Origin of the sequence: Nonomuraea pusilla, from assembly GCF_900109355.1 — a bacterium.
GTDB classification, from domain to species: domain Bacteria; phylum Actinomycetota; class Actinomycetes; order Streptosporangiales; family Streptosporangiaceae; genus Nonomuraea; species Nonomuraea pusilla.
Genome location: NZ_FOBF01000025.1, coordinates 1 through 115,343, shown reverse-complemented (window position 1 = coordinate 115,343; position 115,343 = coordinate 1). Strand labels below are relative to the sequence as shown.

Annotated in this window: 93 protein-coding genes and 2 pseudogenes; 50 read left to right on the top strand and 45 right to left on the bottom strand. The window is 74.4% G+C overall.

The window, feature by feature from the left end; genetic code table 11:
* Positions 1-132: 132 nt before the first annotated feature.
* Both BMX74_RS36660 and BMX74_RS36655 read left to right on the top strand, forming a co-directional pair.
* Positions 133-3,435, top strand: a complete 3,303-nt coding sequence (locus tag BMX74_RS36660) for a LamG-like jellyroll fold domain-containing protein (protein ID WP_055502336.1) — start codon at positions 133-135, stop codon at positions 3,433-3,435.
* Positions 3,436-3,456: 21 nt separating this feature from the next.
* Positions 3,457-9,828: an RHS repeat-associated core domain-containing protein gene (locus tag BMX74_RS36655; RefSeq protein ID WP_091105086.1), complete on the top strand. Its 6,372-nt coding sequence runs from the start codon at positions 3,457-3,459 to the stop codon at positions 9,826-9,828.
* 260 nt (positions 9,829-10,088) lie between these two features.
* Here the strand turns inward: BMX74_RS36655 and BMX74_RS36650 are convergent, their stop codons facing one another.
* Entirely contained in the window at positions 10,089-10,436 is a 348-nt protein-coding gene (locus tag BMX74_RS36650) for a VOC family protein (RefSeq protein ID WP_055502338.1), read from the bottom strand.
* A gap of 397 nt (positions 10,437-10,833) precedes the next feature.
* Between BMX74_RS36650 and BMX74_RS36645 the strand changes: the two genes are divergently transcribed.
* From BMX74_RS36645 to BMX74_RS45195, 3 genes are read left to right on the top strand one after another with little or no spacing between them, the layout of a single operon-like run.
* Positions 10,834-11,265 carry a hypothetical protein gene (locus tag BMX74_RS36645; RefSeq protein ID WP_143078898.1) on the top strand — a complete coding sequence of 144 codons (432 nt, stop codon included), beginning with the start codon at positions 10,834-10,836 and terminating at the stop codon, positions 11,263-11,265.
* Positions 11,266-11,317: 52 nt separating this feature from the next.
* On the top strand, positions 11,318-13,084 hold the full coding sequence (locus BMX74_RS36640) for an RNA ligase family protein (RefSeq protein ID WP_091105085.1): 1,767 nt from the start codon (positions 11,318-11,320) through the stop codon (positions 13,082-13,084).
* A complete protein-coding gene (locus BMX74_RS45195) occupies positions 13,084-16,548 on the top strand; it encodes a poly(A) polymerase (protein ID WP_218154165.1) in 3,465 nt (1,154 codons plus the stop codon). Before BMX74_RS36640 ends, BMX74_RS45195 begins: the two co-directional genes overlap by 1 nt.
* A gap of 54 nt (positions 16,549-16,602) precedes the next feature.
* Here the strand turns inward: BMX74_RS45195 and BMX74_RS36625 are convergent, their stop codons facing one another.
* Positions 16,603-16,986: a DUF6578 domain-containing protein gene (locus BMX74_RS36625; RefSeq protein ID WP_091105083.1), complete on the bottom strand. Its 384-nt coding sequence runs from the start codon at positions 16,984-16,986 to the stop codon at positions 16,603-16,605.
* A 119-nt stretch (positions 16,987-17,105) separates the two neighbouring features.
* On the opposite strand from BMX74_RS36625, the gene BMX74_RS36620 reads away from it, so the two are divergent.
* The gene (locus BMX74_RS36620) at positions 17,106-17,822 is read left to right on the top strand and encodes a hypothetical protein (RefSeq protein WP_055502343.1); all 717 of its coding nucleotides are present in this window, start codon (positions 17,106-17,108) and stop codon (positions 17,820-17,822) included.
* A gap of 4 nt (positions 17,823-17,826) precedes the next feature.
* Here BMX74_RS36620 and BMX74_RS36615 read toward each other — a convergent pair whose 3' ends face one another.
* Both BMX74_RS36615 and BMX74_RS36610 read right to left on the bottom strand, forming a co-directional pair.
* Positions 17,827-18,123, bottom strand: coding sequence for a hypothetical protein (locus tag BMX74_RS36615; protein ID WP_055502344.1), 297 nt, complete (start codon positions 18,121-18,123; stop codon positions 17,827-17,829).
* Between the two features lie 106 nt (positions 18,124-18,229).
* On the bottom strand, positions 18,230-21,478 hold the full coding sequence (locus tag BMX74_RS36610) for an efflux RND transporter permease subunit (RefSeq protein WP_055502345.1): 3,249 nt from the start codon (positions 21,476-21,478) through the stop codon (positions 18,230-18,232).
* A gap of 107 nt (positions 21,479-21,585) precedes the next feature.
* Here BMX74_RS36610 and BMX74_RS36605 point away from each other — a divergent pair, with 107 nt between their 5' ends.
* Both BMX74_RS36605 and BMX74_RS36600 read left to right on the top strand, forming a co-directional pair.
* Positions 21,586-22,032, top strand: a complete 447-nt coding sequence (locus BMX74_RS36605; RefSeq protein ID WP_055503903.1) for a MarR family winged helix-turn-helix transcriptional regulator — start codon at positions 21,586-21,588, stop codon at positions 22,030-22,032.
* A 147-nt stretch (positions 22,033-22,179) separates the two neighbouring features.
* Complete coding sequence (locus BMX74_RS36600) at positions 22,180-22,761, top strand: hypothetical protein (protein WP_091105081.1); 582 nt, start codon at positions 22,180-22,182, stop codon at positions 22,759-22,761.
* 12 nt (positions 22,762-22,773) lie between these two features.
* Here the strand turns inward: BMX74_RS36600 and BMX74_RS36595 are convergent, their stop codons facing one another.
* Positions 22,774-25,014: a HelD family protein gene (locus BMX74_RS36595; protein ID WP_256257499.1), complete on the bottom strand. Its 2,241-nt coding sequence runs from the start codon at positions 25,012-25,014 to the stop codon at positions 22,774-22,776.
* 169 nt (positions 25,015-25,183) lie between these two features.
* On the bottom strand, positions 25,184-26,317 hold the full coding sequence (locus BMX74_RS36590; RefSeq protein ID WP_091105078.1) for a DUF418 domain-containing protein: 1,134 nt from the start codon (positions 26,315-26,317) through the stop codon (positions 25,184-25,186).
* A 310-nt stretch (positions 26,318-26,627) separates the two neighbouring features.
* Here BMX74_RS36590 and BMX74_RS36585 point away from each other — a divergent pair, with 310 nt between their 5' ends.
* From BMX74_RS36585 to BMX74_RS36575, 3 genes are all read left to right on the top strand, one after another.
* The gene (locus BMX74_RS36585) at positions 26,628-28,217 is read left to right on the top strand and encodes a sensor histidine kinase (RefSeq protein ID WP_091105077.1); all 1,590 of its coding nucleotides are present in this window, start codon (positions 26,628-26,630) and stop codon (positions 28,215-28,217) included.
* Between the two features lie 7 nt (positions 28,218-28,224).
* Positions 28,225-28,893: a response regulator transcription factor gene (locus BMX74_RS36580; protein WP_337959879.1), complete on the top strand. Its 669-nt coding sequence runs from the start codon at positions 28,225-28,227 to the stop codon at positions 28,891-28,893.
* A 340-nt stretch (positions 28,894-29,233) separates the two neighbouring features.
* The gene (locus BMX74_RS36575; protein WP_143078897.1) at positions 29,234-29,791 is read left to right on the top strand and encodes a hypothetical protein; all 558 of its coding nucleotides are present in this window, start codon (positions 29,234-29,236) and stop codon (positions 29,789-29,791) included.
* A gap of 77 nt (positions 29,792-29,868) precedes the next feature.
* Here the strand turns inward: BMX74_RS36575 and BMX74_RS36570 are convergent, their stop codons facing one another.
* On the bottom strand, positions 29,869-30,987 hold the full coding sequence (locus BMX74_RS36570; protein ID WP_236714629.1) for an esterase-like activity of phytase family protein: 1,119 nt from the start codon (positions 30,985-30,987) through the stop codon (positions 29,869-29,871).
* 230 nt (positions 30,988-31,217) lie between these two features.
* Between BMX74_RS36570 and BMX74_RS36565 the strand changes: the two genes are divergently transcribed.
* Positions 31,218-31,979 (top strand): SDR family NAD(P)-dependent oxidoreductase, encoded by a 762-nt coding sequence (locus BMX74_RS36565; RefSeq protein ID WP_091105075.1) that lies wholly within the window; start codon positions 31,218-31,220, stop codon positions 31,977-31,979.
* 23 nt (positions 31,980-32,002) lie between these two features.
* On the opposite strand, the gene BMX74_RS36560 is transcribed toward BMX74_RS36565, so the two are convergent.
* Positions 32,003-32,881, bottom strand: a complete 879-nt coding sequence (locus tag BMX74_RS36560; RefSeq protein WP_091105135.1) for a LysR family transcriptional regulator — start codon at positions 32,879-32,881, stop codon at positions 32,003-32,005.
* A gap of 81 nt (positions 32,882-32,962) precedes the next feature.
* Between BMX74_RS36560 and BMX74_RS36555 the strand changes: the two genes are divergently transcribed.
* Entirely contained in the window at positions 32,963-33,751 is a 789-nt protein-coding gene (locus BMX74_RS36555) for an alpha/beta fold hydrolase (RefSeq protein ID WP_055502351.1), read from the top strand.
* A 20-nt stretch (positions 33,752-33,771) separates the two neighbouring features.
* Here BMX74_RS36555 and BMX74_RS36550 read toward each other — a convergent pair whose 3' ends face one another.
* The 9 genes from BMX74_RS36550 to BMX74_RS36510 form a co-directional block, all read right to left on the bottom strand.
* On the bottom strand, positions 33,772-35,100 hold the full coding sequence (locus BMX74_RS36550) for an aminopeptidase P family protein (protein WP_091105073.1): 1,329 nt from the start codon (positions 35,098-35,100) through the stop codon (positions 33,772-33,774).
* Positions 35,093-36,415: an alpha/beta fold hydrolase gene (locus BMX74_RS36545; protein ID WP_256257492.1), complete on the bottom strand. Its 1,323-nt coding sequence runs from the start codon at positions 36,413-36,415 to the stop codon at positions 35,093-35,095. The genes BMX74_RS36550 and BMX74_RS36545 overlap by 8 nt, the downstream gene beginning before the upstream one ends.
* On the bottom strand, positions 36,385-37,203 hold the full coding sequence (locus tag BMX74_RS46070; RefSeq protein ID WP_091105070.1) for an ABC transporter ATP-binding protein: 819 nt from the start codon (positions 37,201-37,203) through the stop codon (positions 36,385-36,387). The genes BMX74_RS36545 and BMX74_RS46070 overlap by 31 nt, the downstream gene beginning before the upstream one ends.
* Positions 37,200-38,015, bottom strand: a complete 816-nt coding sequence (locus BMX74_RS46065; RefSeq protein ID WP_091105068.1) for an ABC transporter ATP-binding protein — start codon at positions 38,013-38,015, stop codon at positions 37,200-37,202. Before BMX74_RS46065 ends, BMX74_RS46070 begins: the two co-directional genes overlap by 4 nt.
* Positions 38,012-39,001: an ABC transporter permease gene (locus tag BMX74_RS36530; protein ID WP_091105067.1), complete on the bottom strand. Its 990-nt coding sequence runs from the start codon at positions 38,999-39,001 to the stop codon at positions 38,012-38,014. The genes BMX74_RS46065 and BMX74_RS36530 overlap by 4 nt, the downstream gene beginning before the upstream one ends.
* Positions 39,001-39,957, bottom strand: a complete 957-nt coding sequence (locus tag BMX74_RS36525; RefSeq protein WP_055502357.1) for an ABC transporter permease — start codon at positions 39,955-39,957, stop codon at positions 39,001-39,003. Before BMX74_RS36525 ends, BMX74_RS36530 begins: the two co-directional genes overlap by 1 nt.
* Before the next feature lie 6 nt (positions 39,958-39,963).
* The gene (locus BMX74_RS36520; protein ID WP_091105065.1) at positions 39,964-41,646 is read right to left on the bottom strand and encodes an ABC transporter substrate-binding protein; all 1,683 of its coding nucleotides are present in this window, start codon (positions 41,644-41,646) and stop codon (positions 39,964-39,966) included.
* Positions 41,647-41,689: 43 nt separating this feature from the next.
* On the bottom strand, positions 41,690-43,603 hold the full coding sequence (locus BMX74_RS36515) for a glycoside hydrolase family 127 protein (RefSeq protein WP_091105063.1): 1,914 nt from the start codon (positions 43,601-43,603) through the stop codon (positions 41,690-41,692).
* Between the two features lie 437 nt (positions 43,604-44,040).
* Positions 44,041-44,940: an alpha/beta fold hydrolase gene (locus BMX74_RS36510; protein WP_091105062.1), complete on the bottom strand. Its 900-nt coding sequence runs from the start codon at positions 44,938-44,940 to the stop codon at positions 44,041-44,043.
* 374 nt (positions 44,941-45,314) lie between these two features.
* Here BMX74_RS36510 and BMX74_RS36505 point away from each other — a divergent pair, with 374 nt between their 5' ends.
* Genes BMX74_RS36505 through BMX74_RS36495 form a run of 3 tightly spaced genes read left to right on the top strand, consistent with a single transcriptional unit; the run spans position 45,315 to position 47,946 of the window.
* Positions 45,315-46,136 carry a CPBP family intramembrane glutamic endopeptidase gene (locus BMX74_RS36505; protein WP_091105060.1) on the top strand — a complete coding sequence of 274 codons (822 nt, stop codon included), beginning with the start codon at positions 45,315-45,317 and terminating at the stop codon, positions 46,134-46,136.
* Positions 46,133-47,290: a sensor histidine kinase gene (locus BMX74_RS36500; RefSeq protein ID WP_091105059.1), complete on the top strand. Its 1,158-nt coding sequence runs from the start codon at positions 46,133-46,135 to the stop codon at positions 47,288-47,290. Before BMX74_RS36505 ends, BMX74_RS36500 begins: the two co-directional genes overlap by 4 nt.
* Positions 47,287-47,946 carry a response regulator gene (locus tag BMX74_RS36495; protein ID WP_055502362.1) on the top strand — a complete coding sequence of 220 codons (660 nt, stop codon included), beginning with the start codon at positions 47,287-47,289 and terminating at the stop codon, positions 47,944-47,946. Before BMX74_RS36500 ends, BMX74_RS36495 begins: the two co-directional genes overlap by 4 nt.
* A 289-nt stretch (positions 47,947-48,235) precedes the next feature.
* Here BMX74_RS36495 and BMX74_RS36490 read toward each other — a convergent pair whose 3' ends face one another.
* The 3 genes from BMX74_RS36490 to BMX74_RS36480 all read right to left on the bottom strand — a co-directional run bounded on the left by BMX74_RS36490 (position 48,236) and on the right by BMX74_RS36480 (position 50,361).
* Entirely contained in the window at positions 48,236-48,988 is a 753-nt protein-coding gene (locus BMX74_RS36490) for a GNAT family N-acetyltransferase (RefSeq protein WP_091105057.1), read from the bottom strand.
* A 327-nt stretch (positions 48,989-49,315) separates the two neighbouring features.
* Positions 49,316-49,531 carry a 4-oxalocrotonate tautomerase family protein gene (locus BMX74_RS36485; RefSeq protein WP_055502364.1) on the bottom strand — a complete coding sequence of 72 codons (216 nt, stop codon included), beginning with the start codon at positions 49,529-49,531 and terminating at the stop codon, positions 49,316-49,318.
* Positions 49,532-49,605: 74 nt separating this feature from the next.
* Entirely contained in the window at positions 49,606-50,361 is a 756-nt protein-coding gene (locus tag BMX74_RS36480; protein WP_091105056.1) for an SDR family oxidoreductase, read from the bottom strand.
* Positions 50,362-50,553: 192 nt separating this feature from the next.
* On the opposite strand from BMX74_RS36480, the gene BMX74_RS36475 reads away from it, so the two are divergent.
* Positions 50,554-51,444 (top strand): helix-turn-helix domain-containing protein, encoded by an 891-nt coding sequence (locus tag BMX74_RS36475; RefSeq protein ID WP_055502366.1) that lies wholly within the window; start codon positions 50,554-50,556, stop codon positions 51,442-51,444.
* A 16-nt stretch (positions 51,445-51,460) separates the two neighbouring features.
* Here BMX74_RS36475 and BMX74_RS43480 read toward each other — a convergent pair whose 3' ends face one another.
* Positions 51,461-51,736 (bottom strand): hypothetical protein, encoded by a 276-nt coding sequence (locus BMX74_RS43480; RefSeq protein ID WP_055502367.1) that lies wholly within the window; start codon positions 51,734-51,736, stop codon positions 51,461-51,463.
* 60 nt (positions 51,737-51,796) lie between these two features.
* Between BMX74_RS43480 and BMX74_RS36470 the strand changes: the two genes are divergently transcribed.
* Genes BMX74_RS36470 through BMX74_RS36450 form a run of 5 tightly spaced genes read left to right on the top strand, consistent with a single transcriptional unit; the run spans position 51,797 to position 56,139 of the window.
* Positions 51,797-52,369: an RNA polymerase sigma factor gene (locus BMX74_RS36470; protein ID WP_055502368.1), complete on the top strand. Its 573-nt coding sequence runs from the start codon at positions 51,797-51,799 to the stop codon at positions 52,367-52,369.
* On the top strand, positions 52,366-53,169 hold the full coding sequence (locus BMX74_RS36465; RefSeq protein WP_055502369.1) for a zf-HC2 domain-containing protein: 804 nt from the start codon (positions 52,366-52,368) through the stop codon (positions 53,167-53,169). The genes BMX74_RS36470 and BMX74_RS36465 overlap by 4 nt, the downstream gene beginning before the upstream one ends.
* Entirely contained in the window at positions 53,166-54,002 is an 837-nt protein-coding gene (locus BMX74_RS36460; protein WP_091105054.1) for an ABC transporter ATP-binding protein, read from the top strand. Before BMX74_RS36465 ends, BMX74_RS36460 begins: the two co-directional genes overlap by 4 nt.
* A complete protein-coding gene (locus BMX74_RS36455) occupies positions 53,999-55,447 on the top strand; it encodes a hypothetical protein (protein ID WP_091105053.1) in 1,449 nt (482 codons plus the stop codon). Before BMX74_RS36460 ends, BMX74_RS36455 begins: the two co-directional genes overlap by 4 nt.
* Positions 55,438-56,139 (top strand): hypothetical protein, encoded by a 702-nt coding sequence (locus tag BMX74_RS36450; protein WP_091105051.1) that lies wholly within the window; start codon positions 55,438-55,440, stop codon positions 56,137-56,139. The genes BMX74_RS36455 and BMX74_RS36450 overlap by 10 nt, the downstream gene beginning before the upstream one ends.
* Positions 56,140-56,150: 11 nt before the next feature.
* Here the strand turns inward: BMX74_RS36450 and BMX74_RS36445 are convergent, their stop codons facing one another.
* Positions 56,151-56,822, bottom strand: coding sequence for a hypothetical protein (locus BMX74_RS36445; RefSeq protein WP_091105049.1), 672 nt, complete (start codon positions 56,820-56,822; stop codon positions 56,151-56,153).
* Positions 56,823-57,028: 206 nt separating this feature from the next.
* Between BMX74_RS36445 and BMX74_RS36440 the strand changes: the two genes are divergently transcribed.
* Positions 57,029-58,585, top strand: a complete 1,557-nt coding sequence (locus BMX74_RS36440) for a sensor histidine kinase (RefSeq protein ID WP_256257490.1) — start codon at positions 57,029-57,031, stop codon at positions 58,583-58,585.
* Positions 58,582-59,184: a response regulator transcription factor gene (locus tag BMX74_RS36435; RefSeq protein WP_091105047.1), complete on the top strand. Its 603-nt coding sequence runs from the start codon at positions 58,582-58,584 to the stop codon at positions 59,182-59,184. Before BMX74_RS36440 ends, BMX74_RS36435 begins: the two co-directional genes overlap by 4 nt.
* A gap of 106 nt (positions 59,185-59,290) precedes the next feature.
* On the opposite strand, the gene BMX74_RS36430 is transcribed toward BMX74_RS36435, so the two are convergent.
* Genes BMX74_RS36430 through BMX74_RS36420 form a run of 3 tightly spaced genes read right to left on the bottom strand, consistent with a single transcriptional unit; the run spans position 59,291 to position 64,339 of the window.
* Positions 59,291-60,502, bottom strand: coding sequence for a metal-dependent hydrolase family protein (locus tag BMX74_RS36430; RefSeq protein WP_091105045.1), 1,212 nt, complete (start codon positions 60,500-60,502; stop codon positions 59,291-59,293).
* Positions 60,503-60,557: 55 nt separating this feature from the next.
* Complete coding sequence (locus tag BMX74_RS36425; RefSeq protein ID WP_055502377.1) at positions 60,558-62,279, bottom strand: hydantoinase B/oxoprolinase family protein; 1,722 nt, start codon at positions 62,277-62,279, stop codon at positions 60,558-60,560.
* Positions 62,276-64,339 carry a hydantoinase/oxoprolinase family protein gene (locus tag BMX74_RS36420; protein WP_055502378.1) on the bottom strand — a complete coding sequence of 688 codons (2,064 nt, stop codon included), beginning with the start codon at positions 64,337-64,339 and terminating at the stop codon, positions 62,276-62,278. Before BMX74_RS36420 ends, BMX74_RS36425 begins: the two co-directional genes overlap by 4 nt.
* 280 nt (positions 64,340-64,619) lie before the next feature.
* On the opposite strand from BMX74_RS36420, the gene BMX74_RS36415 reads away from it, so the two are divergent.
* From BMX74_RS36415 to BMX74_RS36370, 10 genes are all read left to right on the top strand, one after another.
* Positions 64,620-65,648, top strand: coding sequence for a sugar ABC transporter substrate-binding protein (locus tag BMX74_RS36415; RefSeq protein WP_082534759.1), 1,029 nt, complete (start codon positions 64,620-64,622; stop codon positions 65,646-65,648).
* A gap of 40 nt (positions 65,649-65,688) precedes the next feature.
* The gene (locus BMX74_RS36410) at positions 65,689-67,329 is read left to right on the top strand and encodes a sugar ABC transporter ATP-binding protein (RefSeq protein ID WP_091105044.1); all 1,641 of its coding nucleotides are present in this window, start codon (positions 65,689-65,691) and stop codon (positions 67,327-67,329) included.
* On the top strand, positions 67,326-68,360 hold the full coding sequence (locus BMX74_RS36405; RefSeq protein ID WP_091105043.1) for an ABC transporter permease: 1,035 nt from the start codon (positions 67,326-67,328) through the stop codon (positions 68,358-68,360). The genes BMX74_RS36410 and BMX74_RS36405 overlap by 4 nt, the downstream gene beginning before the upstream one ends.
* Positions 68,361-69,734, top strand: a complete 1,374-nt coding sequence (locus BMX74_RS36400) for a hydantoinase/oxoprolinase family protein (protein WP_055502379.1) — start codon at positions 68,361-68,363, stop codon at positions 69,732-69,734.
* Positions 69,731-70,894, top strand: a complete 1,164-nt coding sequence (locus BMX74_RS36395; RefSeq protein WP_055502380.1) for a DUF917 domain-containing protein — start codon at positions 69,731-69,733, stop codon at positions 70,892-70,894. Before BMX74_RS36400 ends, BMX74_RS36395 begins: the two co-directional genes overlap by 4 nt.
* A complete protein-coding gene (locus BMX74_RS36390) occupies positions 70,891-72,444 on the top strand; it encodes a PucR family transcriptional regulator (protein WP_218154164.1) in 1,554 nt (517 codons plus the stop codon). Before BMX74_RS36395 ends, BMX74_RS36390 begins: the two co-directional genes overlap by 4 nt.
* A gap of 313 nt (positions 72,445-72,757) precedes the next feature.
* A complete protein-coding gene (locus BMX74_RS36385) occupies positions 72,758-73,954 on the top strand; it encodes an RNA-guided endonuclease InsQ/TnpB family protein (RefSeq protein ID WP_143078896.1) in 1,197 nt (398 codons plus the stop codon).
* A 1-nt stretch (position 73,955) separates the two neighbouring features.
* A complete protein-coding gene (locus BMX74_RS46060) occupies positions 73,956-74,678 on the top strand; it encodes an MFS transporter (RefSeq protein WP_256257488.1) in 723 nt (240 codons plus the stop codon).
* Positions 74,675-74,905 (top strand): amidohydrolase family protein, encoded by a 231-nt coding sequence (locus BMX74_RS46055; protein ID WP_256257497.1) that lies wholly within the window; start codon positions 74,675-74,677, stop codon positions 74,903-74,905. Before BMX74_RS46060 ends, BMX74_RS46055 begins: the two co-directional genes overlap by 4 nt.
* Before the next feature lie 70 nt (positions 74,906-74,975).
* Positions 74,976-75,332 carry an arsenate reductase family protein gene (locus BMX74_RS36370; RefSeq protein WP_055502384.1) on the top strand — a complete coding sequence of 119 codons (357 nt, stop codon included), beginning with the start codon at positions 74,976-74,978 and terminating at the stop codon, positions 75,330-75,332.
* A 7-nt stretch (positions 75,333-75,339) separates the two neighbouring features.
* Here BMX74_RS36370 and BMX74_RS36365 read toward each other — a convergent pair whose 3' ends face one another.
* Complete coding sequence (locus BMX74_RS36365; RefSeq protein WP_091105126.1) at positions 75,340-77,382, bottom strand: APC family permease; 2,043 nt, start codon at positions 77,380-77,382, stop codon at positions 75,340-75,342.
* Between the two features lie 198 nt (positions 77,383-77,580).
* Between BMX74_RS36365 and BMX74_RS36360 the strand changes: the two genes are divergently transcribed.
* A complete protein-coding gene (locus BMX74_RS36360; protein WP_218154163.1) occupies positions 77,581-78,708 on the top strand; it encodes a PP2C family protein-serine/threonine phosphatase in 1,128 nt (375 codons plus the stop codon).
* Here BMX74_RS36360 and BMX74_RS46050 read toward each other — a convergent pair.
* The 4 genes from BMX74_RS46050 to BMX74_RS36345 form a co-directional block, all read right to left on the bottom strand.
* The gene (locus BMX74_RS46050) at positions 78,668-78,793 is read right to left on the bottom strand and encodes a hypothetical protein (RefSeq protein WP_256257484.1); all 126 of its coding nucleotides are present in this window, start codon (positions 78,791-78,793) and stop codon (positions 78,668-78,670) included. The genes BMX74_RS36360 and BMX74_RS46050 overlap by 41 nt on opposite strands.
* 94 nt (positions 78,794-78,887) lie before the next feature.
* On the bottom strand, positions 78,888-83,246 hold the full coding sequence (locus BMX74_RS36355; RefSeq protein ID WP_091105040.1) for a cation-translocating P-type ATPase: 4,359 nt from the start codon (positions 83,244-83,246) through the stop codon (positions 78,888-78,890).
* Between the two features lie 44 nt (positions 83,247-83,290).
* Positions 83,291-83,929: a hypothetical protein gene (locus tag BMX74_RS36350; RefSeq protein WP_143078894.1), complete on the bottom strand. Its 639-nt coding sequence runs from the start codon at positions 83,927-83,929 to the stop codon at positions 83,291-83,293.
* Positions 83,930-84,051: 122 nt separating this feature from the next.
* Positions 84,052-85,467, bottom strand: a complete 1,416-nt coding sequence (locus BMX74_RS36345) for a lanthionine synthetase LanC family protein (RefSeq protein WP_055502389.1) — start codon at positions 85,465-85,467, stop codon at positions 84,052-84,054.
* Between the two features lie 239 nt (positions 85,468-85,706).
* Here BMX74_RS36345 and BMX74_RS46860 point away from each other — a divergent pair.
* Positions 85,707-87,448, top strand: a pseudogene (locus BMX74_RS46860) (glycoside hydrolase family 18 protein); the annotation flags it as partial.
* An 85-nt stretch (positions 87,449-87,533) separates the two neighbouring features.
* On the opposite strand, the gene BMX74_RS36330 reads toward BMX74_RS46860, so the two are convergent.
* Together BMX74_RS36330 and BMX74_RS36325 are read right to left on the bottom strand one after the other, a co-directional pair.
* Positions 87,534-88,400, bottom strand: coding sequence for an SDR family oxidoreductase (locus BMX74_RS36330; protein WP_091105035.1), 867 nt, complete (start codon positions 88,398-88,400; stop codon positions 87,534-87,536).
* A 93-nt stretch (positions 88,401-88,493) separates the two neighbouring features.
* On the bottom strand, positions 88,494-88,787 hold the full coding sequence (locus tag BMX74_RS36325; protein ID WP_055502392.1) for a putative quinol monooxygenase: 294 nt from the start codon (positions 88,785-88,787) through the stop codon (positions 88,494-88,496).
* Positions 88,788-88,981: 194 nt separating this feature from the next.
* Between BMX74_RS36325 and BMX74_RS36320 the strand changes: the two genes are divergently transcribed.
* The 8 genes from BMX74_RS36320 to BMX74_RS36285 all read left to right on the top strand — a co-directional run bounded on the left by BMX74_RS36320 (position 88,982) and on the right by BMX74_RS36285 (position 98,800).
* Complete coding sequence (locus BMX74_RS36320; RefSeq protein ID WP_055502393.1) at positions 88,982-90,439, top strand: MFS transporter; 1,458 nt, start codon at positions 88,982-88,984, stop codon at positions 90,437-90,439.
* A gap of 105 nt (positions 90,440-90,544) precedes the next feature.
* A complete protein-coding gene (locus BMX74_RS36315) occupies positions 90,545-92,104 on the top strand; it encodes an FGGY family carbohydrate kinase (RefSeq protein WP_091105033.1) in 1,560 nt (519 codons plus the stop codon).
* The gene (locus tag BMX74_RS36310) at positions 92,101-93,774 is read left to right on the top strand and encodes a glycerol-3-phosphate dehydrogenase/oxidase (RefSeq protein WP_055502395.1); all 1,674 of its coding nucleotides are present in this window, start codon (positions 92,101-92,103) and stop codon (positions 93,772-93,774) included. Before BMX74_RS36315 ends, BMX74_RS36310 begins: the two co-directional genes overlap by 4 nt.
* The gene (locus BMX74_RS36305; protein WP_055502396.1) at positions 93,771-95,333 is read left to right on the top strand and encodes an FAD-binding oxidoreductase; all 1,563 of its coding nucleotides are present in this window, start codon (positions 93,771-93,773) and stop codon (positions 95,331-95,333) included. The genes BMX74_RS36310 and BMX74_RS36305 overlap by 4 nt, the downstream gene beginning before the upstream one ends.
* 17 nt (positions 95,334-95,350) lie before the next feature.
* Entirely contained in the window at positions 95,351-95,962 is a 612-nt protein-coding gene (locus BMX74_RS36300) for a glycerol-3-phosphate responsive antiterminator (RefSeq protein ID WP_055503910.1), read from the top strand.
* 189 nt (positions 95,963-96,151) lie between these two features.
* The gene (locus tag BMX74_RS36295) at positions 96,152-97,102 is read left to right on the top strand and encodes a DMT family transporter (RefSeq protein WP_082534764.1); all 951 of its coding nucleotides are present in this window, start codon (positions 96,152-96,154) and stop codon (positions 97,100-97,102) included.
* Positions 97,099-97,800: a polysaccharide deacetylase family protein gene (locus BMX74_RS36290; RefSeq protein WP_218154162.1), complete on the top strand. Its 702-nt coding sequence runs from the start codon at positions 97,099-97,101 to the stop codon at positions 97,798-97,800. The genes BMX74_RS36295 and BMX74_RS36290 overlap by 4 nt, the downstream gene beginning before the upstream one ends.
* Before the next feature lie 73 nt (positions 97,801-97,873).
* Complete coding sequence (locus BMX74_RS36285) at positions 97,874-98,800, top strand: DUF5996 family protein (protein ID WP_055502397.1); 927 nt, start codon at positions 97,874-97,876, stop codon at positions 98,798-98,800.
* 35 nt (positions 98,801-98,835) lie between these two features.
* Here the strand turns inward: BMX74_RS36285 and BMX74_RS45185 are convergent, their stop codons facing one another.
* The gene (locus BMX74_RS45185) at positions 98,836-99,045 is read right to left on the bottom strand and encodes a hypothetical protein (RefSeq protein WP_218154161.1); all 210 of its coding nucleotides are present in this window, start codon (positions 99,043-99,045) and stop codon (positions 98,836-98,838) included.
* Positions 99,046-99,087: 42 nt separating this feature from the next.
* The gene (locus BMX74_RS45180; RefSeq protein ID WP_218154160.1) at positions 99,088-99,327 is read right to left on the bottom strand and encodes a methyltransferase domain-containing protein; all 240 of its coding nucleotides are present in this window, start codon (positions 99,325-99,327) and stop codon (positions 99,088-99,090) included.
* A gap of 59 nt (positions 99,328-99,386) precedes the next feature.
* On the opposite strand from BMX74_RS45180, the gene BMX74_RS46040 reads away from it, so the two are divergent.
* Together BMX74_RS46040 and tatA are read left to right on the top strand one after the other, a co-directional pair.
* Positions 99,387-99,545, top strand: coding sequence for a hypothetical protein (locus BMX74_RS46040; RefSeq protein ID WP_256257500.1), 159 nt, complete (start codon positions 99,387-99,389; stop codon positions 99,543-99,545).
* A gap of 194 nt (positions 99,546-99,739) precedes the next feature.
* Positions 99,740-100,081 carry a Sec-independent protein translocase subunit TatA gene (gene tatA / locus BMX74_RS36270; protein ID WP_055502400.1) on the top strand — a complete coding sequence of 114 codons (342 nt, stop codon included), beginning with the start codon at positions 99,740-99,742 and terminating at the stop codon, positions 100,079-100,081.
* 69 nt (positions 100,082-100,150) lie between these two features.
* Here the strand turns inward: tatA and BMX74_RS46785 are convergent, their stop codons facing one another.
* Together BMX74_RS46785 and BMX74_RS46780 are read right to left on the bottom strand one after the other, a co-directional pair.
* Positions 100,151-100,939, bottom strand: a complete 789-nt coding sequence (locus BMX74_RS46785; RefSeq protein ID WP_236714758.1) for an IclR family transcriptional regulator domain-containing protein — start codon at positions 100,937-100,939, stop codon at positions 100,151-100,153.
* 645 nt (positions 100,940-101,584) lie between these two features.
* Positions 101,585-101,740, bottom strand: a pseudogene (locus tag BMX74_RS46780) (helix-turn-helix domain-containing protein); the annotation flags it as partial.
* Positions 101,741-101,884: 144 nt separating this feature from the next.
* Between BMX74_RS46780 and BMX74_RS36260 the strand changes: the two are divergent.
* Genes BMX74_RS36260 through BMX74_RS36245 form a run of 4 tightly spaced genes read left to right on the top strand, consistent with a single transcriptional unit; the run spans position 101,885 to position 104,994 of the window.
* Positions 101,885-102,640, top strand: coding sequence for a CoA transferase subunit A (locus BMX74_RS36260; RefSeq protein WP_055502402.1), 756 nt, complete (start codon positions 101,885-101,887; stop codon positions 102,638-102,640).
* On the top strand, positions 102,637-103,266 hold the full coding sequence (locus BMX74_RS36255; RefSeq protein ID WP_091105030.1) for a CoA transferase subunit B: 630 nt from the start codon (positions 102,637-102,639) through the stop codon (positions 103,264-103,266). Before BMX74_RS36260 ends, BMX74_RS36255 begins: the two co-directional genes overlap by 4 nt.
* A complete protein-coding gene (locus tag BMX74_RS36250; RefSeq protein ID WP_091105028.1) occupies positions 103,263-104,408 on the top strand; it encodes a thiolase family protein in 1,146 nt (381 codons plus the stop codon). Before BMX74_RS36255 ends, BMX74_RS36250 begins: the two co-directional genes overlap by 4 nt.
* Before the next feature lie 4 nt (positions 104,409-104,412).
* Positions 104,413-104,994 (top strand): GNAT family N-acetyltransferase, encoded by a 582-nt coding sequence (locus BMX74_RS36245; RefSeq protein WP_055502405.1) that lies wholly within the window; start codon positions 104,413-104,415, stop codon positions 104,992-104,994.
* Positions 104,995-104,998: 4 nt separating this feature from the next.
* Here BMX74_RS36245 and BMX74_RS36240 read toward each other — a convergent pair whose 3' ends face one another.
* The 9 genes from BMX74_RS36240 to BMX74_RS46385 all read right to left on the bottom strand — a co-directional run.
* Positions 104,999-105,916 (bottom strand): GNAT family N-acetyltransferase, encoded by a 918-nt coding sequence (locus tag BMX74_RS36240; protein ID WP_091105026.1) that lies wholly within the window; start codon positions 105,914-105,916, stop codon positions 104,999-105,001.
* Positions 105,913-106,881: a hydroxyacid dehydrogenase gene (locus BMX74_RS36235; protein WP_055502407.1), complete on the bottom strand. Its 969-nt coding sequence runs from the start codon at positions 106,879-106,881 to the stop codon at positions 105,913-105,915. The genes BMX74_RS36240 and BMX74_RS36235 overlap by 4 nt, the downstream gene beginning before the upstream one ends.
* Positions 106,865-107,851 (bottom strand): dihydrodipicolinate synthase family protein, encoded by a 987-nt coding sequence (locus BMX74_RS36230; RefSeq protein WP_091105025.1) that lies wholly within the window; start codon positions 107,849-107,851, stop codon positions 106,865-106,867. Before BMX74_RS36230 ends, BMX74_RS36235 begins: the two co-directional genes overlap by 17 nt.
* On the bottom strand, positions 107,851-108,870 hold the full coding sequence (locus BMX74_RS36225; protein WP_091105024.1) for an NAD-dependent epimerase/dehydratase family protein: 1,020 nt from the start codon (positions 108,868-108,870) through the stop codon (positions 107,851-107,853). The genes BMX74_RS36230 and BMX74_RS36225 overlap by 1 nt, the downstream gene beginning before the upstream one ends.
* A gap of 3 nt (positions 108,871-108,873) precedes the next feature.
* Positions 108,874-109,743 (bottom strand): carbohydrate ABC transporter permease, encoded by an 870-nt coding sequence (locus BMX74_RS36220; protein WP_218154158.1) that lies wholly within the window; start codon positions 109,741-109,743, stop codon positions 108,874-108,876.
* Complete coding sequence (locus tag BMX74_RS36215; protein ID WP_082534765.1) at positions 109,740-110,636, bottom strand: carbohydrate ABC transporter permease; 897 nt, start codon at positions 110,634-110,636, stop codon at positions 109,740-109,742. The genes BMX74_RS36220 and BMX74_RS36215 overlap by 4 nt, the downstream gene beginning before the upstream one ends.
* Before the next feature lie 130 nt (positions 110,637-110,766).
* Positions 110,767-111,999, bottom strand: a complete 1,233-nt coding sequence (locus BMX74_RS36210) for an ABC transporter substrate-binding protein (RefSeq protein WP_055502411.1) — start codon at positions 111,997-111,999, stop codon at positions 110,767-110,769.
* A 47-nt stretch (positions 112,000-112,046) separates the two neighbouring features.
* Positions 112,047-113,297 (bottom strand): Gfo/Idh/MocA family protein, encoded by a 1,251-nt coding sequence (locus BMX74_RS36205; RefSeq protein WP_055502412.1) that lies wholly within the window; start codon positions 113,295-113,297, stop codon positions 112,047-112,049.
* A gap of 33 nt (positions 113,298-113,330) precedes the next feature.
* On the bottom strand, positions 113,331-115,343 hold a 2,013-nt coding region (locus BMX74_RS46385), incomplete at its 5' end, for a hypothetical protein (protein ID WP_218154157.1).

Below are 115,343 nucleotides of genomic sequence, written 5' to 3'. Positions count from 1 at the left end.
GAAAAAAAGTTACTTACACGCCCTTTACGGCACCCGTGACACGGGTGACAATCCCCTCGACAACCGAAGATCGTGGAGACGCCGGGCAGTCACGGCCCGCGCGTAACCCCTGCTCACCATGGGCGAGGACCGATGCGGGTAGTGCGTGCATCAGTGGCTGCGGCGCTGGCGTTGACCTTGACGCCGTCGCCCCCGGCGGCGGCCGTCCCCACGGCCGAGGCGTCCGCCGCCCTCGCCGCGAAACCCGCGGAGCCGCGGCGGGCGAGCGCCGCGGCCGCCTCGCCCGAGGAGGCCGCGGCGGCGCTCGCCCGCCGCACCGGCCGCTCCGTCGAGGTCGAGGCGCTGCGCGGCGAGACGCGGCAGGTGTTCGCCAAGCCCGACGGCACCTTCACGCTGGAGCAGAACGTCCGTCCCGTCCGGGTGCGGCAGGGCGGCCGCTGGGTGCCGGTCGACACCACGCTGCGGGTGCGCCCCGACGGCGCGGTCGAGCCCGTCGCCGCCGCGGTCGGCCTGGCCTTCTCCGGCGGCGGCGCCGCACCGCTCGCCCGCATGGCGCGCGGCGGCAAGGAACTGCGGCTGGGCTGGCCGGGCACCCTGCCCAAGCCCGTGCTGGACGGCGACACCGCCACCTACCCGGAGGTCATGCCGGGCGTCGACCTGCAGGTCACCGCGGACGTCGACGGCTTCTCGCACGTCCTGGTCGTCAAGTCACGGGCGGCGGCCCGCGCCGCCGCCCTGACGGAGCTGGCCTTCCCGCTCTCGGCCAAGGGGCTGAGGCTCACCTCGGACGCCGCGGGCAACCTGGAGGCCGTCGACGCCGAGGGCGGCACGATCTTCACCGCGCCCACGCCCACCATGTGGGACTCCACCGGCGGCGCGGGAGCGGCGGCGCTGCGGGAGGGGCGGGCGCCCGACTCCCGCCAGGCCGCGATGGACGTCGAACTGGCGGGCTCGCGGCTGCTGCTGCGCCCGGACCGGGCGATGCTGGAGGACCCGCGGACGCGCTACCCGGTCTACCTCGACCCCTACTTCTCTGCGGCGCGGGGCGCGTGGACGGCCGTCTGGAGCACCTATCCGAACAGCAGCTACCTGAACTCGAGCGACGTGGCCCGCTCCGGCCACGTCAACTCGCAGACCAACCGGTCGTTCTTCCAGATGAACACCGGCTCGACCATCCACGGCAAGCAGATCATCAAGGCGACGCTGCGCACCTACGAGACGTGGTCGTACTCCTGCAGCGCCCGCCAGGTCGAGGTGTGGGGCACCGGCGCGATCAGCAAGAGCACCACCTGGAACAACCAGCCGTCCTGGACGAGGAAGCTCGCCACGGTGAACGTCGCCAAGGGCTGGGGCTCGTCGTGCCCTGCGGGCGGCGTGGAGTTCGACGTCACCTCGTGGGCCGCCGACGCCGCGGCCAAGAAGTGGTCGACGATGACGGTCGGCGTCCGGGCCACGAGCGAGACCGACCAGTACGCCTGGAAGAAGTTCAAGAACAACCCGACCGTGGTCATCGAGTACAACTCGCTGCCGGCGGCGCCCACGGCGGCCGACGCCTGGTCCGACCCGGGCGGCGCCTGCGCCTCCGGTGACGCCCGCCCGATCGTCAGCACGGTCACGCCGAAGCTGTGGGCGAAGCTGACGGACGCCGACAACGCGGTCAAGGGCCGTTTCGAGTGGTGGAGCGCCGCCGGGGTGAAGCTCGGCGAGCAGGTCACCGCCGTGCAGTCGTCCGGCACCGCCTTCTACGCGACGGTCCCGCAGGGCGCGTACGCCGACGGCGACGTGGTGCGCTGGCGGGTGCGTGCCGAGGACGGCCTGGCCACCAGCGCCTGGAGCCCGTGGTGCGAGGCCGCCGTGGACGCCACCGCGCCGGGCAGGGAGCCGGGCGTCAGCTCGCCGCGGTACGCGGAGAACACCTGGAACGACGGCGTCGGCCTGGCGGGCGCGTTCACCTTCACCCCGAACGGCGTCACCGACGTGGCGGCCTACGTCTACGGCCTCGACACCACCCCGGGGTCGCAGGTCGCGGCGGGCCAGGACGGCTCGGCCACGATCCAGCTCACCCCCGTGCACGACGGCCCCAACGTGCTGGCGGTCCGCAGCAAGGACCGCGCCGGGCAGCTCGGGCCGATCCGGACGTACCTGTTCAACGTCAACGCGGGCGCGGGACCGGCCGGGCGCTGGCCGTTCGACGAGGGGCAGGGGACGGTGGCGGCCGACGCCGCCGACGCGCACCCGGCCACCCTGTGCGGCGGCGCCGCCTGGACGGCCGGCAGGAGCGGCATGGCGCTGCGGCCGGGCGACGGCTGCGCGCAGACGTCGGGGCCGGTGGTGTCCACGTCGCGCAACTTCGCCGTGGCGGCCTGGGTCCGCCTGACGGGCAACGGGGCCACGGCCACGGCCGTCACGCAGGAGGGCTCCCGGGTCGCCGGGTTCGCCCTGCAGTACTCGAAGCCCGACGACCGCTGGGCGTTCACCAGGACCGACGCCGACGCCGACGGCGCGGCCACGGTCAGGGCGCTGTCGGCCGCCGCGCCCAGGCTCGGCGAGTGGACGCACCTGACCGGCGTGTACGACACGGCGGCCGCCCGGCTGACGCTGTACGTCAACGGCAGGCTGGAGTCGTCCGTCGCCTTCACCCGGCCGTGGGAGGCGGCGGGAGCGCTGACGGTGGGCCGCGGCAGGCTCGCGGGGGCGCCGGCGGAGCCGTGGCCGGGCGACGTCGACGACGTGCGCGTCTACGGCCGCGCCCTGGTCGCCGCCGACGTGGCGGACATCGTCAACAGCGCGGCCACGCTGGTCGGCCACTGGACGCTGGACGAGGACGCCGGGACGACCGCCGCCGACTCCTCGGGCAGGGCCACGGCGGCGACGCTCGGCGGCGGCGCGGCGTGGACGGCGGGCTGGCTGGACGGGGCGCTCGCCCTCGACGGCGCCACCGGGTACGCGCAGACCGGCGGGCCCGCCGTGGACACCAGGTCCGGGTTCACCGTCACCGCCTGGACCCAGCTCGACTACCTGCCTTCCGGCGACGCCGCCGCGGTCGCGCAGACCGGTTCGCGGGCCGCCGGGTTCCAGCTCGGGTACGACCAGGCGCAGCAGCGCTGGATGCTCGGCATGGCGTCGGCCGACACCGACGCGGCCACGCTCGCGCGCACCCGTTCCGACGCCGTCCCGTTCCCCCTGGAGTGGACCCATGTCGCGGGCGTCTACGACGCCCTGGCCGGCCGCCTCAGCGTCTACGTCAACGGCCGGCTGTCCGCCACCACCGTCACCGACCACGTCAGCACATGGAACGCGACCGGCCCGGTGCAGCTGGGCCGGACGAAGGCCGCGGGCGTCCTCACCGGCCACTGGCCGGGGACGCTGGACGACGTCCGCGTGTACGACGGCGTGCTGAGCGCCGAGCAGATAGCCCAGCTAGCCGCCCAGTAATCCCCCGCCTGGGAGAGGTTCATGGACCTGCCGAGTGAGTTAGACCTGCCGGAATCCCGCTGGAATCGTTTTCAGCGCCGTGGCGAGCGCCCCGACGGCCGCCCCGGCGAGCATCCCGACGAGTGTCCCGACGACGACCGCGGCGGCCCCCCGGACGGGCCCGGCGACGAGTCCGCGTCCCACTGGAACCGCTTCCTGCGGCCCAAGAAGGAGTCGCCCTGGCCGCGCCGCATCGCCGCGGTGCTGTCCGTCCTCGTGGTGGTGCCGCTGGCGCAGGCCGTGCCCGCGAGCGCCGCGCCGAGGTCCGCGCCCGGGGTGCGCAAGGAGACGCCGGTCCGGGGCGGGAAGGTGCCCGTGCTGCCGCCCCAGGCCGACCCGGCCCGCAAGCAGGCGTGGACGGCGCCGCCCGCCGTCACCTGGCCCAAGCCGGGGACGGCCGAGCTGAGCGCGGCGGCCGGGGCGGCGGCCGACAAGGCCTTCCCCGTGCGCCTCGCGCCCCGGAAGCAGGAGCAGAAGAGCGCCGCGGCGGCCGGCCCGGTCCGCGTCGAACTGCTCGACGCCGCGAAGAGCGGCCTGCTCGGCCTCGCCATGCGCGTCACCCCCGCCCAGCAGGACACCCAGGCGTCCGGAACCGCTCCGGGTGCCGCCCAGACGGCCGCCACGAGGACCCGCCTGCAGATCGACTACTCCGGCTTCCGGTACGCCTTCGGCGGCGACTACGGCGCCCGGCTGCGCCTGGTCAAGCTCGCCGACTGCGCCCTCGACGCCGCCCCCGCGTCCTGCCCGCGCCCCCAGCCCGTGCCCGGGACGAACGACCCCAAGGCCGGCACCCTGACCGCCGACGTGGAGGCGCCCGCCCTGTACGCGGTGACCGCCGCCCCCTCCGGCCAGTCCGGCGACCACGCGGCCACCTCGCTCGCGCCGGTCGCGAGCTGGAGCGTCGGCGCCCAGTCGGGCGACTTCACCTGGGACTACGAGCTGCGCGCCCCGCCCGCGCTCGGCGGCGACGAGCCCGCGCTGTCCCTGTCGTACTCCTCGCAGAGCGTGGACGGCCGCACCGCCTCCACCAACAACCAGCCGTCCTGGGCCGGCGAGGGCTTCGAGCTGAACCCCGGCGGCTACGTCGAACGCCGCTACAAGTCCTGCATGATCGACGGCAAGAAGACCGGCGACCTGTGCTGGGACCAGGACAACGCCACCCTGTCCCTCGGCGACTCCGCGGTCGAGCTGGTCAAGGACGCCACCTCCAAGCAGTGGCGGCCCAAGCGCGACGACGGCACCAGGGTCGAGCACCTGACCGGCGCCGCGAACGGCGACAACGACGGCGAGCACTGGCGGATCACCACCGACGACGGCACCCAGTACACCTTCGGGCTGAACCGCCTGCCCGGCTGGGCGAGCGGCAAGCCGGAGACGAAGTCGGTGCAGACCGTCCCGGTGTTCGGCAACAACAGCGGCGAGCCCTGCTACTCCAGCACCGCCGCGAACGCCTGGTGCCAGCAGGCGTACCGGTGGAACCTCGACCACGTCGTCGACACCCACGGCAACGCCATCACCTACTGGTACGCGCAGGAGAAGAACTACTACGGCCGCTCCATGAAGCCCGAGCTGGGCACCGAGTACGTGCGGGCCGCGTACCCGGTCCGCATCGACTACGGCTACCTGCAGGGCGAGCTGTGGACCAGGTCGCCCGCCGCGCGCGTCGTCTTCGACGTCGCCGAGCGCTGCGTCCCGAACGGCGCGATCACCTGCGACCCCGCGCAGCTCACCAAGGAGAACGCGGCCTCCTGGCCGGACGTGCCGTTCGACCAGATCTGCGACGCCGGCGTCAAGTGCACCGAGCGGCTGACCCCCACCTTCTTCACCCGCAAGCGCCTGGCAAAGGTCACCACCCAGATCCTCGACCCCGGCAAGACCAGGTGCGGCCAGACGTACTGCGCGGTCGACTCCTGGACGCTCACCCACTCCTTCCCCGCCACCGGCGACGGGCTCAGCCCGTCGCTCTGGCTGGAGTCGGTGCAGCAGACCGGCCACGTGGGCGGCACCATCAGCCTGCCCAAGGTGACGTTCGCCGGCGTGCAGCTGCCCAACAGGGTCGACGCCGACGAGGGCCGCGCGCCGCTCGTGAAGTGGCGCGTCCAGGGCGTCGGCAACGGCACCGGCGGCGAGCTGCGCGTCACCTACGCGCCCGCCGACTGCAAGCCGGGCGAGCTGCCCGCCGCCGACCGCAACACCCGCCGCTGCTTCCCGCAGCGCTGGTCGCCGCCGGACGAGCCGGAGGTGACCGACTGGTTCCACAAGTACGTGGTCGCGCAGGTCGCCGAGGTGGACCGGGTCGCCGGATCCCCGTGGGTGGTCACCGACTACGAGTACCTCGACGGCGCCGCCTGGCACTACGCCGACAACATCCTGGTCAAGCCGGAGCACCGCACCTGGGCGGAGTGGCGCGGCTTCGGCCGGGTCCGCGTCCGCCAGGGCGACGGGCAGGACGCCGCGCGGACGCTGACGGAGTTCCGGTACTTCCGCGGCATGCACGGCGACCGGCTGGCCGACGGCACCAGGCGCAGCGTCCAGGTCGTGGACTCCGAAGGCGGCAAGCTCGACGACCACGACCAGTTCGCCGGCTTCGAACGCGAGGAGATCCTCTACGACGGCGACGGCGGCCCCGTCGCCACCGCCACCGTCGAGGAGCCGTGGTCGCTCAAGACCGCGGAGTCCACGCAGGGCGGCGTCACCAAGACCGCGCACGTCGTCCAGCCCAGGTCGATGGTGACGCGCACCGCGCTCGCGGGCGGCTCCTGGCGGCGCACCGGCGAGGAACGCGCCTACGACTCCTACGGCCTGCTCACCCAGGTCGAGGACAAGGGCGACCTGGCCAGGACCGACGACGAGCAGTGCACCCGCTACACCTACGCCCGCAACTCCACCGCCTGGATGCTGGACTACGCCAGCAGGGTGCAGAAGGTCGCCTCCGCCTGCACCGCGACGCTCGCCGCCGGCGACGTCATCTCCGACGAGCGGGTGCAGTACGACGGCGGCCCCTACGGCCAGGCCCCGACCAAGGGGAACGTGACCGCCGTCCAGGAGGTCGTCTCCTCCGACGGCGCCGCCATCACCGGCAGCACCCACACCTACGACGCCTACGGCCGCGAGACCAGCGAGACCGACTCCGTCGGCACCACGTCCACGACCGTCTACGCCCCGGCCTCGGGCGCGCCCGTCACCGAGATCACCCAGACCAACCAGCTCGGCCACGTCGAGCGCACCCTGCTCGACCCGGCCTGGGGCGAGCCCGTCGCCGAGATCGACGCCGCCAACCGCCGCGTCGACATGGAGCACGACGCGCTCGGCCGCCTCGTCAAGGTCTGGCAGGCCGACCGCAGCAAGGCCGCCGGGCAGACGCCCAGCACCGAGTACTCCTACCTCGTACGGAACGACGGCCCGAGCGTCGTGACCACCAGGACGCTGCGCGCCGACGGCGGCTACACCGCCAGCCACGAGCTGTACGACGGCCTGGCGCGCGAACGGCAGACCCAGGAGCCCGCGCCCAGGGACGACCAGACGCAGGACCCGGCGCTGCGCGACGGGCGCACCGTCACCGACACCTTCCACAACTCGCTCGGCGCGGTCGCCAAGTCCAACACCGGCTACTTCGCCACCGGCGCCCCCTCGACCGACCTGCTCGGCGTGTCCGACGCCGACGTGCCCACCCAGGTCGTGTCGGCCTTCGACGGCACCGGCGACGTCAACGCCCAGATCCTCAAGGTCAAGGGCGCGGAGAAGTGGCGCGTCACCGCCGAGGAGCAGGGCGACCGGGTGCACATCACGCCGCCGCCCGGCGGCACCGCCACCACCCGCATCGGCGACGCCGAGGACCGGCTGATCGAGCTGCGCCAGTACAAGGGCGCCACCCCGACCGGCGAGTACGAGTCCACCAGGTACACCTACGACCACGCCGGCCGCCTGTCCACCGTGACCGACCCCGCGGGCAACGTGTGGCGCCACCACTACGACCTGCGCGGCCGCGAGATCAAGACGGAGGACCCCGACAAGGGCGTCGTCACGACGACGTACAACGACGCCGACGAGGTGGTCAGCACCACCGACGCCCGCGGCAGGACGCTGTGGTACGTCTACGACGAGCTGGGACGCAAGAAGGAGCTGCGCGACGGCTCCGCCACCGGCCCGCTGCTGGCCGAGTGGAAGTACGACGCGCTGGCCAAGGGCCACATGAACGCCTCCATCCGCTACGTCGGCGGGCAGGCGTACAAGGCGGAGATCAACGCGATCGACGCGGCCTACCGGCCGCTGCGCCAGACCGTCACCATCCCGGAACGGGAGGGCAAGCTCGCCGGGTCGTACCTGCTCAACACCCGCTACACGCTCGACGACCAGGTCCAGTCGGTCAGCTTCCCCGCCGGGGGCGGGCTGGCCGAGGAGTCGGTCGTCTACTCGTACGACGAGCTCAGCCAGCCGGTCAAGGTCACCGGCCTGTCGTCGTACGTGACCGCCACCCGCTACTCCAAACTCGGCGAGACCCTCCAGCACGAGCTGAGCACCGGCGGCAGGAAGACCTGGCTCACCTACACCCACGACGAGGGGACCCGCCGCCTGACCCGCATGCGAGTCGACCGTGACGGCGTCGCCTCGCCCGACCTCGACCTGAACTACTCCTACGACCCCACCGGCAACATCACGAAGATCGCCGACCAGGCGGGCGGCCGGGACACGCAGTGCTTCACCTACGACCACCTGCGCCGCCTGACCTCCGCCTGGACCGCCACCGACGACTGCGCCGCCGGCTCGCCGCAGTCCGACGTCATCGGCGGCCCCGCCCCGTACGCCGTCAGCTACGCCTACGACGCCACCGGCAACCGGACGAAGGAGACCAAGCACGCCTGGGGCGGGGCGTCGGAGAGCGTCCGCACCTTCACCTACCCGGCGGCGGGCGGCAAGCAGCCGCACGCCCTGCAGAGCGTCGGCTCCGACCTGTTCGAGTACGACGAGGCGGGCAACACCACCAGGCGCAAGGTCGGCACGTCCGACCAGGCCCTGGTCTGGGACGCCGAAGGCAACCTCGAATCGGTGACCGAAGGCGGGAGGACCACCTCCTTCGTCTACGACGCCGACGGCGACCGGCTGCTGCGCAAGACCCCGGCCGACGCCACCCTCTACATCGACGACATGGAGCTGCGGCTCGACTACGCCAAGGACGCCGTCGAGCAGACCCGCTACTACACGATCAACGGGCAGCCCGTCGCTGTCAGGACCCCCGACAACTCCGTGTACTTCCTCGCCAACGACCATCAGGGCACCGCGCAGGCCGCCGTCAACGCCTCCACCGGCGACCTCGCGGTACGCAGGACCACCCCGTTCGGCGAGGAGCGCGGCTCGCCGCCGCCGTGGTGGCCGGGGCAGCGCGGGTTCGTCGGCGGCACCCACGACCCGACCACCGGGCTCGTCCACCTCGGGGCCCGCGAGTACGACCCGAAGAACGGCCGCTTCCTGTCGGTCGACCCCGTCATCGACGAGGAGGACCCGCAGCAGCTCAACGCCTACGCCTACGCCAACAACAGCCCCGTCTCCATGAGCGACCCCGACGGGCAGCTGTTCTGGATCGCCGTCGGCATCGCCGCCAGGATCGCCGCGCAGATCATCGCGCGCAGGCTCGCCGCCGCGGCGGCCAGGCGGGCGGCGCTCGCCGCCGCGCGGGCCGCCGCCAGGCGCGCCGCCATCGCCGCCGCGAGACGCCGAGCCGCCGCGCTGGCCAGGAAGAAGGCGGCCGAGGCCGCGAGGAAGCGGGCCGCGGCGGCCGCGCGGCGCCGGGCGCTCGCCGCCGCCAGGAAACGCGCCGCCGAGAAGGCCAGGAAGGCGGCGCAGGCCGCCGCGAGACGCCGAGCCGCGGCGGCGGCGAGAAGGGAGGCCAGGAGGAAGGCCGCGGAGGCGGCGGCCAGGCGGCGCGCGGCGGCCGCCGCCAGGGCGCGCAGCAGGCGGGCCGGGCGGCTGCCCAGCGGCACCCAGCGGGCCCGGCCGCGTCCCGCGGCGCGGCCCACCAGCCACCGCGCGACGCAGCGTCAGTCGCCGCCGAAGGTCAGCAGGCAGCCGGCGCAGCCGAGACCGAACCACGTCTACCGCAACGACGGCTCCGTCCAGCAGACCAGGTCCTTCACCGTCTACCGCGACGGCAAGATGTACCCGGACGGGCCGCCGCCGCCCAACCTGCCGCGTCCCGGCGGCTCCGGCCAGGCCGAGAAGCAGATCTTCAAACCTGAGAAGATCGAACCGGAGAACACCAGGACCGGCACGATCGCCGAGGCCGGCGCCCGGGTGACCCGCTGGTTCGACCAGAGCGGCCTGGACGACGCCCTGGGCATCATCGACATCATCTTCTGACCGGCACGCGGTGACCGGCACGCCCTGACCGGCTGCTCCTGACCGGCGGCTCCTGAGCGGCCGGTCAGGAGCCGCCGCTTCTGACCGGCTGCTCCTGAGCAGCCGCTTCTGAGCAGCCGCTTCTGAGCGGCGCGGCCCGCGGGCCCGGAGGGATCCGGACCCGCGGGCCGTCGCCGTCCGGGCCGAGCGGGTGACCGGCCGGCCCTCCGCGGGCGTGAGCACGACGACGTGCCCGGTACGCCACCCTTCGCAGGAGCCCGTCAGTACGAGCAGACCTCCAGCCGGTTGCCCTCGGGGTCGCGGAACCAGAACCAGGTCACCGGCTGGTCGGGGGCCTGGTTCAGCGGGCCGACCTCCACCTGCCGGTCGAGGAGCCACTGCCGGGCGGCGGCGGCGTCGGGAGCGTAGAAGTTGAACCCGGACCAGTCGCCGTCGCCCGGGTCGAGCAGGGTGACCGGCGGGCCCTCCGGGGGTGTGAGCACGACGATGTGCTCGGTGCGCCAGGCTTCGGGCCAGCCGAGCACCTCCTGGTACCACCCCGCCACGGCATGCGGGTCGTCGCACCTGACGAACACGGTGTCGATCTTGCGGAAGGGCGTCTCGCTCATGGTGGGACCGTCCTGCGAACCGGTGGGCTACGAAGGCGCCGGATGGAGCTCCGGCCGGGCCAGCGTAACGATCCGCACCGACAATGAGACGGATGAGCGGTGGCGGTGAAGGGGGCGTGACGCGGTGAGAAGAAGGCTCGTCGTGCTGGTGCCGGTCGTGACGGCATGCACCTTGGCGGCGGCGGCGGCGTGCGGCGCCGCCGACCGCACGCCACCGCCGGCCCCAGCCGGAGCCGCGACACCCGCACCCGCGCCACCGCCCACCGGGACGACCACGCAGGAGCCCGCGTCACAACCCCCCACACCGCCGGCCTCCCATTCCACACTGCCGCCCGCCTCCCCCTCCAGTTCACCTCCCGGGACGCCGCCCGCCTCTCCCCCCACCGCGTCCGGGGTGGTGCGGTGTGACACGGCGATCGGGGCCGAGGCGTCGCCGCCTCCCGGGTTCGCGGTGGTGGGCGGGGTCGTGGCGCTGCCGACCCGCCGGACCCTCCAGGTCTCCCGCACGGAACTCCCCGGCGGCGGCACGGGATGGTTCGCCAAGCAGGGTCTGCTCGTCCGGCGGGACCGGCTCGCCGAACTGACCGTGCCGGAGGACCTGCGGGACCGGTTCTGGCTCACCTGGGGCGGCATGGAGCACCCCGCCGCCCGGGTGACCGCCGGGCCGTGCGGCGGCGCGGCCAGGTGGGTGGCCTTCGCGGGCGGCTACGTCGTCCGCGCCCCCGCCTGCCTGCCGGTGCGCGTCCGAGGCCGTGGCGGCGAGCACCACGAGGTACGCGTCCCCGTCGGCGCGCCCTGCCCGGAGCGCCCGTCCCCGGTTATTCGATAGATCCGTCTCCGCCGCTTCTATAGGGTGACGCGGGGCTTCGGGAGGGGGGATCATGCGCGTGCACTATCCGCGTACGCCGCACCTGCCCTGGTCGCCCGGCGCGACCACGGACGACGTACGGGCGGGCGACCTGTCCGGCCTGCGGGGCCGCGAGGTGGTCGTCACCGAGAAGCTCGACGGCGAGAACACCACCCTGTACGGCGACGGCCTGCACGCGCGGTCCCCGGACTCGGCGCACCACCCGTCCCGCGCCTGGGTCAAGGGCCTGCAGGGACGCATCGGGGCGAGGATCCCGCCGGGCGGGCGGGTGTGCGGCGAGAACATGTACGCCCGCCACTCCATCGCCTACCACGACCTGGAGAGCTGGTTCTACGGGTTCTCGGTGTGGGACGGCGACCGGTGCCTCGACTGGGACCGCACCGTCGCCTTCCTGCGCGGGCTCGGCGTCCCCACGCCTCCGGTGCTGTGGCGCGGCGTCTTCGACGAGCGGACACTGCGCGGCCTGCGGCTGGACACCGACCGGCAGGAGGGCTACGTCGTGCGGACCGTGGAGGGGTTCGGGCTGCCGGAGTTCGCCGGGCGGGTGGCCAAGTGGGTGCGGCGCGAGCACGTCCGCACCGGCACGCACTGGATGCACGCCGCGGTCGTGCCCAACGGCCTCGGGCCGGCCGCCGCCCTGTGGTCGGTGCGTTCGGGGGCGGAGGCCGACGTGCCCGCCCTGCTGGCCGCGACCGGCCTCCCCGGCCTCCCCGGCATCCCTGGACAGCACGAGGGAGCGGACGTCAGGGCGGCGGTGGCGGAGGTGGCGGCCAGGCTGGACGCCCTCGGCCGCCACGGCGACGCCCGGCTGGCGGGCGTGCTCGCCACCGCGCTCCACGCGCTGCCCCGCGCCGGGCTGGCGGCCCGGCTGGCGGGGCCGCTCGGCATGCCCCTGGCCCGGCGGGTGGCCGACCTGGTCGGGCTGCACGCCGCGCTGCACCGCCCGTACCCGGACGAGCACCGGCGCGCGGGCCTGGCGCGGATGGCGTTCGCCGCCGACCTGGGGGTGCTGCACGCCGTCGCGTCCGCCGTGCCCCTGGCGGGGTGGCCGGACGAGGCGGCGCGCGCGGCGCGCGAGCAGGCCGAGTGGTCGGCGCTGCACGCCGAGGAGGCCGGGCTGCTGGCGCCGGGGCCGCTGGAGCCGCTGCGGGCGGGCCTGCGCGCGGCGCTGGCCGGGCTCGACCCGGAAGCGGCCGACCGCTGCTGGGCGGAGGCGCGCGAGGCCTGGGCCGCGGGGCGGATCGCCACCGCCGAGGAGGCGGTGGCGGCGTCGTGGCGGTGGCGGGCTGGACGGTTCCCCCGGCTGGTGCACCTGGTGGGGCCGTCCGGCAGCGGGAAGAGCACGTTCGCGGCGGGCCTGCCGGGAGTGGACGCGCTCCTGTCGCTGGACGACCTGCGCGCGGCCCGGGGGTCGCGGGCGGACCAGCGGGCCAACCACGAGGTGCTGGCGGACGGCCTGCGCCGGCTCGACGCCGCGCTCGCCGCCGGCGGCACCGTCGTGTGGGACGCCACGTCGCTCAACCAGCACCAGCGCTCCCTGGTGGGGACCGTGGCGCGCCGCCGCGACGCCCTGACCACGTACGCGGTGGCGCTGGCGGAGGAGGACGAGCTGCACCGGCGCAACGCCCGCCGCGCCCACCCGGTGCCGCCGCAGGTGCTGGACGCGCAGCTGCGCAGGTTCGTCCCGCCGTATCCGGGTCAGGCGCACCGCGTCTGGTACGTGGGGGCGTCGGGGACCGTCGAGGACGTGGACGGCACCCTGGACGGGGAGGAGGCGTGATGCGTACCAGCGAGGAGATCTACCACCGGGTCCGCTGGGACCCCCGGTTCGACCCGTCGCGGTTCGTCCTCGGCGTCGGTCAGCGGGGAGCCGGGCCCAAGCGCGTCCCGCTGCCCGCCTTCGTCCCGGGCGGTGACATCCCCTGGCACCGGATCCTGTTCGTGGAGGCGGACGGCGAGCTGGTGTGGGACCGCGCCACCGGCCTGGACCGGCTCGACAGCTGCGACGCCGGCCGGGTCCGCGACCCGCGCCGCCTGCGGGCGCCGTTCTTCACCGCGAGGACCCCGCACGCCTGGGACCCCGCCGCCGGCTGGCGCCCCGCCACCGGCCAGGGCGCCGGCACGGCCGGCGGCCGGGTGCGCGTCCTGACGTGGAACACGCTGTGGGACCGCTACGACGGCGACCGCATCGACACCGCGCGGCGGCGTCCCCTGCTGCTGGAGGCTCTGCAGCGGGCCGACGCCGACGTCGTCGCGCTGCAGGAGGTGGAGCCCGCCCTGCTGTCGATGCTGCTGGCGGCCCCATGGGTACGCGACCGGTACACGGTCGCCGCCGACCCCGGCGGCGAGGACGTCGACGACTGCGGGCTGCTGCTGCTCAGCCGGCTGCCCGTGACGGAGGCGGCCTGGCACCGGCTGGGCCCGCACAAGGCGGTGGCCGCCGTCGTCGTCCACACCGGTGCCGGCCCGCTGGTCGTCGCCACCACGCACCTGACCAGCGACCACGCCGAGGACGGCGCCGACAGGCGGCGGGCGGAACTGGCCCGGATCGGCGAGGGGCTGGCCGGGATCGACGGCGACGTGCTCCTCGCGGGCGACTTCAACGACGGCACCGGCACGCCCTCCGCGGCGCTCGGACTCCGCGACGCCTGGACGGAGGCGCGCGGCGCCGACGACACCCCCACCTTCGACCCCCGCGTGAACCCGCTGGCGGCGATCTCCTCGCTGTCCGGGCGGGCGGCGCGACTGGACCGGATACTCCTCCGTGGCCGCCCCCGCACGCTCTCGGCCACGCTGCACGGAGACACCCCGGCCGCCGGCGGCCTGTACGTCTCCGACCACTACGGCGTGGAAGCCGTCCTGGACATCCCGGGTGACGAACCTGCCGCCGTCCGACATGTCACGGCCGACGAACAGCCCGGCATCCCCAAGCCGCCGGACCCCGACCCAGCGGGCATCCTGAACACGCCGGGCCACGACCCGGCGGGCATCGTCGACGTCGCAGGCCGCGAACCGACGGACGCCTTGGACGTCACGGGCCGCGAACCCGGCGGCATCCCGGACATCACAGGCCGCGAACCTGACGGCCACCAAGACCTGGCGCGCCGCGAACCGGGCGGCTTTCCGGACATGACGGGCCACGAACCGGGCGGCTTTCCGGACATGCTGCGCCGCGAACCCGGCGATGTCCTGGAGGTGTCGCCGACCGCGCGTACGGCCGTGGCGTGGATACCGCCGGCCGACCTGTGGCCGCCCATCCAGGCCGTCCGCCGGCGGCACGATCCGCGGGTCGATCGCTGGCCGCCACACGTCAACCTGCTGTTCGGGTTCGTGCCGGAGTCGGCGTTCGAGTCGGCCGCGCCGCTGCTGGCCGCTGCCGCCGCCGAGGTCCAGCCCTTCACGGCCCGGCTGGAAGGGGTACGGTCCTTCCGGCACCGCGACGACACGACGTTCTGGCTCGACCCCGCAGCCGCCGACCCGGAGCCCTGGGCCCGCCTCCGCCGGGCGCTGGAGCGCCGCTTCCCCCGCTGCACGGGACGGGCGGAGGGGTTCACCCCGCACCTGACGCTGGGCCGCACCGGCGACCCGCACCGGCTCTCCGTCCAGGTCGGCCCCATGACGGCCCGGGTCGGGGAACTGGTGCTGCTGTCGCGGCGCGGGGACGAGCCGATGCGGCCGCGCGCCGTGATCACCCTGGGCACCGGCGACCTCCGCTGGATCCCAGACCCACCACTTCCGTCCACCTCACCCACCGAGAGCCCCGCCCTGGACAGCGCGGAGACCGACCCGGACGGGCAGAAGACCACCCGCCACGGATGGACGGCCGCCCCGGACGGGCGGGCACGAGGGGTGGTCGCGGACGCCCCGCAGGCCGAGCCGCGTGGGCAGGAGGCAGGCGGGTGGGAGGCGCGGCGGGTCGAGGAGATCGTGCGGCTGCTGGGCGAGGGGCTGCGTCCTGGGATCGTGCACGTCGTGGGCTCTCGCCGTACGGGGTGCGCCCTTCCGGGGGCGGATCTGGACCTGGTGGCCGTCCTGCCCGGCGAGGCGGACCTGGCCGAGGTGCGGGCCCGGGTGCGGGCGACGCTCCCGGACGCCGTACGGCTGCGGCCGGTGATCGGCGCCCGGGTGCCGGGCCTGCGCATGCACGTTGCCGGTCTGGACGTCGATCTGGCCGTGGTGTCCAGCGGTCCGCTGCCCCCGGGTCAGGCCGTTGACCGCCGCACCGAGCTGGGCCCGGCCGCCGCGGTCGCCCTGAGCGCGGTCAGCGACGCCGACGCGGTACGCGCCGCCGTCGGCCGCGACCACGCCCGCTTCGCCGCGCTCGCCAGGCGGGTGAAGGCGTGGGCGCGGGCTCGGGGCCTGGACGCCGCCCCGCTGGGCGGGCTGCCGGGGCTGGCGTGGGCGGTGCTGGCCGCCCGCACCGTACGGGACGGCCGCGACCTGCCCGACGCGGACCTGCTCGGCCTCTTCTTCAGCACCTGGGCCGCCTGGGACTGGCGAGACCCGATCACCCTCACCCCGTCTCCCCCACCCTCGACCGCCGCACCGTCGAACCCAGCGCCGCCCCACCTCCCACCTTCGATCCCCGCACAGTCGGAACCCGCGACGCCGGTGCTCCCGCCGTCGGACCTTCCACCGTCGGTGCTCCCGTTGGAGCCGGCGCCCATGACCGTGCTCACGCCCACTGGCCCGGTGCGTAACTGCGCCCGCCAGGTCTCCCCCGGTCGTCTCGACCTGCTCACGCAGGAGCTCTACCGGGCGTGGGAGCTGATCGACGGCGGCGACGTCTCCGCCCTGCTCGCGCCGCCGCCTCTGCACCGCCGCCACGCCGCCTGGGCGGTGGTGACGGTACGCGCCGACCTCCCGGAGCAACCCGGGCGACCAGGACGACCAGAGCGGCGAGGGCGGTCGGAATGGCTCGAGGAGTTCGACGCGACGCTCGGCCGGGTCAGGGGCCGCATGCTGGAGTTGCTGGCCGTCCTGGACGAGGCCGGGTCCCCCGACGCCCACGCCTGGCCCCGCCCCTTGACGACTGGCCCCGCCACCGCAGGCCGAGCCGCGGCGGCCCCCTCCGTCGCCGGCCCTTCCAACAGCGGCCCGCAGTCCGTGCGGTACGTCGTCGGCCTGGGCCGCACCCCGCCGGACCCCGCCCGCCTCGCCGTGATCGCCGCAGCCTGGACCAGGGGCCTGCCCGGGGTCACCGTCGAATGGGCGGAGGGCGGCGCCGTCCGTACGCTGACCTGAGCGGCACCGATCTCCCCGAGGCCGACCGTGCCGGCCCGCCCCTGCCGAGGGTTCTCACGGGGACGTGGCCAGGCGCACCAGGTAGCCGACGAACTCCAGCTCGCCCCGGTTCGGCGTCCAGCCGTCGGCGTGGTCCACCGGGGAGAAGGCGGCCGACCCCCTGACCGGGTGCAGGACGCGGGACTCCGCCGACGGCGCGTAGCGGCAGTGCACCGCGGTGATCCTGGTGACCGTCGCCTCGGTGGCGGGGGTGTGCTCCGGCAGCCCGCCGTGGTGGTCCTCGACCCGGTCGACGGCGGCGGCGGTGTCCTGGCCGAGCAGTTCCGCCAGACCGGCGCGGTCGGCGGGGCCGAGCGTCCACGAGATCCGCGATCCGACGCGGAACGGCGTACCGCAGCACTGCATCTGCCAGTCGGCCACCCACACGAGAAGCTCCATGACCGCAGTATCCCCGCGCTCGCCGGCCTCGTCCGCTTCGTCTTCCGCCACCGGGGGGAGCGGGGCGGGTCCAACCGAGCTCCAAGAGGCTCGCAGGAAGCCGCCGCGATCATGGCCGGATGAAGAGATTCCTGCCGGCCGCCCTTCTGCTCGGCGGCGTCCTGGCCGCCCCTCCCGCCTCGGCCGCCGCCGCCTCCGACGTCGCCCAGCTCACCATGCCGTACATCCTGGCGCCCGTCTACGAGGGCCAGTGCCGGCCGGTGGCCGGTCTCACGGCGAGCGCGCTGGTCACGACGGACCGCGACACCGAGGTCAGCTACCGTCTGGTCGTCGACGGCACGCCGGGAGTCACCAGGACGCAGCAGCTCAGGGCGGGCCTGCGGCAGACGATCGGCGATTTCTGGTACAGCGGCACCACGACCGGTGTCACCGGCACCGTACGCATCGAGGTGCTGAACCAGAACATGCCCTTCAGGGAGGCGCCCTACAGCATCACGTGCCGGCAGGCGGACGTCCCCGCCGGCGGCGTGGGGGTCTCGGCGTTCACGCCGATGGCCTACTACGGCGACTGCCTGGAGGCGCCGTACGTGACCGCCCACGGCACGTTCCGCGCTCCTGCGGGAACGCAGCTCACCTGGCGTTGGGTGGTCGACGGGGTGCCGGGTTCCTACAGCAGCACCACCGTCCCGCCCAGCGGATACCTCAGCGTGCAGTCCGCCTACTGGACGCGGCAGCCGAGGTACAGCGGAGCGGTCCGCCTGGAGGCGCTGGGCTACGGCAACCCGTTCGCCGAGGCCCTGTATCCCATCCGCTGCCAGGGCTCGCCGAAGAGGTGACGGGTCAGTGGCGGCTGCAGATGACCTTGTCCTTGCCTACGCGCTTCGACCAGGCGAGGCCGCACTTGGTGTAGGACCACTTGCCCTGGGCGCAGGTCCAGTACCCCTGGCCGCCCACCCGCATGGCGCCGTCGCGGCAGGCGTGCCCGCCGCGCTTCCCTCCGCCGTGGCCGAGCGCGTCGGCGTGGGCGGCGCCGGCCGGAGAGGTGACGGCCATCCAGCCGGTCAGCAGCGCGCCGATGGCGAGGACCGTCATGCGGGGGGCCGCCGAGCCGATGGAACGTTCGCTGGTTCTCTTCATGCACCCCATCATTGCCGTGAGTGATCGACCCGAAACAGTACGTGTCGATCGCGGTGCGAAGAGGCCCGGCGGGGTCCGGGGAACCCCGCCGGGCAGCTGGAACGCGTCAGGCCGGTTGGCCCGCCAGCTTCTCCTTCGCCGCCTCGCCCGCGCTCTCGGGCGCCGGCCCGCCGGACCGGGGGGCCTTCGGCCCGCGGTCGCGCTTCCTGGTCGTGGCCACCACGAGGGTCGGCACGAGCACCAGGGTCAGCAGCGTGGACGAGATCAGGCCGCCGATCACGACGATGGCCAGCGGCTGGGCGATGAAGCCGCCCGAGCCGGTCACGCCCAGCGCCATCGGCGTCAGCGCGCAGATGGTCGCCACGGCCGTCATGAGGATGGGGCGCAGCCGCCGCCTGCCGCCTTCGATGACCGCCTCGACGACGCCCATCCCCTGCTCGCGGTACTGGTTGATGAGGTCGATCAGCACGATGGCGTTGGTGACGACGATGCCGATCAGCATCAGCATGCCGATGAGCGCGGGCACGCCCAGGGCGGTGTCGGTCGCCACCAGCAGGCCGATCGCGCCGGTCGCCGCGAACGGGATGGACACCAGCAGGATGACGGGCTGGACGAAGCTGCGGAACGTCGCCACCATGATGAGGAACACGATCGCGATCGCCACGAGCATCGCCATGCCGAGGTCGGAGAACGCCTGCTCCTGGTCGGCGGACGCGCCGCCCACCTCGAAGCTCGCGCCGGAGGCGAGGGTGACGCCCTTCAGCTTGTCGCGCAGCGCCTGCGTGACGGTGCCGAGGTCGCCGCTCTCCGCCTTGCCGGAGACGGTGGCGGAGCGGTCGCCGTCGACGCGGGTCACCTGGCTCGGTCCCGCGACCTGCTTGACGTCGGCCACGGACGACAGCCGCACCAGCCCGGCGGCGGTGGGCAGCTGGAGCTTCTCGATGGCCTTGACGTCCTCGGGCGCGTCGGAGCCGCGCAGCACGAGGTCGCCGACGCGTCCGTCCAGGGTGAGCTGGCCGAGCGGCGCGCCGCGGAACGCCTGCGCCACGGCCTGCCCGATCTGCGTCTCCGTCAGGCCCTTCTCCGCGGCCTTCTCGCGGTCGACGACGACCTCGACGCGGGGGGCGCTGTCCTCCAGGTTGGACGACACGTCGCGCAGCCCGGACACCTGGCCCATCGCGGCCTTGATCTGGTCGGCGGCGGCGCGGAGCGCCTTGACGTCGGGGGCGCGCACGATCACGTCGATGGTGTCGGAGGAGAACCCGCCTCCCCCGGCGCCGCCCACCTTGACCTCGCCGACGCCGGACAGGGCCGCGACCTTGTCGCGCAGCGCCTGCTCGACCTTGGCCGAGTCGGCGTCGTCGGCGACGGTGATGGAGTAGGAGGCCCGGTCGGCCGTGCCGCCGACGCCGCCGCGCATGGCGTTGCCGCCGCCCACGTTCACCTGGTACGACTCGACGCCGTCGAGGTCGGCGAGCACCTGCTCGACCTTCTTGGCGGCGGCGTCGGTGGTGGCGAGGTCCGTGCCGACGGGCATCCGCTGGGTGACGGAGATGGTGTTCTGGCCGGAGGAGTCGAGGAAGTTGGTCCGCAGCCCGCCGGCCAGGCCCATGGTGGCGACGAACACGGCCACGCCGATGAGCACGGTCACCAGCTTGTACCTGGTGGCGAAGCGCAGCACCGGCAGGTAGGCGCGCTGCAGGGGGCTGCGCAGCTCCTTGGCCTCGGCCTCCTCGCGCTGCGCCCTGGCCTGCTCGGGCGTCAGGTCGGGCGCCTTGAGGAACCAGTACGCCAGCACCGGGATGACGGTCAGCGACACGACCAGGGAGGCGAGCAGCGCCACGGCCACGGTGACGGCGAAGGGGCGGAACAGCTCGCCGACCATGCCGCCGACGACGGCGATCGGCGCGAACACGGCGACGGTGGTCAGGGTGGAGGCGGTGACCGCGCCGGACACCTCGCGCACGGCCGACAGGATGGCGGTGAGCTTGGCCTCGCCGTAGCCGAGGTGGCGCTTGATGTTCTCCAGCACCACGATCGAGTCGTCGACGACGCGGCCGACGGCGATCGTGAGCGCGCCCAGGGTGAGCATGTTGAGTGAGTAGTCGCCCGCCCACAGCGCGATGAGCGCGATCACGACCGACAGCGGGATCGACACCGCGGTGACGATGGTCGAGCGCACCGACAGCAGGAAGACGAGGATGACCAGCACCGCGAACGCCAGGCCCAGCAGGCCCTCGGTGGTGAGGTTCTCGATGGACTGCTCCACGTACGGCGCCTGGTCGAAGACGACGGACACCCGCGTGTCGGTGGAGTCGCCGAGTTCCTTGGTCAGGTCGGGCAGCTTGTCGCGCACGGCGTGGGAGATGGCCACGGCGTTGCCGTCGGGCGTCATGGTGATGGACAGGCCCAGGCTGGCCTTGCCGTCGGTGCGGGTGATGACGGAGGCGTCGGCGAGGCCGCGGCTGATCGTGGCGACGTCGCCCAGTTTGACGGGCTTGCGCGGCTTGGCCGCGGCGGGCTGCTGCGCCTGGGCGCCGGGCTGCCCGGCCTGGGCGGGGCGGCCCGGCTGGCCGGTCTGGGGGCGGCCCTGCGCCTGCTGCGGGGCGGCCTGCGGCTGCGCCGGGGTGAGGTAGAGGTCCTTCAGCTTCTCGATCGTGTCGATCCTGCTGCCGACCTGGACGGTCAGCGCCTTGCCGTCGGAGGTGAGCGTGCCGGCGGGGATGGGGGTGCCGTTGGCCCTCAGCGCCTCGGGGATCTGCGCCGCCGACACGCCGGCGAGCGCCATCTTGGCGACGTCCGGCTTGATCGTGACGACCTCGTCGCGGGTGCCGGTGACGGTCACCTCGCGTACGCCCTCGACTCCCTGCAGGTCGGGTACGGCGATGCGGCGCAGCTTGTCGGCCATGGCCCGCTCGTCGCCGCCGTCGCCGACGGCCAGCACCATCACCGGGATGTCGTCGGTGTTGCCCGCGACGACCTGCGGGTCGACGCCGTCGGGCAGGTTCAGGCCGGTGAGGGCCTGGCTCATCTTGTTCACCGCGGACTCGATGTCGGTGCCGTACTCGAAGGCCACCTGGACCTGCGCGAGGCCCTCACGCGACGTGGAGGTCATCTGCTCCAGGCCGGCGATACCCTTCAGGGAGTCCTCGATCGGCTGGGTGACCTGGTCCTCCACGATCTCCGGCGAGGCGCCCATGTACGGCGCCACCACGAAGGCGCCGGGAAACGCCAGCGACGGGAACAACTGCTGTTTCAGCTGCGGGATCGTGAACGCGCCGAAGGCGCTGAGCACGACCGCGATCAAGATGACAAGAGTGCGGTTGACCAGGCTCAACCGCGCGAGAGCGGTCATAGGGCTTCCCCTCCAAGATTTCGCCCCAGACTAACACTTCGCTTTGTACGAATATTTAGCGTCACATGACGTTCCTGATAACCTTCTCAGGAAGCGAAGAGGTGGGCGTGAACGACGAACGCGAAGACCTGATCACCCGGATCACCGAGACCCAGCGCGACCTGGGCCGCCTGCTGGCACGGCAGCAGTCGGCCCTGTTCAGCTCCAACCTCACGATGCGCCAGCTCAAGGTGGTGGTGCTGCTGGCGTGCAGCGGCTCGGCCTCCGGCCAGGACCTCGCGCACGCCCTCGGCGTCAGCCTCGGCACCGTCACCGGCATCGTCGACCGCCTCGTGGCCCAGGGCCTGACCACCAGGCACGAGGACCCGCACGACCGGCGCGTGCGCCGCGTCGAGCTCACCCCGCGGGGCGCCGAGCTGGTCGAGCAGATCAACAGCACGGGCCTGGAGCAGTACCGCCGCATCATGGCGCACCTCGACACCGAGACGCTGCGCGCCCTCGACCACGTGACCCACCGCGTCCGCGCGATCGCCGAGCAGCTGTACGAGCACTGATCCCCCGGCAGGCCGGGCCGGACGCCCGGCAGGCAGACGTCACCTTTCCGCTACTGTCACTCTCCGTATAGTGATCACTACGTTCTGTTGCGGCCCCCAGCGATCTCCGCCCGGGGCCGCCGACCGCGAACGACAAGGAAGAACGTCATGCCGAAGACACCCCCTCGCCTCCTTCCCACGGCGCTGTCCACGGCCCTCGCGACGGCGTCGCTGCTCGCCGCCGCCACGCTGTGCCCCGCCCCCGCCGTCGCGGCCGGGGCCCGCGAGAGCGTGGTCACCGCGCTCGACTACAACGCCACCGGCTGGAGGTACCTGCAGGTGCCGCCCTCCGGCGACGCGCCCCGCTTCTACGAGCGGGGCTACGACGACAGCGGCTGGGCGGTCGGGCAGGCCGGGTTCGGCTCGCCCTCGGGCCAGTGCCCCTGGAACCGGCCCGCCACGGTCAAGACCGGGTGGGCGGTGAACACCGAGCTCCTCGCGCGCCACTGGATCCACCTGCCGCGCGACGCCCAGGAGGTACGCATCCAGGGCACCGTCGACAACGACGCCCAGGTCTACATGAACGGCACCCTGCTGCAGACGGTCGCGAGCGGCAACTGCAAGGCGGGCGCCATCGACGTCGTCGTCCCCGCGAGCGCCCTGGAGTGCTGCAACCTGCTCGCGATCCGCGCCCGCGACCGGGGCGGCTGGGCGTACCTGAACGTGAAGGTCACCTACGTGAAGCCGTAGCCCCCGGCGCCCTCACGTCGTCGATCCGGCGGCCAGGCCGGACAGGACCTCGGGCAGGTCCCCGTCGTGCACGACGGTCAGCCGCCTGGTCGCCCGGGTCAGCGCGACGTACAGGTCCTGGGCGCCCATCGGCGACTGCCCCAGGATGCCCGCCGGGTCGGCCACGACGACGGCGTCGAACTCCAGCCCCTTGGCCTGCGTGACGTCCAGCACCGCGATCGGCGAGTCGAGGTCGGCGTCCGGGAACAGCCGGCCCGCCTGCGGCCTGAGCCGGTCGGACGTCACGACGCCCACCCGGCCCTCCCCGATCTCCGCCAGCTCGGCGGCGGCCAGGGCGGGCAGGGCTCCGGGCAGCGCGCCGGGCGGCACCCGCACCGCCCGCGGCGGCGTGCCGCCCTCGCGCACCGACTCCGGCGGCTCCTGGCCGGGCGCGAAGGACCGCAGCACGTCCGCCGCCACCCGCATGATCTCCACCGGGGTGCGGTAGTTGACGAGCAGCCGCTCCACCCGCCAGCGCCCCTTCAGGTACGGGTCGAGCATCTCGCCCCAGTCACGCGCCCCCGCCGCCGACCCGGTCTGGGCGACGTCGCCCACGACGGTGAGCGACTTGGCCGGCACGCGGCGCATGACCATCCGCCAGGCCATCGGCGACAGCTCCTGGGCCTCGTCCACGATGACGTGCCCGTACGCCCAGGTCCGGTCCCGGACGGCGCGGTCGGCCGTGGTGAGGCCCTGCCCGTCGCCGGCGTTGCGCTCGGCCAGCACGTCGGCGCGCCCGAAGACGCCCTCCTCCAGCAGCCCGGTGGTCTCCAGCACCTCGCGGGCGAACAGCTCCTGCTCCGCCCACTCCGACTCGGCCCGCCTGGCGGCCACGCGCCGCGCCGAGTCGTCCTCGCCGAGCAGTTCGGCCGCCTCGTCCAGCAGCGGCACGTCGCCGACCGTCCAGGGCGAGCCCTCGGGACGTACGAGCACCTCCCAGTCCAGGCCGGACGGGCAGACCGACCACAGGGTGTCCGACGCGGACAGCAGGTCGCCGACCAGCCCGCACGGCGTCAGCTCTGGCCACAGCGCGTCGAGGGCGGCGCGCACCGGCGGCTCGCCCCACAGCCGGGCGGCGGCCAGCTCGACGTCCACCTCGTCGAGGTCGCCGGCGAGGTCCAGCGGCTCGGTCAGCTCGGGGTCGTCCACGTCGAGGTCCTCGATGCGCAGCGACCGCTCCAGCGCGCGGGCCTCGGCCAGCGCCAGCTCCTTCAACATCTCGGTGACGTACAGCTTGCGGGCCATGTTGTGCGGCAGGCGCACCGCGCGCGCCCGGTCACGCAGCCGGACGCAGACCGCGCGCGGCACGCTCAGCGTGAGACCGTCCAGCTCGATCTCCAGGTCGCCCCTCGGCACCCGCTGCCGCTCCGCCACGGCCGCGGCCACCACGTCGGCCATGCGCGGGTCGCCCTTGACGACGGCGACCGCGGGCGGGTCGGCCGCGGCGGCCCGCACGCCGGGGAACAGCTCCCCCAGCGTGGACATCACGACCTGGGTCTCCCCCAGCGCGGGCAGCACCTGGCTGATGTAGCGCAGGAACATGGGGTTCGGGCCGACCACCAGCACGCCGCGCCGCTCCAGGGTGTCGCGGTGGGTGTAGAGGAGGTACGCGGCACGGTGCAGCGCGGCGACCGTCTTGCCCGTGCCGGGGCCGCCCTGCACCACCAGCGCACCTTGGAGGGAGGAGCGGATGACGCGGTCCTGCTCGGTCTGGATGGTGGCGACGACGTCGCCCATCCGGCCGGTGCGTCCCCGGCGCAGCGCCGCCAGCAGCGCCGCCTCGCCGACGAGGGTGCGCCGGTCGCCGTCGGCCATCCCCTCCAGGTCGAAGACCTCGTCGTCGATGGCGGCCACGGTGCGCTCCTTCAGGTGCAGGTGCCTGCGGCGCACCAGCCCGCCGGGGTCGGTGGCGGTGGCCACGTAGAAGGGGCGCGCCGCCGGGGCCCGCCAGTCGATCAGGACGGACTCGTGCTCCTCGTCACGCAGCCCGATCCTGCCGACGTAGACGGTGCCGCCCCGCGTGTCGTCGACGCGGCCGAAGCACAGGCCGCGCTCGACCGCTTCGAGCTGGGCGAGCCTGCGGGCCTGTTCGGCGGCGGTCACCTCGCGCTCGACCATGGCCTGGCCGGGGCCGAGCCCTCCTCCCCTGCCGTGGGCCTCGCGCAGCGCCGCCCTGGCCTGCTCGCGCGCCGCGTCGAGCCTGGTGTAGAGCATGGACACGACCCGCTGCTCGGCGTCAAGGGCCGCGGAGCGAGCATCTTGACCATTCGCCATTCCGTGGTATACTCCTATCGGGAGTGCTGTGAAGCTAAGGCTCGCGGTTTGCAAGAAACCGAGCTTAGCCCTCTCCCGTCCGCGAAGCAACCACCCTTCTTCGTCCGGCTCAGCCGGTGGTCTCCGCGCGGCGCGACCGCGGGCGGCGGCCCCAGGTGGCCCAGCGCCACAACCACTCCAGCGGCCCGTACCTGAACCGGCGCAGCCACAGGGCCGACCACGCCCACTGCACGGCCAGGATCGAACCCGCGATCAGCAGCACCGTCGACAGCGGCCACGTGTGCGGCGCCCCCGACGGGAGACCCCTCAGCGCCAGGACGAGCACGGTCGCCGTGAGATAGTTCGTCAGCGCCATGCGGCCGAGCGGCGCGAACACCACCTCCAGCGCCGGGCCCACCGGGGTGGCCGTCAGGGCCAGCAACCCGCACACGTACGCGCCGGCCAGCAGCAGCCCCGCCAGCGGGAACGCCGCGACGGAGAACGGCCCCTCCGCGCCCGAGTCCTCCAGCCACGCCTGCCACACCACGGCCGGGACCGCCGCGACGGCGAACGCCACCGCCATCAGCGCCGGCGCCTTCGCCGAGGCGCCCATCCTGTCGGTGACGCCGTACCTGGTCAGCGCCGAACCCAGCAGGAACAGGCCGGGCACCAGCGAGTAGGTGCCGCCCAGGAACGCCACCGACCCCACGACGAGCACGGCGGCCAGCACCGCCACCGCCCCGCGCGGCAGCCACGTCGAGGGCAGCAGCACCGCCAGGCCGACGGCGGCGTACACGGTGAGGATGTCGCCCTGCCAGAGCAGCAGCAGGTGCGCCAGGCCCATCCCGAGCAGCACCAGCAGGCGGCGCAGCAGGATCAGCCGCGGACGCGGGACCCGCTCGGCCGCCGAACGCAGCAGCAGCGAGAAGCCGACGCCGAACAGCAGGGAGAAGACCGGGAAGAACCGCTGGTCGACGAACAGGTGCAGCCAGCCGTGGGCGTCCCGGGCCCCCTCCCCGACCGGGCCGGGCACGCCGCGCACGACGACCGCGCCCGCGTTGGCGATCGGCTGGACGTTGGCCAGCAGGATGCCGCACAACGCGAACCCGCGCAGCACGTCAAGGGCGGCGATCCTCGGCCTGCCGGAGGGGGTGGCGGCCCCGCCGCCGGGGACTGGCGGCGCCGGCGAGGGGATGTGACCTGGGGGACGGGGGGCAGCGGGGCGGGCCGACGCGGCGCCGTGCCGGGGATGTTCTGTAGGCATGGGACCCCATCCTCCGGACCGGGCCGGGCCTGGAACACAGGCCGAAAGCACGGTTCCCCCGCCCACACCCCTCCTTTCGGCCCCGTCCTGCCCATCCCTTCCCAACGGCTCCCTCCTTTCGGCCGCGCCCTGCCCGCCCCTTCCCAACGGCTCCCTCCCCGCCGAGCGCCCGGCCGCCCTCCTACGGCCGCTTCCTCCGGAGGCGCCATGGCCGTTCTCCCTCCTGCGCGGGCTGGACGGGGCTCGGGGGGCGAAGACCGTACTTTCGGCCGGTTCAGCGGACGCGGGCGGGGCTTCTAACCTGGACGGCGTGCATCTCCGGGGTTTCGCCGCGCGGGTTCGCGCCCTGGCCGGCGCCGCGGCCCCTGCCGTCCCCGGCCGTCACCTCACGACGGCGTTCGCGGCCCTCGCCACCGGGACCGTGACGTTCCAGGCGTACCGGGTGGGCCAGAGCTGGGGCGGAGCCTTCTGGGTGCCCGGGTCGCTGGCGGGCGCGGCGGTCTGCGGGCTGGCGCTCGCGCGCAGGCGTCACCCGGCCCTCGCGGCGACCGCCGCGATCGTCGTCGGCGCGGCGGCGGTCGCGCTGTCCCTCGTCGCCGGGCTGCCCGCCGAGCCTGGGCCCGGCGTCATGCTCGGACTGGCCCTGCTCACCGCCTCGGCCGTCAGGACGCTGCCCGCCCCGGCTGCCTGCGCCGTCGCCGCCGGGACACTGACGGTGGCGGCGGGCGTGCTGCTCACCCTCCACGCCGTGTCCTCACCGTCCGGCGTGGCGCTGCTGAACGGCGCGGCGTGGCTGGCGTCCGTCACCGCCGGGCTGTGGGCACGGCTGCTGGCCGCGCGCCGCCGTGCCGCCGCCGAGAGGGTACGCCGCGACGAACGGCTACGCCTGTCCAGGGAACTGCACGACGTCGTCGCCCACCACGTCACCGGCATCGTGCTCCAGGCGCAGGCCGCCCAGGTTCTGGCCCGCAAGGACCCGGACCGGCTCGGCCGCTCCCTGACCGGCATCGAGACCGCGGGCTCGGGGGCGCTGGCCGCGACCCGCCGCCTCGTCGAACTGCTGCGCGAGGCGGGCGGTGACACCACCGTACGGGCCGGGACCCGCATCACGGGGAGCCCTCGGCGGGAGGCCGGGAGCCGTACGGGCGGCGGCTCGGGCTGGGACGCGCTCGCCGCGACGGAGCCCCTCGCCTGCCTGACGCGGCGCTTCGCCGCCGGGCACGCGCTCGAGGTGCGCCTGGAGCTGGGCGAGGAGGACGAGCGGTCGTGGCCCCCGGAGGTGGCGGCCGTCGTTCATCGGATCGTCCAGGAGTCGCTGACCAACATCGCCCGCCACGCACGGGGCGCCCGCTCGGTGACGGTGACCGTCACCCGGTCCGCCGGCCACGAGCTCGGGCAGAAGGGCGGCGATCTCGACGATCGCCTGCTCGTCGAGATCGCCGACGACGCCCCGCCGCCACCGCACCGCCCCGCGCCACCCGCTGGGGATGACGACGTGCCAGGCCGTGCGGACCGCGAGGACGGCGGCGTGCCGAGCCGGGTCGGCGATCGAGACGGCGGCGTGCCGAGCGGCGGGCAAGACGGGGACGGCTGGGTGGCGAGCGGCGGGGACGACGGTGTGCTGGGCCGGGTCGGTGCTGGGGGTGGTGCGGTGCCGGGGCGGCTGGGCGGCGGGTTCGGGCTGGTGGGGATGCGGGAGCGGCTGGACGGGCTGGGCGGGACGCTGCGCGCCGGGCCCCGCGAAGACGGCGGGTGGGCGGTGGCGGCGGTCGTGCCGCTCCCGTCCCTGGGCCGGCAGCCGTCCCGCCTCCCGGCCACCGGCGGGTCGGACGCCCCTGCTTCCCTGTGCCCGGACAGGAACGGCCCCGCCTCCCGGTCGGCTGTGAGGAGGGGTGGGTGAGGGGGTGATTCGGGTGCTGCTCGCTGACGATCAGGCGATGGTGCGCGAGGGTTTGCGGGTGATCCTGGAGGACCAGCCGGGCATCACGGTGGTCGCAGAGGCAGCCGACGGGGAGGAGGCCGTCGCGCTCGCCCGCGCGACCCGCCCCGACGTGTGCCTGGTGGACGTCCAGATGCCCGGCATGGACGGCATCGCCGTCACCCGCGCCCTGGCGGGCCCCGGCGTGCGTGACCCGCTTCGGGTGGTCGTCGTCACGACGTTCGACGACGACGAGTACGTCCACGGCGCGCTGCGCGGGGGCGCGGCCGGCTTCGTGCTGAAGGACGCGGGCCCGCTGCTGCTGGCCGAGGCCGTGCGGGCGGCGCACGCCGGGCAGGCGTTGATCTCGCCGTCGCTGACGCCCCGGCTGCTGCGCCACCTGACGTCCACCGCACCTGACACGGCGGGCGGGGCGCCGGGCGGGGCGCCGGACGCCTCGCGGCTGTCCGCCCGGGAGACCGAGGTGGTCAGGGCCGTCGCCCGGGGGCTGACCAACCAGGAGGTCGCGGCCGAGCTGTTCATCTCGTTGAGCACGGTGAAGGGGCATGTGGCGGCGGTGCAGGCCAAGCTCGGGCTGCGCAACCGCGTCGAGGTCGCGGTCTGGGCCTGGGAGCACGGCGTGGCGGGCCCACCCTGATCCGCCCCCGCCCTGATCCGCCCCCACCCTGATCGGCCCCCGCCGACCACACCGCCCCGTCCCCCTGGCTCGCGGCCGTCCGCCCTGCATCACGTCCGTCCTGAGCGGAGCGCGCCCGGTGGATGTCTCGGTATGTACGGAGATGGTCTGCGGTGCCGCCCGGAAAGTCATGCCGTCGCGTGTTCTTCACGAATTCTTTTCCGGCACGGGGAATTCACGTGGCGTGTGATGATGTGAAGGAATTCGTCGCGCCTGCCAACATCGTGCTGGTCTTCTCCATCATCGTGCTCGCCGAGCAGTCCATCGGAAGGAACGGCACATGTTCGCGGACATTCACAGAATGACGAGAATAGTCATCAGTGGTTCCCTTTCGACGGTTCTGGTCGCCGCGCTGGCCCCTGCGGCGGGCGCCGCCGTGCGGCAGGACCGTTTCTGCCGGCCGCGCATCTTCTTCAAGCACGGCCACCTGTCGCCGCGCAACTTCTTCCTGCCCCGCACCCGTTTCACCGACGGCCCCGGCGGCTCGATGACGGCGACGGTGACCAGGGAGCACGAGGTGCTCGCGTACCTGGAGACGGAGAAGGAGCGGCAGATCAACGTCACCGTCCACGACGTCGTACGCCATCTGCGCAAGCTCGGGCTGCCGCACCTGGAGGAGCGTCACAAGGTCTTCGTCGGCCACGAGTACAAGCGCGACATCAGCAAGGGCAAGTACGGCAACATGTGGTACCGGGTGTTCGGCTACCGCGTCGGCTGGTCGGCGTGGTCGGTGCTCGGCACCTGCCGGCAGGTGCAGGTGGCGTCCGGCATCGCGAACATCCCCTCCAGGATCGAGGGCTGGCGGTACTGGGAGACCAAGCACCCGAAGTTCCGCGGGCTCAAGCTGTCCCAGAAATAGGCCGACCAGAAATAGGCCGAGGCGCCTCGACCGCCCGGACGCCGTGCGCGGCGTCCGGGCGGTCGTGCGCCCGCCGGTCAGCAGCCGCGGGCGGCGAAGACGAGGAACTGGGTCATCTCCCGCTCGTCGAAGTTGTCGTCGGAGCCCATGACGAGGGTGCACTCGCCGGACGCCAGCCGCGGCCCCCAGGCCAGGCTCTCCAGGTTCTGCGCGGGCGGGCGGAACGACCCCAGGTCGTGGACGAGCCGCTTGGTGACCGGCCGGTACGGAGCGCCGGTGGCCAGGCTGTCCCGGCCGAGGACGTTCGAGGCTCCGCGCAGGTCGAACGCGTACAGCTTGGACCGGTAGCCGACGCCCTCGATCCAGGAGCGCTCCAGCGCCAGGTACCGGTCGTCGTCGACGGCGAGGATCTCGGAGACGCCGCTGTCGGAGCGGCCGGTCGGCGGGACGGGCGCGGCGGGCAGCGGGTCGATCGGGTAGGCGTACTGGCCGCGTACCTTGCCGTCGCGGCCCCACACGGTGACGCGGGCGGGCGCGCCGCGCCCGGGGGTGGGCGGGGCGCCGTCCTCGTAGCGGGGACCCTCGGTGACGGCGGTGATGACGCGGGCGGTGACGGCGAGGCCCTCGAACCCGGCGTTGCGCCTCGGGCCGGTCTCGCCGGTGGTCAGCCGCAGGTTGCGGGGCAGCGGGAGCGCGCCGAGGTGGCGTCCGCGCAGGTCCACGCTTCGCACGGCGGCCGGCGTGAGCGGGATGCCGGCGTGGTCGGCGTCGGGCCGGTCGCCCTCGTCGCCCCACAGCAGGCCGCGGCCCCACCGGTCCACCCTGATCGACTCGGGGTCGGCCGCGCCGGGTTTGCCGAACCCGGGGTACGGGGTGCCGTCGGGCCTGCGCAGCGTGATGACGCCGGTGACGTCCACGCCGCTGAACGCGCCGGTGGCGGGGTCGATGCGGAGCCGTCCCGTGTAGACGCGGGCGGGGTTGTAGCGGTTGCGGTCGTCGGAGATGAAGTACCAGGTGCCGGTGCGCGGGTCGCGGTCGATGCCGGACAGCCCGCCGACGACGGTGCCGCCGGCCTCGGCCTTGTACGGGATGCGCTGCTCCCCGAGGAAGCGGGTGATGCGGACGGTTTCGGCCGGGGCGGCGGTCGCCGGCGGGGCGCCGCTCACCACCAGCGCGCACGCGACGCCGATTCCCACTGTTTTCCACGTACCGGCCATTTGAAATCCCCCATGTGCCTGCCGGCTGAAACTGACGGGGAACATGAGACCGCATGATCACCGTGAAAGTCCACGTAGCGAGGGGTGCGGATATTCGCCTTCCGGCGCCATCAAAAGGCGATGACATGAAATATCCAGACCAATTCGGGCGGGACTTTCCCCTCCCCGAAGTCGGCCACCCCGGCGCCCGGCTGCTACCTTGACCGACCATGTCCGACTATTTGCGAGACCTCTTCTCCCTGCGCGGCCGCCGAGCCCTGGTGACGGGCGGCAGCTCCGGCATCGGTTACGCCATGGCCGAGGCGATCGGCCGCGCCGGGGCCGAGGTGGTGCTCGTCGCGCGCAGGCAGGCCGAGCTGGACGCGGCGGTGCGGCGGCTGAACGGCCACGGCGTGACCGCGTCGAGCATCAGTGCCGACCTGGGCGACCGCGCGGCGGTCAGGCGCGTGTGCGAGCAGGCCGGCGAGATCGACATCCTGGTCAACGACGCCGCCAACAACATCCGCAAGCCCATGGCGGAGCTCACCGAGGACGACTACGACGTGACCGTCGCGGTCAACCTCACCGCGCCGTACCTGCTGGGGCAGCACTTCGGGCCGCGCATGGCGGCGCGCGGCTGGGGCCGCGTCATCAACGTCGGCTCGCAGCAGACCGTCAGCGCCTTCGGCGACAGCGGCGTGTACGGCGCCGCCAAGGCCGCGCTCGCCGGGCTCACCCGCTCACAGGCCGAGGCGTGGTCGGCCGCCGGCGTGTGCGTGAACACGATCGTCCCGGGGTTCGTGCTGACGCCGCTCACCGAGCCCGCGCAGGCCGTCCCCGGGCGCGTGGAGCAGCTCGCCGCCCGCCACATGGTGCGGCGCAACGGCCTGCCTGAGGACTTCGCGGGCGCGGCGGTGTTCCTGGCGAGTGACGCCTGCGCGTTCGTGACGGGCCACCTGCTGTTCGTGGACGGCGGCTTCGCCGTCCACTGAGCCGGGCTCCTTCACGACGTGGATCAAAGAGTCTGCGCCTCCCGGGTCAGGTAGGCGACGAAGCCGGCGGTGGCGGGGGTGGGCCGGGGTGCGGCGTTCCAGGCGAGCCCGATGGGCCGGTGCCGGGCGGGCGACAGCGGCCGGTAGGCGGGGTCGTCGTGCTCGGGGGTGAGCGGACGGGGCAGCACGCCTACCCCGAGTCCCGCCCCGATGAGCCCGCGCACGGTGGCGATCTCCTCGCTCTCGAACGCGATGGACGGCGCGAAGCCGGCCTCCTCGCACAGCCGATCGACGGCCCGGCGCAGGTCGGTGGTGGCGGCGAAGGCGATGAACGGCTCGTCGCGCAGGTCGCCCAGCACCAGCGCCGGGGCCTCGGCGAGCGGGTGGTCCGCGGGCAGGGCCATGCACAGCTGCTGCTCGCGCAGCGGGTGCCAGCCGGCGGCGCTGCCCGGCGGCGGCGGGGTGACGAGGGCCGCGTCGATGTCGCCCGCGTGCAGCCACGCGTACAGCTCGCGGGCGAAACCCTGGCGCAGGGCGAAGCGGATGCCGGGGGTGACGGCGCGGTGGTCGCGCAGCACCTCCGGCACCAGCCAGCGGCCGACGGAGTGCAGGAACCCGAGCCTGATGAGGCCGGTGTCGGGGCTGGCGAGCGCGTCGATCCTGCGGCGGCCGGCCTCCAGCTCGGCGAGCGCCCGCTCGGCGTGGCCGCGCAGCAGCTCGCCGAACCGGTTGACGGCCAGGCGGCGCCCGTGCCGGTGGAACAGCTCGACGCCCAGCTCGGCCTCCAGCCGGGCGAGCGCGCGTGACAGCGTGGACTGGTTGACGCGTTCGACGGCGGCGGTGTCGCGCATGTTCTCCGTGTCGCACAGCGACAGGAACCAGCGCAGGGTCTGCTCGTCCACCCTGGGATGATGCGCGATCGGCATCAGCTTCGTCAAAAGCAGCATTTCGCGCATCAGCGGAGGCGAGGCAGGATGGGGGCCATGCCGACAGCGACCACCCCCGACGGCGTCGCCCTGTCCTACCAGGTGCGGGGCCGCGGTCACCCGCTCGTGCTGCTCGCCGGGCAGGCCAACAGCCACCACTGGTGGGACGGCGTCCTGGCCGACTTCGAGCGCGACCACCTCACCGTCACGCTCGACTGGCGCGGCACCGGCGAGAGCGGCAAACCCGACGAGCCGTACAGCACGCGGGGCTTCGCCGCGGACGTCGTGGCCGTCCTCGACGACCTCGGCGTCGAGCGGGCCGACGTGTACGGCACGTCCATGGGCGGCCGGGTCGCGCAGTGGCTGGCGGCCGACCACCCGCACCGGGTCGGCTCCCTCGTGCTCGGCTGCACCTCGCCGGGCGGGCGGCACGGCGTCGAGCGCGGCCAGGAGGTGCGCAGGGCGCTCGGCCAGAGCGACCGGGCCGCCGCCGGGCGGGCGCTGCTGGAGCTCATGTACACCCCGGCCTGGCTGGCCGCCCACCCCGGCCCGCACCGCACGGTGGGCGACCCCGGCATGCCGGCGTACGCGCGCAGGCGCCACCTGCTGGCCAGCGCCGAGCACGACGCGTGGGACGCGCTGCCCCGCATCGCCGCGCCCACGCTGGTGCTGCACGGCACCGACGACCTCATGACGCCGCCCGCGAACGCTCCGCTGCTCGCCGGGCGCATCCCGGACGCCAAGATGATCCTCATCGCCGGCGCCCGGCACGCCTACTTCGAGGAGTTCCGCGACTACGCCGGCCCGGTGGTGCTGGACTTCCTGGCCGGCCGCATGCGCTCCTGACCCCGCGCGGGGCGGCGGGCTCAGCCCTCCTGGGCCTTGGCCATCCAGTCCTCCAGGCCGGCCGCGTCGAGCGGCAGCGCGTCCGACAGCACCTCGGCGCCGTCCCCGGTGACGAGCAGGTCGTCCTCGATGCGCACGCCGATGCCGCGCAGCTCCGGCGGCACGGTGAGGTCGTGGGCGTGGAAGTACAGGCCGGGCTCGACCGTGAGCACCATGCCGGCGCCCATGACCGCGCCCTGGTAGGCGTCGGGGCTCGCCGCGGCGCAGTCGTGGACGTCCAGGCCCAGGTGGTGGCCGATGCCGCACACCAGGTAGCGGCGGTGGTGCTGGCCGGAGTCCGACAGCGCCTCGTCCACGGAGACCGGCAGCAGCCCCCAGTCGGCCAGGCCGTGCGCGATCACCTCCATCGCGGCGTGGTGGAAGCCGGTGAACGGCCGGCCGGGCGCGACGGCCGCCAGCCCCGCCCGGTGCGCCTTCTCCACCAGGTCGTGCACCTGCCGCTGGGCCGGCGAGAACCGGCCGGAGGCCGGGAAGGTGCGGGTGACGTCGGCGGTGTAGTAGCTGTTCACCTCGACGCCCATGTCGAGCAGGAGCAGCTCGTCCGGCAGGACGGGCCCGTCGCAGCGCACCCAGTGCAGCGTGGGCGCGTGCTTGCCGCTCCCGACGATCGAGGCGTAGCCGGGGCCGTTGCCGTACGCGCGGGCGTAGCGGTCGAAGGTGCCCTGCAGCCACCGCTCCCCCGGCCCCTTGACGGCGGCCGGGATCTCGCGGACGACGGCGGCGAAGCCCTCGACCGTGCGGTCCACGGCCTCGCGCAGCTGCGCCACCTCCCACTCGTCCTTGTACATGCGCAGCTCGGCCAGGGTGCGGGCGACCTCGGCGTCCTCGGTCACCTTCTCGGTGGGCTCCGCCAGGGGGCGCACGTCCACGCCGAGGGCCGCGCGCCACTCCTCCAGGCCGGGGGCCGCGCCGACCCACAGCTCGCCGTACCTGGCGTCGGTCCAGAAGGCGGGCTCGCCCGGGTAGGCGGGAGGCGGCAGGTAGAGCGTGGCGTCGGCGCCGCGCAGCACCACGACGGCGTTCTCCACCGGGCAGCCGGTCAGCCAGTAGAAGTCGCTGGACGGGCGGAAGTCGTAGGCGGTGTCGTTGCTGCGGGTCGGCGCCTGCCCGGCGGCGAGCACGACGGTCCGCCCCGGCAGGGCGGCGGCCAGTCTGGCCCGGTGGGCGGCCGCCGCCTCGGCCGCGCCGGGGACGACCGGCGGCGTCCGGTCGGGGACGCCCCAGCCGGTGTCCATGTAGGCGACGAACGCGGGGATCTCTGAGAGCTTCGGGGGCCTGCCCTCACGCATCGATGACTCCTCCTCCTCGGGCGCGAACCAGCTCGGTCAGCCGGGTGAAGACCCGGTCGTCGCCGATGCCGTCGTGCTCGTACTCGTTGGTGACCCAGGTCTGGACGTTGCCGACGCGGGACGCGGTGTCCAGCTGCAGCCCCGCGTCCACGTACATGTCGTCGTGGTAGACGGCGGCCGCGACCGGGACCTCGTTGGCCGCCAGCCGGTCGAGGTCGTACAGGCCCGGCCACTCCTCGCGGGTGGCCAGCAGCTCGACGGCGCCGCGGAACGGGCGAAGCTCCGCGATCTCCTCGAACATCCAGGGATACATCATCTCGCCCGTGAACAGCAGGGGCCTCGCGCCCTCCGCGAACTGCGGGTGCCTGGCCCGTTCGGCCTGCGCCGCCCACGCGGAGGCGCCGCGGCCGTGACCGTAGATGCTCTCCTGCAGGACCGCGAACAGCGGGTTGTCGGCGTACGAGCTGCGCGCGAGCACCTGGTGCAGGAACGTCGCCGACAGCCCGCCGTCGCCGGCGAACGCCTCGTCGAGCAGCCAGTGCATGCGTTCGAAGCCGGGCTTCATGCCGAAGTCGATGCCTAGGGTCTGCAGCCGTCTGACCGTGAGCACGTCGCCGTCGGGCAGCAGCACGTCCCCCTCGGCCAGCCGGTCGGCGATGCGGGCGACGTGGTCGGCCTGGTGCGGGTAGCGCCGGTAGAACTCCCTGTTCTTCGCCTCGACCCTCGGGTACGTGCGCCGGTAGACCTCGGCCGCCGACGGGTCGAGGCCGGGCAGGCCACCGGCGACGTAGCAGGCGCTGAGGCCCTCGGGCGCGGTGGACAGGTACGTGAGCGTGAGGAAGCCGCCGTACGACTGGCCGAGCGTGGACCAGCGCCCGCCGCCGAAGACGGTCTTCCGCAGGTGCTCGTGGTCGGCGACGATCGAGTCGGCGCGGAAGCAGGCGAGGAAGCGGGCGGCCTCGCGGTCGGTGGCGAACGCGCGCATCCTGCGGCCGTCCACCCGGCTGCTGCGGCCGGTGCCGCGCTGGTCCACCAGGATCACCCGGTGGTCGCGCAGCGCCACGCCGAGCCAGCCGTCCCTGCCGAGGGGCCGCGGCCCCTTCCCGCCGGGGCCGCCCTGCAGGTAGACCAGGCGGGGCAGGTCCTCGCGGTCGCGCACCGGGTCGGCGATCTCCCTGGCGAACACCTGGATGGCGCCGCGGTCCGGGTCGGACCAGTCGAGCGGCACGTCCACGACGTGGTCGCGCACCCGCATGCCGGGGATGGTGTAGGTCGCGGTGACGGTCATCCCGCCGCTCTCCTCCTTCTGTCCCATTCGGGGTTGATGCGGGGGATCGCGGCGAGCAGGGTCCGCGTGTACGGGTCGCGCGGGTCGTCGAAGACCTCGGCGCACGGTCCCTGCTCGACGATCCGCCCCTTGCACATGACGGCGACGCGCTGCGCGATCTGGCGTACCACGGCCAGGTCGTGCGCGATGAAGACGTAGCTGAAACCGCTCTCCCGCTGCAGCCGCCGCAGCAGGTCGATGACCTGGGCCTGCACCGAGACGTCCAGGGCGGAGACCGCCTCGTCGCAGATGACCAGCCTGGGATCGACGGCGAGCGCGCGGGCGATGCCGATGCGCTGCGCCTGGCCCCCGGAGAACTGCTTGGGGTAGCGGTGCGCGTGGTCGGGGTTGAGCCCGACCCGTTCCATCAGCTCCCGCGTGTAGGCGCGGCGGCCGCCCTTGGGGGCGATGCCCTGGTAGTCGAGCGGCGCCATGAGGATGCGCTCGACGGTGTGCCGGGGGTTGAGCGAGGAGAACGGGTCCTGGAAGACGACCTGGACGTTGGAGCGGTAGGCGGCCAGGCGGGCGCCGGAGGCGTGGGTGATGTCCTCGCCCTCGAACTCCAGCAGCCCCGACGTGGGCTCCATGAGCCTGGCGACGATGCGGGCCGTGGTGGACTTGCCGCAGCCGGACTCCCCCACGACGGCGAGCGTCTCGCCGAGGCGCACGTCGAAGCTGACGCCGTCGACGGCGGTGAACTCGTTCCTGCGCCCGTAGGGGCCGCGCGAGGTGAACCGCTTGGTCAGGTCGCGGGCGCTGAGCAGCACGTCACTCACGATGTCACCTCGTCGGCGGGGAGCTCGTCGTCGATGCGCGGGATGCTCTCCAGCAGCATCCGCGTGTACGCGTGCCGGGGCTCGGCGAAGACCTGCTCCGCGGTGCCGTACTCGACCTGCTCGCCGCGGCGCATGACGAGCACGCGCGTGGCGATCGAGCTGATGACGGCCAGGTCGTGGGTGACGAACACCATGCCGGTGCCGGTCTCGCGCTGCAGGTCGGCGAGCAGGCGCAGGATCTGCGCCTGGACGGTGACGTCCAGCGCGGTGGTCGGCTCGTCGGCGATGAGCAGCTTGGGCGAGCAGACCAGCGCCATCGCGATCATGACGCGCTGCCGCTGGCCGCCGGAGAACTGGTGCGGGTAGTGGCCGGCGCGCCGCTCGGGCTCGGGGATGCCGACCTGGGCGAGCGCCTCGACGGCGACCTTCCTGGCCTCCTGCCGGCCGCAGCGCCGGTGCGCGCGGTACATCTCCTCGATCTGCAGGCCCACGGTGTAGTACGGGTTCAGCGACGACAGGGGGTCCTGGAAGATCATCGACGCCTGCTCGCCCCGGACGCGGCGCATCTCGCCCTCGCCGCGGCCGAGCAGTTCGACGCCGTCCAGCCGGATGCTGCCCCTGGTCACGGCGCCGCGCGGCAGCAGGCCCATGACGGCCAGGCTCGTCATCGACTTGCCCGACCCGGACTCGCCGACGATGCCGACGGTCTCGTTCCTGCCGACGGTGAACGACACGTCCTTGACCACGTCCACGGGGCCGCGGCCCGTGGGAAAGGTGATCGTGAGATCCTCGACGGCGAGCAGCTCACTCATCGCACCCTCACTCTCGGGTCGAGGCCGGTGTAGACGAGGTCCACCACGACGTTGCCGACCACCACGAAGAACGCGGCGAGCAGGGTGACCGCCATGATCACCGGCTGGTCGTTCTTGGCGATCGAGTCGGCGGCCATCTTGCCGACGCCGTTCAGGCCGAAGACGGTCTCGGTGATGAGCGCGCCGCCGAGCAGGGCGGCGAAGTCCATGCCGAAGATCGTGGTGATCGGCGTGAGCGCGGGCCGCAGCGCGTGCCTGCGCAGCAGCAGCGCCGGGCGCAGGCCCTTGGAGCGGGCGGTGCGCATGAAGTTCTCGGCCAGCGTGTCGATGACGTTCGCCCTGGTCAGCCTGGCGTAGAGGCAGGCGTAGCCGGTGGCGAGGACGATCCACGGCATCAGGTACGACTGGAACCAGGCGACCGGGTCGTCGGAGAACGGCACGGCCGCGGGGAACGGCAGCACCTGGAGCCTGACGACGAGGACGTACTGCAGCGCCAGCGCGAGCACGTAGTTGGGGATGCTGGAGCCGCCGAGGGCGAGGCCCATCGCGGTCCTGTCCCACCAGGTGCCCTCCTTGACCGCGCTGAGCAGCCCGGCGGCGATGCCGACGATCAGCCACAGCACGGCGGCGCCGACGGCGACGGTGACGCTGACGGGCAGCCGGTCGAGGATCATCTCCCACACCGACTGGCTGGTCTGGAAGGAGTAGCCGAAGCACGGCGCGGAGCAGTGCACGAGGTTGGCGCCCGAGCCGTAGTCGCGGCCGGCGAACAGGCCGCTCAGGAAGTTCCAGAACTGCTCGGTGAGGGGCTGGTCGAGCCCGAGCACCGAGCGGATCTGCGCCACCCGGTCAGGGGTGCAGGTCTTGCCGCAGATCATCAGCGCCGGGTCCGGCGACAGCTTGAAGAAGATGAGGTAGGTGAACAGGCAGATCAGGAACAGGATCACGACGAGGCCGGCGATCCGCCCGGCCAGGTAACGGGCCATCAGGACGCCTCCCCCGCGTCGGTGGCGGCCCGGATGCGGTCTCCGAGCACGGTGAGCGACAGCACGGTGAGGAACAGGAAGAGGCCGGGGACGGCGAAGTACATCGGGTCCACGGCGTACCAGCCGACCGAGCTGGAGATCATCTGCCCCCAGGAGGGCGTGGGCGGGGTGACGCCGACGCCGAGGAACGACAGGCCGGCCTCGGTGCCGATGTAGCCGGGCACCGCGAGCGTCGTCATGACGATGAGGGAGCTGCGCAGGTTCGGCAGGATCTCCTTGAACACGAGCGCGCGCGTGGATGCGCCCGAGGCGCGGGCGGCCTCCACGAACTCCCTGTTGACCAGCGTGAGCGTCTGGCCGCGCACCACGCGGGCGAGGTACGGCCAGCCGAACCCGCTGATCACCACGACCAGCAGCACCGACCGGTTCCCCGCGGGCAGCGACGACAGGATGGCGATCATGAAGATCAGCGCGGGGAAGGCCATGAGGAAGTCCATGACGCGGGAGATGACCTGGTCGATCCAGCCGCCGTAGAAGCCGGCGAGCATGCCGAACACCACGCCGAGCAGCGTGGTCAGCACGGTCGCCGACGCGGCGATGAGGAACGACACGCGGGCGCCGTAGGCGATGCGGGCCAGGACGTCGCGGCCGTTCTGCGGCTCGACGCCGAGCAGGTGCTCGGCGCTGATCCCGCCGAACGACCCGCGGGGCAGGCCGCCGAGGTTGGTGTCGATGGCCGTCGGGTCGAACTCGTTCGGCCCGTGGCCGGTCACGGCGCTGATCAGCGGGGCGCAGATCGCCATGAGGACGACCAGGGCGAGGAACGCCATGCCGGCGACGGCGCCCCGGTCGCGCAGCAGGGCGCGCGCGATCCGGCGCCCCTCGGTGGCGGGCGCGGTTCCCGCGCCCGCCTCGGGGCCTGCCGTCGCGTCACGCGAGGGTGCGGCGGTGGTCATGCGCGCCTACTTGCTCGCGTCCTTGAGCCCGACGGAGACCAGGTCGATGCCGCCGGAGTAGGAGTCGTTCAGGTACGCGCCCGCGATGTTCTCGCCGACGACCGTCACGTTCTTCTCGTACAGCAGGGGCACGATGGGCGCCTTCTCCATGATCTGCTTGTCCAGCTCGCCGTAGGCGGCGTTGGCGGCGGCGACGTCGGTCATCGCGGCGATCTCGTCGATGCGCTCGTTGATGGCCTTGTCGTTGATCTGCGCGAGGTTGGAGTTGCCCTTCTCGAAGATGTTGCGCCCGTCGAACAGCGGCGGCAGGAACGTCGCGCCGGACGACCAGTCGGGGCACCAGCCGGTGAGCGCGGCGTCGTGCTGGCGGGCCGGGGTGCCGATCACCTCGTAGAAGGTGGAGGTGTCGATGTTGTTGATCTTGACGTTGACGCCGAGCGGCTTCAGCGACTCCTGGATGGCGACGGCCATGCCCTGCTGGCGGGCCACCGGGCGCACGTCCAGGGTCAGGTCGAAGCCGCCGGACAGGCCGGCCTCGGCGAGCAGCTGCTTGGCCTTGGCCTGGTCGAACGGGTAGGCCTCGTAGTCGGCGCGGCCGACGATGGTCGGCGGCTGGATCGCGGTCGCCTTGGTCGCGAGGACGGCGCCGCCGTCGCCGGCCACGACGCTGTCCTTGTCGACGGCGTAGTTGACGGCCTGGCGCACGCGGACGTCGTCGAGCGGCTTCTTGGTGGTGTTCAGGCTCATGTACGTGGTGCAGCCCATGTAGGTGGACAGCGTCCTGTCCTTGTACTGGGGAGCCTGGATGCGGGCCACGGTCGCGGGCTGGATGGCGCCGGCGATGGCGTTCTTGTCCGCGCCCTGCCCGGCGAGCATGCGCTCGTCGATGGTGGCGCCGTCGAGGCCGAAGGTGAACTCGAACGAGTCCGGCTTGGCGGCGCGCACGGTGTCGGACGACGCCTTCCAGTGCGGGTTGCGCACCAGCTTGAGCTTCGTGCCGCGCTGGTAGCTCTCCACCTTGTACGGGCCGGAGGCGATCGGCTTGGTGTCGAACGCGGCGGCGGCGCCGGTGCCCTTGGGGAACGGCACGAAGTTGGGCTGGGCGAGCGCGCTCGCGAAGTCGGCGAACGGCTTCTTCAGGTGGAAGACGATCGTCTTGGCGTCGGGGGTCTCGATGGTGTCGAGGTCGCCGGAGACGTACGGGCCCTTGTAGTCCTTCGGCGCGTCGATGAGCAGCTTGGCGTACGGGGAGCCGATGCCGGCCTCCGGGTCCCAGGCCCGCTCGACGCCGAACTTCATCGCCTCGCTGGTGATGGGTGTGCCGTCCTCGAAGAGGATGTCGTCCTTGAGGGTGAACGTCCAGGTCTTGTTGTCGTCGGACGGGGTGCCGGTGCTGGTGGCCAGGTCCGGGACGATCTTCGTGCCCTCGGCGCCCTTGCCCGCCCCGAACGTCGTCAGGCCGCGGTAGATGAGCCGGTAGAAGTTGTTGACGCCGCCGTCCCAGCCCCGGACCGGGTCCAGGTGGGAGTAGTCCGCCGTGAGCAGGACGTGGACGGTCCCGCCGGCGGCCCCGGCCGCCGAGCCGGTCCCGGAGCCGGAGGCGGACGTGCCGCCCCCTCCGCCGCCGCAGGCGGCGAGCCCGAGCGTGGTGAGCATGGCGACGCTCGCGAAAGCGGCCGATCTCCTCATTTCGCCTTCTTTCCTGTGTTCGTTTGCTGATCCGGGATCCGGGTCACCGGGCCCTGACCCACACGCGCATGGCCTCCGGCCTGCGGTTGCCCCACAGGAAGTAGGGGACGAGGGTCACGGGGGCGGCTCCGGCCGGGGCGGCAGGGGGTTCGGCGGTGAGCTCGGGGTAGAGCTCCGCCGACGAGGGGGGCGCGACCTCCGCTTCGAGGCGGAGCACGACCGCGCCGGGCAGGTCGGGGGACGCCATGCTGTGAGCGTTAACAATCGCAGTCGAGGAGAGGACGAGGTCGTCCACCGGAGCCGCGGCGTCCTGCTGCTCGACGCAGTAGACGAGCGGGCCGCGGGCGACCGCCGCCGCGCCGCGCGTCGCGTCCAGGTACGGGTGCGAGCCGTGGGCGCGCACCGGCATCGGCAGGCGCAGCACCACGCTGTCGCCCGGCGACCACACCCGCTCGGCCGTCGCCCAGCCGTCCACGGCCGCGACCGGCTCGCCGTCCAGGGTGGCGCCGCGCGCCCACGCCGGCACGCGCAGCCTCAGCGCGTACGGGCGGTCAGGAGCGCGCTCCACCGTCACCCGCACCTCGCCGTCCCACGGGTAGGACGTCTCCACCGACACCGCGAACGCGTCCGTCTCCACGCGGCCCTCGGCGTACAGGGCGAGGTGGAGCGCGTCGCCCCGCTCGGCGGCCAGGTAGTCGCCGAGCTGCGCCATCCAGCGCACGATGTTCGGCGGGCAGCACGGGCAGCCGAACCAGGCGCGGCGCAGCGGCTCGCCGCCGGTCTCCGCGCCGCTGCGCTGCTCGTGGTCCGGACGGCGCTGCAGCGGGTTGTCGTAGAAGAACGCCCTGCCGTCGGCCGACAGGCCCACCGCGTACGCGTTGAACAGCACCCGCTCGAACACGTCGAGGTAGCGGGCCGCGCCCGTGGCCAGGAACATCCGCCAGCCCCACTGCATGACGGCGATCGCGGCGCAGGTCTCGCTGTAGGAGCGCTCGGAGGGCAGCTCGTACCTGTCGCCGACGGCCTCGTCGGAGTGGCGGCTGCCCAGGCCGCCGGTGAGGTAGAGCTTGGTGGCGGCCATGTCGTCCCACAGCCGCTCCAGCGCGGCGAGCAGCCCGGCGTCGCCGGTCTCCAGTGCGACGTCCGCCGCCCCCGCCGCCAGGTAGGCCATGCGCACGGCGTGACCCGTCACCGACGGCATCTCGCGGATCGGCGCGTGGTCCTGGAAGTAGTCGGGCGGGAAGATGCTGTGCTTGAGCGTGCCCCTGCCGCGCCGGTCCACGAACAGCCCGGCCTGGGTCAGGTAGGCCGCCTCACCGGTCTCCCTGTACAGCTCGACCAGGGCCATCTCGACCTCGGGGTGTCCGCAGACGGCCTCCTCGCGGCCCTCGCCGTACCGCTCGACCACCAGGTCGGCGAACCTGGCCGCCACCTTGAGCAGCCGGTCGTCGCCCATCCGCCGGTTGGCGGCCACGGCGGCCTGGACGAGGTGCCCGAGGTTGTACATCTCGTGGCCCCAGGCCAGGTCCTCCCACGGCTTCCTGGCCGCGGCCGGGTCCTGGAAGAAGGAGTTCAGGTAGCCGTCATCGGCCTGGACCCGCTCCAGCAGGCCCACCACCTCGTCGAAGAACTCCCGCACGTCCTCGCCCGCGCGGCCCGCGCCGATCTCGTACGCCAGGCCCTCCAGGGTCTTGTACAGGTCGGTGTCGAGGAACGGGTAGCGCCCGCGGTACGGCGCGGGGTCGTCCGACAGCAGCCGGCTCAGGTTCTCGACGTTGCCCGCGGCGCGCAGCTGCTCGATGGTGTGCGGGATGGTGGCCCGCAGGTTGCGCTCCTGCCACTCCTTGAGCAGGCCGCCGGTGATGCGGGCTCCAGGAACCGGCGTGACGGCCCCCGCCTCGGTCCGTACGGCGCCGGCACGCGCCTCCGCACCCGGCTTGAGCTGCCCAGACGTCATCAAACCTCCCAGTACTGTGTGGCATTGCACTGAACCTTAGGCCCGGGGAAGTGCGGCTGCCAAGTGGGGGAGGCTGGAAAATTCCGGTCGTCCACCCCACATCGGGGAGGTGACGAAGGGGTTGACAGGGTGTCGAGCGCCACACCGTCACCCCACCTGACCTGCGCTCTCACCGGGATGGACGCTCGGGACGCCCGCCGGAACAGGCCGGCCAGGACGCGGTGCGACATGACCGGTCCCGCCGGGGCCGGCACCGGCCGGATCGGCACGCCGCCGGCCGGGGCCGGCCGTCGAGGCCATGGGTGCGGGCCGGATGCCGTGCTCCACCGACCGCCCGCTCACCCACGGCTTCCGCCCCGGCGGCTCCCCCCCTGCCGGCGGGCGCCTGCTCCTTACGGAGGACGCGCCCGTCACCGGGCCGGTCGCCCGCCAGGCGGTTACCGGGCGGCCTGCGCGGCGACGCGTTCGATGGCCTGCACGGCGACCTCGGGCTGGTCGACGTAGATGTAGTGCTCGCTCTTGGCGGCCGTGCTCAGCTTGCTGCGGCTGGACAGCGCGAGCCACCTGCGCTGTCCCGCGGCCCACGCCTTCTCCAGGCGCGGCCCGTACTCGGGGAGGGCCTCAAGATACGGCTTCCCGTGCTGGATCACCTCCACCGGGATGTCCCCGGCTGAGCGGACCTCGCCGTCGGTGATGACGAGCTTCTCCGGGTTCTGGCCCTGGAAGACCGCGAGGTTCTGCGCGCGCAGCTCGGCCGCCGGGCCCTTGGCGGACTCCGGGATCGACTCGCTGATGTCGGCCAGCATCGTGGGCGGCGTGGCGTCCATCAGGACCAGCCCCTTGACGCGGTCCTGGTGGTCGGGGGCGTACCTGGCGGCGATCAGCCCGCCCAGCGAGTGGCCGGCCAGGACGACCGGGGCGTCACCGGCCACCCGGTCGAGCACCCCGGTCAGGATCTTCCCGGTGCTGGAGAAGTCCTGAGGCCCGTCCGGCTGGTCGCTCGCGCCCGCGCCGAGCCGGTCGTAGGAGCAGACCCGGTTCTGCTTGCTCAGCGTCTTCTGGACGGCGGCCAGCTTGTCCAGCCCGTCGCCTGCCCCGTGCATCAGGACGATGACCGGCCTGCCCTTCCCCGGGTCGCCCGAACAGGACACGTTCACCGACCGGCCCGCGACATCGATCTTCTCGGTGCCGGAGATCGGGGCGGCAGCGGCGGTCCGCGTGGCGGGGGCCAGGGGATCCCAGTTCTCCATCGCGTCGCCGTCGCAGCCGGCGACCCCCGCCCCGACCACGGTGCAGCACAGCGCGGCGACGACGGATGTCTTGATCCTGCGGAGCATGAGGTCCTCCAGTGAGGGGGTCGACGCCGGCGTGACGAGCGCGGCGGGAAGGCGGACGGAGCGTCCGTGGCTGCGTCGTAACGCTACGGATCCGGCCGCCGAAGATCGTCCCCGCGCGGTGGACATTCGCCGGTAGCTCGCGCGGGGGACACGTCCGGCCTCCCGGGGGATGGCCGCGCCCGCCGCGCGCCGTCGTGGGATCCGGACGCCGCCGCGGAGGCACGCCCCGGCTGCGGCGGCGAACCGCGTCTGTCCCCCGTACGAGCTACCGGCGAATGTCCACCGGGCGGGGACGATTCCAGACCGCCGGATCCCTAGCGTTTCCGGCGTAGCGGCGGCGCCCCGCCGCGAAGCCCCCCACCCAAGGAGTCGTCATGCGGTTGTTGAAACAGCTCGTGCCCGTCGCGCTGGTCGCCTTCGTCGGCGGCGCGATCGTGGGCGCGGTGCAGGGGAACGCGGTTCTCACCCTGGTGCTCGGCGTCGCGACGGCCGTGCTCGCGGTGTTCGTGTACGCCTGGGCGGTGCGGTGGTCCGAGGGCCGCGCGCCGGTGGAGGTGGCCGGGAAGGGGGCCTTCGCGGCCGCCTTCCGGGGGCTGCTGATCGGTGCCGGGATGTTCGCGGCCGTCATCGCGAACATCGCCTTCCTCGGGTACTACCGGGTCGACGGCCTCGGCTCGGTGACGGGCGCGGTCGGGCTGCTCGGCTTCATGGCCGCCGCCGCGGTGACGGAGGAGCTGCTGTTCCGCGGCATCCTGTTCCGGATCGTCGAGGGATGGATCGGCACCTGGCTGTCGCTGACGCTGACCGGCCTGGTGTTCGGCCTGATGCACCTGACGAACCCGCACGCCGACCTGTGGGGCGCGATCGCCATCGCGATCGAGGCGGGGGGCATGCTCGCCGCCGCCTACGCCGCCACCCGCACCCTGTGGGTGCCGATCGGCCTGCACTTCGGCTGGAACTTCGCGGCGGCCGGGATCTTCAGCACCGAGGTCTCGGGCAACGGCGCCACACAGGGGCTGCTGCAGGGCGTGACGTCGGGGCCCGCCCTGCTCACGGGCGGCGGGTTCGGGCCGGAGGCGAGCCCGTACGCGGTGGTGTTCGGCCTGGTGCTGACGGTCGTGTTCATGTGGCTGGCCCGCCGGCGTGGCAACGTGGTCCCGCTCCGCCGCCGCGCCGGCGCTACGCTCGCCCGATGATCGATCTGCGGCGGGCCACGGAGCGGTGGCGGCGGTGCGACGTCGTGGCCCGGGATCTCCCGTTCGGGCTGCTGCTGGCCGTCCTGTCGCTTCTGCCGGCGCTGCACGGCAAGGGGACGCAGGTCGGCGACCTGCCGGTCCGCCCCTTCGACGCGCCGGCGCTCGTGGTGATCGCCCTGGAGTGCCTTCCGCTCGCCGTGCGCCGCCGGTGGCCGGTCGTGTGCCTGGTTCTGGTGTCGCTCGGCTTCGCCCTCGACCAGCTCTACGGCTACCACGTGCTGGCGAGCAACGCGCTGCCCATCGCGCTCATCAGCGCCGGCGCCCACCTGGAGCGCCACCGGCGCGTCACCGTGCTGCTCCTCTCGCTGGCGTACGTGCCGCTGGCGGTCGCGCTCGGGCGGATCGGCGCGACCGAGAAGCCGGAAGGGTACGTGGTGTTCTACCTGGCCCTGGCCCTCGCGTGGGGCATCGGGGCCTGGCTGCGCTCCACCCGCGCCGCCGAGGCGGACCGCCGCCGCCACGTCGCCGAGGCCACCCGCGCCGCCGAACGCACCCGGATCGCCCGCGAGCTCCACGACGTCGTGACCCACCACGTGACGGCGATGGTCGTGCAGGCCGAGGCCGCGCGTTACCTGACCGCCGCCCCCGACCGCCTCGACGCGACGCTGAGCGCCGTCACCGACACCGGCCGGAGGGCCATCGCCGACCTGCGGCACATGCTCGACCTGCTCAAAGCCGATCACGACACCGACGCCGGCATGCCCTCCGCCGGCGAGCTCCACACCCTCGTGGAGCAGACCCGCCGGGCCGGGCAGCCGGTGGAGTTCACCGAGGAGGGCGTGCCCGCGGAATCGGCGGGCAGCGCCGAGTTCGTGACCTATAGGGTCGTCCAGGAGGCCCTGACGAACGCGCTCAAGCACGCCCACGGCAGCCCCACCGTGGTCCACGTGCGCTACGGCGAGAAGGAGATCAGCGTGGCGGTCAGCACCGACGGTTCCGGCTCCCGGGCCACCGCCTCTCCCGGCGGGAGCGGGCACGGCCTCGCCGGGCTCCGCGAGCGGGTCGAAGCCCTGGGCGGCGAGTTCATCGCCGACCGGCAGGCGGGCGGCGGCTTCGTCGTGCGGGCCCGCATCCCCGCCGGGAGCCCGTCGTGAGCGCGCCGATCCGGGTCCTGGTCTGCGACGACCAGGCGCTGATCCGCACCGGCTTCGCGACGATCATCGACGCGCAGCCCGACCTGGAGGTGGTGGGCGAGTGCGGCGACGGCCGCGCCGCGGTCGACCTCGCCCGCCGGCTGAACCCCGACATCGTGGTGATGGACGTGCGCATGCCGGTGCTCGACGGCATCGAGGCGACCCGCCGGCTGGCCGGCGCCGGGGTGCCGGACCCCGTCAAGGTGCTGGTGGTGACGACGTTCAACCTGGACGAGTACGTCTACGAGGCGCTGCGGGCGGGGGCGAGCGGGTTCCTGCTGAAGGACGCCCCGCCGGCGCAGCTCCTGCACGGCATCCGCACCGTCGCCACCGGCGCCGCGCTGCTGGCCCCCGAGGTGACGCGGCAGCTCGTCGGCCGGTACGCGGCCCGGATCCGCCCCGCCCAGGACACGCCGGACGACACCGCGCTGACGCCGCGCGAGCTGGAGGTGCTGCGCCTCATCGCCGACGGCCTGTCCAACAGCGAGATCGCCGCCACCCTGGTGATCAGCCAGGAGACCGTCAAGACGTACGTGTCGCGCATCCTCACCAAGCTCGACCTGCGTGACCGCGTGCAGGCGGTGGTCTACGCCTACCGCAGGGGCCTGGTGACCTGAGCGGCACCTCGTCCTCCACTCGCCCGGCCAGTTCGGTGACGCGGCGCGGCGGTCGCGGAGGATGCCGAGCACCCGTAGCTGGGCGAGCGACAGGTCGTGCTCGCCGCCGACGCGGGTCAGCACGCCTGTCACCCCGAAGGCGGCTCCCTGGGAAGCGCCGGCGGGTCCGTCCGGGAACGGGAACCGGACATCGCCCACGCCGGCTGACGGGAGCCCGGGTCCGGCCGGCGCGCACCCCGTCGGCGAGGCGCCGGGATCACGAGCGGGCGGGTGGGCCGCGTGGTGGTCGTCAGGTGCCGAGCGACATGTACAGGCGGGTGCCCTGCGGCCGGAAGCCGACGCGCTCGTAGACGCGCCGCGACCCCTCGCCGCCGTACTCCAGCCAGACCGTCGCCGCCCCCTGGGCGAGCATCGCCTCGGTCAGCGCGGCGGTGACCGCCGCGGCGATGCCGCGGCCGCGGAAGGCGGGACGGGTGCCGACGCCCGCCAGCTCGGCGGTGCCAGCGGCCGGCGCGGAGCAGGACGCCCCGCCGGCGCAGCCGCCGTCGGGCGCGCGGACGAACCGCACGGCCCCGCCGCCCTCCTGGACGCGCCGCAGCCGCGCCGCGCCCTCCGGCGACGAGGCGAACACCCCGCCGAACGCCTCCGCCAGGGCGGCGTCGATCGCGGTGTAGTCGTCGTCGGTGGACGGCGTCTCCACGAGCAGCCCCGGCGAGGCGGGCCGCGCGAGCGTGCCGGCGTCGCAGACGAGGTACTCGTGCACCTCCTCCACGGTGAACCCGGCCTCGCGCAGCGCGGGTTCCACGGCGGGCGCCGCGTCGGGCGCGAACTCCAGGCGCGGCTTCAGGCCGCGCTCACGGAACGCCGCGACCAGCGCGGCGACGTCCGACGCCCCCGGCGTGGCTCCGGGCAGCGGCGTGGCGTAGTTGACGTACGGGCTGGTGGTGCCGGGGTCGAACCCCGCGACGAAGCCCCCGGTCTCGACGACCACGGGACGGCGGCGCAGGTTGGACACGGCGAAAGTCTGGACATCGATGCCCATGATTGGTGATGACCTCACGTATGACGACGGATGGATGCGCTCAGGCGTGCGAGGCCTGGCGCGGAACCGGAGAACGTGGGGCCGCCGCGAGACGGGGCTCGGCAGGCTGGCGCCGGGACCGCGGAGCGCGGACCGGTCAGTGCCGGCGGCGGCCGCTGAGGGACGCCGAGATCATGGGCTTCAGTCCTTCGAAAGGTGATGTCACTGCGAGAGCGGTCATACCCTGCCACGCCGTACGTGATCGCGCAACCGCGGCGGGTGGACTTCCAGGAGACGCACGGAGCGCCGCGGACGGCGCTCCCCAGGGCGGCCCCGGCGTCCGACGGCTCAGCCCGTCACGTCGCCCTGGAGGGCGGCCAGGGTGAGGACGGCGCCCCCGACGCCCCAGCCGCCGTCGGTCACCTCCTCCACGAGCACCACCGTCGTGGCCCGCGCCCGCTCGCCGTAGACCTCGGCGTACAGGTCGGTGGTGCGGGCGACGATGAGCCGCTTCTGCTCGGCGGTGAGGGTGCCGGCGGGGACCTTGAAGTTGGCGAACGGCATGATGATCCTTCTCAGCGTGGTCGGGTCGTGGTGAGCGGGCGCTTTCCGCGCCCGAGCGGCGCGGGCCGGAGGCGTCAGACGATCGCGCCGTTCGCCCGGACGACCTGCCCGTTGACCCAGTGGCCCGCCGGGGAGGCGAGGAAGGCGACCACCTCGGCGATGTCGGCCGGGGTGCCGATGCGCTCCAGCGGCGACTGGGCGGCCAGCCGGGCGACCGCATCCTCGTCCTTGCCGTCGAGGAACAGGTCGGTCGCGGTGGGGCCGGGGGCCACGGCGTTGACGGTCACGTCCCGGCCGCGCAACTCCCTGGCGAGGATCATGGTGAGCGCCTCCACGGCTCCCTTGCTGGCGCTGTAGGCCCCGTACGTGGGGACGGCCAGGCCCACCACCGACGTGGAGAAGGTGATGAGCGCGCCGCCCCCGCGCAGGTGGCGGGCGGCCTGCTGGGCCACCACGAAGGTGCCGCGGATGTTGGTGCGGTGCAGGGCGTCCAGCTCGGCCAGGTCCAGGTCGGCGACGGCCGACAGCGCGATGCGGCCGGCGGCGTGGACGACGACGTCCACGCCGCCGAACTCGGACCGCGCCGTCTCGAACATGGCGGCGACGGCGTGCTCGTCGGCGACGTCGGCGCGCACGGCGAGCGCGCGGCCCCCGGCGGCGGCGATCTCCTTGACGGCGCCGTCGGCGGCGTCGCGGTCGCCCGCGTAGCCGACGACCACGGCGTGGCCGTCGGCGGCCAGACGGCGGGCGCTCTCGCGGCCGATGCCGCGAGAGCCGCCGGTGACGATCGCCACCCGCCCGGTTCCCGCCTGTGCTCCTGACACGGACATGAGTGCTCCTCTGCTTGACGGTTGCTCGGCGGTTGCTCGCCGTGCGGTGCGGGACACCGCGGCCCGCGTCCCGGGTGCTCCCCGGTGTCCGGTGTCCACCTTCGGTCCGCCCGGCGAGCTCAGCCAGGGCTGAGCTCACCCTGGGGTCGGCGTCCCCTGGTTGCGCCCGAGCCGGGGGACGACAATGGAGGGGTGAACCTCACCGAACTGGCGGCGTTCCTCAAGTCCCGTCGCGACCGCGTCCGGCCGGCCGACGTCGGCCTGCGGCCGGGCAGCCGCCGCCGCGTCCCCGGGCTGCGCCGCGAGGAGGTGGCGCAGCTCGCCGGGCTGTCGGCCGACTACTACACCGAGATCGAGCGGGGGCGCGGCGCTCAGCCGTCGGCGCAGACCCTGGCGGCGCTCGCCCGCGCGCTGCGCCTCGACCGGGACGAACGCGACCACCTGTTCCACCTCGCCGACCGGCCGGTGCCGCCGTCGGCGCGCGGTCCTGAGACGCACGTCCAGCCCGCCCTGCTGGCCCTGCTCGACCGCCTGACGACGACCCCGGCGCTGGTCATCACGGACCTGCACGAGACCGTGACCCAGAACGCGCTCGCCACGGCGCTGCTCGGCGAGCCGCCGCGGCTGCGCGGGCCGGAGGCGAGCCTCGTCCACCGCTGGTTCACCGACCCGGCCGCCCGTGCCATCTACCCGGCCGAGGACCATCCGTACCATTCGCAGCGGTTCGTGGCGGACCTGCGCGCGGTGGCCGCCCGCCGCGGCGACGACCCGGGGGTGGCCCGCATGGTGGCCGCGCTGCGGCGGCGCAGCCCCGAGTTCGCGGCGCTGTGGGAGACGGGCGACGTGGCGCTGCGCCGCTCCGACCGCAAGCGGATCGTCCACCCGTCGCTCGGCGTGGTCGAACTGGACTGCCACAACATGTTCAGCGAGGACGGCCGCCAGCGGCTGCTGTTCTTCACCGCCCCGCCGGGCAGCGCGGCGGCCGGCCAGCTGGAACTCCTGTCCGTGGTCGGCACCCAGGACCTGTCCCCCACGCCCCGTCCCGCCCCGGCCCGCGCCCCGCGCCGGCCAGGCGTTTCCTGAGCGTTCCCGCGGCGGATCAGGCCGCCCTGGCGAGGAAGGCGGCGACGGCGGCGTGCGCCCGGGCCGTCTCGTCCCAGCGGCCGTAGAAGAAGGGCATGGCGGCGTCCCGGTCGTCGTCGGACTCCGAGCCCGCCCAGACGGCCCGCAGCGCCTCGAACGCCTCCGGGAACCAGGGTTCGGCGGCGCGCAGGCCGGCGGCTCCCCCTCCCCCGTCACCTGGTAGGCGAGCGCGGTCCCGTCGGGCGCGGAGAAGATCGGCACGCCGCCATCCCGACGCCCCGCCCCCGCCCACGGCGACCGGCCCGCGAGGGCCGCGCGAACCGGGACGGCGGCCGGGCGCGATAGACGGGGTGTGAGACTGTTCCCGTCCTGGCGGCGCGAGCCGCCCGAGGTGGGCGACCACAGCACGGACGCCGAGCTGGTGGCCGCCGTGGCCGCCCGCAGCACGACCGCGCTGCGCCTGCTGCACCGCCGCCACGCCCCGTGGCTGCGCGCCAGGCTGACCCGCCGCTGCGCCGACCCCGACGCCGTGGACGACGCCCTCCAGGAGACGTTCCTCGCCGTGTGGCGGTCGGCGAGCCGGTTCGCGGGCGGCGACCCGGCCGCCTGGCTGTGGACGATCGCCGTCCGCCGGCTCGTCTCGGTGCTGCGGGGGCGCGGCTCGCGCTGGATCGGCGGCGGCGCGGAGCCCGGCGAGGGTTCGCCCGTCGCGTCGGCGGAGGACGTCGTGCTGCTCGGGGTCGAGCACGGCGACCTGGGCGCGGCGCTGCGCAGGCTCTCGCCGGAGCTGCGGGCCGTCATCCAGGCGACCGTCCTGGACGGGCTCACCACCAGGGAGGCCGCCCGCCTCCTCGGCATCCCGGAAGGCACGGTCAAGACCCGCGCGATGCGGGCCAGGGCCAGGCTGCGCGAGGAGCTCTCATGACCTGGCACGTATCGGACGATCTGCGCGAAGGCTACCTCGGCGGCGGGCTCGACCCCGCGCTCGCGATGTCCGTGGAGACCCACCTGGCGCGGTGCGCGGCGTGCCGGGCGGCGGTGCCGTACGAGCCGGAGTGGCTGGAGGAGTCGTGGCGGCGGCTGGAGGCCCGGCTGGTCGCGCCCAGGCCGGGCCCGGCCGAGCGGCTGCTCGCGCGCTGCGGCGTGCCCGCGCACCTGGCCAGGCTGCTCATGGCGACGCCGACGCTGAGCAGGGCGTGGCTGGCGGCGGTGGGGGCGGCGCTGGCGTTCGCGGTGCTCGCCGCCCGCGTCGATCCCGCGTTCGTGCCGGCGTTCCTGGTCGCCGCGCCGGTGCTGCCGCCGGCCGGCATCGCTCTGGCGTACGGGCCGCGGGTGGACCCGGCGTACGAGCTGCTGGCGGCCACCCCGCTGGCCGGGGCGCGGCTGCTGCTCACGCGCGCGGCCGCGGTGCTGTCGACGGCGGTCGTCCTGGCCGGGGCGGCCTCGCCGCTGCTGCCCGCGCCGCCGTGGCTGTGCGCCGCCTGGCTGCTGCCCTCGCTGGCGGTGACGCTGGCCTGCCTGGCGCTGTCACGCCTGGTACGCGTCCCGCTGGCGGCGCTCGCCGTGACCGGGCTGTGGCTGGCCGTCGCCGGCGCGGCGGGGTTCGCCGGCGACTGGGTGTCGGCGTTCGCCCCGGCCGCCCAGATCGGGTACGCCGCGGCGGCCGCCGTCCTGCTGCTGCGGCTGCGTGCCGCGAGAACCAGAGGGGAGACCGACACCGGATGATCCGGATCAAGGACCTGACCAAGACGTACGGCCGCAGGGCGGCCCTCGACGGCCTCACCCTGACGCTCGGCGTGGGCGTGACCGGCCTGCTCGGGCCGAACGGCGCGGGCAAGACCACGCTGCTGCGGTGCCTGGCCACCACGCTCGCGCCGGACGGCGGCAGGATCGACGCGTACGGCCTGGACCCGTCCCACCCGGTGCAGCGCACGGCGCTGCGGCGCAGGCTCGGCTACCTGCCGCAGGACCCGGGCTTCTACCCGCACTTCACCGCCTTCGACCTGGTGGACTACGTGGCGGTGCTCAAGGAGCTGACCGACGCCCGGCAGCGGCACGCCGAGGTGCGCAGGGTGCTGGCCGAGGTGGGGCTGACCGACCGGGCCGGGACGAAGGTGCGCAGGCTGTCGGGCGGCATGCGGCAGCGGCTGGCGCTCGCGCAGGCCCTGCTCGGCGACCCCGACCTGCTGATCCTCGACGAGCCGACCGTGGGGCTCGACCCGGAGCAGCGGATGTCGTTCCGCGCGCTGGTGTCGCGCCTCGGCGAGAGCCGGACGGTGGTGCTGTCCACCCACCAGACCGAGGACGTCGCCGCGCTGTGCGAGCGGGTGGTGGTGCTGCGGCAGGGCGGGGTCGTCTTCGACGGCACCCCGGGCGCGCTCGCCGCCGTCGCGGAGGGCCGCGTCTGGCTGTCGGACGCGGCCCCGGAGGTGTCGACGCTGTTCTGGCGCACCGCCGACGGCCGTTACCGCACCCTCGGCGAACCGCCGCCCGCCGCGAACCCGGCCGCCCCCGGCGTGGAGGACGGCTACCTCATGCTCCTCGGGGAGGCCGCGTGACCTGGCGCCTCTTCCTGCTGGAGACGCGCAGGACGCTGCGGCATCCGCTCGTCTGGGGCACCGCCCTGCTCGTGCTGGCGCTGCAGACCTTCCTCACCCGTGACGAGCAGCCCGACCTGTCGGTGGACCCGGTGCGCGCGACAGGGCTGTCCACCTGCCTGGCCGCCGCCGTCCTGGTGGTGGCGAGCCTGGCGGCGTCCCGCGACGGCCGTCACGGGATGCCGGAGAGCCTCGCGAGCCTGCCCGGCCGGGCGGTGCACAGGACCCGCGCCGTCCTCGCGGCGTCGGCGCTCACCGGGGGCCTGGCCGCCGCGCTGACCACTGGCTGCTACCTCGGCGTCCGCCTGCTCGGCGGCCCCGCCGGCGGGCGGCTCGACGTGTGGGAGCCGCTGACCGCCGTGGCCGCGTCGGTGCTCGCCGCCGCGCTGGGCGTGGCGACGGGACGGTGGGCGCGGTGGCTGGTGGCCGGGCCGATGGTGGCCGCCGCGCTCGGCTTCCTGATCCTCCTCAACGACCAGAACGGGGCCGCCGGGTGGCTGCTGCCCGTCATGCAGGAGCACAGCGCCGACTGGCCCGACCGGCCGTCCGGCGTCCACCTCCTGTACGTGCTGGCGCTCGCCGTCGCGTTCGCCGGGATCGCGCTGCTCAGGCACCGCGCGAGGATCGCTCCCGCCGTCGCCGCGGTGGCGGCGCTGGCCGTGGCCGTGCCCGCGGGGGCCGCGGCCGCGGCCCGGCCGCCCGTCGTGCTGCCCGGCAGCGGCGAGCTCACGATGGACGACGTGGACCCGAGGGTCCGGGAGCGCTTCTTCGGGCCCGGCGCCCGCTCCTGCGCGGCGCGGCGGGGCATCACCTACTGCGCCTACCGCGGCTACGAGCCGTGGATCCCGCTGTGGGAGGAGGCGGTGCTCCCGATCGCGGACCTGCTGCCCGCCCCGGTGCGCGCCCGCCTCCCCCGGGTGGAGCAGGTCGCCCCCGACTGGTCCTTCGCGGAGGACACCGGCGACGACTGGCGGATCAGTCCGCCGATGACCTGGGGCGGGCCCGGCCAGCGCGCCATGGTCGCCCAGGACGTCGCGTTCTGGGCCGCCTGGCGAGGTGGCCGGGCTCCCGCCGGCCAGGAGACCCGGTTCCCCAGGGGTGGCTGCGACGCCCACGGCCAGGCGCGTATCCTCGTGGCGCTGTGGCTGGCCGGCCGGGTCTCCCCTCCGGAGCAGCCCCGCCCCCTGTACCTGGACGCGCGGCACGCCCGCATGATCATGATCCGCTGGGGCGCCGCCGAGGTGGGCTACGCCAAGGCGCTCCTCGCCCTGCCGGGCGCCGCCGAGGCGGTCCGCACCCACTGGGACGTCCTCGTCGACCCGGCCACCACCGTCGAGCGGGCCCTGCCGCTGCTGGGCCTGCGGCGCACCGCCGACACACCTCCAGGAGCGACGCCATGCCCATGACCCTCCCCTCCACGCGTCCGCACGTCCCGACCCCGGCCGGAGGGGCGCGGGCCGCCGCCTCCCGGTGGCGCCTGGCCGTGCTGCTGGTGCGCCCGCTGGCCCGCGCCATCGACTGGGCGCCGCTCGCGGCCGTCGCGGTGGGCGGCGCGGCGGCGCTGGCCCTCACGGGCCTCGTCCGGCAGCCGGACCCCGGCACCGCCCTGGTGGCGCTGCGCGTCGTGGGCACGCTGCTCGGCTCGGCAGCCGCGTTCGCGCTGGTGGACCCCATGTCGGCCGACCTGGACGCGGCGCCGGCCCCCCGGTGGCTGCGGCAGGCGCTGCGCTGCCTGCTGGCCGGCGGCGCGGCGGTCGGCGCGTGGCTGGCGGCCTTCGCCTGGACGCTCTCGCGCCTGCCGGACGGCGTGCTCTTCCCGGTCGGCGACCTGCTCGTCGAGATGGGGGTGTGCCTCGGGGTGGCGCTGGCCGCCGGGGCGACCGCCGTGCGGCACGCGCGGGGACGGCAGGCCGCCATGGCCTCCGTGGTGGTGCAACTCCTCCTGGTCCTCGCCACCGTGCTGCTGCCGGACGAGGTGAGGCTCTGGCCGCCCACCTGCGGCTTCGGCGCGTGGGACGAGGCGCACCGGTTCTGGCTGGCGATGCTGCCGCTGCCGTACGCGTGGCTGGCCCTCGCCCTCCGCGACGCCCGCCGCTGAGCCGCCCGCCGCTACCAGGCGACCAACAGGGCGACGCCGACCAGGACGTCGAGGCCGCCGCACCACTCGGCGTACGAGCGGGACACCACGCTCCCCCGGCGCAGGTGGACGAAGTCCCACACGCCGTGGAGCAGCCAGCCCGCCGCCAGGACGTACCGGCCCACCGTGGGGTCCAGCACCAGCCCGGCCGCGGCGAAGGCGGCGAACCCGGCCATCGCCACAGCCTGGACGCGGAGCGGGTCCGGCCGTCGGAGCTGCCCGTCCAGCAGGCCCCAGATCAGGACGGCCGGCGCGACGACGGCCACGACGGCGACCGGCGCGAGCGCGTCCAGCGCCCGCGACGCGACGAACGGGACCACCAGCGCGGCGAGCACCAGCCACGACAGGCCGGGCCTGCGTAGTTTCGCCATGACCAGGTAGAGCAGCGGCAGGAGCAGCAGGACCTCCGCGAGGGCCGCCACGCCCCGCGTCGAACCGGCCGCGTCGGCGGTGAGCACCGCCGACGCCACGGCCAGGGCGGCGGGCCACCGTCGCGCCGCGACCGCCAGGAAGCGCCGCTCGCCCTGCTGCTCGCCCTGCCGCTCGCCCTGCCGCTCGCCCTGTTGCTCGCCCTGTTGCTCGCCCTGCCGCTCGCCCTGCTGCTTGCCCTGCTGCTCGCCCTGTTGCTCGCTCGTCATGGTCATGGCGGCTCTCCTCTCTTCGCGCGGGAAGCCCCCGCCGTTTCGGAAGCGCTCGCCATGAGGCGCCGTTCGTACGGGGAGGGGGTATGGCGTCCATGCTGGCCGCCGGCCGTGGGAGGCCGGTAGTGCGGAACCGCCTGTGCGGGCGTGCGGATGTCACGACCGTTCGTGACATTCGTCATGCGGGCGAGCGCTGGGACAATGGCGGCGTGCGCGACGTCCAGAGCGGCCCGACGCCCACCGACGGCCGGCCCGCCCCCGCCCGGGGGGCACCCGCCTCCCCGCGCGGCCCCGAGTCCTCACGGAACGAGAGCGGCGCCTCCCCGGGCCGGCCCGAGAGCCTCGCGGGCGAGGCCGGGCACGGGCTGGGCGGGTTCCGGCGTCACACCTCGTGGAGCCTGTCCGCGATCCTGGTGTCGCTCCTCGTCCTGGCGTTCACGCGTTGGGCGTCGCGCCCCGGCGTGCCCATCCCGGTGGCAGCCGGGGGCGGCGTCGCCCTGGCCGTCCTGGTGGCCGCCGTCCTCGTGCTGGTCGCCCGGCGGGTGCCGCCCGCCGGGCCACCGGCGTCCGGTGCCGGTCCCCGCAGGCCGCCCGCGCCCTGGCTCGGCGCGGCAGCCGCCGCCGCGGCCGTGCTCGCCGCGGTCCCCCTGGTCCTGGGCGAGCGGGTGCTGTGGGCGCTCCCGGCGGCGGCCGTGGTGTCGCTGGCGGCGACGTTCCTGCCGCGCCGGCGACGGCGGCTGCTCCTGGCCGCGGGGGTGACCGCCGCGGCGCTGGCGGGAGGACTGGCGGAGGCGGCCGGCTTCACCGCGACGGGCGGCGGCTCCGCGGTCGGTGGCGGCTCCGCAGCGGGCGGCGGCTCCGCGGTGGGCGGCGGCTCGGCGGTGAGTGGCGGCTCCGCGGTGGGCGGCGTCGCCGGTCAGGTCGCCGGTGACGCCTGGCCGCTCGCGGCGGCGCTCGCCGCGGGGACCGTCGCCGTCACCGCCTGGACGGTGCTCGGCGTGCTGTGGGCGTGGGACGTCGCGGCGCGACTGGACCGGGCGCGCGGCCTGGCGGCTGAACTCGCCGTCAAGGACGAGCGGCTGCGGTTCGCGGCCGACCTGCACGACATCCAGGGGCACCGGCTGCAGGTCATCGCGCTCAAGAGCGAGCTGGCCGAGCGGCTCGCACCCGCCCACCCCGTACGGGCGGCGGCGGAGATGGGCGAGGTCAGGCGGCTGGCGGTCGAGGCGCTGCGTGACACCCGCGCACTGGTGGGCGGCTACCGCCGCACGTCCCTGGAGGCCGAGCTCGCCAACGCCGCGAAGGTGCTGGCCGCGGCGGGCGTCGAGACGCGCGTACGGAAGGAGGGGGGTGACGGGTTGCCGGAGCCGGTCCGCCACCTGCTGGGCCTGGTGGTGCGGGAGGCAACCACGAACGTCCTGCGCCACAGCAGGGCCGGGCGCGCCGAGATCTCCGCCACGGTCTCGCACGGCCTGGCACGCCTGCGCGTCACCAACGACGGCACCACATCGAGCACGAAGGGCTGGGACGGCGGGAACCCACGCACGCCGGCCGAACGGGCGGAGGGACGCCGGGACGGTGCGGGGTCGGGGGCGGCCGGGCGGGCGGGGAGCGACGTGGACGGCACCGGGTTGCGGGGGCTGGCCGGGCGGCTGGAGGCCGCCGGGGGCGGCCTCACGTGGAGGCGCGACGGCGACGTGTTCGAGGTGTGCGCGTCGCTCCCGCTTGACGGGGCCGCCCGCGCGGCGGAGGGTGGCAGCCGATGATCCGGATCCTGATCGCCGACGACGAGCACCTCGTCCGCGGCGCCCTGGCGGCGCTGCTGGACCTGGAGGACGACCTGACCGTGGTCGCCGAGGCCGCCGCGTCGGACGAGGCGGTGCGCCTGGCCAGGGAGCGCCGGCCGGACGTCGCCGTGCTCGACCTGGAGATGCCGCCCGCCGACGGGCTGTGGTCGGCCGAGGAGATCAGGGCGGAGCTGTCGACGCGGATCGTCCTCGTCACCCGGCACGCCAGGCCCGGTGTGCTGCGCCGTGCCCTGAGCGCCGGGGTGTCGGGGTTCGTGCCGAAGACGACGCCCGCGTCCAGGCTGGCCGAGATCATCAGGGATGTCGCGGCGGGGCGGCGCTACGTCGATCCCGAGATCGCCGCGTCGGCGCTGTCGGAGGACGACTGCCCGCTGACCGGCCGGGAGCTGGAGGTGCTGCGGGCGTCCAGGACGGGCGCGCCGATCAGCGAGATCGCCGCGCGGGTGAACCTGGCCCCAGGGACCGTCCGCAACTACCTGTCGTCGGCGATGGCCAAGCTGGGCGTCGCCTCGCGGCACGCCGCCGCCCACCGCGCCTGGGAGGAGGGCTGGATCTGACCGCACCCGCGAGAGGCAGGCGAGGCGGACGAGGCCGAACAGCGGACGGCGCCGTCCCCGCCGTCCCTCGCCGTGGGGTGCGGCGGGGGCGGCGGGTCGGGGGTGGTCAGGTGAGGGGCGGCAGCACCGTGCCGTTCTGGATGACGGTGCGGCGTTCCGGGCCCGCCCACAGCACCGACGGGTCGGTGAACGGGTCGCCGTCGAGGACGAGCAGGTCGGCCACCGCGCCCGGCCTGACCCTGCCGAGGTCGTCGCGGCCGATCAGGTCGGCGTTGACGGAGGTGGCCGAGCGCAGCGCCCCGAGCGGCCCCATGACCTCGGCCTGCAGCCTCAGCCCGTTGAGCTGCTCGTCGTCGAGCGCGCCCATGAGGTCGGTGCCGAAGCCGACGCGCACCCCGGCCGCCGCGGCGATCTCGACGGCGCGCCGCCCGGCGTCCAGCACCTCGGCGTTCTTGGCGCGTGAGACGGGGGCGAGCCCGACGTCGGCGCCGCGGCGGTCCATGGCGTCGTACGTGGCGAGCGTCGGCACGAGGTACGCGCCGCGTTCCGCCATGAGGGCGGCGGTCGCCTCGTCGAGCAGGTTGCCGTGCTCGACGGAGCGGACGCCGTTCTCGACGGAGTGGACGATCGCCTCGGGCGAGTAGGCGTGCGCGGCGACGTAGCTGCCGCGCCGCGCCGCCTCGCCGGTGACGGCGCGGACCTCCTCGGGCGAGTACTGCGGGATCCTGATCGGGTCGGTGAGGGACACCACGCCGCCCGATGCCATGATCTTGATGGCGTGGGCGCCGCGCCTGAACCGGTCGCGCACGGCCCGCCGCAGCGGGTCGACGCCGTCGACGATCTCGCCCATGTGGCCGCCGCAGGCGCACAGGTCGCTGTCGCCGGGCCGGGGGTCGCCGTGCCCGCCGGTCTGGGTGAGGGCCGGGCCGGTGTAGAGGTAGCGGGGCGACGGGATGAGGCCCTGCTCGATGGCCTTGGCCAGGCCGGGGTCGCCGCCGGCGACGTCGCGGACGGTGGTGAAGCCCCGGCCGAGCGCGGCGGCCAGCCGCCTGGCCCCGGACAGCGCGAGGTAGCTGAGCGGGGCCGTCTCGATCTCCATCAGGCCGAGCGCGACGCCGTAGGCGTGGAAGTGGGCGTCGATGAGGCCGGGGACGACGGTGCCGCCCCTGGCGTCGATCACCCGGCCGGCGCTCGCGGGCGCCGTGCCGCCGATCTGGACGACGACGCCGTCCTCGACGTGCACGGGGCCCTCGACGGGCTCGGCCGACCAGCCGTCGAAGACGGCCGCGTTGACGATGGTGAGGCTGGACGGGCTCATGTACCGCTCTTCCCCGGCCGTTCCCGGCCGTCCGGTGTGTCGCTGCGCGGGCCGGTCACGCCGGCGCCGGGGCGGCCCGCAGCGCGGCGGTCGCCTCGGCGTCGACCTCGAAGGTGTCCGGGTCCACGACGACACCGTAGTCGCGGGCGGCGCCGGCGACGGTCACGAAGCCGTTGCGGACGTCCCGTGCGACCCGCTCGGGCTCGCGTTCGAACGGGTGGCCGTAGCCTCCGCCGCCGCCGGTGTTGTTGACGAGGACGTCCCCGGCCTGCAGCAGGTTGTAGCTGCCGCCCTGCACGACCTCGCGGTCGGTGCCGGGGTTGAGCACGACGTGGTTGTTGTCGCCGGGGCGGCCCTCGCCGATCGGCCACGGCTGTGTCTTGGTCTTGTACACCAGGCAGATGCCGGTGGACGGCGCGGTGAAGCGGTAGGTGCGGCCGACGCCGACGCCTCCGCGGTGGCGTCCGGCGCCGCCGGTGTCGGGGCGGTAGCCGTACGACTCGATGAACATCGGCGACTTGGTCTCGAGGATCTCGACCGGGTTGTTGCGGCAGCCGGGCTCGGAGATGTGCATGATGCCGTCCTCGCCGTCGCCCCTGGCGTGGGCGCCGAACCCCACGGCCTCGTTGGTGGCCTCCAGCCAGGGCTCGCCGTTGCGCGGGTTGACGCCGAGCCCCATCATCGAGCAGACGTCGCCGCCCGAGCAGGCGGGCACCCGGTCGGGCATGCCCTGGGCGAGCGCCTTGAGCACGACCTCGCCGCCGATGAGGCCGGTCCACAGGGTGAAGGTGGGCATGGGCGGCACGGCGTGCATGACGGAGCCGGGCTCGGTGATGACCCGCATCGGGCGGAAGTTGCCCGCGACGACCGAGGTGTCGGGCGTGGTGAGCGCCTTGAAGATGAGGCTGCAGAACGCCTCGGTCTGGCCGACGGGCAGGTTGATGGGGCCCCGGACGTCGCGGTCGCTGCCGGTCCAGTCGATGACCATCTCGTCGTCGGTGATGGTCACCGTGACCTGCATCCTGATCATGCGGTCGAGGTCGACGCCGTCGCTGTCGACGAAGTCGTGCGCGCTCCAGGTGCCCTTGGGCAGCTTGGCCAGGGCGAGCCTGGCGAGCTTCTCGCCGTGGTCGTTGATGGCGTCCATGGCGGCCAGGAGCGTGCCGGCGCCGTACTTGGCGGCGATCTCCTGGGTGCGGCGCACGCCGGTGACGCAGGCGGAGACCTGCGCCTGGATGTCGCCGATGGTCCGTTCCGGCATGCGGCTGTTGAAGCGGATGATGTTGAAGACGTCGTCGTTCTGGACGCCCGCCCGGTACAGCTTCGTCGCGGGGAAGAACAGCCCCTCCTGCGACATGTCGGTCGAGTCGAGGACGTAGCCGGGGTCCTTCTGCTTCAGGTCGAGGACGTGGACGCGGCAGGAGGCGAACCCGATGAGGCGGCCGTCGTGGTGGATCGGCGCGAACACCAGCGGGTCGAGCGTGTGCGCCGACGACCAGTACGGGTAGTTGAGGATGATCACGTCGCCGGGCTCCAGCGCGTCCGCGCCAAGGAACTCGACGGCCTTCTTGATGCCGTGGTCGTTGCCGCGGGTGAAGACGGCGATGCCGGGCGCGTCGGCCACGACGTCGCCGGAGGCGTCGTGGATGCCGATGCCGTAGTCGTGGATCTCGTACACGACGGTGTTGTAGGCGGTCCTGCAGAGGTTGCGGGCCATCTCCTCCGCGGCGGCGAGCAGGCCGTGCCGGATGATCTCGGTGGTGATGGAGTCGCTCATCGGGTGACCTCCCTGGTCGCGGAGCCGACGGAAATGACCATCTCGCCGTGCGGGCCGACCCTGAGGGTGTCACCGGCGTGGATGACGGAGGTGGCGGTGTGCTCGGCGATCACCGCGGGGCCCTCGATGACGTCGCCGGCCAGCAGCGTCTCCCGGGTGTACAGGGCGTAGCCGACGGCGGGCCGGTCCTCGGACAGGTAGACGGGGCGGGCGCCCTCGGGCCGGAGGGCGGCGCCGGGCGGGCGTTCGGCGATCCTCGGCAGCGCGGGCTTGTCCACGGAGCCGGTGGCGCGCAGGCGCAGCGTGGTCACCTCGACCGGGTCGGCCATGGTGTGGCCGTACTGGCGCTCGTGCAGCCGGGCGAAGGCGCCGGCGACCAGGTCGGCCATGGCGGAGCCTGGGTCTTCCGGGTAGGCGACGGTGACGGAGTGCTCCTGCCCGGCGTAGCGGACGTCGAGCGAGCGGGTCAGGGTCACCCGGTCGCCGTCGAAGCCCTCGGCGGCGAGCTGGGCGCGGGCCTCGCGCTCCATCTCGCCGTACACGGCCTCGACGCCGGACGGGTCGAGCGCGGCGAGCGGCGCGACGGACGTGCGGGCGAAGTCGTGCTGGACGTCGGCCATCAGCATGCCGAACGCGGAGAACGCGCCCTGGCCCGGCGGGACGATCACGGTGGGGATGCCCAGTTCGCGCGCCACCTCGACGGCCACCAGCCCGCCGCCGCCGCCGAACGACAGCAGCGCGAAGTCCTTCGGGTCGCGCCCCAGCTCGACGGTGATGGCCCGCACCGCGCCCATGATCTTGGTGTTGGAGATCCTGACGATGCCCCGCGCGAGGGCCTTGACGGTCATGCCGAGCTCGGCCGCGATGGGCTGCAGCGCCTTGTCGGCCAGCCCGGCGTCGAGCGTGAGCCTGCCGCCGAGCGGGGTGCCGGTGCCGAGGTAGCCGAGGGTCAGCGCGGCGTCGGTGAAGGTCGGGACGGTGCCGCCGCGCCCGTAGCAGGCGGGGCCGGGCGCGGCGCCCGCGCTCTGCGGCCCCACCTGGAGCGCGCCCGCCCCGTCCAGCCAGGCGATGGAGCCGCCGCCCGCGCCGATGGTGTGGATGTAGAGGGACGGCGTGTTGATGGGCAGCCCCTCGAACTCGGCCCCCTGGTAGAGCACCGGCTCGTGGTCGAGGATCAGGGACGCGTCGAGGCTGGTGCCGCCCATGTCGATGGTGATGAGGTTGGGCTCGCCGAGCGTCCTGGACAGCGCGGCCGCGCCGATGACGCCGCCCGCCGGGCCGGACAGGATGAGGCTCACCGGCTGCTCGCGGGCCGAGGCGGCGGTCATCGCGCCGCCGCCGGAACGCGTCATGAGGAAGCGCCCCTCGAAGCCGCCCGCGGCCAGCTCGCCCTCCAGCGTGTGCAGGTAGCGGCGGACGATGGGCTTGACGTACGCGTCGAGCACGGCGGTGCTGGTGCGCTCGTACTCGCGGTACTCGCGCGACAGCTCGTGCGACAGCGTGACGGCGACGTCCGGCGCCTCCTCGGCGAGGATCTCGCGCATCCGCAGCTCGTGGGCGGGGTTGGCGTAGGAGTGCAGGAACGCCACGGCCACCGACTGGTAGCCGCGCCGCGCGACCTCGCGGGCGACGCGGCGGGCGTCCTCGTCGTCGAAGGGCGTGTGCACCGAGCCGTCGAACAGGCTGCGCTCGGTCACCTCGAACGTGTCGTAGCGTTCGAGCAGCGCCGGCGGCTTGCGGAAGGTGATGTCGTAGTTCGTCCTGCGGTCGGTGCGGCCGAGGAGGTAGACGTCGCGGAAGCCGCGTGTCCCGATCACGGCGGTGCGGGCGCCGGTGCGGGTGAGCAGCGCGTTCAGCCCGAGCGTGGTGCCGTGGGTGAACATGCCGATGGCCGGCACCGGGGCGCGGGCCACGCCGAAGGCGTCCATCACGCCGGTCGTGGGCGCGTCGGGCGTCGTCGGGACCTTGTCGAAGCGCAGCTCCCCGGTCTCCGGGATCAGCTCCACCACGTCGGTGAACGTGCCTCCGACGTCGATGGCCAGCCTGCTGGTGTCGTTCATGCCGTTGTGGCTTCCTTCCTGCCGTCATGTGGTGCCTGTCGCATGGTGCCCTGCTCGACGGTGCGCTGTCGCCGGTGCGGCGGCCCCGCGCATCGCCGGCTGGAACGGGCGGCGGGCCTAGCGTGTCCCCGGCACCTCCCGGGGCGGGGGGCGCCGCGCACAGCGGCGCCGCCGCTCACTGTGCGCCGCGCCCAGTCGGGTGCCGGGGACGTTCCTACAGTTGCTGCCACGTCGTGGGGGGCGGCGCCGGCCACCGTACGAACCGCTCGGAGGAGCACCCATGAAGACCACGACAACCGGACTCGCCGCCGGCGTCCTCGCCGGACTGCTCGGCCTGACCACGGCGTGCGTCGCGCCCGCCACCGGCACCGCCGCGGGGAGCCCGGCCGCGGGGACGTCCGCGACGGCGGGCGGGCACAAGCGCATCGCCTTCTTCGGCTTCGCCCGCGCCAACGCGTTCGCCTCCGCCACCTGGGCGGGCATCGAGGAGTACGCCAAGGCGCACGACGCCGAGGCCGAGTTCTTCGACCCCAACTTCGACGCCCAGACGCAGGTCCAGCAGATCCAGGACGCCGTGACGTCCAAGCGCTTCGACGTGTTCGTCGTCCAGGCCAACGACGGCGCGGCCGTGGTGCCCGCGGTCAAGCAGGCCGTCGCGGCCGGCATCACGGTCGTCGCCGAGTTCACCCCGGTCGGCACCCGCTACGACACGGCCGAGTCGCAGGTGCCGGGGGTGATCACGCTGATCGACGTGCCCACGGACAACGGCCGTGTGCTCGGCGAGCTGGGCGTGGCCGCCTGCCGCAGCAGGAAGCTCGACCCGTGCGAGGTCGCCTACCTCGAGGGGTTCAAGTCGCTGCCGCTCGACAACGCCCGCACCGAGGCCGCCGTCAAGGCGCTGACCGCCGAGCCCGGTGTGAAGCTGGCCGCCCGCGTCGAGGGCGGCTACACCAAGGAGAGCGGCCGCAAGGCCATGCAGGACGTCCTGCAGTCCCAGCCGGGCGTGGACGTCGTCATCGGCTCGTCCCAGGCCGTCGCGGGCGCCGAGAGCGTGCTCAAGGGCAAGGACGTGCTGCTGGTCGGCAACGGCGGCTCCCGCCAGGCGGTGCGGGCGGTGCAGGAGGGCCGCTGGTTCGCCACGTACTGCCTGCCGGAGAGGACGGCAGGGGCCAAGGCCGCCGAACTCGGCCTGGCGAAGGCGCGCGGCCAGAATGTGTCGGAGACCAACAGCGAGACCTCGCTCGCACCCGGCGGCGGCAAGGGCACGAAGGACGCCCTCGCCGGCGTCCAGGGCGAGTACGACGAGTAGCAGCGAACCGCCCGACAACGCTCGAAAGGAGGTCGAACCGATGTCCCAGCCCGTCAGGATCGACCTGGAAGGCTTCGGCAAGGCCTACGGCGGCGTGCCCGTGCTGCGCGACGTGTCCTTCACCCTGCACGGGGGCCGCGTCCACGGCCTGCTCGGCGAGAACGGCGCCGGCAAGTCGACGCTGCTCAAGGCCGTGTGCGGGGCGGTCGCGCCCGACACCGGCAGGATCCTGCTCGACGGCAGGCCGATCCCGGTCGGCTCCCCCAGGGACGCGCTGCGCCACGGGTTCGCGCTCATCTCGCAGGAACTCGCCCTGGTGCCCGCCATGACCGTGCTCGACAACGTCTACCTCGGCAGGTGGCGCCACCGGTTCGGCTGGCGGTCGCGGCGGGGCGACGCCGCCGCCTTCGACCGGCTGGTGGAGCGCACCGGGTTCGACATCGACCCGTCCGCGCTCGTCGGGGAGCTGCCGCTGGCGGCCAGGCAGCAGGTGGAGATCCTGCGGGCGCTGGCGTCCGGCGCGTCGGTCATCGGCATGGACGAGCCCACCGCGCTGCTGACCAAGACCGAGACGGACCGCCTGCTCGCCGTCGTGCGCGACCTCGCGGCGGCCGGCGCGGCCGTGGTGCTCATCTCGCACTTCCTGGAGGAGGTGCTGTCGATCTGCGACGACGTCACCGTGCTGCGCGACGGCCGGCACGTCATGACCGGGCCCGCGTCCGAGCAGACGCCCGGCAGCCTCGTACGGCACATGGTGGGCCGGCCGCTCGACCTGCTCTACCCCGAGCCCGTGCCCGTGCCCGCCACCGCTCCCGTGCTGCTGCGCGCCCGCGACCTGCGGCGCGGCGACGCCGTGCGCGGGGTGTCGCTCGACGTCCGCGCGGGCGAGATCGTGGGCGTCGCCGGGCTGGTCGGCAGCGGCCGGTCCGAGACGCTGCGGGCGCTGTTCGGCGCCGACCCGCGCGACGGCGGCACGGTCGAGGTCGAGGGCGAGGAGGTGCCGCCCGGCTCGCCGTCACGCGCGATGCGGGCGGGCCTGGCGATGGTGCCCGAGTCGCGCAAGGACCAGGGGCTCTTGCTCGGCCGGTCCGTGCGGGAGAACGTCGCCCTGGCCGGCCTCGGCGGGCGGCAGCTCGCCGGGTTCGTCAGGTCCCGCGCCGAGGGCGAGGCGGCCGGTGCGATGCTGCGCGACCTCGACGTGCGCGGCTCCGACCTGGGCGGCCCGGTCTGGACGCTGTCCGGCGGCAACCAGCAGAAGGTGCTGTTCGGCAAGTGGCTCATGGACCGCCCCCGGGTGCTGCTGGTCGACGAGCCCACCAGGGGCGTGGACGTCGCCGCCAAGAGCCAGATCCACCGCCTCCTCGTCGACCTGGCCGCCGACGGCATGGGGGTGCTCGTGGTGTCGTCCGAGGTGGAGGAGGTGCTGGGGCTGTCGCACCGCGTGCTCGTCATGCGGCACGGCCGGATGGTCGCCGAGTTCGCGCGCGGCGAGGCGACCCGCGAGCGCGTCCTCGCCCTGGCCTTCGCGGACGACGCGCCACCCGACGACGGCCCCGCCCCCGGCGGCCCGCCCGCCCCCCACCCCCAAGACACCACCATCCCGGACACCCCGACCCCGGACACCGTGACCCCGGACACCGCGGCCCCGGGCATCGCGACCAGCGCAGAGGAGCGCCCATGACGACCACCGCTGACACCGGCCCCGAGACCGGCCCCGACACGGAGTCCGTGCCGCAGACGGCCGGGCAGGCCGGCGGCAGGGCCGCGGCGCGCAGGTTCACCAGGCTGCACGACTTCGGGATCGTGCTCAGCGTGGCGGCGATCGTGGTCGCCCTGTCGCTGACGACGGGGACCTTCCTCACCACCGGCAACCTGGTCAACCTGCTCGACCAGGCCGCGGTGGTCGGGCTGCTGGCCTGCGCCGCGACCGTCGTCATCATCTCGGGCGCGTTCGACCTGTCCATCACCGCCGTCCTGGCCGTGTCGGCCATCGTGGCGGTCGTCGTCACCACGCACGCCGGGGTGCCGGCCGGCGTCGTCGCGGCGGTGGCCGTCGGCGCGCTGCTCGGGGCCGTCAACGGCCTGATCGTGGTGACGGTGAAGGTCCACTCGTTCATCGCGACGCTCGCGCTCAGCATCATGTACCGGGGCCTGGCCGTCATCCTCACCGCCGGGGCCATCGTCTACCCGCCGGAGGACCGCCTCCAGGCGTTCCAGGCGCTGAGCTGGCCCACCGTGCTCGGCGGCGTCACCGCGTCCTCCCTGCTGTTCCTCGCGGTCGCCGCGGTCTGCTGGGTGCTGCTGTCCAGGACGACGTTCGGCCGCCGCGTGTACGCCGTCGGCGGCAACGAGGAGGCCGCCCGCCTGTCCGGCATCAGGGTCGGCTCGGTCCGGGTCGCCGTCTTCGCCATCAGCGGCGTGTGCGCGGCGCTGGCCGGGCTCGTCCTGGCCGCGCGCGGCGGCTCCGCCCAGGCGAGCATGGCCACCGGCATGGAGCTGACGGCGATCGCGGCAGCCGTCGTGGGCGGCACCAGCGTGCTCGGCGGCGAGGGCGCCATCTGGCGCGGCCTGGTCGGCGTGCTGCTCATCACGCTGATCGGCAACGGCTTCAACCTGCTGGGCTGGGATACCATCTACCAGCAGGTCGTACAGGGGGCGCTGATCCTCGGAGCCGTGAGCTTCGACCGGGTGCTCCGGGCCCGAAGGAGCTAGGTGGAAGGCGCGCGCATCGGAGTCCGGCTGGCCGCCGGGCAGGCGCGCGCCGCCCTCGTCACCGGCGCGGAGATCCGCCACGCGGCCTGCCCCTCCCACGACGACCGCGCCCTCGTCCGCATGCTGCGCGGCCTCGCCCGCGACGTCCCCGTGCGCTCCGTCACCTGGGACGTCTCCGACGAGCTCGACCCGGCGCGGGCCGGCGCGCCCGTCGCGGCCGTCCGCGTGATGCCGCGGCTGCCCGTACGCGGGCTCGGCAGCGGCCACCCCTCGCCCCTGCTGCGGGCGCTGCTCAGGCGGCAGGCCGCCGTGATCGGCGGGCACGACGTCTTCGGCGTGGAACTCGCCGCCCTCGACGTCCGAAGGCTGCTGGAGCACGCCGACGCCGCGCACGCCGACGGCACGACGGCGCTCGCCGTCACCGCCACCGGCGCCCTCGGCTGCCCCGGCCACGAGCTCGCCGCCGCCGTGCTCATCCGCGACGCCTTCCCGCAGCTCAGGGTCTCCCTCTCGCACCAGGTGGGCGGGCTCGGCCTGCTCGACCGCGAGGCGGCCACCGTCATCAACGCGGCGCTGCTCGGCACCGCCGGCCGCGTCGTCGAGCGGTGCGCGCGCGTCGCCGCGCGGCTCGGGGCCTCGGCGTGGTTCGTCGCGGGCGACGGCGGCCGCATCTCGGCCGAGCGGCTGCGCATGCTGCCGGTGCTCGGGCTGTCGGCCACCGGGGCGGCGGCGCTCACGGGGGCCGCGCGGCTCGCGGGCGTCGCCGACGCCGTCGTCGGGCTGGCCGGGGCCGACGGCATCGCGGTGGGGCACGTCCGCGACGGTCTCCCCCACGTCGCGACCGACCTGCCGGGGCCCGGCGGGGTGCGCATGGCGGTGCCGCAGGCGTCGCTGACCCCGATCTCCGGCGCCGGACAGGCGGCCGCGGCCGTCTTCGCCCTGCTGGCGGAGCACGACCAGCACACGGCGGTCGTCGCCGTGGCCGTCCAGGGCCCGGAGGAGCCGGACCGGGCCGCCGGGCGGGGCGCGGCGAGGGAGCTGGCGCGGGCGGTGGCGGCCCGGCTGCCGTCGGCGTCCGTGCTGGTGGAGCCGGCGGCGGAGCTGGCCGCGATCGGCGCCGCCTGCACCGAGCCGAGCGCCTGGCTCGACACCATCCTGTACGCCGAGACCTCCGAGGTCCTCGCCCGCGCGCAGGCGGCCGTCGAGCAGCGGGCGCTCACCCTGGTGGCCGAGAGCGGGGCGCGGCTGGGCAGCGAGCGCGTGGTGGCCTCGCGGGCGGTTCCGCTGTCGTTCCTGCGCAGCGGCTCGTACCGGCTGCTGGTACGGGCCGGCGGCCGCGCCGAGGACGTCCAGCCGTCGGGAGAGCCGGCGTGAGCGGCCCCGCGCGCCCGGGCGAGCGGCGCATCGCCGTGGAGGACGTCCCCGCGCTGCTCGCCGGGGCCGAGTTCTACTCGACGAGCGCCGCCGGCGAGGGCATCGAGTTCGCGGGCCTGTGGCTGGAGGACCTCCTCGCCCACACCGGCCCGGTCCGCCTGGTCGCCGCCGCCGAGCTCGACCCGGCCACGCCGTGCGCGGCGGTCGGCGCGATGGGCTCGACCATCGCCATGGCGGAGCTGCCGCCGTCGGGCGAGGAGGCCGAGGTGCTGGCGCGCGACCTGGCCGGACGGGTCGGCGGGCCGCTCGGCGCGGTGATGCCGCTCAACGCGGCCAGCGTCAACGCCCTGCTGCCGGTGGCCGCGGCGGCCGTGCTCGGGCTGCCGCTGATCGACTGCGACGGCATGGGGCGGGTCTTCCCGCTGATCCACCAGACCACGTACGAGCTGGCCGGGCTGCCGCTGTGCCCGCTCGCGGTCGTCAGCGCCGGGCACGACTCGGTGCTGCTCGACACCGGCTCGGTGCGCGCCGAGCGGCTGGCCAGGTCGATGGCGCAGGCGGCGGGCGGCTGGCTGCTGTGCGGGCTGTACCCGACGCGGGCCGGGGAGCTGGGCGACGCCGCCATCCACGGCTCGATGAGCAGGGTGCTGGAGGTCGGCCGCGTGCTGTGCGGGCACGCCGCGGAGGGAGCCCGCCGCGAACCGTCGGCCCCGACGCCCGGGGAGGGCCGGGGCACGGCGCCGCACGAGCGGCTGCTGCGGGAGCTGGTCGCGGCCACCGGCGCGTCGGTGCTGGGCGGCGGGCGCATCGTCGAGATCGGCCCGTCCGTCAGGCAGGCGGGCACCGTCTACCCTGGCAACCCCCTCGGGCTGGTCGTCAACGACCACGACAGCGGCAGGCTCATCCGGCTGGAGGCGCACAACGAGCTGGTGCTCGCCCTCGCCGACGGCGCGCTGACCGCCGCGGTCCCCGACCTGCTGTGCCTACTCGACCGCGGCACGATGCGGATGACCGGCCCTGAGCGGCTGTCGGCCGGCGACCAGGTGGACGTCCTGTGCGTGCCGGCCGCGCCGGTGTGGCACGGCGCGGCGGGGCTGGCGCTCGGCGGGCCGGGCGCGTTCGGGTTCCCGCTGCGCCACCCGCGTGAGGGGGGCCGGTGAAGCGCGCCCGCCACCTCGCCGAGCAGCTCACGGTCGACGAGCTCGTCAGGTACGGCCCGCTCGCGCACGCGGAGATGCTGGTCGGCGAGAACCTGGCCCGCCCGGTGTCGAGGGTCACGCTCGTCTCCGAGCTGGACCAGGTGCGCCGCTGCGGGCCCGGCACGGCGGTGGTGCTGGCGGCCGGGCTCGCCCACGGGGCGTGGGCGGTCGAGTCGGCGCTCCGCCTGGCCTGGGAGCGCAGCGCCGCCTGCCTGGTCACGCCCGCCGTCCCCGGCCTGACCCAGGCCACGGCGCAGCTGGGCAGGCGCATGCGGCTACCGGTGTTCATCGTCGCGGACGACCCGGCGGCCTGCGCGCTGGAGCTGGCGGCGGCCATCGCCAGCCCGGACGCCGCCCGCGCCCGGCTGGCGGCCCGGTGCGCGGAGCTGTTCACCGAGCGCAGCGGCGTCCGTGGCATCGTGGGCGTGATCAACGCGGAGGTGCCGGGGGTGACGGTCGCGCTGCTCGCCCCGGACGGCCACGTCCTGGCGGGGCACGCGCTCACCGACCGGGGGGCGCAGCAACTCGTACGCGTCGACGTCGCAGGCCCGGACGGGCGCCACTGGGCGGAGCTGGTGGCGTCGGTGGCGGGGCGGCCGTCGCCGACGTGGGCGGAGACGGTGCGGCTCATCCTGCGGCTGGCCCGCGCGCCGCTCGCCGCGTCGGTGGCCAGGGAGCGGGTGGACGCGGTGCGCGACGCCGAGCGCGGCCGGGCGGCGCTGGCCGCCGTCCTCGCCGCCGCGGGCCCGTGTGGTCAGCCGGGCCGGGTGGGCGAGCCGGGCGACCCCGCGGCCTCAGCGGCCCCGGGCGGCGCCGGGCAGGCGGGCGGGGTGCCGGAGAGCACCCTCGGGTGGCGGCTCGGCGGCCGGCACGTGGCGGTGTTCCTGCGCACCGACCCCGCGCTCGACGGCGCCGCCGCCGCGCCCGGCGTCGTCTCGGCCTGGCAGGAGGTCGTCCCCGACCTGCCCCTGGTGCCGTGGGAGGCGGGCTGGGCGAGCTGGTGGACGGGCGACGACGTCGAGGTGGGGCAGGTGGTTCCGGCGCTGCGGCGGGCGCTCGGCCGGATGCGCTCGCCGGTGCCGCTCAGCGGCGGCGTCGGCCGTGCCGCGCCGGGGCCTGAGGGGCTGCGCGAGTCGCTGTCGCAGGCCGTGCTCGCGGCCGGCGTGACGGTGCGCGAGGGGCACGGCGCGGTGCGCTCGTTCGACGAGCTCGGCTACACGGTGATGCTGGCGTCGCTCGCGGAGCCGAGGCTGGTGCGCTCCGCCCGCGTCGTGCTGGCCGACCTGCTGTCGGCCCCGGACGGCCCGGTGCTGGTGGCGACGCTCGCGGCGCTGCTCGACTGCGCGAACTCCACCAGCCAGACGGCGCTCAGGCTCGGCGTCCACCGCAACACCGTGCTGGGCCGGGTGGAACGCATCAGGGCGCGCGGCGTGGACCTGGACCGCCCCGACCAGCGCCTGGCCCTCCACCTGGCCTGCTACGCCCTGCTGCCCGGCCTCGGGCTCGCCTGACCCCGTCCGTCAGGCCCCGGCCCGTCAGGCCCTGGCACTTCGGGCCCTGGCGCTTCGGGGCCTGGCACTTCGGGTCCTGACGCTTCGGGTCCTGACGCTTCGGGGCCTGACGCTTCGGGGCCTGGCTCGACGCGGCCCGATGGCACGAGGTCGCCGAGTGAGACGGCGAGCCAGAGCTGGAGCCGGTGCCCTGGGTCGGTCAGCGGGCGGCCGGAAGCGGTCGGCCTCTTCGCCAGGCCGCTCGGCGGCGTCGTCTTCGGCCGCTTCGGCGATGTCCCGGTGTTCGGCCCTCAACCGACGTTATGGTCAGGGTGTGCAGCTCAGGTACAACGTCCGCCTCTACCCGACCGCTGGTCAGCGTCGAGCGCTGGCTCGGGCGTTCGGGTGCGCGCGGGTGGTGTTCAACGACGGGCTGCGCATCAGGCGGGACGCTCACGCGGCCGGGCTGCCGCACATCTCCGGCGGAGACCTGTCCAAGCAGGTGATCACGCGGGCGAAGAAGACCCCTGGGCGTTCCTGGCTGGGCGAGGTGTCCGCCGTGGTGTTACAGCAGGCGCTCGCCGATCTGAACACCGCCTACCGGAACTTCTTCGCGTCCTTGACGGGGAAGCGGAAGGGGCCGAAGGTCGCCCCGCCTCGCTTCCGGTCCAAGAGGGACAACCGGCAGGCGATCCGCTTCACCAAGAACGCCCGCTTCTCCGTCACCATGGGTGGGAAGTTGCGCCTGCCGAAGATCGGGGACGTGCCGGTTCGCTGGTCGCGGGACCTGCCCGCCGAACCGTCCAGCGTGACGGTGGTCAAGGACGCGGCCGACAGGTATTTCGCCTCGTTCGTCGTCGAGACCGCCGACGTCCCGTTGCCGGAGTCGGCCGGTGAGGTGGGGATCGACTTGGGTCTGTCTCATTTCGCCGTCACCTCCGACGGCCGGAAGGTGGACAATCCGCGTTTCCTGCGCCGGGCCGAGCGACGCCTGCGCAAGGCACAGCGGGATCTCAGCCGCAAAGCCAAGGGCGGTGCGAACCGGGCCAAAGCACGGGCCAGGGTCGCCAAGGCACATGCCAGGGTGACCGACGCGCGCCGTGACTGGGCGCACAAGCTCTCCACACAGATCATCCGCGATAGCCAAGCGGTGTACGTGGAGAGCCTTGCCGTGTCCGGCCTCCTGCGTACACGGTTGGCGAAGTCCGTGCAGGATGCGGGCTGGTCGCGGTTCGTGGCCGTGCTGGAGTACAAGGCAGCCCGGTATGGCCGCCACTTCGCCAGGATCGACCGGTGGTTTCCGAGTTCGAAGTTGTGCTCCGCATGCGGGACCGTCGCCGCGTCGATGCCGTTGAACGTCCGGGAGTGGACCTGCCCGTGTGGCGTGGTCCACGACCGGGACGTGAACGCGGCGAAGAACATCCTGGCCGCCGGACGGGCGGACAGGCTGAACGCCTGTGGAGCGCGGGTAAGACCGGGGCCTGCCCCGGCACAGCGCGAGGAAGCAGGAAGCCGCAGAGGTGCCGCATGACATGGCACGGGCTGAATCCCCTGTCTTCAGTTCAGGTCGGGGAGCACGTCAATACATCCTGACGACGTTCCTGCTGTCGTACGCGACCGGCGGGTCGGTGGGCGAGTCGGAGCAGCTCATACTCAACGGCCTGAGCGTGGCCGCGTTCGTGGAGCTGGTCGCGACGCTCGGCATCGCCTGGATGGGCGGCAGGTTCGGCAGCCGCAAGGTCACCGTCTGGTTTCTCGCCGCCACCGCGCTGCCGGCGGTGCCGCAGTTCGCCGTGCTCGGCTCGCACAACACGTTCCTGATCTGCCTGATGCGGCTGGCCACGTCCGGCACGTACGGGCCGATGGCGGCGATCCTCGCGGAGATGTTCCCGCCGCAGGCCGTGGCCCTGCTCCTCGGTGCTGGACTCCGCGATGGAGCTGCTGCTGCCGGTGGCCGTGGACATCGGCTGCCAGAGGCCCGAACTTCCACGTGGACCCTGCCGCTGGAGCAGCTGCGGTCGTGGCTGGCGATGGCCGGGGACACCTACCTGCGGGCCGGGGTGACCACGGTGTGCGACCCGCAGGTGTCGCGGCGCGAGCTGCTGGTGTACCGGTCGGCCTGGGACTCGGGCACGCTGCCGGTGCGCACCGTCGTCATGCCGCTGTCGCACATGCTGGACGAGCTGACGTCGATCGGCCTGGCCGGGCCGTTCGGCGACGACCGGCTGCGCTTCGGCGCAGGGAGGGCGGCCTGATCGGCGCCGAGCAGGCGATCACGCTGGAGGAGGCGCTGCGGGCGCACACCGTCGACGCCGCGCACGCGCTGCGCATGGAGGACCGCGTCGGCTCGCTGACGCCGGGCAAGCTGGCCGACGTGACGGTGCTGGACGCCGACGTGGAGAGCCTGCCGGTCGAGGCGCTCGCGGGCGTGGACGCCTGGCTCACCATGCTGGGCGGGCGGATCGCGTACCGTTCGGCCTGACAGACGTGGGGCGGCCCCGCCTGAGGGTGGGGTCGCGCCGGGGCCGAGGCACGCGCAGGGAGCACCGAGCATGGAGATCTGGATCAACCCCGCCTGTTCCAAGTGCAGGGCGGCGCTGTCCGTCCTCGACGCGGAGGAGGCGCGCTACACGGTGCGCCGCTATCTGGAGGACCCTCCGACGCCGGACGAGCTGCGCGACGTCCTGGCCAGGCTCGGGCTCGAACCGTGGGACGTCACGAGGACCGGCGAGGCCGTCGCCGCCGAGCTGGGCCTGGCGTCCTGGCCGCGCGAGGCGGCGGCGCGCGACCGGTGGATCGCGGCGCTCGCCGCGCACCCGGTCCTCATCCAGCGCCCGATCATCACGGCCGACGACGGGTCGGCGGTGGTCGGGCGCACCGAGGAGGCGGTGCGGTCGGTGCTGCCCTGAGCGTCGCTCACGGCAGCGCGGCGTCGTCGCCGTCGGCGGCGTAGCGCGGGTCGGGCTCGCCCCGCCGCACCGCTCCCGGCGCCCGGCCCACCGGCCGCAGCGTCAGGACGTGCGACGAGGCGAGCTGCCACGGCACGCTGACGACCACGACGCCCGTGATGAGGGTGAGCCGGCTCCTCAGCCACAGGGACGTCTTGTTGTGCAGCAGGTTCTCCCACCAGCGTCCGACGATGTACTCGGGGATCACCACGGTGACGACGTCGCGGGGGCTCCGGCGCGGGATGGAGCTCACGTACGTGGTCAGCGGGCGGGCGACCTCCCGGTAGGGCGAGTCGAGCACCTTCAGCGGCACGCCGATGCCGCGCGCGTCCCACTCCGCGGCCAGCGCCCTGCTCTCGTCCCTGTCGATGGCCACCGTGACGGCCTCGACGTGGCCCGGCCTGAACGCGCGGGCGTAGCCGATGGCCCGCAGCGTGGGGGCGTCGATCCTGGCCACCAGCACGATCGTGAACAGCCGTCCCGGGGCGGCGGACTGCGTGGCCGCGTCGGTGACGGCCAGCTCGGCCGCGACCGCGTCGTAGTGGCGGCGGATGCCGCGCATCGTCAGCCACAGCAGGAGCCCCGCCGCGACCGCCAGGTACGCGCCCTCGGCGAACTTGGTGACCAGCACGATGACGAGGACGAGGCCGGTGGCCGCGGCGCCGACGGCGTTGACCGCGCGGGCCACGCGGTGCCGCCGGCGCAGCGCCGGGTCGGGCTCTGCGGCCAGGGTGCGGTTCCAGTGCCGCACCATGCCCGCCTGCGACAGGGTGAACGAGGTGAACACGCCCAGGATGTACAGGTGGATCAGGCCGGTGACCGACGCCTGGAACGCCCACAGCAGCACCACCGCGATCATGGCCAGCGCGATGATGCCGTTGGAGAAGGCCAGCCGGTCGCCCCTGGTGTGGAGCTGCAGCGGCAGGTAGCGGTGCCGCGCGAGCAGCGACGCGAGCAGCGGGAACCCGTTGAAGGCGGTGTTGGCCGCGAGGATCAGCACGAGCGCGGTCACCGCCTGGACGGCGAAGAAGCCGACGGAGGCGGGGCCGCCGAACACGGCGGCGGCGAGCTGGGCGATGACGGTGCGCTCGGGGCGGACCGCGCAGCCGGGGCCGCCGCCGCCCAGCAGGCACGGGTCGGACGTGATGTGCACGCCCGAGATCAGCGCCAGGGCGGTGACGCCGCCGAACATGGCGATCGCGGCCACGCCCATGAGGGCCAGCGTCGCCGCCGCGTTGCGCGCCTTGGGCGGGCGGAAGGCGGGGACGCCGTTCGAGATGGCCTCCACGCCGGTCAGCGCGGTGCATCCGCTGGAGAACGCCCTCAGCAGGAGCAGCGCGAGCGCGGCTCCTGAGAGCTGGGCGTACCCGGGGGCCGGGGTGACGGACGCGGCGGCGGACTCGGCCACCGGCGGGTCGCCCGCCGCCCAGCGCACCAGCCCGACCGCGCACATGACGAGCACCGCCCCGATGAACAGGTAGGTGGGCACGGCGAAGACGCGTCCCGACTCCCTGACGCCGCGCAGGTTCACGACCGCGAGCAGCACGACGAACCCCACGGCGAGCCCGACGCGGTGCTCGTGCAGGGCGGGGAAGGCCGAGATCACGTTGTCGACGCCGGAGGCGATCGACACGGCCACCGTCATCACGTAGTCGACGAGCAGCGCCGCCGCGACCACGAGGCCGGTGTTCGGCCCGAAGTTCTCCGACGCCACCGTGTACGAGCCGCCGCCCGCCGGGTAGGCGGTGACGACCTGCCGGTACGAGACCACGACGACGGCCAGCAGCACGACCACGGCGACGGCCACCCAGGTGGCCAGGCTCAGGTAGGCGAGCCCGGCGAGGGTGAGCACCAGGAAGATCTCCTGGGTGGCGTACGCGACGGACGACAGCGGGTCGGACGCGAAGATCGGCAGCGCGAGCCGTTTGGGCAGCAGCCGCTCGTGCAGTTCCTCGCTGCGCAGGGCGCGGCCGACCGCGAGCCGCTTGAGGAATGCCGCCAGACGCACCACGATCAGGAGCTTAGGCGTACGGTCGCCTTCCGCGCTCACACCATGACGTACCGTCACGGAAGGAGCGGGAAAACCTTGGTCAAGAGCGAGACGGGCGGCAGGGGAAAGGCTTGGTCAAGAACAGGCCAGGGGTCTCCTTCCTCCGCAGGCCGTCCGGGTAAGACAGGAAGGGTGAGGTTTCGGAGGGGTTACCCGGATGTGGGGGCAGAGAGCCTGCGGCAGCTCGGACAGGCGCTCCTGCTCATCCCCCTGGGCCTGATCCTGCTGATCATGCTCGCCGACCTCCTGACCCCCACGTACATCCACCTCGGGCCGCTGCTGGTGGCGGCCCCCGCGATCACCGCGGCCTTCGCCGGGCCCTGGGTCACCGGCGGCATCGGCCTGCTCGCGATCGTCGTGGAGGTCCTCATCGGGGCCCACAACGGGCGGCTCGGCACGCAGACCGTGCAGGCCGAACTGGGCGGCATGGCGGTGGTCACGGTGTTCGTCGTCGTGTTCTGCCTGGTGAGGGAGCGCGAGCGGCGCCGGCTGGTGCAGGTCAGGTCAGTGGCGGAGACGGTGCAGCGGGCCCTGCTGCGGCCGCTGCCCGAGCGCGTGGGCCCGCTCAGGATCGCCTCGGCCTACCTGGCCGCCGAGGCCGAGGCCCAGATCGGCGGCGACATCTACGGGGCGGTGCGCACCGCGTCGGGCACCCGGCTGATCGTCGGCGACGCCCGCGGCAAGGGCCTCGCGGCCATCTCCGACGCGGCGGTGCTGCTCGGCGCGTTCCGCGAGGTGGCGAGGCGGCGGCCGGAGCTGCGGGAGATCGTGGCCGACCTGGAGGACAGCGCCCGGGTCAGCCTGGGCGAGGCGGGGCCGGAGCCGGACAGCGCCGAGACCTTCGTGACGGCCGTGATCGTGGACATCCCGGACGACAAGCCGGTGGTGACCGCGGTGAGCTGCGGCCATCCGCCGCCGATGCTGCTACGCCAGGACGGGCGGGTCATGTCGCTGGACAGCGACAGGCCCGCGCCGCCCCTGGGGCTCGGCGGCCTGGGCCGGCAGGGGTTCAGCGTCAGCACCTTCCCCTTCGAGGAGGGCGACCTCCTGCTGCTCTACACCGACGGCGTGGTCGAGGCGCGCGACTCCGCGGGCGAGTTCTACCCGCTGGCGGCGCGGGTGGCGTCCTGGGCGGAGACGGAGCCGCGGGCGCTGCTCGCGCGGGTCTGCGGCGACCTGCTCGCCTATGTGGGCGGGCGGCTGGGCGACGACGCGGCGATGATCGCGATCCGCCGCGACGGGGCCGTCACATCGCCGGAGCGGTGGCGGGGCGCAGGCCGGACGTGATGAGCGCCTGGACGAGGCGCAGGACGAGGGCTTCGAGGGCCATGAACGCCGCCTTGGCGAGCACGGACGCCAGGAACTCGGACATCTTCCACCTCACACGGAGAAACAGACTTACATAGGCATAATTCGTCATAAATACTGCCAGAGCGGTTGAGGAAAGATGTCTGTTCGGTGAACAGTCAGTGACGGTTGCCGCGCTCGATCACCTGCGCCGCCAGCGTCGCCGCCGCCGCGCAGCCCAGGCCGATGCCCCACCCGACCGGACCGATCGGCCGGTTGCCGAAGAACTGGCTGAGCCCCGGCACCGAGACCACCACGCCCAGCACCGCGAGCGACGCCAGCGACGCCAGCACGACGGTCCTGTCCCGCCGCGCCAGCCCCAGCGTCTGCAGGAGCTGCGCGCCGACCAGGGCGACCAGGCCGACCGTGTCGGCGCGCCCGCGGGTGCCGGTCACCCGCGCCAGCAGCCAGGCGGCCGCCGCCGCCCCGGCGGTCGTGGCGGCCCGCAGGTAGATGTCACGGGTCAGCGCGGCGCCCAGCGACGCCTCCGGCCCCTCGGCCAGCATCGTCTCGGGGCTGCCGGTCGGCGGCCGCACCGCCACCGCCATGGCGGGCAGCATGTCGGTGAGCAGGTTGACCAGCAGCAACTGCCGGGCGTTCAGCGCGCTGCGCCTGGTCAGCAGGCTCGACCCGAGCGTGAACGCGATCTCGCCGACGTTGCCGCCGAGCAGGATGCCGAGCGCGTCGCGGACGGAGCCCCACATGGTCCTGCCCTCGACGATCGCGTCGATGATCGTCTCGATGCGGTCGTCGGCGACGACGATGTCCGCGGCGGCCCTGGTGGCGGGGGCGGCCTGCGGCCCGAGCGCCACCCCGACGTCGGCCAGCCGGATCGCAGGGACGTCGTTGGCGCCGTCGCCGGTCACCGCCACGACCCTGCCGGCGCGGCGCAGCAGGGTGACGATGCGCGCCTTGTGCTCGGGGGTGACCCGGGCGAACACCGCCACGCCGGGCAGCGTACCGGTCAGCGCGTCGTCGTCCATGCCGTCGAGCTCGGGGCCGGTCATGACCCGCCCGCCGTCGAGCGCGTTGATCTCGGCGGCGATGGCCTCGGCCGTGCTCGGGTGGTCGCCGGTGACCATGACGACCCGGACCCCCGCCCGCATCAGCCGCTCCACGCTGCGCTTGGCCGTCGGGCGCACCGGGTCGGCCAGCCCGAGGAAGCCCCGGAAGCACAGCCGCTCGATGCGCGACTCGTCCAGGTCGGCCCTGCTGGACGCGCCGCGCTCGGCCACCGCCAGCACCCGGTAGCCCTGCAGGGCGAGGGCGTCCACCTCCCGTTCGAGCTGCCGCCTGGTGGCGTCGTCCAGGGGCTCCTCCTGCCCGTCCCTGGCGAGGTGGGTGCAGCGGGTGAGCACGACCTCGGGCGCGCCCTTGACGCTCAGCAGGTGGCCGGAGCCCGACAGCCCGAGGACCGCGTGGTAGCCGCGCGCCGGCTCGAACGGCAGCTCGTCCACCCGCTCCCACCCGTCCAGGCCGTCCTCGGGGGTGACGCCCATGCGCTCGGCGCCCTCGACGACGGCGCGGTCGGTGGGGTGCGGGATGGCCCTGCCGCCGCCGAACCTCGGACCGGCCCGCAGCGCCGCGCCCACGATGCTCCTGAAGTCCGGCGTCGCCGACTCCGGCGCCTGCTCGGCGAAGCCGTTCGACACCCGGCCCAGGCTGATGCGGCCCTCCGTCAGGGTGCCCGTCTTGTCGAAGCAGAGCACGTCCACCCGGCCGAGCGCCTCGATGGTGGACGGGTTGCGCACCAGCGTGTTGCGGACGGACAGCCGCTTGGCGGAGGCCAGCTCCGCGACCGTCGCGACGAACGGCAGCCCCTCGGGCACCGCGGCCACGGTCATGCTCACGGCGGGCGCGAGCGCCTGCGCGAGGGACGAGCCGCGCAGCAGGTCGATGAGCATCAGGGCGACGCCGGATCCGACGGCGGCGGGCAGGATGCGCCGGCTCAGTTCGCGCAGCCGCAGCTCCACGCCGCTCGGCGGCGGCCCCTCCTCGGCCAGCCTGGCGGTCCTGCCCGCCTCGGTGGCGTCTCCGGTGGCCACGACCACGGCCAGGCCGTGGCCGGCCGCCACGGTGGTGCCCTCGTAGACCATGGAGCTGCGGTCGGCGACGGCGGGCGCGGCCGTGGGCGCCGCCGCCTTCACCACGAGCTGCGACTCCCCGGTCAGGACCGACTCGTCCACCTCCAGCCCGGACGCCTGCATGAGCCGGCAGTCCGCTGGCACGGCGTCGCCGGCGCGCAGCTCGATCACGTCGCCGGGGACGAGCTGGTCGGCGACGCCGGACGTCTCCCCCGAGGGCCGCCGCAGCCGCACCGGCACGGCCGTGATCTCGGTCAGGCGGTGCAGCGCCCGGTCGGCCCCGCGCCGCTGCGCGCCGCCGAGCAGGGCGTCCACGACGATCGCCCCGCCGATCAGGCCGGTGTCCAGCACCGAGCCGACGACCGCCGACAGGCCCGCGCCCGCCGCCAGCACCGGCGTCAGCGGGTTGGCGAGCTCCTCCAGCGCCGCCGCCGCGAGCGACACCGGGCCGCCCGCCGCGCGCGCCGGCCTGCGGCGCCGCAGCGCCGCCTCCTCCTCGCTCAGCCCGCCCTGCGAGGTACGGAGTCTGTCCATGACGTCGCGCACCGCCATCGCGTGCCAGGGCGTGTGGTCGGCGCGGACCGGGGGCGCCCCCTTGCCGAGACGGCGTCCCGCCCACTCCCCCGTCACCAGGGCGGCCAGCGCCGTGCAGTCGCGCGCGAGCTGGGCCTGGCGGAGGGCGGCGTGCGGGGCGAGGAACCCGAGACCGGTCCCCGCCATGGCCCCGACCGCGGCCACCCAGACGCTGCGCGTGCTCGCCCTCCTGGCGGCGGGCAGGCAGCGCAGCACGAGGTGCACGCCGTCCGGCTCGCCCATCACGTCGGCGTCCCAGGGGACGCGGCGGGAGCGTCCGAGCACGCCGACGCCGAGGTCGGCCTGCCTCAGCGCGCTCCTGGCGCGCCGCGAGACCACGGCCACGCCGTGGCCCTTGGCCTGCAGGTCCCGGACGACCGCCGCCAGCCGCGCCCCGCCCTCGACGGTCCGCTCCACGCCGAGACGCCTGGCCAGCGCCTGGTCGGCGCCCGCCAGCATCACCGCGCAGCTGCCCCGCGCCGCGGCGACCAGGGCCTCGGCCAGCGGGTTCGGCTCTCGGGCCAGCCCCACGAGGGCGACGGGGGTGCCGCCCTCCGCCACGGCCACGGGCCTGACGCCCTGCTCGCGCCAGTCCGCCACGGGGGCGGGCGCGTCGTCCCCCTCGAACGGCCGGGCCGTCCAGCCGTCGCGTTCCCGCCTGGCGGCCGGGTCGGCGAGGTCGAGCAGCGTGTACAGCCGGGCGTGCAGGTCGTCGGCGTCCACGCCGGGGACGAGCGGGACGACCGACTCGATCGACCAGGCGTCGGAGGTGACCACGTCGGCGTCGATGACGACGGTGTCGACGCGGTCCATGCGGTGCAGGGCGTCACGCTCCAGGACGATCACGCCCCGTCGCGCGAACGCGCGCAGCGCGGCGCTGGTGAAGGCGTCCCTGCCGAGGCGGGCGGCTTTCGGCGTGCCGGTGACGAGCACCGACAGCGCCCGCTGGCGGTCCTGGCTGATCGCCGCGGTCAGCGTGTGGGCGGCCAGCGTCGCGCCGCTGGCGGCGTCGGCGTACCGCTCGACCGGGCCCCTCGGCAGCGGCACCGGGCGGGGGGCGGCGGTGACCCTGATGTGCCGGTAGGAGCCCTCGCGGGCGGCGAACTCCTCCTCGCGCGCGATCCACGCCTGACGGCCCGCGCGGGTGTCGACGTACCGGGAGGCCGCGGCGATCGAGTCGATCAGCAGCGACACGGGGCGCAGGGCGAGCGCGTGGGACGCCACCCTGGTCGTGGCGAGGAGCGCGTCGACGGCCGGCTTGCCGATGCGCCTTTCCAGCTCCTGGTAGACGAGCGGGGTGCTCTCCGCGAGCGACAGGAAGCCTGGCACGGCGGGGTTGATCCTCGGCAGGCGGGCGAGCTGCCCGGCCAGGGCGACGCCGGCGCCGAGAGCGTGCACGCCGAGGCTGACCGCGGCGCGGGCGTGCTGCTCCACGCCGTCGAGGGCGCGCGGCACGGCCGGCTGCCGCTCGCCCTGGTCGAGCTCGTCCACGACGGCGACGAGCTTGTCGAGGTCGGCGGCTCCGGCCGCGGCGCCGGTGTCCGCCGCCCCTGCTCCTGCGCCGTCCTCCGGGGTGGCGCAGCAGACGAACACCGAGGCGAGCGCGCCGTTCACCTCGGCGCGCCGCGCGCCCGCCGCGCACAGCCGCTCCTCCAGCTCGCGCGCGAGCCGCTCGGTGCCGGGGCCGCCGATGCAGCGCAGCTCGATGCGCGCGCCGCCGGGGCACGGCTGGACCCGGCGGGGGCGGGGGACGAGTCCGCGTACGGGTTCTGGGAGGACGCTCAGCAGCGTGTCAACGGAAGGCAGGCCGAGCCAGCCCATACACCCTCCCGCCGGCGGTACCTGTGGTCATCTGCGCGCGTGCCCTACTTGCCGGCCCGTACGCGGGTGGCGGTGTTCTTCTGCCGGGCGGTGGACTGTGCGGGGCCGCGCTTGCTCTCGCCGGGCTTGGTCTCGGCGCCCTTGGCCGCCCCGCCCTTGCCCGCCGCGCCCTTCTCCGTGGTGGCCTTCCCCGTGGTGGCCTTCTCCGTGGTGGCCTTGGCGGCCGTCGCCGCGCCCCTGCGCGCCGTGGCGGCCCGTCCCGTGGCGGCGGCCGGCTCCTGCGCCGTGGGCTGCGTCCCCGCGGCGGGCTCCTCCTCGTGGTGCCGCATGGGCAGGAGGTCCCGCAGGTGGTGCAGCGTGCCCATCGGGTGCTCCTCCGTCCTGCCACGCTGCGCGATGATCGTCCCGGCGCCGATGGCGGCGGCCACGGGCCACTCCAGCACGCCCAACGCGGCCAGGGCGCCGAGCGCGCCGTAGTACGCCAGCCGTTCGGGCGCGGGGAGGAAGGAGCGGGCGATGTCGGCCGCGTGGCCCATCTCCTGCCTGCTCATGCGCGGCAGCCGGATGTCCGGGGCGCGGAGCCTGACGCTGATCATGGGCAGGTCGAGCGAGAGCTCCCTGGGGCCGGTCTCCACCGCCGCGGCCGGGCGTCCCGGAGCAGAGGATGTCTGCGTGACGACCATGATTGCCTCCATCGGTTCCCTGACTGCGCAGGTCAGGGGCGGAAAAAGCTACTCCGTCACCCCCTTTCCGCTCACCGTCCGTTTATTCCGGTCGGAGGTTATTTGCCGTTCTTTGCCGTCCGTTAGGACGAGGGCAGCGAGGACGGCGGCACGGGGATCACCGGGAAGGGGTTGTCCGGCAGGAGGAGGACCCTGCGCGCGCTGTCGGGCCGGCCCGCGGCGTCGAGGTGGAGGAGCGCCGCGCCGATGCCTGCCGCCCCCACCATGTAGCCGGTGTCGGCCGACACCTCGCCCGGCCGCAGCCGCCGGTACGCCTGGTACCAGCGGTAGCCCCGCCCGTCGTGGTCGGTGGCGCGGGCGATGAGGTCGGCGGCGAGCACGCGGGCGAGCTCCAGGCAGGAGGGCCGCCCGGTCGCCGCCCACAGGCCGACGAAGAGCTCCACCAGGCCCGCCGCGCCGCAGCACTGGCAGGCCGTGTTCCAGTACCCCTCGGTGCGCCGCGCAGGGACGCCGCTCTCGACGACGCCCCTCGCCAGCCGCTCCACCCAGTCGAGGTCCCCGGGGTCGCCGGCGACGCGGTACAGCTCGTAGAACATCCTGGCCACCCCGGCGGAGCCCGAGCAGAAGCCGAGGTAGTGCAGCCGGCGCGCGTGCGGGACGTGGTGCGGCACCGAGGCGCACCTGTCGCCGACGACGCTGACCTCCCTGACGAAGTCGGCCCCGCTGCGGGCGGCGCGCAGGAACCGCTCGTCGCCGGTCACCCCGTACAGGCGGGCCAGCAGGAACGCCGTGCCCGACGTGCCGGCGAGGAAGCCGGGCGTCACGGCGTCGGCCGGCAGGCCGGGCGGCGGCCCCGAGCGCTCGCCGAAGCGGTGGCCGGGCACGGGCAGCGCGGCGATGCGCAGCCCCGCCTCGACGGCCGCCTCCTCGTAGGCGGGCTCGCCGAAGTGGGCGGCGGCCCGCAGCAGTGCGAGGACGATGCCGCCGTCGCCGAGCTGCGCCGGGTCGCGCGTCCAGCCGCCGTCGCGGAACTGCGCGGGGTCGCGCGTCCAGCCGCCGTCGGGGAGCCGCGCGGCGTCGCGCGGGCGGGCGCCGCCGGGGGCGGCCGCGCCCCTGCGGACGAGGTGGTCGGCGATGGCTCCGGCCTGCTCCTCGAGCGCCTCGTCGCCGAGCGCCCAGCCCGCCTCCATCAGCGTGATCATGGTGCCGGCGAGCCCGTGGTAGAGCGTCGGGTCGTCCTGGCCGCGCCAGGTGGCCGCGAGCCTGCGCGCCCCGGCACGGGCGTCCTCCAGGTACGACTCGTGCCCGGTGGCGGCGGCGAGCTCCAGGAAGAACAGCACGACGCCGGCCGCTCCGGCGTACAGCGAGGAGGGCTCGGGCGCGAGGGCGGACCTGCCGCGCGGGTCGGGGTTGGCCCGCCAGCGCCTGCCGTGCTCGTCGTCGATCGCGGCGGACCTGATCCAGCGGGCGGCCGAGACGGCGGCGGTCAGCGGGGTGTCGGCTCGGGCGTCCGACGGACGGATCCTGTCCAGGCTCATGGCCCGGACTATCCCACAACCCCGGCAACTTTTCATGCTTTCCCTAGTGACTTTATCCGGAATTGTCACCCTCGTCCCGGCCCGCCACTCCCCCTTTCACGTATTGACGCGTTCGCAGGCAGAGGTTACCGTCGTGTCATATCTAAAAGGAAACTTTCCTAATAGTTTCCTGGACATCCCACCCCCCAATCCCTCAACCGGATGTCGGAGCGTTCATGAGACACCGCAGACTGAGCACGATCCTGACGGCGTTACTCCTCCCCCTCACCGCCGTGGTGGCCGCCCCGCCGACGGCGACGGCAGCCGTGTACGCCGCGGTCGCCGCTTGGGCCCCGAACACCGCCTACACGACGGGCACCCACGTCACGTACAACGGCGTCGAGTACGAGTGCGTGCAGGGCCACACGTCCCAGACCGGCTGGGAGCCGCCCAACGTCCCCGCGCTGTGGAAGCCCGTGACCGGAGGCGGCGACACCACCGCGCCGTCGGTGCCGGGCAACCTGCGCTCCACCGGCGTCACCAGCGGCAGCGTCTCCCTCGCCTGGAACGCCTCCACCGACGACGTCGGCGTCACCGGCTACGAGATCTACCGCGGCGGCACCCTCGTCACCACCGTCACCGGCACCACCCACACCGACACCGGACTGACCGCGAGCACCGCCTACATCTACACCGTCCGCGCCCGCGACGCCGCCGGCAACCGCTCCGCCGCCAGCAACAGCGTCACCGCCACCACGACCGGCGGCGGCGGGAACGACACCACCGCGCCGTCCGTGCCGGGCAACCTGCGCTCCACCGGCGTCACCAGCGGCAGCGTCTCCCTCGCCTGGAACGCCTCCACCGTTGTCTAGTCAGCGGAGGCGGCGGGGACAAGGTGCTCGGCTACTTCGTCCAGTGGGGCGTCTACCAGCGCGGCTACCACGTCAAGAACATCGACACGAGCGGCTCCGCGGCCAAGCTGACCCACATCAACTACGCCTTCGGCAACGTCCAGAACGGCCAGTGCGCCATCGGCGACAGCTACGCCGACTACGACCGCTTCTACCAGGCGGGCGAGAGCGTCGACGGCGTGGCCGACACCTGGGACGCGGGCGCGCTGCGCGGCAGCTTCAACCAGCTGCGCAAGCTCAAGAAGAAGTACCCGCACCTGAAGGTGCTGTTCTCCTTCGGCGGCTGGACCTGGTCCGGCGGATTCGGCCAGGCCGCGCAGAACCCGGCCGCGTTCGCCGACTCCTGCTACCGCCTGGTGGAGGACCCGCGCTGGGCGGACGTGTTCGACGGCATCGACATCGACTGGGAGTACCCGAACGCCTGCGGCCTGACCTGCGACACCAGCGGCCCGGCCGCGTTCAGGAACGTCATGTCGGCGCTGCGCTCCCGCTTCGGCTCCGGCAACCTCGTCACCGCCGCCATCACCGCCGACGGCACGGACGGCGGCAAGATCGACGCCGCCGACTACGCCGGCGCCGCGCAGTACGTCGACTGGTACAACGTCATGACGTACGACTTCTTCGGCGCCTGGGCGGCGCAGGGCCCGACGGCGCCGCACTCGCCGCTCACCTCCTACGACGGCATCCCCATCGGGGGCTTCCACAGCGACAACGCGATCCAGAAGCTCAAGAGCAAGGGCGTGCCCGCGAGCAAGCTGCTGCTCGGCATCGGCTTCTACGGCCGCGGCTGGACCGGGGTCACCCAGGCCGCGCCGGGCGGCACCGCCACCGGGCCCGCCCCGGGCACGTACGAGCAAGGCATCGAGGACTACAAGGTGCTCAAGACGCGCTGCCCGGCCACGGGCACCGTCGCGGGGACGGCGTACGCGTACTGCGGCGGCCAGTGGTGGAGCTACGACACGCCGAGCACGATCGGCGGCAAGATGAGCTACTCGAAGAACCAGGGCCTCGGCGGCGCGTTCTTCTGGGAGCTCAGCGGCGACACCACGAACGGCGAGCTCCTCACGGCCATGAAGAACGGCCTGGGCTGACCGTCCGTGCCGGGGCCGGCCTCGTCAGGGGCCGGCCCCGGCCGCGCGGCGTACGGGGCCGGCAGGCGGCTCGGCGGGCGGCGCCTCAGGCCGGGCGGGCCACGACCTCGGCGAGCGGGGTGGCCGGGTGCCCGGTCAGGCGGGGCACGGCGTCGCTGACGCCGTCCAGCTCGCCCGCGGCGATGGCGGTGTAGGTGGACACCCACGCCTCCACCTGCCAGCCGGGCGCCCCGTACGCGGCGCGGGAGCGGTAGGCCTCCTCGACGGTCTCGGCGTGGTAGCTGACCGGCCGCCCCGTGGCCCGCGCCAGGACGTCGGCGACCTCACGCAGGGTCAGCGCCTCCGGGCCGGTCAGGTCGTAGGTGGCCCCGGCGTGGGCGGACGGGTCGAGGAGCACGGCGACGACGGCGTCGGCGATGTCGTCCTGCGCGACCACGGCGGCGCGTCCCCGGCCGGCCGGCCCGCGGATCACGCCGTCGCGGCCGACGAGGGCGGGCATGAAGTCGGCGTACAGGTTGTCGCGCAGGAACGTGAAGCGCAGGCCGCTCGCCCTGATGTGCTCCTCGGTCGCCCAGTGGTCGCGCGCCAGCGTGAACGTCGCCCGGGGCGACGCGCCGAAGAACGACAGGTACACCAGGTGCCCGACGCCCGCCCGCGCGGCGGCGTCGACGAACGCGCGGTGCTGCTCCAGCCGGTCGGGCGACTCGGAGGCCGAGACCATGAACAGCACGTCCACGCCGTCGAGCGACCGCCCGACGGCGGGGTCGCCGTACCGGCCGGGCGCGGCGGAGGCCCCCGGCAGCTCGGGGGCGCGCTCGGGGCTCGGCACCACCAGGCGCTGCGGCACCCCGGCGGCGGCCAGGCGGCGGGCGACGCGCCCGCCGACGCGGCCGGTGGCGCCGGTCACCGCGATGCGCGGACCGGGCGTGCCGGTCGTGCGCGGCTCGGTCATGCGGGGCTCCCTCCTCGCCGGTCGGGGCGCCTGCCGCCCCGCCTGCCATTCTCCCAGCCCGCCGCCTCCTTCCCCGGGTCCGCCCGGCCGCCGTCAGAGGTCGAGCGGCCGGTAGGCGGTGACCTCCCTGGAGGCGAGGCGGGCCAGGCAGTCGCCGACCACGAGCCGCCGGAAGTGCTCGGAGTCGCGGTGCGCCGCGAAGGCCGCCTCGTCGGCGTACCGCTCGAAGATCATGAAACGGCGCGGGTCGTCGGCGCAGACGTGCGCCTCGTACGAGAGGTTGCCCGGCTCGGCCCGGGACAGCGGCGTGAGGGCCCTGAGAATGCCGGCGACGGCGTCCTCCTCGCCCTCCCTGGCGGTCCACACGGCTTGCACGACGTAGGTCATGGGCGGCGACTCTAGGACGAACCTCCGGCTTTGTCACCCCCTCACGGCCCGCTTGACAGCGCGGTGAGCTGGGGATTAACGTCCCGCTAACCGACAGGCACAGACGAAGACATCCCTGTCAGTGGTCTTCGTCTGTGCTTTCTGTCGTTCCTGGACCGCTGGCAAGGGATTCACCCCCCGAAAGGCGGCTGGGCATGAACGACGGCCCTGCGAACACGAGAGCGGCGGCCATCCGCGGCGCGGCCGACGCGGCCGGTCTCATCGACACCCTCACCCGGCTCGGCGCGCGGGCGAACTGGATCTGGTTCCTCGCACTGGCGGGCCTGTTCCTCGACGCGTACTCCAACGCGGCGCTCGGCGCCGGCCTGTCCCCGATGGTCAAGCAGCTCGGCCTGTCCCCCACCGAGGTGGGCGTGCTGACCGCGATGGCGCCCGCGATCGCGATCGTCTCCAACCCGTTCGGCGGCTGGCTCGCCGCCCGCATCGGCCGGGTCAAGCCGCTGCTGCTGACGAAGGTGGTGTTCGCGCTCGGCGCCGTGCTCACGGCGAGCGGCTCCGGCTTCGAGACGGTCTTCGCCGGGCGGGCGCTCGTCGGCGTCGCGTACGGCATCGACTTCGCCGTGGCGATGGCGCTGCTGGCCGAGTACACGCCCGCCTCGCTCAAGGGCAGGCTCAACTTCTGGCAGGGCGTCTGGTACACCGCGACCACCACGAACCTGCTGCTCACCCTGCTCTTCTACCGCTTCGACGTGGGCGCCGACATCTGGCGCTGGTCGGTCGGCTCCTCGGCGGTCTTCGCGCTCGTCCTGCTCGTGCTGCAGCTGACGTTCCTGGTGGAGAGCCCGACGTGGCTGGCCTCCAAGGGGCGCCTGGCCGAGGCCGCTGCGAACCTGCGCCGCATGTACGGCTTCGACGCCCGCGAGGGCGGGCCGGAGACGGCGGGCACGGGGACGGCGGGCGGAGATGCGCGGGCGGCGTCCCGCCAGGTCGGGTTCCGCGACGCGGGCGTGCTGTTCCGCCGCCCCTACCTGCCCCGCACCGCGCTCTCCACGGTCATCTCCCTCACGCAGGCCATGCAGTACTTCGCGGTCGGCTGGTACCTGCCGGTGATCAGCCTGGAGCTGTTCGGCAAGGAGTTCGAGAAGGCGACGCTGGGCTCGATGGCGTTCAACGCGGTCGGCATCGTCGGCGGCTGCCTGTCGGCGTACGCGGGGCGCAGGCTCGGCCTGCGGGTCAGCTCGATGGCCGGCTACGCCGTGGTGTTCGCGGCGCTGCTGGTGATGGGCGCGACGTTCAAGGAGCTGCCCGTCGGGCTGGCCGCGCTGCTGCCGGTGCTGTTCATCTTCTTCCACTCGGCGGGCCCCGGCCCGAACGGCAAGTCGATCGCCGCGCTGTCGTACCGCAGCGACATCCGCACGCTCGGCACGGGCGTGACCGGCATGCTGGGCAGCCTCGGCTCGGTCGCGGGCCTCTACCTGTTCCCGCAGCTCCAGGCGGGCATCGGGGTGGGCCCCAGCCTGATGGTGCTGTCAGTGGTGCCGCTGGCCGGCCTGCTCACCTGCCTGGCGATCAAGTGGGACCCGACCCGCGCGAATGTGAACCTGGAAGAGGAGGCCATCGGCCTGCGGGAACGCGAGCCGGTCGCAGCCTGACGGCCGGGCCGGGGCACCACCGGCCCATATCTCACGCCATTTCCGGCCGTGACACATCAGGCCATGACATTTCCGGCCATGACAATGACGAAAGGACCTTCGCGGATGACCAGGGAACGCCGCCGGGGCGTGCTCGGCGTCGACGAGGGCACCACGGGCACCCGCGCCGCCGTCGTCCTCGACGACGGCCGCGCGGCGCCGCCCGCGTACCTGCCCCTCTCCGTCCGCTCCCCCGACCACCTGCGCGTCGAGCAGGACGCGGGCGAGATCTGGGCGAACACCGTCCAGGTCTGCCGCGAGGCGCTGGAGCGGGCCGCGGCCGACGGCGTCGAGGTCACCGGGGTGTCGATCTCCACCCAGCGCGCCACCGTGCTGCTGTGGGACACCGTCACCGGCGAGCCGCTGACACAGGCCGTGGTCTGGCAGGACCGCAGGTACGCCGCCCGGCTGCGGGAGTGGGAGCTCGAGTGGGACGCCCGCCTGGAGGAGGAGACTGGACGCCCCGTCGGCTCCAGGGCGCCGCTGCTGTGGGCGGCCGAGGAGATCGCCGCCGACCCGGCCGCCCGCCGCGCGCACCAGGAGGGCCGGCTGGCGTTCGGGTCGGTGGACAGCTGGCTGGTCTGGAAGCTCACCGGCGGGGCCCGCCACGCCACGTCCGCGACGAACGCCGTGGCGCTCGGCGCGTACGACCTGCGCACGGGCGGCTGGCACGAGCCGTGGGCGGCCTTCCTCGGCTGCCCGCCGGACGTGCTGCCGGTGATCCTCGACGAGGACGGCGACTACGGCGTCACCGACCCGGCGGTGCTCGGGGCGGCGCTGCCGATCCTGTCCGTGATGGGCGACCAGCACGCGGCGATGCTCGCGCTCGGCGCGCACCGGCCCGGCCAGGCGACCTGCGTCCACGGCACGGGCACGTTCCTCGACGCCGTCGCGGGCGACCGGCCGCCCGCGCGCCGCCACGTCCCCGGCGTGCTCACGCTGGTCGGCTGGCGCTCGCGCGGGACGCCCCTGTTCAGCGTGGAGAGCTACGCCCCCACCACCGGCTCGGCCATGCGCTGGCTGTGCCAGGAGATCGGGCTGTTCGACTCGCCCGAGCAGCTCGCCCGGCTGGCCGCCGGGCACGCCGGACCCTCCCGCGTGGCGTTCCTGCCCGCGCTCGCCGGGCTGCGCACCCCCGTGTGGGCGCCGGAGGCCACCGGGGTGCTGAGCGGGCTCAGCCTGTCCACCACCAGGGCCGAGCTGGCCCGCGGCGTCCTCGACGGCTTCGCCCACTCGGTGTGCGACCTGCTGGAGGGCGTCGAGACGGCGACCGGCCTGCGGGTCGCGGAGCTGTTCTGCGGCGGCGGGCTCGCCACCAGCGACGCGCTGATGGCGAGCCAGGCGGACCTGCTGGGCCGTCCCGTGCGGCGCGCCCTCGACAACGGCACCGCCAGCCTGCGCGGAGCCGCCTACCTGGGCGGCGTGCGCGCCGGGCTGTGGCCGGACGTCGGCGCCGCCGTCGCCGCGCTGCCGCCCGCCCCCGTCTTCGAACCCACCCTGCCGGACGCCCGGCGCGAGGAGGCCAGGGCCGCGTGGCGCGACCTGCTGGCCCGCCACGTGTCCCCCCAGGCCGCCCCGCCCGGCACCCGCCCTAACCCGTACGCACAGGAGGAACCACCGTCGTGATCCGGCTACCCGAACGCAAGGCGCGATCGGAGACGCGCAGCGCCATCCGCCGCACCCCGCTGCGGCTCGACCGCGGCGCGCAGCTCGACCGGCTCGCCTCCGGGCGGTTCGACGTGCTCGTCGTCGGCGGCGGCGTCACCGGCTGCTACACCGCGCTCGACGCCGTCACCCGCGGCCTGTCGGTGGCGCTCGTGGAGCGCGACGACTTCGCCTCCGGGACGTCCTCGAAGTCGTCGAAGATGGTGCACGGCGGGCTGCGCTACATCGAGCAGGGCAACCTGCCGCTGGTGCGGCGCTCGCTGCTGGAGCGGCAGCGCTTCCGGCGCAACGCGCCGCACCTGGTGCAGCGGCTGCCGTTCGTCTTCCCCGTGCTCTCGCAGGACGGCGTCTTCGACGCGCGCATCGCCAAGGCCTTCGAGGGCCTGCTGTGGACGTACGACCTGGCGGGCGGCTGGCGCATCGGCAGGCTGCACCGGCGGCTCACCGTGCCCGAGGTGCTGGCCCGCGCGCCCCGGCTGCGCGCCGAGCGGCTGAAGGGCGGCCTGCTCTACTACGACAGCCGCACCGACGACGCGCGGCTGACCCTGACCATCGCGCGCACCGCCGCGCACTTCGGCGCGACCGTCGTCAACGGGGCCGCCTGCAGGGGCCTGGTCGTCGAGGGCGGCCGGGTGCGCGGCGCGACCGTCGAGGCCGACGGCCGCGAGATCGAGGTGCGGGCCGGGGTCGTGATCAACGCGACCGGCGTGTGGTCGGACACGCTCGACGCGCTGTCGGACCCCGGGCACCGGCCGCGCATCCGCCCCGCCAAGGGCGTGCACGTCGTGGTGCCGTGGACCCGGCTGCCGATCGACGGCACCGTGACCGTGCCCGTCCCCGGCCGGGCCCGCCGCGCCACCTGCACCCGCTGGGGCGACGTGGTGGTGGTCGGCACGACCGACACCGACTACGACGGCCCGCTCGACGAGGTGCTGTGCACCCGCGAGGAGATGCAGTACCTCCTCGACGGCGCCAACACCGCGTTCGACGCGGACCTCACCCCCCGCGACGTGGTCGGCTCCATCGCCGGGCTGCGCCCGCTGGTCGGCGACAAGGAGGGCGCGACGCTCGACATGAGCCGCGACCACCGCGTCTCCACCGACGCGCACGGCCTCGTCACCGTCACCGGCGGCAAGCTGACCACCAGCCGGCACATGGGCGAGCTCGTCGTGGACGAGGCGCTGAAGGTGCTCGGCCGCCGCGCCCGCTGCCGCACCGTCGCGCTGCCGCTGCTCGGCGGGGCGGGCTACGACGCCGAGGCCACCTCGGCGACCGGCGGGCTCGGCGCGCACCTCGGCCAGCGGTACGGCACCGAGGCCAGGTTCGTCGCCGACCTCCTCGCCGAGGACCCGTCGCTCGCGGAGCCGATCGCCGAGGGCAGCCCCCACCTGCGGGCCGAGGTGGTGTACGCGGCGCGGTGCGAGCTGGCGCGCACGGTCGACGACGTGCTGTCGCGCCGCACCCGGATGCGGGTGTTCGCCAGGGACCTGTCGGTCGCCGCGGCCCCCGAGGTCGGCCGGCTGCTGCAGAAGGAGCTCGGCCTGACCGACGAGGAGGTCGCCCGGCAGGTCGAGGACTACGTCGCCGGCGTCGAGCGCGAGAAGACCGTACTGATGGAGGCAGTTTCATGATCAGCAGGCAGACCGTCACGCACCCGTTCAACCGCGGCGACTACGTCGTGGGCGCGCCGACCCCGCCGCGCTGGGGGGCCGACTGCCCGCCCGGCGCGGGCCCGGCGAGCCTGCAGGAGCACGCGGTGCCGGTGCCCGAGGCCGTCGTGGCCGAGCTGCGCGCCGTCGCCGCGGCCGTCCACACCGACAGGGACGAGGTGATCCTGCGCACCCGCGACTGGTGGGCGGGCACGTCCATCGGCGAGACCGACGGCAACCCGGCGACCCCCGACGCGGTGGTCGTCGAGGCGGCCGACGAGGAGCAGGTCGCGGCGGTCGTGCGGATCTGCGCCGCTCACGGCGTCCCGCTCACGGTCTCGGCCGGGCGCAGCAACGTGCTCGGGGCCGCGCTGCCGGTGTTCGGCGGCGTCGTGCTCGACGTGTGCCGGCTCAACAGGATCATCTCCTTCGACGCCGAGTCGATGATCGTCGAGGTGCAGGCGGGCATGTTCGGCGACCTGTTCGAGAAGGAGCTGCAGGAGGTCCACGGCGCGACCACCGGGCACTGGCCGTCGGCGTTCGCCATCTCGACGGTCGGCGGGTGGGCCGCCTGCCGGGGCGCCGGCCAGCTCTCCACCCGGTACGGCAAGATCGAGGACATGGTGGTCGGCCTGGACGTCGTCCTGCCGGACGGCACGACCGCGAGCTACGGCACCTACCCGCGCGCCGCCGTCGGGCCCGACCTGCGCCAGCTGTTCATCGGCTCCGAGGGCACCCTCGGCGTCATCACCCGGCTGCGCCTGCGCACCCACCGCCTGCCCGCGTACGCGTCGGGCCTGGCGTACGGGTTCGCCACGTTCGCCGACGGGCTCGACGCCTGCCGCGAGATCCTGCAGCGCGGCGCGACCCCGGCCGTGCTGCGTCTCTACGACGCCCACGAGAGCGGCACCCACTTCGGAGAGCCGGGCACGAACCTGCTGCTCGTCGCGGACGAGGGCGACCCCGCGCTGGTCGACGCGGTGATGGCGGTCGTGGAGGAGGTCTGCGCGGCGCGGGCGGCGCTCACGCTCGATGGCGACGCCGTCCTCGCCCGCTGGCTGGACGAGCGCATGATCGTCGGCAAGTCCGGCGACGGCTTCGCCAAGGGCCCCGGTTTCGTGGCCGACACCTGCGAGATCGCCGCGCCCTGGTCGTCCCTGTCGGCCGTCTACGACGAGGTGGTGGCCGCGATCGAGGCGGTGCCCGGCACGCTGCGGGCGTCGGCCCACCAGTCGCACGCCTACACCGACGGCGCCTGCCTGTACTTCTCGCTCCGCGGCGACGTCGAGCGCGACCGTCGGCGCGAGTGGTACCGGGCCGCCTGGGACGCCGCGAACGAGGTGCTCATCAGGCACGGCGCCGCGATCAGCCACCACCACGGCGTGGGGCTGCTGCGCTCGCCGTACATGGAGCGCTCGCTGGGCGCCGGGTTCGCCACGCTGGTGGCCGTCAAGCAGGCGCTCGACCCGGCTGGGATCATGAACCCCGGCAAGCTGGGACTGCCCAGCCGGTTCGCCGCCGGCACGGCGAGAAAGGGATAGTACATAAGGTGGACCAGGTGAGCTCTCGCCCCAAACGCCCCGTCGATCGGCGCCTGCTGGCCGCGCTGGCCGAACACCCCGTCATGGCGTCGCTCGTCGGCACGGAGATGGCGAGCCGGTTCACCGCCACCTCGACCCCGCTCGGCATCCTCGCCTCCGTCCCGCTCGGCGACCTGGAGGCGACGGTGCGGAGCACGCTCGCGGCCGGGAAGATCGTGTTCGTCAACATGGACTCGACTCCCGGCCTCGGGCACGACCCCGGCGCCCTGACCTACCTCAAGGGCATCGGGGCGGTCGGCATCTGCTCCACCCGCGCCGCCATCATCGAACGGGCGGGCGGGCTCGGGCTGCTGTCGATGCAGAAGGTGTTCGTGACCGACCGGTCGAACCTGCGGCGCAGCCTGCAGTCCGTCGCCAGGTCCCACCCCGACCTGGTGCAGCTCATGCCCGCGGTCGTGCTGCGGTACGTCGAGCGGCAGGCCAGGGAGCTCGGCGTGCCGTACCTGGCGGCCGGGTTCGTGCAGGGCGCGGCGGACGTCGCCGAGGCGCTGCGCCACGGCGCGGCCGGCGTGTGCACCTCCGACGACAACCTGTGGGAACTACGCCGCTCCGCCCTGCCCCCCTCCTGACCACCCCGGTCTCCTCCTGACCACCCCGGTCTCCTCCTGACCGGCCCCGCCCCCGACCGCCTCCCCGCCCACTCCCACCTGACCGCTTCCCGCCCCGCCGCCTCCGGCCTCCGCTCCCCGCCCCTGCGCGGCGGTGCTCCCGTCGCCGTTTCCTGGCGGGCCCGGCACCCCCCACGGAAGGACCCCTCGATGACCCCGGCCGCCCGTGACCTGCCCGCCGCGGCCTCCGGGTCCTCCGCGCCCGCGCCGCCGCCACCCGGCTCCGCGGGTGGGCGCGGGGGCGGCGGGCGGCTCGGGGCGCTCGGGCCCGCCGTGTTCGTCGTGCTGTGGAGCAGCGCGTTCATCGCCGGCATCCCCGGAGTGCGGGCGGCGCCGCCGCTGCTGCTGATGACGGCCCGCTTCGCCGTCGCCGGGGCGCTGCTCGCCGGGTACGCCCTGGCCGTGCGCGCCCCCTGGCCGCGCGGCCGGGCCCTGGCCCACGTCGCGGTCTCCGGGCTGCTCGTCCAGGCCGTGCAGTTCGGCTGCTTCTACTCGGCGCTCGGCCTGGGCCTCCCCGCGGCCGTCGTCTCCCTCGTCCAGGGGCTCAACCCGGTCGTCATCCTGCTGGCGGCCAGGCTGCTCGGCGAGAGGATCAGCGGCCGCCAGGCGCTCGGCTTCGCGCTGGGCGCGGCGGGCGTGGTGCTCGCGGTCGCCGACCGGGTGAGCCTGTCCGGCTGGGGCGTCGTGCTGTGCCTGGCCGGGCTGGCCGGGCTCAGCGCCGGCACGCTCTACCAGCAGCGCCACGTCCGCGACATGGACGTACGCACCGGCACGGCCGTCCAGCTCCTCGCCGCCGCCCCGGCGGTCGGGCTGGCCTGCCTGGCCGCAGGGACACCCCGCGTGTCGGACTGGGCGGCGTTCGGGGCGTCGGTCGCCTGGATGGTGCTGGTCAACTCGATCGCCGCGTTCATCCTGCTCAACGGCATGCTGCGGCGCCTGCCCGCGAGCCGGGTCAGCACGGTGTTCTTCCTGACCCCGTCGGTGACGGCGGTGCTGGCCTGGCTGCTGGCCGGGCAGGCGCTGCACCCGCTCGCCGTCGCCGGGCTGGCCCTCGGCGCCGCCGGCGTCCTGCTCGCCAACCGCCGCCCGGACACGCGGTGACGCGCCGCCGGGCGGTCCTGGCCGCCGCGTTCGCCGGGGTGCTCCTGCTCGCCGTCCTCGGCGCGTACCGGCTCGTCAACGCCCGCACCTTCCAGCTCGCCGGGCAGCTCACCGCCCGCGTCGAGACCACGGAGAAGGTCGTGGCGCTCACGTTCGACGACGGCCCCGACGGCCACACCGGCGAGATCGTCGACGTGCTCGCCCGGCAGGGCGTGCGGGCCACGTTCTTCGTCGTCGGCGCGCAGCTGCGCGACAGGCCGGACGACGGCAGGGCGCTCGTCTCCGCCGGGCACGAGCTGGCGAACCACACCTACACGCACCGGCGCATGATCTTCGTGACGCCCGGCACCGTGGCGGAGGAGGTCGAGCGCACCGACGCGCTCATCAGGGCCGCCGGGCAGCGCGGGGAGATCTACTTCCGCCCGCCCACCGGCAAGAAGCTGCTGGCGCTGCCCCTCTACCTGGCCCGGCATCACCGGCACACCGTGATGTGGGACGTCGAGCCCGACTCCGGCAGGACCCCCTCCCCCGACCGGCTCGTCGCCGAGGTGCGCGCGCAGGTGCGGCCGGGCTCCGTCATCCTGCTGCACCCCTGGTACGGCACGGGGGCGAACACCCGCGCCGCGCTCCCCGCGCTCGTCGCCGGGCTGCGCGCCGACGGCTACCGCTTCGTCACCGTCTCCGAGCTGCTGTCCTGACCCCCAGGGTGGAACGCCGCCGTTGGGGGTAGCCCACCCCGGAGGAGAACGACCGGACACGAGGGGGCCCGCCGTGGAGCTCTTCCCCGCCATGCCGTACGACGAGTGGCTCGACACCAAGGACACCTTTCACAGGTTCGCGCAGATTGTCGGGAAAGTACGGCTCGCTGAGAGCCAGCGCCGCAACCACTGGTGGAACGTGCCCTTCCACCTCACCGGACGCGGCCTGACCACCCGGCCCATGGGCGGCCCGGAGCGGCAGTTCTGCATCGACTTCGACCTCGTACGCCACCGGCTGGTCGTGGACCTCATCGACGGCCGCAGCGCGGAGCTGCCGCTCGCCGGGCAGTCCGTGGCCTCCTTCCACGACGGGCTGTTCCACCTCCTCGCCGGACTCGGGATCGACGCGGACATCAGGGCCGTGCCGTTCGACCTGCCCGAACCGACGCCGTTCGCCGAGGACACCCGGCACGCCGCGTACGACCCGGAGCTGATCGGCCGGTACTGGGTGGTGCTCTCCCAGGTGGCGCAGGTGCTGGAGCGCTACGCCGCCGGCTTCTGCGGCAAGACCAGCCCGGTGCACCACTTCTGGCACACCTTCGACATCGCCGTCACCCGGTTCACCGGGCGGGTCGCCGGGGCCTCGCCGCAGGCCGACCCGGTCACGCGCGAGGCGTACAGCTGGGAGGTGATCAGCGCCGGGTTCTGGTTCGGCGACGCGGAGCGGCCGTGGCCCGCCTTCTACTCGTACACGGCGCCCGAGCCGAAGGGCCTGGAGGAGGAGCCGCTGCGGCCGGACGCCGCGCGGTGGCTCCCGGCCCGCGGCGCCCACCTGGCGATCCTGCGCTACGACGACGCCAGGCAGACCCCAGACCCGGTCGGGACGGTCCTGGAGTTCCTGGACAGCGCGTACCAGGCCGGGGCGAAGCTGACCGGCTGCGACGCCGAACGCCTCGCCAGCGCCGACGGCGTCACCGACCCCTGCCTGACCCCGTCCTGACCAGCGCCGACGACGTCCCTTCCGCGCGGCCCCGCTCACCGGGCGGGCCGCGCGGCGGCGGCGACGAAGAAGGGGATCGCCAGGAGCCTGCGGTCCTTCGCGGCCCGCTCCTCCTGCCCCGCGATCCAGGCGCGCTCCTGCTCGGCGATGATCGCGCCCGCCGCGGCGGCCGCCCGCGCGATGCCCGTCACCGCCGGCAGCAGCCGCCCATCGGTGAAGACGCCGGTGCGCGCCTCGACGGCCACGTCCGCGAACCCGGCGTCGAGCAGCAGGGAACGGTCCGCGCGCTACCCGGCCACCTCGCCGTCGCCCAGCGGCAGGTCCAGGGCGTCGCCGAGTCTGAAGCCGGCCCGCGACCCGCGGGCGCGCGCCGCGGCGATCATCCGCTCGCCGACGTCGACGCCGATCGCGCGCATGCCGCGCTCGGCCGGCTCGCCCGCCGCCCGGCCCGCGCCGCAGCCGGCGAACCGGACTCCGGGGAGATGGGCATCGGGGAGGTGGCCGGGCGGTTCGGGCTGGCCACGCACGTCCTGCGGCGCTGGGAGGCCGTGGGCCTGCTCGCCCCGGCCCGCGCGGCGGGCGGGCGGTGCCGAGCCGCCGGCGCGCGGAGCTCGCCGAGCGCATCGCCCCGGCGCGGGCGTCGCTGGAGCTCATCGGCTGCGCGCTGGAGTGCGGCCACGACGACCTCGCCACCTGCCCCCACTTCCGCGGCGCCGTGGCCCGGCGACTCGCCCTGCCCGCCTGAGCCGCCCCCGAGCCCTCATCGGAGCCCCCTGAGGTGCGCTCGAGGAAGCGCCCTGAGAAGGGGGTGAGGAGCGGGCGAGGTGTGCGTGAGGAGCGCCCGAGAAGAGCGGGAGGAGCGCCGGAGGACGGGGCGCTCGGCGGTGGGCCTACCATGGCGGTGGACATATCCCCTGGTAAGGGGCGTTGGGAGTCGCCATGTCGAACCTGGGCGCCGGAGAGCTCCTCATCATCGCACTGGTGCTGATCATGCTCTTCGGCTCGAAGAAGCTGCCGGACGCGGCCCGCTCGATCGGGCGTTCGCTGCGGATCTTCAAGGCCGAGACCACCGGGCTGCACCACGAGGACGCCGCACCGGAACACCGCCGCTCCACCGCATCGGAGCAGCACGTCAGCGGCGCGTACGTAAGTCAGGAGGCGGCCGGTGCGGCCCCGGCGGCGGCGTCCCTGGAGGAGCAGGCGCGGCTGCTGGAGGAGCAGGCGGCCCGCCTGCGCGCCCAGGCCGCTCGCCAGACCCCGCAGGGCCCGGCGAACGCCTGAGAACCGGCCGGGGCCGCCCGCCAGACCCCGCGGGGCCCGCCGAACGCCTGAGACGGCCGGGGCCGCCCGTCAGGACGGGCCCGGGAGGTGGTCGGGGGCCGTCGCCCATGGGATGTGGGCGAGGTCGGCCTCGATGCGCGCGGCCGTCTCGCGGAGGGCCGGCAGGACGTCTCTGCGCAGGTCGTCGGTGGTGGCGCGGCCGGCGTGCGCGGCGACGTTGACGGCGGCCACGGTGCGCCCGCGGCGGTCGCGGACGGGCACGGCGATGGAGCGTACGCCCTCCTCCAGCTCCTGGTCGACCAGGGCGTAGCCGTCCTCGGCGGCGCGGCGTACGACGGCGGCCAGTTCGGCGGCGCCGGTGACGGTGCGCGGGGTGAGCGAGCGCGGCACGATCGCGGCCAGCCGCTCCTCGGGCAGGTCGGCCAGCAGCACGCGCCCCATGGACGTGGCGTACGCGGGGAACCGGGTGCCGACGGTGATGTCCACGCTCATGATGCGCACGGTCGGGACGCGCGCCACGTAGCGCACGTCGTCGCCCGACAGCACGGCGACCGAGGCGGACTCGCGGACGCGGGCCACCAGGGCGGCCAGGTGCGGCGTGGCGATCTCGCTGAGCGTGCGCCGGGACAGCGTCGCGTACCCGAGCTCCAGCACCCTCGGCAGCAGGACGAACCGGCCGCCGTCGCCGGGCGCGGCGTACCCGAGCGCCTCCAGGGTCTGGATGGCCCGCCGGGCGGTGGCCCTGGGCAGGCCGGTCGCCGCGGCGGCCGCGGCGAGGGTCAGCCCGCCCCTGGCGGCGCCCAGGGCGACGAGCACGGCCAGGCCGCGGTCGAGAGAGCGCAGGTATCCGGCGCCCAGCTCCTCCTTGGCGGCCCTGGCCCTGGCCGCATCGGCGGCGACTGGACCGGGCGGCCCGGCCTCCACGACGGCGGCCCCGGCGACGAGGCCGGGCCGCTCGGTCAGGGCCGTCTCCATGGCGGCAGCGGGCTCGGTCAGGGCCGTCTCCATCGCGGCAGCGGGCTCGGTCAGGGCCGTCTCCATGGTGGTGACCGCGGCGCGCAGGGCGGGTAGCGCGTGGGCGGCGAGTTCGGGGGCGCCGTGCCTGCTGGTGTGGCTGACGACGCTGACCGCGCAGACGGGCGCGCCGCCGGGGCCGCGCACCGGCAGGGCGACGGCGGTCAGGCCGGGCTCGGCGAGCTGGTCGTCGAGTGCGTACGGCGCCGACGGGTCGAGCAGCGCGAGCCCGGCGGCGCAGCGGCGGGCGGGCACCAGGTCGCCGGGCCTGAACGTCACCGACACCGCGCCCCGGCGGGCGTGCCCGGCCACGAAACGCGCCCCGTCGCCGTCGCGCACCGCCAGGAACACGGACTCGTCGAGTTCGGCGGCGAGCCGTGCGGCGATCGGCCCGAGGGTGTCGCGCAGCCCCGAGCAGGCGAGGTACGCCTCGCCCAGCTCGGTCAGCCGGGGCGCGGGCAGCACGTCGCGGCCGGCCGTGCGCGCGTACCCGAGGTGGACGAGGGTGGCGAGGACGCGGTCCACGACGGACCTGGCCAGGCCGGTGGCGCGGACGACGTCGGTGGCGCGCAGCGGCCGTTCCGGCTCGGCCGTGAGGACGCGCAGCACGGCGAGCCCGCGTTCCAGAGTGCCTGCCCGTTCCATGTCTCGCTCCTGCTCGTCTCGCCGGGATCGATCGGCCGGTGGATGTGCCGGGCGCCCTTTGACAGGAGCGCCGCCGAGTGCGGATACTCGTGGCCACAATAGTGAACAAAAGTTCACCCAGCGAACACGAGCGATCGGAGCGTCGTGTCGAGAGACAAGGTGGTCGCCACGGCCGAGGAGGCGCTGGCCGACGTGCGCGACGGCGCGTCGTTCGCCGTCGGCGGCTTCGGGCTCAGCGGCATCCCCAGCGTGCTCATCCAGGCCCTGTACCGCACCGGCGTGACCGGGATCAGCGTCGTGTCGAACAACTGCGGCGTGGACGGCGGCGGCCTCGGCGTGCTGCTGGCCGCCGGGCGCATCGCCCGCGTCACCGCCTCGTACATCGGCGAGAACAAGGAGTTCGCCCGCCAGTACCTCGCGGGTGAGATCGAGGTGGAGCTGACCCCGCAGGGCAGCCTCGCCGAGCGGCTGCGGGCGGGCGGCAGCGGCATCCCCGCCTTCTACACGCCGGCGGGCGTCGGCACGCCGGTCGCCGACGGCGGCCTGCCGCTGCGGCACCACCCCGACGGGTCGGTCGCGCTCGCCTCGCCGCCGAAGGAGGTGCGCGAGTTCGACGGCCGCCGGTACGTGCTGGAGCGCGCCATCACCACCGACTACGCGCTCGTACGGGCGGCGAAGGGCGACCGGCACGGCAACCTCGTCTTCGCCAAGACCGCGAGGAACTTCAACCCGCTCGCCGCCATGGCGGGCCGCGTCACCGTGGCCGAGGTGGAGGAGCTGACCGAGCTGGACCCTGACGAGGTGCACCTGCCGGGCGTGTTCGTGCGGCGCGTCGTCGTGCTCACCCCCGAGCAGGCCGCCGACAAGGGCATCGAGAAGAGGACGGTGCGCCCCGCATGAGCTGGACGCGTGACGAGATGGTGGCGCGCGCGGCGGCCGAGCTGCGCGACGGCGACTACGTCAACCTCGGCATCGGGCTGCCGACGCGCATCCCGTCGTTCCTGCCGGCCGGGGTGGACGTCGTGCTGCACTCCGAGAACGGCGTGCTCGGCGTCGGCCCCTACCCCACGGAGGACGAGGTCGACCCCGACCTCGTCAACGCGGGCAAGGAGACGGTGACGGTGCTGCCCGGCGCGTCGTTCTTCGACTCGGCGCTGTCGTTCGCGATGATCCGCGGCGGCCACGTCGACGTGGCGGTGCTGGGGGCCATGCAGGTGTCGGCCGGGGGCGACCTGGCCAACTGGATGGTGCCGGGCAGGCTGGTCAAGGGCATGGGAGGGGCGATGGACCTCGTCCACGGCGCCCGCAGGGTCGTCGTCGTCATGGAGCACACCGCCAAGGACGGCTCGCCCAAGCTCGTGCGGGAGTGCACGCTGCCGCTCACGGGCGCGGGCTGCGTCCACCGCGTCGTCACCGACCTGGGCGTGCTCGACGTCACCCCCGAGGGGTTCGCGCTGGTGGAGACCGCGCCGGGCGTCGGGCTCGGCGAGCTGCGCGCCCGTACCGGCGCGGAGGTGCGGGCGTGAGGGCCGTCTACGTCGTCGACGCGGTGCGCACCCCGTTCGGCCGCCACGGCGGCGCGCTGTCCGGCGTCCGCCCCGACGACCTGGCCGCGCACGTCGTCGGGGCCGTGGCCGAGCGCAACGGCGTCGAGGCCCCCGACGAGGTGATCCTCGGCAACGCCAACGGCGCCGGCGAGGACAACCGCAACGTGGCCAGGATGGCGGCGCTGCTCGCCGGGCTGCCCGTCACCACGCCGGGCGTGACGGTGAACCGGCTGTGCGGCTCCGGCATGGAGGCCGTGATCCAGGCGTACCGGATGATCGCGCTGGGCGAGGCGTCCACGGTGATCGCGGGCGGCGTCGAGTCGATGACGCGCGCCCCGTGGGTGCTGCCCAAGCCGGACCGGGCGTTCCCCGCGGGCGGCCAGGAGCTCGTGTCCACGACGCTGGGCTGGCGGCTGGTGAACCCGCGCATGCCGGCCGAGCACACGGTGCCGCTGGGCGAGGGCGCCGAGCTGATCGCCGACAGCCACGGCGTCACCCGGGCGGAGCAGGACGCGTTCGCGCTGGCCAGCCACAGGAAGGCGGCGGCGGCCTCGTTCGCGCGGGAGATCGTGCCGATCGGCGGCGTCGAGCACGACGAGGGCGTCAGGCGCGACACCTCGCCGGAGGCGCTGGCCCGGCTGCGTCCGGTCTTCAGGAGGGACGGCACGGTCACGGCGGGCAACGCCTCGCCGCTGACCGACGGCGCGGCGGCGCTGCTGCTCACCGACGAGGCGGGGCTGCGCGGGCGCGAGCCGCTCGCCAGGATCGTCGCCGGCGCGGCCGGCGCGCTGGAGCCGCGCCTGTTCGGCCTGGGCCCGGTCGAGGCGGCCACGAAGGCGCTGGCCAGGGCGGGCAGGGGCTTCGGCGAGCTGGCGACGGCGGAGCTGAACGAGGCGTACGCGGCACAGGTGCTCGGCTGCCTGGCCGAGCTGCCCGAGCTCGACCCGGGCATCGTCAATCCCGAGGGCGGCGCGATCGCGCTGGGCCACCCGCTGGGCGCCTCCGGGGCGCGCATCACGGGGGCGGTGGCGCACCGGCTGGCCGCGGCGGGGTCGGGCGTCGGGCTGGCCGCGCTGTGCATCGGGGTCGGCCAGGGCCTGGCCGTCGTGCTGGAGAGGTAGTGCCGTGAGAATCGTGTCGTACCCGGAGGCGGAGGTGCCGGCGCCGCTGCGGGGGCAGGTCCTGGAACTGCAGGACGACGCCTGGCCGCCCGGCCCGGCCGACCCGGACCCCAGCCAGGGGCTCACGCACGACCCGGCGCTGCGCCCGCTGTCGATGCTGCTGGTCGACGGCGACGTCGTCCTGGCGGCGCTCGACGTGCTGTCGAAGGAGATCGGTCACGCCGGCGGGCGCTGGCGGGCGGCGGGCCTGAGCACCGTCGTCACCAGGAGGGCGGCGCGCGGGCGCGGCCACGGCCGCCGCCTGGTCGCCGCCGCCAGGGACGCCGTCGCCGCGTCCGGCGCCGACGTCGGGCTGTTCACCTGCGACCGCCCGCTCCTCGCCTTCTACGAGAGCGCGGGCTGGGAGGAGCTGCCCGGGACGGTGCTCGTCGGCGGCACGCCGCAGGCGCCGTTCCCGAGCGACGCTCCCGGCTTCGACAAGGTGACCGTGGGGGCCTTCTTCTCGGCCGGGGCCGCCGCCTGGCGGGCGGCGTTCGAGCACGCCCGGGTCGCGCTGCACCCCGGCGAGATCGACCGGCTGTGGTGAGCGGTCAGAAGTAGTCGGCCGTCCAGTGCACGGCGCGGGGGTCGGCCACGATCGCCCTGACGTCGTCCTCGGTGTCCAGGATCGGCCTCGCCATGCCGGTGAGGTCGCCGCGCCGCTCCCACGTCTCGAACAGGCACGGCAGGGCGGCGCGGACGGCCGGGTCGAGCGGGGCGCGCAGCGCGCCGTCGCGCACGCCGCGCTCGCGGGCGCGCGCGGCCACCGCGCGGAACAGCGGCCCCGCCGCCTCCCCGCCGTCGAGGCCGATCTCCAGGACGTCGCCGGTGTCCCAGTCCGCCACCGCGTACGCCGCGGGCCGCCCGTCCCTGGTGAGGAGCAGGATCTCGCGCGGCTCGGAGTACCAGACGGGCACCCGGCCGGTCCAGTCGGCCGCCGAGCGCACGGTGGTGAGCGGCCGGTCCGCGTCGTGCCGTTCGCGCAGCGCCGCGAGCACGGGCCAGCGGTCGAGGCCCACCGGGGCCGCGCTCCAGCCGTCGCCCGGCGGCGCGGCGGGGGCGATGCGCCCGGCGGTCCAGGGCCGGTCGAACAGCCGCCAGCCGGAGCTCTCGTACACACCGGGTGTGCCGGTGAACAGCAGCGACCAGGAGCAGCCGGCCTCGGCCATGGAGTCGGCGGCGAGGGCGAGCAGCCGCTTGACCAGGCCCCTCCCTCGGGCCTGCGGCCTGGTGGCCACGCTGGAGACGCAGCCGACGCGGCGGACCCCGCCCGACGCGTCGCGCACCGGCCTCGGCAGCCAGTGCACGACGGCCAGCACCTCGGTGCCCTCCACGGCCACGAACGTGCGCTCGAAGCGGCCGGGGTCCTGCTCGTACAGGACGGTGACGTGGCTCGCCGTGAACGACTCGGCCCACGTCCCGTACAGGGAGGGGGTGTCGGAGGGGCGGGCGGCGCGGAAGACCGTCATCCCATCCGCTCCAGCGCCTCGGGCGTGACCTCGTGCCGCAGCGGCAGGCCCGCCCGGTGGCGGGCGATCTCGTCGAGGACGATCTCGCCCTGGCGGCGCCTGGCCTCCACGGTGCCGGCCGCCTGGTGCGGGGTGAGCAGCACGTTGGGCAGGCCGCGGAACGGGTGGCCGACGGGCAGCGGCTCGGCGTCGAAGACGTCGATCGCGGCGTCGATGCGGCCCGTGCGCAGCTCGGCGAGCAGGGCGTCCTCGTCCACCAGCCAGGACCTCGCGGTGTTGACCAGGCCCGCGCCGTCGGGCATGAGCGCCAGCTCGCGCGCCCCGATCAGGTGCCTGGTCTCCGGGAGGACGGGCGCGTGCAGCGCGACGATCCTGCTCGTGGCGAGCAGCTCGTCCAGGGGGACGGCGGGCACGTCGGGCTCCCCCGCGTAGTACGGGTCGCTCACCCGCACCCGCGCGCCGAGCGCGCGCAGCAGCTCGATGTGGGCCCGCCCGGTGCGGGAGGCGCCGACGACGCCGACGGGGCAGCCGAGGAGCTCGTGGCGGGGCGGCGCCTGCTCGGCCGCGCTCCACTCGGCGCCGCCGCGCAGGGCGTGGTCGAAGCGGTGCACCCGGTGCAGCAGCGCGAGGGTGAAGGCGAGCGCCACCTCGGCGACGGGCCGCGCCATGGCCTGCCCGGCCTGGGTCACCCTGACGCCGCGCGCGAACAGTTCGGGCGTGACGAAGAACTTCACGCTCGCGCCGATGTGCGCGACCAGGCGCAGGCCGGGGGCGCGGTCGAGGAGCGCCGCGTCGAGGACGGGCGCGCCCCAGCTCGTCACCAGGACCTCCGTGCCGGGCAGCGCGGCGGCCAGCCCGGAGGCGTCGTCCAGCAGCCTGGCTCCTCCCACCCCTTCGGGGAACAGCAGGGCGCGCAGCGCGGGCGGGACGCTGACCAGCGTGCGGGCGTCAGGCGAGCCAGTCATCGAGGTGCTCCGCCACGAAGTCGTCGTCGGTGAGCCAGGGGTAGGCGGCCGAGACGCGGGTCAGCTCCTCGGCCTGGCCGGGCGAGAGCCCCTCCTCCGGGTCGAGGCACCAGACGCCCTCCAGCAGGCCCTGCCGCCTGAGCACCTCGTGGACGCCCGCGATGCAGCCGGCGAAGCCGTGCGCGGCGTCGAACACGGCGGCGTTGGCGTCGGTGAGCTCCAGGGCCCGCTCCTGGAGCGCGGCCGGGTCGGTGCGGACCTGCTCCAGCAGCCTGACGGCGGCCCGGGTCCAGACGGCCCACTGGCCGAGCAGCCCGCCGCGGAAGCGCAGGCCGCCGGGCAGGCCGGCGAGCAGGTCGCCGAGGATGTGGTCGTCGTTGCCCGTGTAGAGGGCGACCTCGTCGCGCCGGTCGGCCGCGGCCACGCCGTGGGCGACGTCGAGGGTGAGGTAGCGGTCGAACGGCGCCACCTTGATGGCGGCGGTGGACGGCTGGTCGGCCAGTTCGCGCCAGAAGGCGCGGGAGAGCACGGGCCCGCCGATGGCGCGCTGGAGGTAGAAGCCGATGACGGGCAGCACCCGGCCGACCGCCTGGGCCCGGTCGAGCAGGTCCCGCTCGGACGCGCCGGGGACGACCGGCGACAGCAGCACGGCGTCGTAGCCCAGTTCGGCGGCGAGCTCGGCCTCCGCGACGGCCTGGGCGACGGGGCCGCAGGCGCCGGCCACCATGGTGATGTCGCGGCCCGCCTCCTCGGCGGTCTCGGCGGCGAGGGCGAGCACCGGCTTGAGCAGCCCGGCCTCGCGGATCGCGAACTGGGTGGTGTGGACGCCGACGGCGATGCCGCCCGCGCCGGCCGCCAGGTAGTAGCGGGTCAGCGCGCGCTGGCGGCGCTCGTCGAGCTCGCGCGCGGCGGTGAGGGCGAGCGGGTGGGCCGGGATCACGGTGCCGGCGAGCAGCGGGTCCAGCGACATCAGAATCTCCCGTCGCGTACGGAGAACTTGGTGGGCTTGCCGGACACGGGCAGGCCCTTGGCCAGCCAGTCGGCCTGCCAGTCGACGAGGGTGCCGAGCGGCACGCCGGGGTAGCCGAACCGGGCGTGGCAGGCGGTGGCGTCGTTGAGCAGCGCCGTCGGGGCCTCCTGCCCGGTGAAGGTGACGCCGGTGCCGAGCCGTTCGGCGAAGCGGGCGGCGATCCGCCGCACGGAGGCGGTCTCCGGCCCGGTGAGGTTGACGACGAACGGCGTGGTGGAGGCGTGCTCCAGCGACCGCAGCGCCACCTCGTTGGCGTAGCCCTGCCAGACGACGTTGACGTGGCCGGTGGTGACGTCCACGGGTTCGCCGGCGAGCACGGTCTGGCCGATGTCGGCGAGGACGCCGTAGCGCAGGTCCACGGCGTAGTTGAGGCGCAGGACGCTGACGGCGGTGCCGCGGGCGGCGGCGTGCTCGAACACGCGCTCCCTGCCGAGGCAGCTCATGGCGTACTCGCCGACGGGCCCGACGGGGTCGGTCTCGGAGCAGCCGCCGGTCTCGACGCCGACGAGCGGGTAGACGTTGCCGGTGGAGAACGCGGCGACGCGCGCGCCGGCGTAGCGTTCGGCGACGCGGGCGGGCAGGGCGGCGTTCACGGCCCACGCCAGGTACGGCGCGGCGGACGTGCCGAACTTGGCGCCGACCATGAACACCACGTCGGCGGCGTCGGGCAGCGCGGACAGGTCGTGGTTCTCCAGCAGGTCGAAGGCGACGGTGCGGACGCCGTGCTCCTCCAGGGCGGCGGCGGCCCGCGGGTCGGACCAGCGGGAGACGGCGAGGACGGCGTCGCCGGGGCGTCCGGCGGCGTCGAGGCCGCGCCGGGCCAGGCGGCACAGGGTGGGGCCCATCTTGCCGCCGGCGCCGAGCACGACGAGGTCTCCCGACCCGGTGGCGAGGGAGGCGACGAGCGCGGGCGACGGCTCGGTGAGCCGGTCTTCCAGCGCGGATTCACTATCGAACATGATTTATCCCTTAATTCCGGACATGGTGACGCCTTCCGTCAGGTACCGCTGGCCCACCAGGTACGCGGCGAAGATCGGCACGAACGCGACCGTGGCGCCCGCGAGCACGACGTTGAGCGGCACGTTCTGCTCCTGCAGCGCCGCGATGCCGACCGTCAGCGTCCGCATGTCGGTGCTCTTGCCGACGACCAGCGGCCACAGGAAGTCGTTCCAGTGCCACAGGAAGACGAACAGGCCGAGCGTCGCGAGGATCGGCTTGCACAGCGGCAGCACGATGCGCATGAAGATCCGCCACTCCGACGCGCCGTCCAGCCGCGCGGCCTCGAACAGCTCGTCGGGCAGCGCGGCGATGAACTGCCGCATCAGGAAGACGGCCTGCGCGTTGGCCAGCGTCGGGACGATGAGCCCCCAGAAGGTGTCCACCCCGCCCGCGCTCGCCACCAGCACGAACAGCGGGATCAGCGTCACGTGGTACGGCACCATGACCATGGCCAGGAACGACCAGAACATGGTCTCCTTGCCGGGGAAGCGCTTCTTGGCGAACGCGTAGCCGGCCAGGGAGGCGAGCACCAGCACGAGCACGACGCTGACCAGCGAGTACACGAGCGTGTTGAGCGTCCAGACGGGCAGGTCTCCCCCGCCGAGCACCCGCTCGTACGCGCCGCCGTCGAACGGCCACGGCACCAGGCTGCCGGGGAACTCGACGGCCGCGACAGGCTTGAGGCTGAGCACGACCATCGCGTAGAAGGGGAAGATCGTCACGACGGACGCGACGCTCAGCAGGACGACCCGGAGGACCTTGCCCGCGCGGCTCGGCTCCAGCGCCCGGTACGAGGCCCGGACGGCCCTGGACGAGTTCACCTGTGCGGTCACTTGCCCCTCCCCATCAGCAGTCGCTGCAGCAGCGCGACGAACAGCGTGAGCACGAACAGGGCGACGCCGAGCGCGCTGGCGTAGCCGAGGTCGAAGTTCTTGAAGCCCTGGTCGTACAGGTCCATGACCAGGGTGTAGCTGGACCTCGCGGGGCCGCCGCCGGTCATCACGTAGACCAGGTCGAAGACCTGGAAGGAGTTCGTGGTCTCGATGACGAGCAGGAAGAACACCGCGGGGCGCAGCTGCGGCAGCACCACGTAGCGGAAGCGCTGCCACGGCCCCGCGCCGTCGCTCAGCGCCGCCTCCTCCAGCTCGCGCGGCACGTCCTGGAGCCTGGCGAGGAGGATCAGCATGCCGTACCCGAACCTCGACCAGACCGACACGATCACCAGGGCGGGGATGACCAGCACCGGCGAGGCCAGCCACGAGCCGCCGAACAGCTTGCCCCAGGGCCCCGAGGAGGAGAACAGCCAGGTGAAGATGGTCGCGGCCAGCACCAGGCTGGTGATCACGGGCAGGAAGAAGACGGAGCGGAACAGCCGCACGCCGCGGAACGAGCGCCGCACCAGCAGCGCCAGGCCCAGGGAGACCCCGATCGACAGCGGCAGGTACAGCACCGTGTACAGCACGGTGACCTTGAGCGCCTGCCAGAAGACCGGGTCGCCCATCATCCGGGTGAAGTTGTCCAGTCCGGTGAAGTGCGGGCTGTCACCGATCGTGTACTCGAAGAAGCCGAGTAAGGTCCCCGCGACGGCCGGCCCGAACCGGAAGACCAGGAACAGCAGGAAGCACGGCAGCACGAACGCCAGGCCCCAGCGCGCCTCGTGGCGCGCGCCGGCCGGCCGGCGTCCGGCCCTGACGCGGCTCGGGCGCGTCTGCACGGTGACCGTCACGGAATGAACCTCACAGGTGTGTCGGAGTGTGTGGCGCGCCGGCCGCGCCGCGCCCCCCGCGAGGGAGGGCGCCGTCCGGGGGCGGGGCTGAAGCACCCGCGGGCGGTGAACGGTACGGCCGGCGCACGCCTTACTGGCCGATCAGGCCGTTCGCCGCGGTGGCGGCGTCGTTCAGCGCCTGCTCGGGGGTCTTCTGACCGATGAGCGCGGCCTGGATCTCGGGGGCGAGCACGCCCATGACGTCGCGTGCCTTGGGGTGCAGCGGCGCGCCGGTCATGAGGTCGAGGGTCTTCTCCATCTCGGCGTTCGCGCCGGAGGAGTAGAGGGCGCCAGTGGACTTCTGCGGCGAGAAGAAGCTCGACGCCGCGTCGTACGCCTTGGTCACGGCCGGGCTGGTGGCGAAGGCCAGCCACTGTCCCGCGGCCTCCTTCGACGTGGCGGCCTTCAGCATCGACAGCGCGCCGATCGAGCCGTACCCGGCCTGCTTGACGCCGGTGAGCGGCGGGAAGATCTTGATGTTCTCCGCGCCCCAGAACGACTCGACGTCGGCCGGCACCTGCTGCCAGGTGCAGGCCACCTTGTTCTGGGCGAGGTGCGTCTGCTCGAAGGCGGGGATGCCGGTGAGCAGGTCCTTCTCGACGTAGCCCTTGTCGGCGAGCGTCTTGAGGAAGGTGAGGGCCTTGACGCCCTCGGGGCCGTTGAAGGCGGCCTTCGTGCCGTCGGGGGTGAAGACGTTGCCGCCGGCCTGCCACAGCAGCGGGTAGAACGACTGGTTGAGCGTGGCCGACGGGTCGGCGTAGTAGTTGGTGACGTCGAAGCCCTTCTCCTTGAGCTTCGGCGCGATGGCCAGCACGTCGTCCCAGGTCTTGGGCGCCTCGACGCCGGCGGCGTCGAGCACCTTCTGGTTGCACATGAGCGGGTTGGCGCCCATGAGGATGGGGGCGCCCATCATCTTGCCGTCGATCGAGACGGCCTGCTTGACGTTGTCGCGATAGTCCGCCTTGGCGGCGTCGGACAGGTAGGAGTCCACCGGCTCGATGGCCTTGGCGAACTTCGGCATCTGGTCGGGGATCAGGTAGACGAGGTCGGGGGCCTTGTTGCCGGCGATGGCGGTGGCGAGCGACTCCTCGCGCTTGGCCCAGGGGTAGATCTCGACCTTGACGTCGATCTTCGGGTGGTCCTTGGTGAAGGCGGCGATCTGCTCGTTCCAGAACGCCTTGTGCTTGGCCTCGTCGGCGATGACGGGGTACAGCCACATGGTCACGGTCTGCTTGTCGTCGCCGGAACCGCCTGAGCCGCCTGAGCCGCAGGCGGCGGTGGCCGCGAGCAGCAGCGCGGCCGGCGCGATCATGCGCAGTCGCATGGGGGGTCGTCCTCTCTCTGTGGTTCAAGGGGGGAAGGTCGGGGGCCTCAGCGCGCAGGGACGGTGACGACCGTGCCGGAGTGCCTGGCCTGCTCGGCCGCGAAGACCGCCAGGTGGCTGGCGAGCGACTCGGCGGGGCCCGAGCTGATGTGGGAGGGGTCGCGGGTGGCGACGGCCCTGACGAAGGCGTCCATCACGCCGTCGTCGCCGCCGCCGTGGCCGTCGCCGGCGTTGGAGCCGCTCTCGTGCCCCGTCCCGGCGGTCTCGGTGGCGCCGGTGCGGAAGTCGAGCACCTCCACCCGCTCGCCGTCGCCGACCAGCCGGCCGTGGCTGCCGAAGATCCGGGTCTGGCGGTGGGTCTGCTCGGTGAAGGCCGTCATCGTGAACGTGCCGGTGGCGCCGCCGTCGAACTCCAGGGCGAGCACCTGGTGGTCCACGACGTCGTTGTCGCAGGCGTAGACGCACCTGCCGTACGGGCCGGTGCGCAGCGCCTCGGTGACGGCGGCCTCGTCGGCGCCGTCGGTGATGACGCTGACGGGCCAGGTGGCGCCGCGCTCGCGCAGCGCCGGGTAGTAGAGCTTGGGCGCCGAGTACGGGCAGTCGGGCTCGATGACGCAGTCGAGGCAGCGGTCGGCCGCCTGCGCCGGGCGCTTGTCGGGCCGGAAGTGGCCGAGGCCGCCGAAGCTCGCCACCCTGGCGATCCTGCGGCCGGTCACGTACGACAGCCAGTCCAGGTCGTGGCTGGACTTCGCCAGCAGCATGGGGCTCGCCAGCCGCTCGCTGCGCCACGGCCCGCGCACGTAGGAGTGGGCGGCGTGCCACCAGCCGACCGGCTCCAGGTGCTCGACGCTCATGATCTCGCCCAGCACGCCGCTGTCGACGACCCGCTTCACCAGCCGCGTGTACGGGGTGTAGCGCAGGACGTGGCAGACGGCGAACAGCACGCCCGACTCGGTGACGGCGGAGACGATCTCCCTGCACTCCGCCTCGGTCGGGGCGAGCGGCTTCTCCAGCAGCAGGTGGTGGCCGGCGCGGGCGAGGGCGACGGCGGGCTCCCTGTGCTCCCTGTCCTGGGTGGCGATGATGACCGCGTCGGCGCCGGCGCCCGCGGTGAGCAGGTCCTCCCAGGTCTCGTGCTCGGCCACGCCTGGGTGGCCGGCCGCGACGAGGGACCGGCGGTGCGGGTCGGGGTCGGCGACGGCGACGAGCCTGGCCCGGCCGGGGTGGCGGGCCACCCACGAGGCGTAGGTCTGCCCCCGGTTGCCCGCGCCCACGAGCGCCAGCGCGACGGGTTCCATTTACTCTCCTTTTGCGGCGTTTGGGGTGAAAGACTAGAGAAGGAGGTTTCCTCCTGTTTGCACGCGTGGCCCGTCAGCGGGCACCGCGCGTGCCACCCCCTCCTCCACGCAGGCCGTGTGCTGCAGGTACGAGCCGTCGCCGAACCCCGGCCCGGCCAGCGTGAGCCTGCCTCCCGACAGCCGCAGGCCGACCGCCGAGTAGAGGTTCCTGCCCGACTCGACCGCGATGTGCGCGGTGCCGGCGTCGCCCGTCGAGCCGCGGTAGTCACGCAGCTCCCAGCGCACCGCGCCGGGGCCGTCTGCGCGCGACAGCAGGGCCTTCGCCGCGTTCGTGCCCTCGATCACGGCGCCGCCGCCGACCGAGATCCGCTGGTCGGCCTTGGCGGTCAGCTTCAGCCCCGTGCCGGACAGCCGCCCTCCCCGGACGCGTACCGTGGAGGCCGCGACGGGCAGCGGCGCGCCGCCCTCCTTGCCGCGCAGCTCGGTGTCCACCAGGTGGAGCTCGCCGGTGCCGTTGAAGGCGTTGCCGTCGAGGTTCGACAGCACCGAACGCACGAGGTGCACCGGCGCGGTGACGTTCGCCTGCACGATCTCGGTGCCCGCCGCGATCGTGAAGTCGCAGCCCTCGATGACGTTCGGCCGCGCCGACCTGTTCGACGCCTGCGAGATGATCAGCCGGTCGTCGGCCGAGCAGCCGCGCAGCTGCACACCGTCGGCGTTGACCCAGATCATGCCGGAGCCGGCCAGCGACGCCTTGCGGATGACCCGGACGTCCTCCAGCGTCAGGTCCGTGACCTTCACGCGGGCGACGAACCAGGAGCAGACGTGCCTGCGGACGGTGATCCGCTTGGCCGCCGAGCCCCAGGCCGCGCCCGAGTTGGCGAACGTCATGAGCCCGGAGTTGCCGGTGTAGACGAGGTCGTGCTCGTACTGGCCGTGGGTGACGAACGGGCCCTGGTCGTCGCCGTCGCCGTGGCAGTTCTCCACCAGCCCGTACGCCGAGGCGGTCCAGTCGTTGAGGTGCCTGGCGTTGGAGGTATGGCAGTCGGCGACGTGCCCGTACAGGCAGTAGATCTGCTGCGTGAGGTAGCCGGCGCCGCCCCAGGTGACCGACGTCGGGTTCTTCAGCGAGCAGCTCCTGGTCTGGAAGTGCGTGCACCAGCGGCGCATCACGACCGGCCAGAACGTGCCGGTGGCGTCGATGCCGGACACGTCGCACCAGGTGGCGTACTCGTAGGCGACGGGGTGCGAACCGGTGTACTGGTCGGCGCCCGCGCCGGTGAACACCATGTTCCTGACGTGGACCCGGGTCACGGGCTCCACGCGGGTCCAGGTGATCGTGCGGCCGGCCTTGAGCTCCCAGCCGTTGAGGTAGTTCACACGGATGCGGGCGCCGTCGACGATCTGGGTGACCTGAACCAGCTTCTGCAGCTCGCGCTCCCACGCACCGGAGAGCTTGTTCACCTCGGCCTTCCACCACTGCCCGACCTCGAACTTCGAGGAGTCGCCGACCTCGAAGACGTCGGACAGCTCGGGCATGTCGGCGGTGAGCGCGGCCGTGACGGTCTGGTCGGTGACCTTGCCCTGGAAGAACAGGACGGCCGCGAACGGGTCGTCGTAGCCGGCCTTCTCGATGCCGTCGGTCCTGACGGTGCGACCGCCGAAGTCCAGTTCGAGGTCGGAGCGGAGGTACTTGTGGCGCTTGACGAAGAGCAGGTCGGTGTGGGCCTCGATCCGGTGGATCGACGGGTCGTTCACCATCGCGTCGAGCGCGGCGTCCGCCGGCTTCTTGTCGTCGAAGACGCCGAACGTCCGGAAGTCGCCGACGCCCCGGTGCACCTGGAGCCAGCGGCCCTTGGCCCCCGACCCCAGCACCGTGCCGCCGTTCACCGCCGCCGCCGACTCGGCGTCCCAGCGCACCAGCATGCCGCCGCCGTCACCGGCCGCCGCGTACCCGGCGACCCGCACCAGCGTGCCCGCCGGCACCTTCTCCGGCCTGACGGCCAGCAGCTCCGCCACCGTCGCCGCCTCGTACACGGGGTCCTT

Excerpts from the sequence above, each read along its gene's own strand:
- BMX74_RS36320 (WP_055502393.1), top strand. The coding sequence starts at position 88,982 with ATGAACGACGGCCCTGCGAACACGAGAGCGGCGGCCATCCGCGGCGCG.
- BMX74_RS36620 (WP_055502343.1), top strand. The coding sequence starts at position 17,106 with ATGAAGAGATTCCTGCCGGCCGCCCTTCTGCTCGGCGGCGTCCTGGCC.
- BMX74_RS36660 (WP_055502336.1), top strand. The coding sequence starts at position 133 with ATGCGGGTAGTGCGTGCATCAGTGGCTGCGGCGCTGGCGTTGACCTTG.
- BMX74_RS36420 (WP_055502378.1), bottom strand. The coding sequence starts at position 64,339 with ATGAACGACACCAGCAGGCTGGCCATCGACGTCGGAGGCACGTTCACC.
- BMX74_RS36505 (WP_091105060.1), top strand. The coding sequence starts at position 45,315 with ATGCGGTTGTTGAAACAGCTCGTGCCCGTCGCGCTGGTCGCCTTCGTC.
- BMX74_RS36345 (WP_055502389.1), bottom strand. The coding sequence starts at position 85,467 with ATGAGCCTGGACAGGATCCGTCCGTCGGACGCCCGAGCCGACACCCCG.
- BMX74_RS36615 (WP_055502344.1), bottom strand. The coding sequence starts at position 18,123 with ATGAAGAGAACCAGCGAACGTTCCATCGGCTCGGCGGCCCCCCGCATG.
- BMX74_RS36590 (WP_091105078.1), bottom strand. The coding sequence starts at position 26,317 with ATGCCTACAGAACATCCCCGGCACGGCGCCGCGTCGGCCCGCCCCGCT.
- BMX74_RS36330 (WP_091105035.1), bottom strand. The coding sequence starts at position 88,400 with ATGACCGAGCCGCGCACGACCGGCACGCCCGGTCCGCGCATCGCGGTG.
- BMX74_RS36240 (WP_091105026.1), bottom strand. The coding sequence starts at position 105,916 with ATGACGGTCTTCCGCGCCGCCCGCCCCTCCGACACCCCCTCCCTGTAC.
- BMX74_RS36445 (WP_091105049.1), bottom strand. The coding sequence starts at position 56,822 with ATGACCATGACGAGCGAGCAACAGGGCGAGCAGCAGGGCAAGCAGCAG.
- BMX74_RS46065 (WP_091105068.1), bottom strand. The coding sequence starts at position 38,015 with ATGAGTGAGCTGCTCGCCGTCGAGGATCTCACGATCACCTTTCCCACG.
- BMX74_RS36640 (WP_091105085.1), top strand. The coding sequence starts at position 11,318 with ATGCGCGTGCACTATCCGCGTACGCCGCACCTGCCCTGGTCGCCCGGC.
- BMX74_RS36610 (WP_055502345.1), bottom strand. The coding sequence starts at position 21,478 with ATGACCGCTCTCGCGCGGTTGAGCCTGGTCAACCGCACTCTTGTCATC.
- BMX74_RS36405 (WP_091105043.1), top strand. The coding sequence starts at position 67,326 with ATGACGACCACCGCTGACACCGGCCCCGAGACCGGCCCCGACACGGAG.
- BMX74_RS36510 (WP_091105062.1), bottom strand. The coding sequence starts at position 44,940 with ATGCTCCGCAGGATCAAGACATCCGTCGTCGCCGCGCTGTGCTGCACC.
- BMX74_RS36490 (WP_091105057.1), bottom strand. The coding sequence starts at position 48,988 with ATGGGCATCGATGTCCAGACTTTCGCCGTGTCCAACCTGCGCCGCCGT.
- BMX74_RS36350 (WP_143078894.1), bottom strand. The coding sequence starts at position 83,929 with ATGGTCGTCACGCAGACATCCTCTGCTCCGGGACGCCCGGCCGCGGCG.
- BMX74_RS36595 (WP_256257499.1), bottom strand. The coding sequence starts at position 25,014 with ATGCTCTACACCAGGCTCGACGCGGCGCGCGAGCAGGCCAGGGCGGCG.
- BMX74_RS36460 (WP_091105054.1), top strand. The coding sequence starts at position 53,166 with ATGATCCGGATCAAGGACCTGACCAAGACGTACGGCCGCAGGGCGGCC.
- BMX74_RS36530 (WP_091105067.1), bottom strand. The coding sequence starts at position 39,001 with ATGGCCCGTTACCTGGCCGGGCGGATCGCCGGCCTCGTCGTGATCCTG.
- BMX74_RS36305 (WP_055502396.1), top strand. The coding sequence starts at position 93,771 with ATGATCAGCAGGCAGACCGTCACGCACCCGTTCAACCGCGGCGACTAC.
- BMX74_RS36625 (WP_091105083.1), bottom strand. The coding sequence starts at position 16,986 with ATGGAGCTTCTCGTGTGGGTGGCCGACTGGCAGATGCAGTGCTGCGGT.
- BMX74_RS36545 (WP_256257492.1), bottom strand. The coding sequence starts at position 36,415 with ATGGGACAGAAGGAGGAGAGCGGCGGGATGACCGTCACCGCGACCTAC.
- BMX74_RS36205 (WP_055502412.1), bottom strand. The coding sequence starts at position 113,297 with ATGGAACCCGTCGCGCTGGCGCTCGTGGGCGCGGGCAACCGGGGGCAG.
- tatA (WP_055502400.1), top strand. The coding sequence starts at position 99,740 with ATGTCGAACCTGGGCGCCGGAGAGCTCCTCATCATCGCACTGGTGCTG.
- BMX74_RS36210 (WP_055502411.1), bottom strand. The coding sequence starts at position 111,999 with ATGCGACTGCGCATGATCGCGCCGGCCGCGCTGCTGCTCGCGGCCACC.
- BMX74_RS36415 (WP_082534759.1), top strand. The coding sequence starts at position 64,620 with ATGAAGACCACGACAACCGGACTCGCCGCCGGCGTCCTCGCCGGACTG.
- BMX74_RS36565 (WP_091105075.1), top strand. The coding sequence starts at position 31,218 with ATGTCCGACTATTTGCGAGACCTCTTCTCCCTGCGCGGCCGCCGAGCC.
- BMX74_RS36550 (WP_091105073.1), bottom strand. The coding sequence starts at position 35,100 with ATGCGTGAGGGCAGGCCCCCGAAGCTCTCAGAGATCCCCGCGTTCGTC.
- BMX74_RS36435 (WP_091105047.1), top strand. The coding sequence starts at position 58,582 with ATGATCCGGATCCTGATCGCCGACGACGAGCACCTCGTCCGCGGCGCC.
- BMX74_RS36515 (WP_091105063.1), bottom strand. The coding sequence starts at position 43,603 with ATGACGTCTGGGCAGCTCAAGCCGGGTGCGGAGGCGCGTGCCGGCGCC.
- BMX74_RS46050 (WP_256257484.1), bottom strand. The coding sequence starts at position 78,793 with ATGTCCGAGTTCCTGGCGTCCGTGCTCGCCAAGGCGGCGTTCATGGCC.
- BMX74_RS36655 (WP_091105086.1), top strand. The coding sequence starts at position 3,457 with ATGGACCTGCCGAGTGAGTTAGACCTGCCGGAATCCCGCTGGAATCGT.
- BMX74_RS36410 (WP_091105044.1), top strand. The coding sequence starts at position 65,689 with ATGTCCCAGCCCGTCAGGATCGACCTGGAAGGCTTCGGCAAGGCCTAC.
- BMX74_RS36520 (WP_091105065.1), bottom strand. The coding sequence starts at position 41,646 with ATGAGGAGATCGGCCGCTTTCGCGAGCGTCGCCATGCTCACCACGCTC.
- BMX74_RS36230 (WP_091105025.1), bottom strand. The coding sequence starts at position 107,851 with ATGTCGCTGGACCCGCTGCTCGCCGGCACCGTGATCCCGGCCCACCCG.
- BMX74_RS36295 (WP_082534764.1), top strand. The coding sequence starts at position 96,152 with ATGACCCCGGCCGCCCGTGACCTGCCCGCCGCGGCCTCCGGGTCCTCC.
- BMX74_RS36235 (WP_055502407.1), bottom strand. The coding sequence starts at position 106,881 with ATGACTGGCTCGCCTGACGCCCGCACGCTGGTCAGCGTCCCGCCCGCG.
- BMX74_RS36465 (WP_055502369.1), top strand. The coding sequence starts at position 52,366 with ATGACCTGGCACGTATCGGACGATCTGCGCGAAGGCTACCTCGGCGGC.
- BMX74_RS36480 (WP_091105056.1), bottom strand. The coding sequence starts at position 50,361 with ATGTCCGTGTCAGGAGCACAGGCGGGAACCGGGCGGGTGGCGATCGTC.
- BMX74_RS36525 (WP_055502357.1), bottom strand. The coding sequence starts at position 39,957 with ATGACCACCGCCGCACCCTCGCGTGACGCGACGGCAGGCCCCGAGGCG.
- BMX74_RS36255 (WP_091105030.1), top strand. The coding sequence starts at position 102,637 with ATGAGCTGGACGCGTGACGAGATGGTGGCGCGCGCGGCGGCCGAGCTG.
- BMX74_RS36485 (WP_055502364.1), bottom strand. The coding sequence starts at position 49,531 with ATGCCGTTCGCCAACTTCAAGGTCCCCGCCGGCACCCTCACCGCCGAG.
- BMX74_RS45195 (WP_218154165.1), top strand. The coding sequence starts at position 13,084 with ATGCGTACCAGCGAGGAGATCTACCACCGGGTCCGCTGGGACCCCCGG.
- BMX74_RS36575 (WP_143078897.1), top strand. The coding sequence starts at position 29,234 with ATGACGAGAATAGTCATCAGTGGTTCCCTTTCGACGGTTCTGGTCGCC.
- BMX74_RS36370 (WP_055502384.1), top strand. The coding sequence starts at position 74,976 with ATGGAGATCTGGATCAACCCCGCCTGTTCCAAGTGCAGGGCGGCGCTG.
- BMX74_RS36315 (WP_091105033.1), top strand. The coding sequence starts at position 90,545 with ATGACCAGGGAACGCCGCCGGGGCGTGCTCGGCGTCGACGAGGGCACC.
- BMX74_RS36425 (WP_055502377.1), bottom strand. The coding sequence starts at position 62,279 with ATGAGCGACTCCATCACCACCGAGATCATCCGGCACGGCCTGCTCGCC.
- BMX74_RS36450 (WP_091105051.1), top strand. The coding sequence starts at position 55,438 with ATGCCCATGACCCTCCCCTCCACGCGTCCGCACGTCCCGACCCCGGCC.
- BMX74_RS36430 (WP_091105045.1), bottom strand. The coding sequence starts at position 60,502 with ATGAGCCCGTCCAGCCTCACCATCGTCAACGCGGCCGTCTTCGACGGC.
- BMX74_RS36355 (WP_091105040.1), bottom strand. The coding sequence starts at position 83,246 with ATGGGCTGGCTCGGCCTGCCTTCCGTTGACACGCTGCTGAGCGTCCTC.
- BMX74_RS36555 (WP_055502351.1), top strand. The coding sequence starts at position 32,963 with ATGCCGACAGCGACCACCCCCGACGGCGTCGCCCTGTCCTACCAGGTG.
- BMX74_RS36650 (WP_055502338.1), bottom strand. The coding sequence starts at position 10,436 with ATGAGCGAGACGCCCTTCCGCAAGATCGACACCGTGTTCGTCAGGTGC.
- BMX74_RS46060 (WP_256257488.1), top strand. The coding sequence starts at position 73,956 with ATGGCACGGGCTGAATCCCCTGTCTTCAGTTCAGGTCGGGGAGCACGT.
- BMX74_RS36325 (WP_055502392.1), bottom strand. The coding sequence starts at position 88,787 with ATGACCTACGTCGTGCAAGCCGTGTGGACCGCCAGGGAGGGCGAGGAG.
- BMX74_RS36225 (WP_091105024.1), bottom strand. The coding sequence starts at position 108,870 with ATGTTCGATAGTGAATCCGCGCTGGAAGACCGGCTCACCGAGCCGTCG.
- BMX74_RS36500 (WP_091105059.1), top strand. The coding sequence starts at position 46,133 with ATGATCGATCTGCGGCGGGCCACGGAGCGGTGGCGGCGGTGCGACGTC.
- BMX74_RS36600 (WP_091105081.1), top strand. The coding sequence starts at position 22,180 with ATGCCGAAGACACCCCCTCGCCTCCTTCCCACGGCGCTGTCCACGGCC.